This is a genomic window from Pseudomonas fluorescens HK44, assembly GCF_000217955.3.
Lineage (GTDB): Bacteria > Pseudomonadota > Gammaproteobacteria > Pseudomonadales > Pseudomonadaceae > Aquipseudomonas > Aquipseudomonas fluorescens_AQ.
In genome coordinates this window covers 1-115,343 of sequence record NZ_AFOY02000007.1, presented here as the reverse complement: position 1 = coordinate 115,343, position 115,343 = coordinate 1, and the positions used below count along the sequence as shown (strand labels likewise).

At 59.2% G+C, this 115,343-nt stretch carries 101 protein-coding genes, 4 tRNA genes, 7 pseudogenes and 1 riboswitch (1 of these 113 running past the window's edge); of the genes and pseudogenes, 45 read left to right on the top strand and 67 right to left on the bottom strand.

Features of this window, described 5'->3' with window-relative positions; genetic code table 11:
- From HK44_RS06130 to HK44_RS06115, 4 genes are all read left to right on the top strand, one after another.
- A protein-coding gene (locus tag HK44_RS06130; RefSeq protein ID WP_019693050.1) for a M18 family aminopeptidase crosses the window boundary here: on the top strand, positions 1-820 show its 3' portion. The gene continues 470 nt to the left of window position 1, outside the view; only the last 820 of its 1,290 coding nucleotides appear in the window; the start codon falls outside the window, past its left edge; its stop codon occupies positions 818-820.
- A gap of 139 nt (positions 821-959) precedes the next feature.
- Positions 960-1,136 (top strand): hypothetical protein, encoded by a 177-nt coding sequence (locus HK44_RS06125; RefSeq protein ID WP_019693051.1) that lies wholly within the window; start codon positions 960-962, stop codon positions 1,134-1,136.
- A gap of 79 nt (positions 1,137-1,215) precedes the next feature.
- Positions 1,216-3,372 carry a mechanosensitive ion channel family protein gene (locus tag HK44_RS06120; protein ID WP_019693052.1) on the top strand — a complete coding sequence of 719 codons (2,157 nt, stop codon included), beginning with the start codon at positions 1,216-1,218 and terminating at the stop codon, positions 3,370-3,372.
- 395 nt (positions 3,373-3,767) lie between these two features.
- Positions 3,768-4,784: an IS110 family transposase gene (locus HK44_RS06115; protein ID WP_019693053.1), complete on the top strand. Its 1,017-nt coding sequence runs from the start codon at positions 3,768-3,770 to the stop codon at positions 4,782-4,784.
- Positions 4,785-5,192: 408 nt separating this feature from the next.
- On the opposite strand, the gene phnR is transcribed toward HK44_RS06115, so the two are convergent.
- Entirely contained in the window at positions 5,193-5,906 is a 714-nt protein-coding gene (gene phnR, locus HK44_RS06110; RefSeq protein ID WP_019693054.1) for a phosphonate utilization transcriptional regulator PhnR, read from the bottom strand.
- 349 nt (positions 5,907-6,255) lie between these two features.
- Between phnR and HK44_RS06105 the strand changes: the two genes are divergently transcribed.
- From HK44_RS06105 to HK44_RS06080, 6 genes are all read left to right on the top strand, one after another.
- Positions 6,256-7,332, top strand: a complete 1,077-nt coding sequence (locus tag HK44_RS06105; protein WP_019693055.1) for an ABC transporter substrate-binding protein — start codon at positions 6,256-6,258, stop codon at positions 7,330-7,332.
- A 177-nt stretch (positions 7,333-7,509) separates the two neighbouring features.
- Positions 7,510-8,316, top strand: a complete 807-nt coding sequence (locus HK44_RS06100; protein ID WP_019693056.1) for an alkaline phosphatase family protein — start codon at positions 7,510-7,512, stop codon at positions 8,314-8,316.
- Positions 8,313-9,158 carry an ABC transporter permease gene (locus tag HK44_RS06095; RefSeq protein WP_019693057.1) on the top strand — a complete coding sequence of 282 codons (846 nt, stop codon included), beginning with the start codon at positions 8,313-8,315 and terminating at the stop codon, positions 9,156-9,158. Before HK44_RS06100 ends, HK44_RS06095 begins: the two co-directional genes overlap by 4 nt.
- Entirely contained in the window at positions 9,145-9,945 is an 801-nt protein-coding gene (locus tag HK44_RS06090) for an ABC transporter permease (RefSeq protein WP_019693058.1), read from the top strand. Before HK44_RS06095 ends, HK44_RS06090 begins: the two co-directional genes overlap by 14 nt.
- Entirely contained in the window at positions 9,942-10,946 is a 1,005-nt protein-coding gene (locus HK44_RS06085) for an ABC transporter ATP-binding protein (RefSeq protein WP_019693059.1), read from the top strand. Before HK44_RS06090 ends, HK44_RS06085 begins: the two co-directional genes overlap by 4 nt.
- Before the next feature lie 43 nt (positions 10,947-10,989).
- Positions 10,990-11,643 carry an HAD family hydrolase gene (locus tag HK44_RS06080; protein ID WP_019693060.1) on the top strand — a complete coding sequence of 218 codons (654 nt, stop codon included), beginning with the start codon at positions 10,990-10,992 and terminating at the stop codon, positions 11,641-11,643.
- Between the two features lie 115 nt (positions 11,644-11,758).
- Here the strand turns inward: HK44_RS06080 and HK44_RS06075 are convergent, their stop codons facing one another.
- Positions 11,759-12,721, bottom strand: coding sequence for a zinc-binding dehydrogenase (locus tag HK44_RS06075; RefSeq protein WP_019693061.1), 963 nt, complete (start codon positions 12,719-12,721; stop codon positions 11,759-11,761).
- A gap of 220 nt (positions 12,722-12,941) precedes the next feature.
- Between HK44_RS06075 and HK44_RS06070 the strand changes: the two genes are divergently transcribed.
- Positions 12,942-15,029, top strand: coding sequence for a carboxy terminal-processing peptidase (locus HK44_RS06070; protein ID WP_187682484.1), 2,088 nt, complete (start codon positions 12,942-12,944; stop codon positions 15,027-15,029).
- Between the two features lie 127 nt (positions 15,030-15,156).
- The gene (locus tag HK44_RS06065) at positions 15,157-16,908 is read left to right on the top strand and encodes a bifunctional diguanylate cyclase/phosphodiesterase (protein WP_019693063.1); all 1,752 of its coding nucleotides are present in this window, start codon (positions 15,157-15,159) and stop codon (positions 16,906-16,908) included.
- Positions 16,909-16,979: 71 nt separating this feature from the next.
- Here the strand turns inward: HK44_RS06065 and HK44_RS30400 are convergent, their stop codons facing one another.
- The 7 genes and pseudogenes from HK44_RS30400 to HK44_RS06035 form a co-directional block, all read right to left on the bottom strand.
- Entirely contained in the window at positions 16,980-17,378 is a 399-nt protein-coding gene (locus HK44_RS30400; protein WP_019693064.1) for a hypothetical protein, read from the bottom strand.
- A 3-nt stretch (positions 17,379-17,381) separates the two neighbouring features.
- A pseudogene (locus tag HK44_RS06060) lies at positions 17,382-22,245 on the bottom strand (RHS repeat-associated core domain-containing protein).
- 229 nt (positions 22,246-22,474) lie between these two features.
- Positions 22,475-22,876 carry a hypothetical protein gene (locus HK44_RS06055; protein ID WP_019693065.1) on the bottom strand — a complete coding sequence of 134 codons (402 nt, stop codon included), beginning with the start codon at positions 22,874-22,876 and terminating at the stop codon, positions 22,475-22,477.
- Positions 22,877-23,248: a hypothetical protein gene (locus tag HK44_RS06050; RefSeq protein WP_019693066.1), complete on the bottom strand. Its 372-nt coding sequence runs from the start codon at positions 23,246-23,248 to the stop codon at positions 22,877-22,879.
- Positions 23,245-23,586: a helix-turn-helix domain-containing protein gene (locus tag HK44_RS06045; protein WP_019693067.1), complete on the bottom strand. Its 342-nt coding sequence runs from the start codon at positions 23,584-23,586 to the stop codon at positions 23,245-23,247. Before HK44_RS06045 ends, HK44_RS06050 begins: the two co-directional genes overlap by 4 nt.
- Positions 23,587-23,702: 116 nt before the next feature.
- Complete coding sequence (locus tag HK44_RS06040; RefSeq protein WP_019693068.1) at positions 23,703-24,158, bottom strand: YkvA family protein; 456 nt, start codon at positions 24,156-24,158, stop codon at positions 23,703-23,705.
- 294 nt (positions 24,159-24,452) lie between these two features.
- On the bottom strand, positions 24,453-25,166 hold the full coding sequence (locus tag HK44_RS06035; RefSeq protein WP_019693069.1) for an FKBP-type peptidyl-prolyl cis-trans isomerase: 714 nt from the start codon (positions 25,164-25,166) through the stop codon (positions 24,453-24,455).
- 270 nt (positions 25,167-25,436) lie between these two features.
- Here HK44_RS06035 and HK44_RS06030 point away from each other — a divergent pair, with 270 nt between their 5' ends.
- Together HK44_RS06030 and HK44_RS06025 are read left to right on the top strand one after the other, a co-directional pair.
- Positions 25,437-27,245, top strand: a complete 1,809-nt coding sequence (locus HK44_RS06030) for a c-type cytochrome (RefSeq protein ID WP_019693070.1) — start codon at positions 25,437-25,439, stop codon at positions 27,243-27,245.
- A 28-nt stretch (positions 27,246-27,273) separates the two neighbouring features.
- Positions 27,274-28,410, top strand: a complete 1,137-nt coding sequence (locus HK44_RS06025) for a catalase family protein (protein WP_019693071.1) — start codon at positions 27,274-27,276, stop codon at positions 28,408-28,410.
- A gap of 138 nt (positions 28,411-28,548) precedes the next feature.
- Here HK44_RS06025 and HK44_RS06020 read toward each other — a convergent pair.
- The 4 genes from HK44_RS06020 to HK44_RS06005 form a co-directional block, all read right to left on the bottom strand.
- Positions 28,549-28,625 (bottom strand) — tRNA-Asp (locus HK44_RS06020).
- A 19-nt stretch (positions 28,626-28,644) separates the two neighbouring features.
- A tRNA-Val gene (locus HK44_RS06015) sits at positions 28,645-28,720 on the bottom strand.
- Between the two features lie 186 nt (positions 28,721-28,906).
- A tRNA-Asp gene (locus tag HK44_RS06010) sits at positions 28,907-28,983 on the bottom strand.
- A gap of 19 nt (positions 28,984-29,002) precedes the next feature.
- Positions 29,003-29,078, bottom strand: a tRNA-Val gene (locus HK44_RS06005).
- Positions 29,079-29,238: 160 nt separating this feature from the next.
- Here HK44_RS06005 and rdgC point away from each other — a divergent pair.
- From rdgC to sugE, 3 genes are all read left to right on the top strand, one after another.
- Complete coding sequence (rdgC, locus tag HK44_RS06000; protein ID WP_019693072.1) at positions 29,239-30,159, top strand: recombination-associated protein RdgC; 921 nt, start codon at positions 29,239-29,241, stop codon at positions 30,157-30,159.
- Between the two features lie 150 nt (positions 30,160-30,309).
- Positions 30,310-31,275, top strand: coding sequence for a bile acid:sodium symporter family protein (locus HK44_RS05995; protein WP_019693073.1), 966 nt, complete (start codon positions 30,310-30,312; stop codon positions 31,273-31,275).
- A gap of 118 nt (positions 31,276-31,393) precedes the next feature.
- The gene (gene sugE / locus HK44_RS05990) at positions 31,394-31,714 is read left to right on the top strand and encodes a quaternary ammonium compound efflux SMR transporter SugE (RefSeq protein ID WP_019693074.1); all 321 of its coding nucleotides are present in this window, start codon (positions 31,394-31,396) and stop codon (positions 31,712-31,714) included.
- Positions 31,715-31,805: 91 nt separating this feature from the next.
- Here the strand turns inward: sugE and HK44_RS05985 are convergent, their stop codons facing one another.
- The 3 genes and pseudogenes from HK44_RS05985 to HK44_RS05975 all read right to left on the bottom strand — a co-directional run.
- Positions 31,806-33,680: an MFS transporter gene (locus HK44_RS05985; protein ID WP_019693075.1), complete on the bottom strand. Its 1,875-nt coding sequence runs from the start codon at positions 33,678-33,680 to the stop codon at positions 31,806-31,808.
- Between the two features lie 84 nt (positions 33,681-33,764).
- On the bottom strand, positions 33,765-34,916 hold the full coding sequence (locus tag HK44_RS05980) for a TDT family transporter (RefSeq protein WP_019693076.1): 1,152 nt from the start codon (positions 34,914-34,916) through the stop codon (positions 33,765-33,767).
- 125 nt (positions 34,917-35,041) lie between these two features.
- Positions 35,042-35,260 (bottom strand): annotated as a pseudogene (locus tag HK44_RS05975) (MFS transporter); the annotation flags it as partial.
- Positions 35,261-35,267: 7 nt separating this feature from the next.
- On the opposite strand from HK44_RS05975, the pseudogene HK44_RS05970 reads away from it, so the two are divergent.
- Positions 35,268-35,480: pseudogene (locus HK44_RS05970) on the top strand (TetR family transcriptional regulator); the annotation flags it as partial.
- 157 nt (positions 35,481-35,637) lie between these two features.
- Positions 35,638-39,108, top strand: a complete 3,471-nt coding sequence (locus HK44_RS05965) for a hybrid sensor histidine kinase/response regulator (protein WP_019693079.1) — start codon at positions 35,638-35,640, stop codon at positions 39,106-39,108.
- Positions 39,109-39,126: 18 nt separating this feature from the next.
- Here HK44_RS05965 and rmuC read toward each other — a convergent pair whose 3' ends face one another.
- Together rmuC and HK44_RS05955 are read right to left on the bottom strand one after the other, a co-directional pair.
- A complete protein-coding gene (rmuC, locus tag HK44_RS05960) occupies positions 39,127-40,491 on the bottom strand; it encodes a DNA recombination protein RmuC (protein ID WP_162174763.1) in 1,365 nt (454 codons plus the stop codon).
- Positions 40,492-40,666: 175 nt separating this feature from the next.
- Positions 40,667-40,990, bottom strand: coding sequence for a hypothetical protein (locus HK44_RS05955; RefSeq protein WP_019693081.1), 324 nt, complete (start codon positions 40,988-40,990; stop codon positions 40,667-40,669).
- Between the two features lie 1,019 nt (positions 40,991-42,009).
- Between HK44_RS05955 and HK44_RS05950 the strand changes: the two genes are divergently transcribed.
- From HK44_RS05950 to HK44_RS05940, 3 genes are all read left to right on the top strand, one after another.
- Positions 42,010-42,234 (top strand): hypothetical protein, encoded by a 225-nt coding sequence (locus HK44_RS05950; protein ID WP_007898912.1) that lies wholly within the window; start codon positions 42,010-42,012, stop codon positions 42,232-42,234.
- A gap of 279 nt (positions 42,235-42,513) precedes the next feature.
- The gene (locus HK44_RS05945) at positions 42,514-42,996 is read left to right on the top strand and encodes a hypothetical protein (protein WP_019693082.1); all 483 of its coding nucleotides are present in this window, start codon (positions 42,514-42,516) and stop codon (positions 42,994-42,996) included.
- A gap of 145 nt (positions 42,997-43,141) precedes the next feature.
- Positions 43,142-44,413, top strand: a complete 1,272-nt coding sequence (locus HK44_RS05940) for an OmpP1/FadL family transporter (protein ID WP_019693083.1) — start codon at positions 43,142-43,144, stop codon at positions 44,411-44,413.
- Positions 44,414-44,499: 86 nt separating this feature from the next.
- On the opposite strand, the gene HK44_RS30130 is transcribed toward HK44_RS05940, so the two are convergent.
- The 13 genes from HK44_RS30130 to cobO form a co-directional block, all read right to left on the bottom strand.
- Entirely contained in the window at positions 44,500-44,622 is a 123-nt protein-coding gene (locus tag HK44_RS30130) for a hypothetical protein (RefSeq protein ID WP_019693084.1), read from the bottom strand.
- Positions 44,619-45,827, bottom strand: coding sequence for an MFS transporter (locus HK44_RS05935; protein WP_019693085.1), 1,209 nt, complete (start codon positions 45,825-45,827; stop codon positions 44,619-44,621). The genes HK44_RS30130 and HK44_RS05935 overlap by 4 nt, the downstream gene beginning before the upstream one ends.
- A 67-nt stretch (positions 45,828-45,894) precedes the next feature.
- On the bottom strand, positions 45,895-46,299 hold the full coding sequence (locus tag HK44_RS05930) for a MarR family winged helix-turn-helix transcriptional regulator (protein ID WP_019693086.1): 405 nt from the start codon (positions 46,297-46,299) through the stop codon (positions 45,895-45,897).
- A gap of 82 nt (positions 46,300-46,381) precedes the next feature.
- Positions 46,382-47,113 (bottom strand): adenosylcobinamide-GDP ribazoletransferase, encoded by a 732-nt coding sequence (locus tag HK44_RS05925; RefSeq protein WP_019693087.1) that lies wholly within the window; start codon positions 47,111-47,113, stop codon positions 46,382-46,384.
- Between the two features lie 2 nt (positions 47,114-47,115).
- Positions 47,116-47,691 carry an alpha-ribazole phosphatase family protein gene (cobC, locus tag HK44_RS05920; RefSeq protein WP_019693088.1) on the bottom strand — a complete coding sequence of 192 codons (576 nt, stop codon included), beginning with the start codon at positions 47,689-47,691 and terminating at the stop codon, positions 47,116-47,118.
- Positions 47,688-48,743 (bottom strand): nicotinate-nucleotide--dimethylbenzimidazole phosphoribosyltransferase, encoded by a 1,056-nt coding sequence (gene cobT / locus HK44_RS05915; protein ID WP_019693089.1) that lies wholly within the window; start codon positions 48,741-48,743, stop codon positions 47,688-47,690. Before cobT ends, cobC begins: the two co-directional genes overlap by 4 nt.
- Complete coding sequence (cobU, locus tag HK44_RS05910) at positions 48,740-49,261, bottom strand: bifunctional adenosylcobinamide kinase/adenosylcobinamide-phosphate guanylyltransferase (protein WP_024264772.1); 522 nt, start codon at positions 49,259-49,261, stop codon at positions 48,740-48,742. The genes cobT and cobU overlap by 4 nt, the downstream gene beginning before the upstream one ends.
- Positions 49,262-49,382: 121 nt before the next feature.
- Entirely contained in the window at positions 49,383-50,834 is a 1,452-nt protein-coding gene (locus HK44_RS05905; protein ID WP_019693091.1) for a cobyric acid synthase, read from the bottom strand.
- Positions 50,831-51,823 (bottom strand): threonine-phosphate decarboxylase CobD, encoded by a 993-nt coding sequence (gene cobD / locus HK44_RS05900; protein WP_019693092.1) that lies wholly within the window; start codon positions 51,821-51,823, stop codon positions 50,831-50,833. The genes HK44_RS05905 and cobD overlap by 4 nt, the downstream gene beginning before the upstream one ends.
- Positions 51,816-52,724, bottom strand: a complete 909-nt coding sequence (gene cbiB, locus HK44_RS05895) for an adenosylcobinamide-phosphate synthase CbiB (protein ID WP_019693093.1) — start codon at positions 52,722-52,724, stop codon at positions 51,816-51,818. The genes cobD and cbiB overlap by 8 nt, the downstream gene beginning before the upstream one ends.
- Positions 52,721-53,371, bottom strand: coding sequence for a 5,6-dimethylbenzimidazole synthase (gene bluB, locus HK44_RS05890; protein WP_019693094.1), 651 nt, complete (start codon positions 53,369-53,371; stop codon positions 52,721-52,723). The genes cbiB and bluB overlap by 4 nt, the downstream gene beginning before the upstream one ends.
- Positions 53,368-54,705, bottom strand: coding sequence for a cobyrinate a,c-diamide synthase (locus HK44_RS05885; protein WP_019693095.1), 1,338 nt, complete (start codon positions 54,703-54,705; stop codon positions 53,368-53,370). Before HK44_RS05885 ends, bluB begins: the two co-directional genes overlap by 4 nt.
- Positions 54,702-55,313: a cob(I)yrinic acid a,c-diamide adenosyltransferase gene (gene cobO, locus HK44_RS05880; protein ID WP_019693096.1), complete on the bottom strand. Its 612-nt coding sequence runs from the start codon at positions 55,311-55,313 to the stop codon at positions 54,702-54,704. Before cobO ends, HK44_RS05885 begins: the two co-directional genes overlap by 4 nt.
- An 81-nt stretch (positions 55,314-55,394) precedes the next feature.
- Positions 55,395-55,627: riboswitch (cobalamin riboswitch) on the bottom strand.
- A 156-nt stretch (positions 55,628-55,783) separates the two neighbouring features.
- Here cobO and HK44_RS05875 point away from each other — a divergent pair.
- Entirely contained in the window at positions 55,784-56,368 is a 585-nt protein-coding gene (locus tag HK44_RS05875; protein WP_019693097.1) for a hypothetical protein, read from the top strand.
- Positions 56,369-56,395: 27 nt separating this feature from the next.
- On the opposite strand, the gene HK44_RS05870 is transcribed toward HK44_RS05875, so the two are convergent.
- From HK44_RS05870 to HK44_RS05845, 6 genes are all read right to left on the bottom strand, one after another.
- Positions 56,396-57,058, bottom strand: coding sequence for an O-methyltransferase (locus tag HK44_RS05870; RefSeq protein WP_019693098.1), 663 nt, complete (start codon positions 57,056-57,058; stop codon positions 56,396-56,398).
- A 15-nt stretch (positions 57,059-57,073) separates the two neighbouring features.
- Positions 57,074-57,607, bottom strand: a complete 534-nt coding sequence (locus HK44_RS05865; protein WP_019693099.1) for a C40 family peptidase — start codon at positions 57,605-57,607, stop codon at positions 57,074-57,076.
- A 165-nt stretch (positions 57,608-57,772) separates the two neighbouring features.
- On the bottom strand, positions 57,773-58,396 hold the full coding sequence (locus tag HK44_RS05860; RefSeq protein WP_019693100.1) for a C40 family peptidase: 624 nt from the start codon (positions 58,394-58,396) through the stop codon (positions 57,773-57,775).
- A 213-nt stretch (positions 58,397-58,609) separates the two neighbouring features.
- Positions 58,610-59,314, bottom strand: a complete 705-nt coding sequence (gene hda, locus HK44_RS05855) for a DnaA regulatory inactivator Hda (RefSeq protein WP_008033543.1) — start codon at positions 59,312-59,314, stop codon at positions 58,610-58,612.
- 233 nt (positions 59,315-59,547) lie between these two features.
- Positions 59,548-60,618 (bottom strand): AI-2E family transporter, encoded by a 1,071-nt coding sequence (locus HK44_RS05850; RefSeq protein WP_019693101.1) that lies wholly within the window; start codon positions 60,616-60,618, stop codon positions 59,548-59,550.
- 35 nt (positions 60,619-60,653) lie between these two features.
- Entirely contained in the window at positions 60,654-61,703 is a 1,050-nt protein-coding gene (locus tag HK44_RS05845) for a DUF2066 domain-containing protein (protein ID WP_019693102.1), read from the bottom strand.
- Positions 61,704-62,088: 385 nt separating this feature from the next.
- Here HK44_RS05845 and purM point away from each other — a divergent pair, with 385 nt between their 5' ends.
- The 4 genes from purM to HK44_RS05825 all read left to right on the top strand — a co-directional run bounded on the left by purM (position 62,089) and on the right by HK44_RS05825 (position 64,963).
- Complete coding sequence (purM, locus tag HK44_RS05840) at positions 62,089-63,147, top strand: phosphoribosylformylglycinamidine cyclo-ligase (protein WP_019693103.1); 1,059 nt, start codon at positions 62,089-62,091, stop codon at positions 63,145-63,147.
- Positions 63,147-63,797, top strand: a complete 651-nt coding sequence (purN, locus tag HK44_RS05835) for a phosphoribosylglycinamide formyltransferase (RefSeq protein WP_019693104.1) — start codon at positions 63,147-63,149, stop codon at positions 63,795-63,797. The genes purM and purN overlap by 1 nt, the downstream gene beginning before the upstream one ends.
- Before the next feature lie 8 nt (positions 63,798-63,805).
- The gene (locus HK44_RS05830) at positions 63,806-64,519 is read left to right on the top strand and encodes a DUF3108 domain-containing protein (RefSeq protein WP_019693105.1); all 714 of its coding nucleotides are present in this window, start codon (positions 63,806-63,808) and stop codon (positions 64,517-64,519) included.
- A gap of 264 nt (positions 64,520-64,783) precedes the next feature.
- Entirely contained in the window at positions 64,784-64,963 is a 180-nt protein-coding gene (locus tag HK44_RS05825; protein ID WP_019693106.1) for a hypothetical protein, read from the top strand.
- A gap of 73 nt (positions 64,964-65,036) precedes the next feature.
- On the opposite strand, the gene HK44_RS05820 is transcribed toward HK44_RS05825, so the two are convergent.
- The 7 genes and pseudogenes from HK44_RS05820 to HK44_RS05790 form a co-directional block, all read right to left on the bottom strand.
- Entirely contained in the window at positions 65,037-65,576 is a 540-nt protein-coding gene (locus tag HK44_RS05820; RefSeq protein WP_019693107.1) for a DUF2058 domain-containing protein, read from the bottom strand.
- A gap of 25 nt (positions 65,577-65,601) precedes the next feature.
- A complete protein-coding gene (gene mazG, locus HK44_RS05815; RefSeq protein WP_019693108.1) occupies positions 65,602-66,435 on the bottom strand; it encodes a nucleoside triphosphate pyrophosphohydrolase in 834 nt (277 codons plus the stop codon).
- A gap of 160 nt (positions 66,436-66,595) precedes the next feature.
- Positions 66,596-68,839 carry a GTP diphosphokinase gene (gene relA, locus HK44_RS05810; RefSeq protein WP_019693109.1) on the bottom strand — a complete coding sequence of 748 codons (2,244 nt, stop codon included), beginning with the start codon at positions 68,837-68,839 and terminating at the stop codon, positions 66,596-66,598.
- A gap of 123 nt (positions 68,840-68,962) precedes the next feature.
- Positions 68,963-70,315 (bottom strand): 23S rRNA (uracil(1939)-C(5))-methyltransferase RlmD, encoded by a 1,353-nt coding sequence (gene rlmD / locus HK44_RS05805; RefSeq protein WP_019693110.1) that lies wholly within the window; start codon positions 70,313-70,315, stop codon positions 68,963-68,965.
- Entirely contained in the window at positions 70,315-71,217 is a 903-nt protein-coding gene (gene cysM, locus HK44_RS05800) for a cysteine synthase CysM (RefSeq protein ID WP_019693111.1), read from the bottom strand. Before cysM ends, rlmD begins: the two co-directional genes overlap by 1 nt.
- A gap of 87 nt (positions 71,218-71,304) precedes the next feature.
- Positions 71,305-72,153, bottom strand: a pseudogene (locus HK44_RS05795) (sensor histidine kinase); the annotation flags it as partial.
- A 28-nt stretch (positions 72,154-72,181) separates the two neighbouring features.
- Positions 72,182-72,904 (bottom strand): response regulator transcription factor, encoded by a 723-nt coding sequence (locus tag HK44_RS05790; RefSeq protein ID WP_019693113.1) that lies wholly within the window; start codon positions 72,902-72,904, stop codon positions 72,182-72,184.
- A gap of 218 nt (positions 72,905-73,122) precedes the next feature.
- Here HK44_RS05790 and HK44_RS05785 point away from each other — a divergent pair, with 218 nt between their 5' ends.
- From HK44_RS05785 to HK44_RS05770, 4 genes are all read left to right on the top strand, one after another.
- The gene (locus HK44_RS05785) at positions 73,123-75,873 is read left to right on the top strand and encodes a response regulator (RefSeq protein ID WP_019693114.1); all 2,751 of its coding nucleotides are present in this window, start codon (positions 73,123-73,125) and stop codon (positions 75,871-75,873) included.
- Between the two features lie 118 nt (positions 75,874-75,991).
- Positions 75,992-76,981 (top strand): 2-hydroxyacid dehydrogenase, encoded by a 990-nt coding sequence (locus HK44_RS05780; RefSeq protein WP_019693115.1) that lies wholly within the window; start codon positions 75,992-75,994, stop codon positions 76,979-76,981.
- A gap of 81 nt (positions 76,982-77,062) precedes the next feature.
- The gene (locus tag HK44_RS05775; RefSeq protein ID WP_019693116.1) at positions 77,063-77,497 is read left to right on the top strand and encodes a hypothetical protein; all 435 of its coding nucleotides are present in this window, start codon (positions 77,063-77,065) and stop codon (positions 77,495-77,497) included.
- Complete coding sequence (locus tag HK44_RS05770; RefSeq protein ID WP_019693117.1) at positions 77,497-77,901, top strand: META domain-containing protein; 405 nt, start codon at positions 77,497-77,499, stop codon at positions 77,899-77,901. Before HK44_RS05775 ends, HK44_RS05770 begins: the two co-directional genes overlap by 1 nt.
- 171 nt (positions 77,902-78,072) lie before the next feature.
- Here the strand turns inward: HK44_RS05770 and HK44_RS05765 are convergent, their stop codons facing one another.
- A complete protein-coding gene (locus HK44_RS05765; protein ID WP_019693118.1) occupies positions 78,073-78,540 on the bottom strand; it encodes a TlpA family protein disulfide reductase in 468 nt (155 codons plus the stop codon).
- 117 nt (positions 78,541-78,657) lie between these two features.
- Here HK44_RS05765 and arsC point away from each other — a divergent pair, with 117 nt between their 5' ends.
- From arsC to HK44_RS05750, 3 genes are read left to right on the top strand one after another with little or no spacing between them, the layout of a single operon-like run.
- A complete protein-coding gene (gene arsC, locus HK44_RS05760; RefSeq protein ID WP_019693119.1) occupies positions 78,658-79,011 on the top strand; it encodes an arsenate reductase (glutaredoxin) in 354 nt (117 codons plus the stop codon).
- Positions 79,008-79,604, top strand: coding sequence for an NAD(P)H:quinone oxidoreductase (gene wrbA, locus HK44_RS05755; RefSeq protein WP_019693120.1), 597 nt, complete (start codon positions 79,008-79,010; stop codon positions 79,602-79,604). Before arsC ends, wrbA begins: the two co-directional genes overlap by 4 nt.
- Position 79,605: 1 nt before the next feature.
- Entirely contained in the window at positions 79,606-80,031 is a 426-nt protein-coding gene (locus HK44_RS05750; protein ID WP_019693121.1) for a DUF2069 domain-containing protein, read from the top strand.
- A gap of 113 nt (positions 80,032-80,144) precedes the next feature.
- Here HK44_RS05750 and HK44_RS05745 read toward each other — a convergent pair whose 3' ends face one another.
- Both HK44_RS05745 and ttcA read right to left on the bottom strand, forming a co-directional pair.
- Positions 80,145-80,816 carry a DNA-3-methyladenine glycosylase I gene (locus tag HK44_RS05745; RefSeq protein ID WP_019693122.1) on the bottom strand — a complete coding sequence of 224 codons (672 nt, stop codon included), beginning with the start codon at positions 80,814-80,816 and terminating at the stop codon, positions 80,145-80,147.
- A gap of 67 nt (positions 80,817-80,883) precedes the next feature.
- Positions 80,884-81,708 carry a tRNA 2-thiocytidine(32) synthetase TtcA gene (gene ttcA, locus HK44_RS05740; protein WP_019693123.1) on the bottom strand — a complete coding sequence of 275 codons (825 nt, stop codon included), beginning with the start codon at positions 81,706-81,708 and terminating at the stop codon, positions 80,884-80,886.
- A gap of 436 nt (positions 81,709-82,144) precedes the next feature.
- Between ttcA and HK44_RS05735 the strand changes: the two genes are divergently transcribed.
- Positions 82,145-82,747, top strand: coding sequence for a Yip1 family protein (locus tag HK44_RS05735; RefSeq protein WP_019693124.1), 603 nt, complete (start codon positions 82,145-82,147; stop codon positions 82,745-82,747).
- Between the two features lie 185 nt (positions 82,748-82,932).
- The gene (locus tag HK44_RS05730; RefSeq protein ID WP_019693125.1) at positions 82,933-83,427 is read left to right on the top strand and encodes a SprT family zinc-dependent metalloprotease; all 495 of its coding nucleotides are present in this window, start codon (positions 82,933-82,935) and stop codon (positions 83,425-83,427) included.
- A gap of 140 nt (positions 83,428-83,567) precedes the next feature.
- Here the strand turns inward: HK44_RS05730 and HK44_RS05725 are convergent, their stop codons facing one another.
- A complete protein-coding gene (locus HK44_RS05725; protein WP_019693126.1) occupies positions 83,568-84,749 on the bottom strand; it encodes a CaiB/BaiF CoA transferase family protein in 1,182 nt (393 codons plus the stop codon).
- Positions 84,750-84,894: 145 nt separating this feature from the next.
- Complete coding sequence (locus tag HK44_RS05720; RefSeq protein WP_019693127.1) at positions 84,895-86,229, bottom strand: dicarboxylate/amino acid:cation symporter; 1,335 nt, start codon at positions 86,227-86,229, stop codon at positions 84,895-84,897.
- 335 nt (positions 86,230-86,564) lie between these two features.
- Here HK44_RS05720 and HK44_RS05715 point away from each other — a divergent pair, with 335 nt between their 5' ends.
- Entirely contained in the window at positions 86,565-87,563 is a 999-nt protein-coding gene (locus HK44_RS05715; protein WP_019693128.1) for an AraC family transcriptional regulator, read from the top strand.
- 278 nt (positions 87,564-87,841) lie between these two features.
- Here HK44_RS05715 and HK44_RS05710 read toward each other — a convergent pair.
- From HK44_RS05710 to HK44_RS05700, 3 genes and pseudogenes are all read right to left on the bottom strand, one after another.
- A pseudogene (locus tag HK44_RS05710) lies at positions 87,842-88,917 on the bottom strand (IS110 family transposase).
- A gap of 174 nt (positions 88,918-89,091) precedes the next feature.
- A complete protein-coding gene (locus HK44_RS05705) occupies positions 89,092-90,438 on the bottom strand; it encodes an ATP-binding protein (protein ID WP_019693129.1) in 1,347 nt (448 codons plus the stop codon).
- Positions 90,435-91,112 carry a response regulator transcription factor gene (locus HK44_RS05700; RefSeq protein WP_019693130.1) on the bottom strand — a complete coding sequence of 226 codons (678 nt, stop codon included), beginning with the start codon at positions 91,110-91,112 and terminating at the stop codon, positions 90,435-90,437. The genes HK44_RS05705 and HK44_RS05700 overlap by 4 nt, the downstream gene beginning before the upstream one ends.
- A gap of 239 nt (positions 91,113-91,351) precedes the next feature.
- Between HK44_RS05700 and HK44_RS05695 the strand changes: the two genes are divergently transcribed.
- Positions 91,352-92,143, top strand: coding sequence for a dienelactone hydrolase family protein (locus tag HK44_RS05695; RefSeq protein ID WP_019693131.1), 792 nt, complete (start codon positions 91,352-91,354; stop codon positions 92,141-92,143).
- A gap of 224 nt (positions 92,144-92,367) precedes the next feature.
- Positions 92,368-93,093, top strand: coding sequence for a 4'-phosphopantetheinyl transferase family protein (locus HK44_RS05690; protein ID WP_019693132.1), 726 nt, complete (start codon positions 92,368-92,370; stop codon positions 93,091-93,093).
- A gap of 132 nt (positions 93,094-93,225) precedes the next feature.
- Here the strand turns inward: HK44_RS05690 and HK44_RS05685 are convergent, their stop codons facing one another.
- Together HK44_RS05685 and HK44_RS05680 are read right to left on the bottom strand one after the other, a co-directional pair.
- Positions 93,226-94,836, bottom strand: a complete 1,611-nt coding sequence (locus HK44_RS05685) for an ATP-binding protein (RefSeq protein ID WP_019693133.1) — start codon at positions 94,834-94,836, stop codon at positions 93,226-93,228.
- A complete protein-coding gene (locus tag HK44_RS05680; RefSeq protein ID WP_019693134.1) occupies positions 94,833-95,558 on the bottom strand; it encodes a response regulator in 726 nt (241 codons plus the stop codon). Before HK44_RS05680 ends, HK44_RS05685 begins: the two co-directional genes overlap by 4 nt.
- 895 nt (positions 95,559-96,453) lie before the next feature.
- Between HK44_RS05680 and HK44_RS05675 the strand changes: the two genes are divergently transcribed.
- Entirely contained in the window at positions 96,454-99,348 is a 2,895-nt protein-coding gene (locus HK44_RS05675) for a ribonucleoside-diphosphate reductase subunit alpha (RefSeq protein WP_019693135.1), read from the top strand.
- Between the two features lie 202 nt (positions 99,349-99,550).
- Here the strand turns inward: HK44_RS05675 and ltrA are convergent, their stop codons facing one another.
- The 7 genes from ltrA to HK44_RS05635 all read right to left on the bottom strand — a co-directional run bounded on the left by ltrA (position 99,551) and on the right by HK44_RS05635 (position 106,403).
- Positions 99,551-100,867 carry a group II intron reverse transcriptase/maturase gene (ltrA, locus tag HK44_RS05670; RefSeq protein ID WP_024264771.1) on the bottom strand — a complete coding sequence of 439 codons (1,317 nt, stop codon included), beginning with the start codon at positions 100,865-100,867 and terminating at the stop codon, positions 99,551-99,553.
- Positions 100,868-101,350: 483 nt separating this feature from the next.
- Complete coding sequence (flgE, locus tag HK44_RS05660; protein ID WP_019693136.1) at positions 101,351-102,679, bottom strand: flagellar hook protein FlgE; 1,329 nt, start codon at positions 102,677-102,679, stop codon at positions 101,351-101,353.
- Positions 102,680-102,710: 31 nt separating this feature from the next.
- The gene (gene flgD, locus HK44_RS05655; protein ID WP_019693137.1) at positions 102,711-103,439 is read right to left on the bottom strand and encodes a flagellar hook assembly protein FlgD; all 729 of its coding nucleotides are present in this window, start codon (positions 103,437-103,439) and stop codon (positions 102,711-102,713) included.
- A 15-nt stretch (positions 103,440-103,454) separates the two neighbouring features.
- On the bottom strand, positions 103,455-103,898 hold the full coding sequence (gene flgC, locus HK44_RS05650) for a flagellar basal body rod protein FlgC (RefSeq protein ID WP_007937507.1): 444 nt from the start codon (positions 103,896-103,898) through the stop codon (positions 103,455-103,457).
- Positions 103,899-103,901: 3 nt separating this feature from the next.
- Positions 103,902-104,309: a flagellar basal body rod protein FlgB gene (gene flgB, locus HK44_RS05645; RefSeq protein ID WP_019693138.1), complete on the bottom strand. Its 408-nt coding sequence runs from the start codon at positions 104,307-104,309 to the stop codon at positions 103,902-103,904.
- Between the two features lie 288 nt (positions 104,310-104,597).
- Positions 104,598-105,425, bottom strand: coding sequence for a protein-glutamate O-methyltransferase CheR (gene cheR, locus HK44_RS05640; protein ID WP_019693139.1), 828 nt, complete (start codon positions 105,423-105,425; stop codon positions 104,598-104,600).
- Positions 105,426-105,470: 45 nt separating this feature from the next.
- The gene (locus HK44_RS05635) at positions 105,471-106,403 is read right to left on the bottom strand and encodes a chemotaxis protein CheV (RefSeq protein WP_019693140.1); all 933 of its coding nucleotides are present in this window, start codon (positions 106,401-106,403) and stop codon (positions 105,471-105,473) included.
- An 81-nt stretch (positions 106,404-106,484) separates the two neighbouring features.
- Here HK44_RS05635 and flgA point away from each other — a divergent pair, with 81 nt between their 5' ends.
- From flgA to HK44_RS05615, 4 genes are all read left to right on the top strand, one after another.
- Positions 106,485-107,246 (top strand): flagellar basal body P-ring formation chaperone FlgA, encoded by a 762-nt coding sequence (gene flgA, locus HK44_RS05630; protein WP_024264769.1) that lies wholly within the window; start codon positions 106,485-106,487, stop codon positions 107,244-107,246.
- A gap of 150 nt (positions 107,247-107,396) precedes the next feature.
- Entirely contained in the window at positions 107,397-107,723 is a 327-nt protein-coding gene (flgM, locus tag HK44_RS05625) for a flagellar biosynthesis anti-sigma factor FlgM (protein ID WP_019693142.1), read from the top strand.
- 48 nt (positions 107,724-107,771) lie between these two features.
- Entirely contained in the window at positions 107,772-108,239 is a 468-nt protein-coding gene (locus HK44_RS05620; RefSeq protein ID WP_019693143.1) for a flagella synthesis protein FlgN, read from the top strand.
- 95 nt (positions 108,240-108,334) lie between these two features.
- Complete coding sequence (locus HK44_RS05615) at positions 108,335-109,081, top strand: flagellar brake protein (protein ID WP_019693144.1); 747 nt, start codon at positions 108,335-108,337, stop codon at positions 109,079-109,081.
- A 59-nt stretch (positions 109,082-109,140) separates the two neighbouring features.
- Here HK44_RS05615 and HK44_RS05610 read toward each other — a convergent pair whose 3' ends face one another.
- The 4 genes from HK44_RS05610 to HK44_RS05595 all read right to left on the bottom strand — a co-directional run bounded on the left by HK44_RS05610 (position 109,141) and on the right by HK44_RS05595 (position 114,364).
- Positions 109,141-110,529 (bottom strand): MFS transporter, encoded by a 1,389-nt coding sequence (locus HK44_RS05610; RefSeq protein ID WP_019693145.1) that lies wholly within the window; start codon positions 110,527-110,529, stop codon positions 109,141-109,143.
- 71 nt (positions 110,530-110,600) lie between these two features.
- Entirely contained in the window at positions 110,601-111,842 is a 1,242-nt protein-coding gene (locus HK44_RS05605; RefSeq protein ID WP_187682485.1) for a glutamine synthetase family protein, read from the bottom strand.
- A gap of 228 nt (positions 111,843-112,070) precedes the next feature.
- Complete coding sequence (locus HK44_RS05600; protein ID WP_019693147.1) at positions 112,071-112,763, bottom strand: sensor histidine kinase; 693 nt, start codon at positions 112,761-112,763, stop codon at positions 112,071-112,073.
- On the bottom strand, positions 112,760-114,364 hold the full coding sequence (locus HK44_RS05595; RefSeq protein WP_019693148.1) for a tetratricopeptide repeat-containing response regulator: 1,605 nt from the start codon (positions 114,362-114,364) through the stop codon (positions 112,760-112,762). Before HK44_RS05595 ends, HK44_RS05600 begins: the two co-directional genes overlap by 4 nt.
- A 259-nt stretch (positions 114,365-114,623) precedes the next feature.
- Between HK44_RS05595 and HK44_RS29630 the strand changes: the two are divergent.
- Positions 114,624-114,782: pseudogene (locus HK44_RS29630) on the top strand (integrase); the annotation flags it as partial.
- A 107-nt stretch (positions 114,783-114,889) separates the two neighbouring features.
- Here the strand turns inward: HK44_RS29630 and HK44_RS30125 are convergent.
- Both HK44_RS30125 and HK44_RS05590 read right to left on the bottom strand, forming a co-directional pair.
- On the bottom strand, positions 114,890-115,159 hold the full coding sequence (locus HK44_RS30125) for a DUF6429 family protein (RefSeq protein WP_080690588.1): 270 nt from the start codon (positions 115,157-115,159) through the stop codon (positions 114,890-114,892).
- Positions 115,122-115,343 (bottom strand): annotated as a pseudogene (locus HK44_RS05590) (IS66 family transposase zinc-finger binding domain-containing protein); the annotation flags it as partial. The pseudogene HK44_RS05590 and the gene HK44_RS30125, both read right to left, overlap by 38 nt.

Here is a 115,343-nt window from a genome sequence, read left to right as displayed (position 1 = left end):
CAACCGTGAAGCCAACATGGGCTGGGCGATCAACGCCCAGACCGAACTGCCGCCGATCCTTGCGCAATTTGCCGGTGACGAGCGTGTGGACTTCCGCGCCGTGCTCACCGACCAATTGGCCCGGGAACACGGCCTGAACGCCGACGTGGTGCTTGATTACGAGCTGAGCTTCTACGACACCCAAAGCGCCGCCGTCATCGGCCTGCACGGCGACTTCATTGCCGGTGCGCGCCTGGACAACCTGCTGTCGTGCTACGCCGGCCTGCAAGCCTTGCTGACAGCTGAAACCAATGAAACCTGCGTGCTGGTGTGCAACGACCACGAAGAAGTCGGCTCCTGCTCGGCCTGCGGTGCCGATGGCCCGATGCTCGAACAAACCCTGCGTCGTCTGCTGCCCGAGGGTGACGAGTTCGTCCGCACCATTCAGAAATCGCTGCTAGTCTCGGCCGACAACGCCCACGGCGTACACCCCAACTACGCCGACAAGCACGACGCCAACCACGGCCCGAAACTCAATGCCGGCCCGGTGATCAAGGTCAACAGCAACCAGCGCTACGCCACCAATAGCGAAACCGCAGGGTTCTTCCGTCATCTGTGCATGGCCGAAGAAGTTCCGGTGCAAAGCTTCGTGGTGCGCAGCGACATGGGCTGTGGCTCGACCATCGGTCCAATCACCGCCAGCCATCTGGGCGTGCGCACCGTAGACATAGGTCTGCCGACGTTTGCCATGCACTCGATCCGCGAACTGTGCGGCAGCCATGACCTGGCGCACCTGGTCAAAGTGCTCAGCGCTTTCTACGCGTGCCGCGAGTTGCCGTAACGTAATCCCTGCGGCGAGGGAGCTTGCTCCCTCGCCGCAGGGATTACGGGATGCTGCTGAACCATTTCTGATACCCATCAACCCGGTTAGCACAAAAGCCACCTAGACTTACATCACCTTCCCCGACAAGGCTGTCGTCATGATCTCGATGTCTGTTTTCAACTCCATGCTCATTCCGATTCTCTCGGGAATGATCCTGCTGGCCGTCGGCTTCAATTTTCGTGACAAGAACGCCGGGGTGTTCTCGATGTGGGTCGGCATGCTGCTGATCCTCGCCACCGTGATTTACAAAATCCTCGCCAAACTGAACGAATAAAAGCATTCGCTGCGCTCGCATTGGTTTTGCCCCACTCGTACACTCGGTCGACCTGCACCCTGTTGAGGTTGACCACCTAGTGTTCGCTCGTCTTTTTGCCCTGCCGTCTACGCTGTTCCTCTGCCTGTTGATGCTGCTTGCCGTGGCCCCTGCTCAGGCCGTCAGCCTGCCGGGCCTGCTCAACGGCTCACCAAAAGCCCAACCGGAAGCGACCGCACCGCTGGGGCAATCGCTGGACGAAGTGATCAAATCGCTGGAAAACGATCAGCAACGAGCCAGATTGCTGACCGACCTGAAGAAACTGCGCGACACCACTAAAAAGGCCCAGACACCCGAAGAAGACGGTGTGCTTGGCTTGATCGGCGGCACCCTGGCCAACCTCGAAAAACAGTTTTCCGGTGCCGACAGCCCGCTCACTCGCTGGTCCGATGAGTTCGAACTGGCCAAGGACGAACTGAGTGCGCTGATGCTGCCGGCCAGCGAATGGCTGCCGATGCTCTTTGCCTTCGCCCTGATCCTGATGCTCTGGAGCCTGCTTGCCGCTGCGCTGATCTGGCTTGGTCATCGTGTTCGAACGCGCTTCGGCCTGACCGAAGAACTGCCGCAACACCCCAAGACCTGGGACATGCTGCGCTTTGCCCTGCGTAAACTCGGCCCCTGGCTGATCGCGCTGCTGATTACCGTCTACATGAGCTATGCCTTGCCCTCATCGCTGGGTAAATACCTGGCCATGGTGCTGGCCTATGCACTGGTGGTCGGCACCTGCTTCTCGGCGATCTGCGTGATCGCGTTCTCGGTGCTCGACGGCCCGCACCGCCATCGCGCCCTGTACATCCTGCGGCACCAGGCCTTTCGCCCACTGTGGCTGATTGGCAGTTTTGCGGCCTTCGGTGAAGCCTTGAACGACCCACGGCTGGTCAACAGCCTCGGTATTCACCTGGCCCACACCACCGCGACCATCGCCAATGTGCTGGCAGCGATATTCACCGGCCTGTTCATTCTGCGATTCCGTCGGCCCATTGCCCACCTGATCCGCAACCAGCCGCTGTCGCGGCGACTGACCCGCCGTGCGCTGAGCGACACGATCGAGATTCTTGGGACCTTCTGGTTCTTGCCTGCGCTGGTGCTGGTAGGGATCTCGCTGTTTGCCACCTTCGTCTCGGCTGGCGACACCAGCACCGCGCTGCGCCAATCACTGATCTGCACCGTGCTGCTGGTGTTGTGCATGGTCATCAACGGCTTGGTCCGCCGCCACGCGCTCAAACCGCAACGCGGGGCAAAGCGTCACGCGCTGTATTCGGAGCGCCTGAAGAACTTCTTCTATACCCTCGCGCATCTGGCGGTGTGGCTGGTGTTCATCGAACTGGGCTTGCGGGTCTGGGGCATGTCGCTGATCCGCTTCACCGAAGGCGAAGGCCATGAAGTCAGCGTCAAACTGTTCAGCCTGGGCGGTACGCTGATCTTCGCGTGGCTGATCTGGATCCTCAGCGACACCGCCGTGCACCACGCCCTCACCCGCTCACGCAAAGGCCAGGCCAATGCGCGGGCGCAAACCATGATGCCGCTGATTCGCAACGTGCTGTTCGTGGCGATCTTCATCATCGGGCTGATCGTCGCCCTGGCCAACATGGGCATGAACGTCACACCGCTGCTGGCGGGTGCCGGCGTGATCGGCCTAGCCATCGGTTTCGGCGCGCAGTCGCTGGTTGCCGACCTGATCACCGGGCTGTTCATCATCATCGAAGACTCCCTGGCTATCGACGACTACGTGGACGTCGGCGGCCACTTGGGCACCGTCGAAGGCCTGACCATCCGCACCGTGCGCCTGCGGGACATCGACGGCATCGTACACACCATCCCGTTCAGTGAAATCAAAAGCATCAAGAACTACTCACGGGAATTCGGCTACGCGATCTTCCGGGTGGCAGTGCCCTACAACATGGAAATCGATGATGCGATCAAACTGATGCGCGACGTCGGCCAGAAAATGCGCACCGACCCGATACAACGCCGCAACATCTGGTCGCCGCTGGAGATTCAGGGTGTCGAGAGTTTCGAGTCCGGCAGCGCGATTCTTCGCGCCCGATTCAAGACCGCACCGATCAAACAATGGGAAGTTTCAAGAGCGTTCAACCTGTCACTCAAACGCCATCTGGATGAAGCAGGGCTGGATTTGGCGACACCGCGCATGAGCATTCAAGTAGTGACGGCGGCTGGTGGGTTGGAGAAGGAGTAACGCAAATAGCAGACGCGCAGCGTCCAGAGCTGCATTACCACGCAGAGCATGGGAACGATCAACATCCAAAGCCGTGCATGCTCCAACCACTCAGGCCGGCCGGCAGGCCGCCGTGCTTTGCTTTTGATCTACCGCCCCTTCGGAAGGCCGAGCGCAGGTGTTCATCAGGGGGTGGGCGCGCAGCGCCGTACGGCGCAGCCGGACACATCGAGAGGAGGTCGTCGCGAAGCAGACCGTAGGCGATGCCCCCTGATGGACACCGGAGCGAGGGAACGCCGAGCCTAGGCGAGGTGCCGTACGCTTGGGGCGAAGCGTTAATGAGATGGTCAGCCCGGCGAGAACCTCGGCGAGTCTAAACTTGCCGGGGTGCTCTTTTTACCGAAGGAGGATCTCTCATGACTACCATGACGCTTCTAGGCATCGACATCGGCAAGAACACTTTCCACCTGCATGGACAGGACGCCAGGGGCCATCAGGTGCTGCGTAAAAAGCTCAACCGCAACCAATTGCTCCCTTATCTGGCGCAGATTTCGACATGCAAAATTGCCATGGAGTCCTGCGGCGGTTCTCAATGGCTTGCCCGGAAAATCAAGGAGCAAGGCCATCAAGTGCAGTTGATCGCGCCGCAACATGTGAAGGCCTATGTTACCGGCAACAAAAACGACTTCATTGATGCCGAGGCCATTTGTGAAGCGGCCTCGCGCCCTAGAACCCGCTCGGTCCAAGTCAAAACCGTAGAACAGCAGGTGCTGTGCACTGAGCACCGACTGCGCAAGTCCTTGGTAAGTCGACGCACCGCCGTCATCAATCAAGTGCATGGATTTCTCCTGGAGTTCGGCGTCATCTTTCCCGCCGGATACGCCGCCCTTGATCGGGTCTCGGGCCTGATGCAAAGCCGTGAACTTCCCATCCGTTTGATAAACGCCATTGAGCGCATGCTTGAAGATATTCGGCAGCTGACTGGCGAGATCAAAAAACTCGATGTCGAGATCAAACAAAACCTCGTCCAAAGCGACGCCGGCCAACGCTTGCAAAGCATCCCCGGCATCGGCCCCCTCATCGCTAGCGCTCTGGTGGCCGATGTCGCCGACGCTTCGGCTTTCAAATCGTCCCGCGACTTCGCCGCATCGTTGGGGTTGGTGCCGCGACAGTATTCAACAGGTGGCGAAACTGTCCTCCTCGGCATCAGCAAACGGGGCGATAAATACCTAAGAAGCCTGCTTGTACAGGGCGCTCACACCGTTTTGTACCGAGTCGATCACCGAACCGACGCCCTCGGCATGTGGGCCAAAAACTTGCTCACCCGCAAGCCTCTGAACAAAGTGGCCTGTGCCCTGGCGAACAAAATGGCCAGAATCGTCTGGGTGCTACTAACCAAGGGCGGCACCTACAACTCACAGCTTTTGGCTTGATCCTTACGCTTCACCACCGGCTTTTGCGACGTCAGTAGCTGATGACGATAAACGGCAGACATCCTGGCTGAAAACCTGAGAACCAAAAGAGCTTTGGAGGCTGAAGCGTTTTTAAAGGACAGACAGGAGCGACTACTCATCAAGGGCCGAGCGCTATCCGTGCTCACACTGAGCCCGAATACATTAGCGCAAGCTCGATTTACCGTTCATCAGTGCTGGGTGGCAGAAGATGGGCTGACCATACATTTGGTTACTTTTGGGCGTCTGCAAAAGTGACTCGCCGTAAGGGCGAAATCGCAAGCGGCCGTTACCGCAGGAATGGATATGTACACCTGCAAGAGATGGGTCGGCTGTCAGGCCGCCATCGCGAGCAGGCTCGCTCCCACAAGAGCAGGAGCGGAAGCAGTTTCAGACCACATCCACCCCGACATGAATCGCATCATGCCGCCAAAACTCCAGATCACAATCGATCAACCGCCCATGCTGATCATAATTGACCCGCGCAATCCGCAACCCCGGACTGCCCACAGACACCCGAAGTGCAGCCGCCGCATCCACCGACAACGCCGTCGGCACAATCTCGAAGCGCACCCGCCCATAGTGCAAATCGTAATGCCGCGCATACAACTCGGTAATCGACTGATTCAGATCGAACGCCAGAATCCCCGGAAAAAACTGCGGATTCAAATAGTGCTCGACATACAAAACCAACCGCCCATCAATGCGCCGCGAACGGCAGATCTGAATCACACTCGACAACGCCGGCAACTGCAACCAGGCACACACCGCCGCTGACGCCGGTTGCAACCGCGCCGAAATCACCTCGGTCGACGGCACCCGCCCCTGCGCACTGACCATCGCGTGAAAGTGGCTGCGCTGCATCAGGTTGTACGCCAGACGCGGTGGCGAAACGAACCAGCCGCGCCGCTCCTCCCGATAAATCTGCCCCTGCGCCTCCAACTGCAATAACGCCTCACGCACGGTGATCCGCGTGGTCCCGAACAGCTCACTAAGCTTGCGCTCGGCCGGCAGCTTGCTTGCAGGTGGCAACAGACCGTGGTCGATCTGCTCCTGGAGCACCTGACCGATAGCTGTCACCGTTTTCGTTGCCTCTTCACGCATCAACGTTACCTATCTGGACTAGGCCAGCACTGTTTCTGGGCAGGACCGCGCCAAAAAGCGCGTCCTGAAACGTATTGCAAGCCTAGGCAATACATATGACTGATCGATGACAAAGCCGCCGAACGGCTGATCCAGACCACTGCAAATAAGCGGCCAAGTCCTTACAAACCGGCCTTCTGGTCATGGTCTACGCTTATCTCGCAGCCCTCACTACCGAGCGAAAAGAATGCGAGCGCGCCTGATGCCGACATCAAAGTGTCATCCAGCTCACCTAAATTGGCTCAGGTATTGCTGACCTAGACCAACAAACCGCAAAACGCAGCGTTGAATACGCCCAAAGGAGCTTCGGATGAAACAGCTTTTCCTGGCATCACTGTTAGGCTCGACCATCGCCATGTGTACTGCAGCCATGGCGGCTGACACCGATTTAAAAGCCTTGGAGACCGCTGCAAAAGCGGAAGGCGCCGTCAACAGCGTCGGTATGCCCGATGACTGGGCCAACTGGAAAGGTACCTGGGAAGACCTCTCCAAAAAATACGGCCTCAAGCACATCGACACTGACATGAGCTCGGCTCAGGAAATCGCCAAGTTCGCCGCCGAAAAAGATAACGCCAGTGCTGACATCGGCGACGTCGGCGCCGCCTTCGGCCCGATCGCAGTCAAGCAAGGCGTGGTTCAACCGTATAAACCAAGCACCTGGGCACAGGTTCCGGACTGGGCCAAGGACAAGGACGGCAACTGGGCACTGGCCTATACCGGCACCATCGCGTTCATCGTCAACAAGAAGCTGCTGCACGGTTCCGAAGCCCCGACAAAGTGGGCTGATCTGAAAACCGGTAAATACAAGGTGTCCATCGGTGACGTGAGCACCGCTGCACAAGCCGCCAACGGTGTATTGGCCGCCGCCATCGCCAACGGGGGTGATGAAAAGAACATCCAGCCAGCACTGCTGATGTTCGCCGAAATCGCCAAGCAAGGTCGCCTGTCGCTGGCCAACCCGACGATTTCCACCATGGAAAAGGGTGAAGTCGAGGTCGGCGTGGTCTGGGACTTCAACGGCCTGAGCTATAAAGCCAAGATGGTCAACCCGGATGACTATGTCGTACTGATCCCTTCCGACGGTTCGGTGAAGTCCGGTTACACCACCATCATCAACAAATACGCCAAGCACCCGAACGCTGCCAAACTGGCGCGTGAGTACATCTTCAGCGATGCCGGCCAAATCAACCTGGCGCGCGGTAACGCCCGCCCGATTCGTGCTGAAACAGACCTGAAACTGCCGGCTGATGTGGTGAAAAACCTGATCCCGGCCGCGCAGTACGAAGCCGCCAAGCCCAAGCCGATCACCGACGCCGATGCCTGGGAAAAAACCTCCAAGGCCCTGCCGCAGAAGTGGCAGGAAGAAGTCATCATCAATATGCAATAACGCTGTAGGTCCCCACGGGGTGTTCTGATGAGGATCCCTGTGGGAGCGAGCCTGCTCGCGATTGCTGTCTGACATTCAACACATGTGTCGAACGTTACGCAGCCATCGCGAGCAGGCTCGCTCCCACAGTAGATTGAGTTGATTTCAAGATTTCTGTTTTGCGGAGTTTTTGCCCCCATGAAGCACAACGTCATCCTTGTCGTGCTCGACGGCCTCAATTACGAGGTTGCCCGCCACGCCATGGGACATCTTCAGGCTTATGTCGGCGCAGGACGCGCAGCCCTCTACACACTCGAATGCGAACTGCCGTCCCTGTCGCGCCCGCTCTACGAATGCATCCTGACCGGCGTCACACCGATCGATAGCGGTATCGTCCACAACAACGTGTCACGCCTGTCCAACCAGCGCAGCGTGTTCCACTACGCCACCGCCGCCGGGCTCAGCACCGCCGCTGCGGCCTACCACTGGATCAGCGAACTGTATAACCGTTCGCCGTTCATGGCTGCCCGCGACCGCCACACCGACAACACTGAACTGCCGATCCAGCACGCGCATTTCTACTGGTCCGACCACTACCCCGATTCGCACCTGTTCGCCGATGCCGAGAACCTGCGTCTGCGCCATGCACCGAACTTTCTACTGGTTCACCCCATGAACATCGACGACGCCGGGCACAAGCACGGCCTCGACACTGCGCAATACCGCAACAGCGCCCGCTCGGCCGACATCCTCCTCGCCGACTACCTGCAAGGCTGGCTCGACGCCGGCTATCAGGTGCTGGTGACCGCCGATCACGGCATGAACAATGATCGCTCCCACAACGGCCTGCTCGCCGAAGAACGTGAAGTACCGCTGTTCGTTATCGGCGATGCCTTCAGCTTCAATCCCCAGGCAGCCCCGAAACAAACCGAACTGTGCGGCACTGTCTGCGAGTTGCTGGGTGTTGCCCACGACAAACCTGTGTGCCGGGAGCTGCTCAAGTGAATTCAATCACCCGTGGCAAATGGCTGGCGGCGTTGTGCCTGGTGCCCTTCGCCATTTTCTTTATCGTGTTCCAGATCGCCCCGCTGTGCTGGGTACTGATCAACAGCGTGCAATCGGAAGAGTTCGGCTGGGGCCTGGCCAACTTCAACCGGATTTTCAGCTCAAAGTTCTATATGCAGGCGATCCAGTACAGCCTCGAGATCAGCTTCTGGTCCAGCGTGTTCGGCATCGTCATCGCAATCCTCGGCAGTTACTCGCTGCGCCGGGTCGATTCGAAGCTGCGCAACTTCGTCAACGCCTTCGCCAACATGACCAGCAACTTCGCCGGCGTACCGCTGGCCTTTGCGTTCATCATCCTGCTGGGGTTCAACGGCAGCTTCACCATCATGCTCAAGCAGGCGGGGTTCATTCAGGACTTCAACCTGTACTCGAAAACCGGGCTGATCATCCTCTACACCTACTTCCAGATTCCCTTGGGCGTGCTGCTGCTGTACCCGGCATTCGACGCCCTGCGTGAAGACTGGCGCGAATCGGCATCCCTGCTCGGCGCCAACGGCTGGCAGTTTTGGCGACACATCGGTTTGCCGGTGCTGACCCCGGCCTTGCTCGGCACCTTCGTGATCCTGCTGGCCAACGCCCTCGGCGCCTACGCCACGGTTTACGCCCTGACCACCGGCAATTTCAACGTGCTGCCGATCCGCATCGCGGCGATGGTTTCGGGCGACATTTCCCTGGACCCGAACATGGCCAGTGCCCTGGCCGTTGTGCTGGTGGCGTTGATGACCTTGGTGACCGTGGTCCATCAGTTGCTGTTGAAGAGGAGCTACCATGTCTCGCGCTGAGCTGGGACCCGTCGGTGTCTACCACCGTGTGGTCGTTTATCTGCTGTTTGCCATTCTGTTGCTGCCGCTGGCCGGGACGCTGATCTACTCGATCGCCAGCAGTTGGTCGGCCACCGTTCTGCCCAGCGGCTTTACCTTCAAGTGGTACATCCAGCTGTGGAGCGATCCGCGTTTTCTCGGTGCCTTTGGCCAGTCACTGCTGGTCTGCGTAGGTGCGCTGATTCTGTCGGTGGTGCTGATCCTGCCGCTGCTGTTCGTGGTGCATTACCACTTCCCGAAACTCGATGCGCTGATGAACATCCTGATCCTGCTGCCGTTCGCAGTGCCGCCCGTGGTGTCTTCGGTGGGGCTGTTGCAGCTCTACGGTTCGGGACCGTTCGCGATGGTCGGCACACCGTGGATTCTGGTCGGTTGCTACTTCACCGTGGCGCTGCCGTTCATGTACCGGGCGATCACCAACAACCTGCAGGCGATCAACCTGCGCGACCTGATGGACTCCGCCCAACTGCTCGGCGCCAGTACCTGGCAAGCGGCGTTCCTGGTGGTATTGCCGAACCTGCGCAAAGGCTTGATGGTCGCATTGCTGCTCTCGTTCTCGTTCCTCTTCGGTGAGTTCGTGTTCGCCAACATCCTCGTCGGCACGCGCTACGAAACCCTGCAGGTTTATCTCAACAACATGCGTAACAGCAGCGGTCACTTCACCAGCGCGCTGGTGATTTCCTACTTTTTCTTTGTGCTGGTTCTGACCTGGGCTGCCAATATCTTGAACAAGGACAAAAGCCAATGAGCTATGTCAGCGTCCAACACCTGCAAAAAAGCTACTCGCAAACGGGTTCCGCCGGCACTCCGGTGTTCAGCGACATCAACTGCGAAATCCAGAAAGGCGAGTTCGTCACCCTGCTCGGCCCGTCCGGTTGCGGCAAATCGACCCTGTTGCGCTGCATCGCCGGGCTGACCGCGGTGGATGGCGGCAAGATCCTGCTCGACGGCCAGGACCTGGTGCCGCTGAGCCCGCAAAAGCGCGGAATCGGCATGGTGTTCCAGAGCTACGCACTGTTCCCCAACATGACCGTGGAACAGAACGTCGCCTTCGGTTTGCGCATGCAAAAGGTCAACGCCGACGACAGCCGCAAGCGCGTGCTCGAAGTGCTGCAACTGGTGGAACTGACCGACTTCGCCAGCCGCTATCCGCATCAACTGTCGGGCGGCCAATGCCAGCGCGTGGCCCTCGCCCGCTCGCTGGTCACCCGCCCCCGCTTGCTGTTACTCGATGAACCGCTGTCGGCACTCGATGCACGCATCCGCAAACACCTGCGCGAGCAAATCCGGCAGATCCAGCGCGAGCTGGGGCTGACCACGATTTTCGTGACCCACGATCAGGAAGAAGCCCTGACCATGTCCGACCGGATCTTCCTGATGAACCAGGGCAAGATCGTCCAGAGCGGTGATGCTGAAACGCTCTACACCGCGCCGGTCGATGTGTTTGCCGCCGGCTTCATCGGCAACTACAACCTGCTCGACGCCGCCAGCGCCAGCAAGCTGCTGCAACGCCCGATCAACGGTCGCATCGCGATTCGCCCGGAAGCCATCGAACTGAGCCGCAATGGCGAGCCCAATGCGCTGATCCGCAGCCACAGCCTGCTGGGCAACGTGATCCGCTATCGAGTCGAGGCCCGTGGTGTGGAATTGGTGGTAGACGTGCTGAACCGTTCGGCGGCCGACCTGCATGCCGACGGTCAACGACTGGCACTATCCATCGATCCGACGGCCCTGTGTGAGGTAGCCTGATGTTTTCGCTGCGCACACTGATGTTAAAGAGAGAGCTGCACTGATGGCCTTGGCAATTTTTGATCTGGACGAAACCCTGATCCACGGCGACTGCGCCTCGCTGTGGAGCGAGCAGATGGTCCGCCTCGGCTGGGTCGACGGCGAATCCTTCCTGCGTCGCGACAAGGAATTGATGGACTCCTATGGCAGGGGCCACCTGGCCATGGAGGACTACATGACCTTTAGCCTGGAACCGATAACCGGACGCACCCCGGAAGAAGTCGAGCACCTTGTGGCGCCGTGGGTCGAAGATTTCATCGAACCGATCATCTTCAGCGACGCCTGCAAAGTCATCGCCGAGCACCGCAAGGCCGGCGACCGGATTCTGGTGATCTCTGCCTCCGGCACGCATCTGGTCAAACCCATCGCCGAACGCCTGGGTATCGACGAGATCCTCGCTATAGAGCTGGAAGTGACTCACGGGGTCTACAGCGGCAACACCGTCGGCACCCTGACCTACCGCGAAGGCAAGATCACTCGCTTGCTGGAGTGGCTCGACGCCGAAGAGGAGAACCTTGAAGGCGCGAGTTTCTATTCGGACTCACGTAACGATCTGCCGTTGCTGATCAAAGTCGACCACCCGCATGTGGTCAACCCGGATCCGGTACTGCGTGAACACGCTGAAAAGGCCGGCTGGCCGATCCACACCTGGAAGTAACCAAGAACCATTGTCGGAACGAGCCTGCTCGCGATGAACGATAACGCGGTCTCACAGGTAGACCGCGTCGCCTGAATCGCGAGCAGGTTCGCTCCCACAGGTTCAGTGAAGCCCTTTAGAGCAGGCTTTCGTCGATCACCAGCACCAACTTGCCCGACACCCGATTGGTCGCAAGCTCGGCAAACGCCGCTTCAGCGTCCCTGATCGGGAAGGTCCTGGCCAATTGCGGGCTCAGGCGCCCTTCGGCGAACAGCGGCCAGACATATTGGCGCAGATCACTCAACAGATCGGCCTTGAACTGCTCGTCGCGGCTGCGCAGGGTCGAACCCAGCAGTTGAATCCTTTTGGCCAGTACCTGCGCCAGATCCAGCGGCGCCTCACGGCCGCCCATCAAGCCGATCAACACCCAACGCCCGTCGCGCGCCAGCAGCTTCAGGTTCAGTGCAGCATAGTTGCCACCGACCGGATCGAGGATCACATCGAACGGCCCCAGGTCACGCAAACCCTCCAGCCCATCAGTGCGCACCACCCCGCCTTGCGCCCCCAGCGCCTCGCAGTAGGCCAATCGATCTGCCGAACCGACGCTGACCCAGCACGGGTTGCCGAATGCCTTGCACAGCTGAATGGCAGCTGAACCCACTCCACTTGCCCCGGCGTGCAGGAGAACTTTCTCACCCGGTTTGAGCGCAGCCAATTGGAATAAATTCAGCCAGGCGGTGCTGTAAACCTCGGGCAACGCTGCCGCTTCGACCAGCGACAAGCCTTCGGGCACGGGCAATACGTGACGGCCATCGACCACCACTTCTTCGGCCATCCCACCGCCCGCCAGCAATGCGCAGACCCGGTCACCGACCTGCCAGGACGAGCCAGCGCCGACCTCGCTGATCACGCCTGAACACTCAAGGCCCAGCACCTGACTGGCTCCTGGTGGCGGCGGATAGAGCCCCGCTTTCTGCAATAAATCGGCTCGATTGAGGCCCGCTGCCGCCACTCGAATGCGAACTTGTCCTACGTCACACGTCGGACTGGGCTCTTCAACCCACTCCACTCGACCTTCAACGCCTTGCAATGCTTTCACAGTGCCTCCATAGTGAGTCTGGACTGAGCCCGATGCTGTAGCGCCGGGTTTTTTGCATTATGCGACCGGCCCAGGGTCGTACGAAAATTCGCCGAGTGGCGATCAGGCGGTTTTAACCCAGCCTGATCGATACGCGAGCAGTTTGCGTAGAGCCTTGTGGAACCGGCGACTTTAAAGACGGCCTAATATGCGTTATCAATTGCCCCCGCGTCGAATCAGCATGAAGCATTTGTTCCCCAGCACCGCACTCGCGCTTTTCATTGGCCTGGGCAGCTTGTCGCTGTCGCCCACCACGTTCGCAGCCAATAGCTGGGACAACCTTCAGCCCGATCGTGACGAGGTGATTGCCAGCCTTAACGTCGTCGAGTTGCTCAAGCGCCACCATTACAGCAAGCCGCCGCTCGATAACGCACGTTCCGCGGTTATCTACGACAGCTACCTGAAGCTGCTTGATCCGTCGCGCAGTTATTTCATGGCCAGCGACATCGCCGAATTCGACAAATGGAAAAACCAGTTTGACGAGTTCCTCAAAAGCGGTGACCTGAACGCCGGGTTCACGATTTACAAGCGCTATCTGGACCGCGTCAAAGCGCGTCTGGACTTCGCCTTGGTCGAGCTGAACAAAGGCGTCGACAAGATGGACTTCACCACCAAGGAAACCTTGCTGATCGATCGCAAGGACGCCCCGTGGCTCAAGACCACCGCCGAGCTTGACGACCTGTGGCGCAAACGCGTCAAGGACGAAGTGCTGCGGATGAAGATCGCCGGCAAAGACCCCAAACAGATTCAGGAAACCCTGACCAAGCGTTACAAGAATCAGTTGTCGCGCCTGGACCAGACCCGTCCGGAAGACATTTTCCAGGCGTACATCAACAATTTCGCCATGTCCTATGACCCGCACACCAACTATCTGTCACCGGATAACGCGGAGAACTTCGACATCAACATGAGCCTGTCGCTGGAAGGCATCGGCGCCGTGTTGCAGAGCGATAACGACCAGGTGAAAGTCGTGCGCCTGGTGCCGGCAGGCCCGGCGGACAAGACCAAACAGGTTGCACCGGCCGACAAGATCATCGGCGTTGCCCAAGGCAGTAAAGAAATGGTCGACGTCGTCGGTTGGCGCCTGGACGAAGTGGTCAAGCTGATCCGTGGACCGAAAGGCACGGTGGTGCGCCTGGAAGTGATCCCGGCCAGCAATGCGCCAAACGACCAGACCACCAAGGTCGTCTCGATCACCCGCGAAGCGGTGAAGCTTGAAGATCAGGCGGTGAAGAAGTCGATTCTCAACCTCAAACAGGACGGCAAGGACTACAAGCTCGGCGTCATCGAGATCCCGGCCTTCTACCTTGACTTCAAGGCGTTCCGCGCCGGTGATCCGGACTACAAGAGCACCACCCGTGACGTCAAGAAGCTGCTGACCGAACTGCAAAAAGACAAGGTCGACGGTGTGGTCATCGACTTGCGCAACAACGGCGGCGGTTCCTTGCAGGAAGCCACCGAGCTGACCAGTCTGTTCATCGACAAAGGTCCGACCGTGCTGGTGCGTAACGCCGACGGCCGGGTCGATGTACTGGAAGACGAAAGCCCGGGCGCCTTCTACAAAGGTCCGATGGCGTTGCTGGTCAACCGTCTGTCTGCTTCGGCTTCGGAGATTTTTGCCGGCGCCATGCAGGACTACCACCGCGCGCTGATCATCGGCGGCCAGACCTTCGGCAAAGGCACCGTGCAAACCATCCAGCCGCTGAACCATGGTGAGCTGAAACTGACACTGGCCAAGTTCTACCGGGTTTCCGGGCAGAGCACCCAGCATCAGGGCGTACTGCCGGATGTCGACTTCCCGTCGATCATCGACACCAAGGAAATCGGCGAGAGCGCCCTGCCGGAGTCCATGCCGTGGGACACCATTCGCCCGGCCATCAAGCCGGCAGTCGACCCGTTCAAACCGTACCTGGCACAGCTCAAGTCCGAGCATGATGCCCGTTCGGCCAAGGACGCGGAGTTTGTGTTCATTCGCGACAAACTGGCACTGGCCCAGAAGCTGCTGGCGGAAAAAACTGTCAGCCTCAATGAAGCCGAGCGTCGCGCGCAACACGCCGATATCGAATCCAAGCAGCTGGTGATGGAAAACATCCGCCGCAAGGCCAAGGGCGAAGAACCGCTCAAAGAACTGAAGAAAGAAGACGAAGACGCCATCGCGGCCGAGCCAGAAAAAACCAAACCGGAAGACGATGCCTACCTGAGCGAAACCGGGCGGATTCTGCTGGATTACTTGAAGCTGAATACTGCGGTCGCCAGCAACAAGAAGTGATGGCAATTTAATTCTGACGATCCCCGGATCGTCATCAAATAGTCATCATTCTGTCGTGAAATAAAGGACTGGGCGCGCTCTCTGAAAAAGAGCGCGCCCAGTCCTTTTTTTATTGCCAGAGATCGCCATGACCACGACCGAACAGCTGAGTGCCTTGAGTTCAATCCTGGCTCAAAGTGGTTTGCACAGTCTGTTCCAGCCGATCGTTTCTCTGTCCGAACGACGCATCCTCGGTTATGAGGCCCTCAGTCGCGGCCCCTCCAACAGCCCTCTGCATTCACCCATCGCGTTGTTCGCCGTGGCCCGCCAGGCTGGCCGTCTCAGCGAACTGGAAATGGCCTGCCGACACAGCGCCTGTCGTCGCTTCAATGAACAACAGTTACCGGGCAAGCTCTTTCTCAACGTCTCTCCCGAATCGTTGCTCGAAGCCGGCCATCAACCCGGTAGAACCTTGCAAATGCTCCAGGACTTCGGCATTCCGCCAAGTCAGGTGGTGATCGAGCTGACCGAGCAAACCCCGACCGACGATTTTCAGTTGCTGCAAAACGCGCTGCATCACTACCGCGCCATGGGCTTCTCGATTGCACTGGATGACCTCGGGGCCGGGTATTCGAGCCTGCGACTCTGGTCAGAACTGCGTCCGGACTATGTGAAAATCGACCGGCATTTCATCGATGGCATTCATCAGGACGCGCTCAAGCGCGAATTCGTCGGCTCGATCCTGCAGATCGCCAAAGCTTCGCGGGCACAAGTCATTGCCGAAGGTATCGAACTGCCGGAAGAACTCGCGGTATTGACCGAGATGGGGGTCGACCTGGTGCAGGGCTATCTGTTGTGCCGTCCGCAAGAGCACCCGCCACGGGACGCCAGGACCATGATGCCCAAGCACGACAGCAGCGCAGTGGCGCTCAACGATGAAGGCAGTGACCTTAGCGCCCTGCTCAACGAACATCCGGCGGTGGACCGCGATACCCCTACCGCTGACGTACTGGAAGCCTTCCGCCGCCAGGCCAACCTGAACTCGCTGGCAGTGCTCGACGAACTCGGTCAGCCGTGTGGCATCGTCCACCGTCATTCGCTGTCCGATGCGCTGCTCAAGCCGTTTGCCACCGATCTGTTCGCGCGCAAGCCGATCAGCCGGCTGATGAGCGATGACTTCCTCGCCGTCGAGCTCAGCCAGTCGCTGCAACAGGTCAGCCGGCTGATCACCAGCCGCGCCCGGCAGCGCATCGAAGAGGACTTCATCATCACCCTCAACGGCGGCTATCTGGGCCTCGGTCGGGTAATCGACGTGCTGAAACTGATTACCGAACTGAAAATCCAGCAAGCCCGCTACGCCAACCCGCTGACCCTGTTGCCGGGCAACGTGCCGATCCAGCAATGCCTGACCCGACTGTTGCAACAGAGCCGCGAGTCGGTGATCTGCTACGTCGACATCGACAGTTTCAAGCCTTTCAACGATATCTATGGCTACGGCCGTGGAGACGAAGTCCTGCTGTGCCTGGCGCAATGCCTGAACGACCGCGTCGACCCCAGCCGCGACTTCGTCGGCCATATCGGCGGCGATGATTTTTTGCTGGTCCTCGGCCCGGAAGACTGGCGCAAACGCCTGAATCAACTGCTTGAGGACTTCCACAGCCAATGCCGACGCTTCTACCGCAGCGAACACCTGGATACCGGCTGCTTCATCGCGCCCAATCGTCAGGGCGTCCGCCAGGAATTTGCGCTGTTATCGCTGTCGATTGGCGTGGTGCATCTACACCCGCAGGCCTGTGGACAACTCGACGCCAGCCAACTCGCAGAAATGGCCTCACAGGCCAAGCATCATGCGAAGAATGTGCAGGGGGGGAGTATTCATGTGATTGATAGTTTGGGTTAGAGCGCTAGCCGAATAGCCTGTAGGGATTGTACTTTTAGGCTCTGTTTGAGGCTTTGCTTTCCCCCAACTAGCTATTCTTCCGAGACGTCTGATTCAACCCAACGCATATAGAAGTCTCTTTGCACATTTGGGTCGTTCGTCAAATTCTCCTCTTCATAATCGAATATATTCACCAAATCACTTCTCAAAGCATACCTCCCCATTGTGAGCTCATATGCCTTAACCCCAAGCGACATCTGAGAAGACATACTAGAAGGATGCACGTTTATTTTCGCGCCTTTACACAAAAACACCACATCTGGGTGTTCCTCCCTGACATGGCCGAAACACTCGTAAAAGTCCGTCCCAGAAAAAGTTTTGCTATATCCATCCGCCATTACAAATTTAATGGTCAACTTTTTCGAGTCACAGAATAGCTTAGCAAGCTCACGCCTTCCGCTGTTAATAACTACAATCTCCACACAGTCCACTCTCTACTCCTTGTTTGGATTCAAGATAGTGTAACGCCCGCTACGACCATCGGCACCAATAGGCGTAGCACCTAAAATATCCTTACTTTTAATACCACCTTGTATTGCTATCTCTCGTTCACTTGAAAACTTATATTTTTTCCCTAGCTCAATTTTAAGGTCTCTACCCGGAATCATCCGCATCGTGTACAAAAATCCACTTCTCATATTGTATTTTGTCGAAAAATCTATTCCTACTTCTCTAACGGGAGAGGTACTAACAAAATTGCTCGGAGGCTTGTTACTATCAAGCGAGTGAAGCAGTAAATCATTGCTATCACCCTTAGGTTTAAAACCTTGTTCAAAAATCTCATCGGGATGACGCCCATCCCCACGATATAAATATTTTTCTTCTGGATAGATGGGAAGTTTAGCCTCCCCCTCATCAACCCCCGCCTTCCCCGCCGGATTTTCCGCCTCACCCGGCTTCTTGCACTTACCTGCCCCCGGGCAGTCATTCAACCCCAACGGATCCACCCACCCCGTCGGATTCGGAGTGTACTGATAACCGTTTAACCCACCCGCCAGCTTGCTCGGATCCGGCGTCAGGTAGCGGCCAATATCCGGATTGTAGTAGCGATGCCGGTTGTAGTGCAGACCCGATTCAGCATCGAAATACTGCCCCTGAAACCGCAACGGCTGCTCAAGTTGTTCTTCGCCAAAGTGCTGGAGGCTGTCGAGTTTCCCATAGGCCTTGTAGGTCGCGGACCAGACGATTTCGCCGCTGTAGTCGGTGAGTTCCTGCGGGGGTGCCGAGGTGGTCGAGTTGGTAGTAGAACGGGCAAGCTTTGCGGGGACCGAAGCCGTCGAGCAGGGCCAGCGGGCGAAAGCTGCCGGGTTCGTAGACGTAGCTGCGGTGATGCTCGCGGCTGTGTTCGGCGATCAGTTGCTCGCCTTGCCAGAAAAACTCGGTGGTGTGGCCGTCGACGGTTTTGGCGATGCGCCGGCCAAAGGCGTCGTAGCGATAGGTCGCGCTGCTGCCATCGGGCAGTGTCATACCGATCAACCGGTGCTGACAGTCGTAGCGGTATTCGGTGACGAGTTTTTGTGCGGTGCCGCGACGTTCGCGGATCAGGTTGCCGAAGGCGTCGTAGTCGTAATGGCGATCGCCTTGCAGCAGCAGGCGGTTGCCTTTGATCGTCGCCAGCCCCGGACGATCCTGCATCTGCAGGTTGCCGGCAGGGTCATGGGCGAAGCTTTCCTGCTGTGGATCGCGAGAGTGGCGGACGCGAACCAGGCGGTTCAGCGCGTCGTAGTGATAGTTGCGCTGGCCGTGACAACTGTCGGCGATGAAATCGAGGTTGCCGTTGGCGCTGTAAGCGTAATCACGGCGATGGCGTGGCTGCTCAGCATGAGAGACCGTGTGGGCGTGCAATCGATCCTGCTCATCGTAGTGATACCGACTGAGCAACTGGCCTTGCTGGCGTTGCTGCTCGCGCCCCGCGTCAAAGACGTGCGTGGTCAGCCGCGTGCCGTTGAGGTCGATGGCGGTGAGCGCCCCGCCCTTGGCGTGGTGGTAGTCGAGGGTGCTGTTATCCGGCAGACGCAGTCGATTGAGCTGGCCGCAGGCGTCGTAGCCATAGCGCAAGGTGCCCCAGCCCTGGTGTTCGGTGATCAGCCGGTCCTGCTGGTCGTACTCGAACTCCAACGGGTGGTCGTAGCCATCATCGACGCTGACCAGACGACCAAGACCGTCGTAGCGATAGTCGACCTTCCGGCCATCGGGCAAGGTCTTGACCAGCAGGCGCCCCGCCGTATCGCGCTGGTACGCGCTAATCAGCCGCGAACCATCGTCGCCAAACTCGGTTTTCTCCAGCAGATGGCCGCTGAGGTCATAGCGATACGCGGTGCGCCGACCATCAAAGCCGGTTTCTTGCTCGATCAGCCCGTTGGGGCCGTACGCCAGCAGGTACTTTTCGCCCACCTCGTTTTCGATTTCGCTGAGCAACAGCCGTGCGTTGTCGTAGCGATAGTGCAACTGGCTGCCGTCGGCATTGATGCGACGGCTGACCAGGTGCAGGTCATCGGCGTATTCGTAGCGCGTGACCTGGCCCGACTCATCGCGTTCGGCGATGAGTTTGCCGTAGGCGTTGTAACTGAAGGCGCGGGTGATACCTCCGGGCAAGGTAGTCCGGATCAACCGGCCGAGAACGTCCCATTGATACTGGGTGACCGCACCGTGAGCATCCTGACGACGGCTTTGCCGGCCCAACGCGTCGTAAGCGAAACACCGCCGGCCACCGTCCGGCTGTTGCTCTTCGGTCAGTTGCCCAAGGTCGTTCCAGACAAGGAGGTGACAACTGTTATCCGGATAGCGGATCGACAGCAGTCGGCCCCGATCATCGTAGTGGTAATGGGTGATGTGCCCATCGGGGTCGACTTGTGCGGTGATATCGCCCTGGACGTTTCGCTGGTACTTCCAACGCGCCTTGCCCCGACGCATCATCCGAACGAAACCGTTGTGATACTCGTAGTAAGTCGGTTCGTCTTCTGGCGCAATGACCGCCAGCAACCGCCCGGCATCGTTATAGGCGTATTGGGTGACGCCGCCGAGAGGATCTTTCTCGGCCACCAACTGACCGTTATCGTCGTAAGCCTTCAGGTGTTCGGCACCGTCCGGCTCGACCTTGCGCACCAGCCGCGCCTGCGGGTCGTGGACGTAAACCTCTTGGCTGCCATCGGCGTTCTGCACCGTGACGCTGCCGTTATCGTCCCAGGCATAACGTGCGTCCATCTGCGCAAAACTCGCCCAGTGCCGCACGCATCGGGCGGCTTTGCCTTCGCGCTCCCACTCCCAGAAAAAACTTGCGCCGCCGGCCAGTTGCCGCTGGAGAATCACCGCCTGATTGTCGTAGTCGTAGCGCTCGCTTTCGCCCGCGGCGTTGACGACTTCGATCAGTCGATGACAGTCGTCATAGCGATAGGCAACCAGCGTTTGCTCGGTTTGCCAGGCTTCATCGGCACTCGCAGCCGCGCGATAGACTTGATAGTCGACGGCGATCAGATGTCGCCGGTCGTAACACAACAGCAAGGCGCGACCGGCGCCATTGTCCAGACGTTTGATCCGCGCCTGGCGATCGCGGGTGATGCGCAGGCGGTTGTTGTAAGGGTCGCTGATGGCCGTGAGATTACCGTCACGAAAATGGTAGAAACGCGTCGCCTCACCGGCCTGGGCGAGGATCAGCTCATCGGCGGCGTCGCCCAGATAAATCGCTGCACGGGACAAACTGTTGTGGATCGCCGGACGCTCGGCGCTGGGTCTGGGGAAGCGCGTGCGGCGGTTTTCCTGGTCGATCCAGACGACGTTATCGCCGTCGTTTTCCAGGCGGTGCGCCAGCGAATGGCTCCAGCCAAAGCCCAGTCCGCTATCGATTTCGACCGCGCTGGTGCGGTACAACCGGGTGAAGGCGAACGGCAGCAAGCCGTCGAGTTCGCCATCGGTGAGAGTCAGCAGTTCTTCACCAGTGACCATCGACACCGGGCAGTTGTGGGTGGCGGTTTTGTTCGCGGTGTCGGCGCTGGCGCCGTTGGGGTTTTTCGCCTGATCCGGGGCGTTGTCGTGATGCTCCTGCTTGCTCAGGCGGGTCCTGGGCCCAGACTTGTCGCGGGCGATGGCCGCAGGGTTTTTCACGTAAAGGGTCGGCGCTTCTGCGGGGGTAATCTTCAGCGGCCCTCGGGGTGTTGGCGCCAGCGACGCCTTCCGGGCACTCACCATCAGCGGCTTGAGCGCATCGGCGTGACTGCTGAAACGCTGATTGCTCGACACTTGCGCCAGCCGGATGCTCAAGGCTGCCAGCCACTGTCGAGCACGCTGCGACTTGATCTTCCCCAGTACTTTGGCGCCCACACCCGCCCCAACGCCCATCGGTCCGGTCACGCAAGCCAGCAGCAATCCGATCAACACGCCTGTACGAATTTCGGCCATTACTTCGGCTTCGTACTGCGGCGGCAGCATCCGCAACCAACTGGTGACGGCCGCCAGATAGATGAACAGCAACGGTTCATCGCTGAGCACCAGCAAGCCATTGGCAATCGCCTCTGTGGAAGCGTTGAGCAGGGTTTCGAGCTCGGCCTGGGTCAGGTATTCGAGGAGCTTTTCACTGTTGGCTTGCAGGTCGGCCAGCAAGTGATAGAGCTGCTGAACGTCATCCCAGAGGTCGAGCAAAGCGCTTTCAACACCCCGTTGATCAGCCTGCTGCAACGCGTTGTAGCGCTCGATAAAACCGCTTTGCGAAAAGCTTGCCCACAACGGTTGAAACTCGTTCGTCCACTCGCTTTGCAGCCAGTCCTCAAGCTCGGCAATGGTGGTTTGATAAGAGGCGTAGAGCGCCTTGACGTGGTCTTGAGAGACGTTGGGGTAAAAGGTGATTCGGTGACGCTGGCCACGCCAGCATTCGGGGACTTCGAGGATACCGCTGGGGCCGATCGTGGCATGGACCGGCTCGCCGACGACCTCATCCCCGCCCGGCCCATCGATCAATACTTCGAGCATCACCGGGGTATTGCCGATCGGCACGAAACGCGCCGCCTCGAACATGTGCACCAGGGTCAATGACCCGCCGGCCGGACAGGACGCAACGGTGGCGCTGATCGGTGTGGTCGAGTTTTTCGGGGCGCTGAGGCTGACGTCGTTGCCGACCTTGAACACCTGCTCGACATCCAGTGCTGCACCCGTCCAGAAACTTTCGGCCCAGGAATCGTAGTCGCTGAGGCAATGGTGAAAGTCATTGAGGACGGCCGCAATGTCCGGTTCTTTCGGGTTCAGCGCAGCGATGACCAGATGGCCAATGGCGGTGTTCAAGGCCAGCAGTTTTTTGGGATCGAGCATTCGCAATCTTCGCGCGGTCGCTGTGGGACGCGAGACTGTGCGGGGATTGCGCGGGGAATGAAGTCAGGACAAACGGAGGATGATGTAGGGTATTTCGCTAAAGCGGAGGAAATGGCTCAATCAAGCAGAACGGGCAATGCTTGATCGGCGAATACTTTACAAACGCCTGTAGGAAAGTGGCTTACCCGCGATTGCGGGCAAACCGGATCAACCCGTGTGAGAGTGGCCGTCAAGCATCACGTGACGCCAGTTCCTTGAGCTTGATCTCGGCCAGCGGATGTCCGGCCTTGGCCGCCATCTGCCACCAACGCGCCGCTTCGGCAGCGTCAGGGGCCTTGCCCGGGGTTCCGGCAAGACTGATCACGCCGACCTGATAGGCCGCTTTACCGTCCCCCGCCAATGCGGCGAGGCGCAACAAACGCAAGCCCTCTTCACGGGCACCGAGGCCTTGGCCACGGAACGTCAGGATGTGGCCATAGAAGCTTTGCGCACCGACATCACCAAGGTTCGCCATACGCGCGAACTGGCCTTCAAGCCAGCTCCAGCCGCGTGGCTGGCGGACAAACCATGACCAATGAAACAGCCTGCGTGCCAGCCAGTAACTGGCACGGGCCTTGAGTCGCCAGAGCATTCAGGCCTCCGCAGATTCGGGGTATTCGTACTCAAACACCCGCACCACTTCCGACGCATGCCAGGACGCAGCAGCCACGCCATCGGAAGGCCCTGAGAAACGCCCCAGCCGCTCGACGCATTCGAAAAACCCGGTGCGCGGCAGACGGCTAGCGCCCTGGCTGATAACCAGCGAACTGCGCAGCGGCTGCTCGGCCCGTGCATCCAGAGCCGCCAGGTGCTCAAGCGCGGCAGTCAGGGTTTGCATGGCCGGGCTTGGCAGCTGCAAACGCTCAAGCAAAGCGCGATAAGTCAAAAGATGACGCTGGCGGCGGGCCTGATCCAGTTCGCCGATTAAACCGTCCCAATGTTGACGACTGATGCGTACGCTCACGATTCATCCCTCCATCCCGGCACCGTCAATTCCCAGGCCAGGCTGCGGCGAATCGCTGCGTCAGGTTGACGCTCGCCACTTTCGATCAAGGCCAGGTAAGACGGGCTGATGCCCACCGTGCGGGCCAGCGCCTCAATGGCGATGCCCTTCCCTTCGCGCAAACTGCGTAGTTGATCCAGACCCGGAAGAACCTGGTCTGCTGCGGCCGCGTGACGGACTGTCGCTTCACGCGGTGGTTGTTCAGTGACGCCTGCTGCTTTCAATAACGCTTGATACTGAGCCCACGGCAGAACCGCGTATTCGGGTTCGCCATCACGTGCAATTATCTGAATATCCATGACTACCCCGTAGGACAACAACACTTAGCGAGTCGGCACTTTTCTTTAGAAGTGTAATCCTAACAGCCGCCAAGGTCGCGAGGGGGGTATCAATCTGTGGATGAACCTGATTCGACTCAGATTTTTTTCGGGCCTTGCAGTTGTAATTGCTCCGGCGTATCAGGCAAGCGCTCCACGGCCGCGAGCTTTTCTGGACTCTGACGGTCGCGCCAGGCACGGAAAGCGTTCAGTTCGTCATCGAGGGTTTTCATCACCCAGGCCAGCACGGCGATGTCATCGAGCATGCCAAATACCGGGATGAAATCAGGGATCGCGTCGAGCGGGCTGAGGAAGTACATCAGCCCCGCCACCACTATCAGCATCGATTTGCGACTGATGTTCCGATACTCGCCGCGCCAGTACGCCAGGCACAATGCCTGCAGCAATCGAAGGTCATCTTTGAGCTTGCCCAAACGGTTACCCTGGCTCGCCCCTTTTCTGGCTACGGCGAACAACAGGGCCGGTAATCGCCCACGACTGAGCAACCTTCCCGCCAAGGGCAGAAATCGAGCGAAATTCCAGGGTGCTTTCATCATCTCTCCCGTTGAAATGTTATCCACACAAGTTGTGGATAACCTTGTGAACAGAGCCGCTTTTCACGTCTGAAGGCCCCGTCTTACAAGGGCTCAGCTTAGATCGGGCGTTTTTTACTCACATAAAAAAACCCCAATATTTCATTGACTTGGCAACCTACTGCGTTTAGCTGCGGCCCCCTCAATGCTATGACTCCACTCCACCGCGTCCGTTCGCTTGAATTGTCGACCACTGAACGCCAGATGCAACAACGCCCCGCATGAACGGGGCGTTGTTTTTATAGCAGACGCTGATTACTTGGCGGCGTCTTGTTTTGCCGGATCTTTGATCGCCAGCAGTTCCAGGTCGAATACCAGCACCGAGTTGGCCGGGATTGCCGGGCTAGGGCTTTGTGCGCCGTAGGCCAGATCGCTAGGGATGTACAGTTTGTACTTCTCGCCGACGTGCATCAGTTGCAGACCTTCAACCCAACCCGGGATCACACCGCTAACCGGCAGATCAATCGGGCTGCCGCGCTCGACGGAGCTGTCGAAAACGGTGCCGTTGGTCAGCTTGCCAGTGTAGTGAACAGTCACTACGTCAGTCGGCTTGGGCTGTGGGCCATCGGCTTTCTTGACCACTTCGTACTGCAGACCCGAAGCAGTGGTAACGACACCCGGCTTCTTCGCGTTGTCTTCGAGGAATTTCTTGCCGGCAGCTGCCGACTCTTCGCTCATCTTGGCCAGACGCTCTTCAGCGCGCTTTTGCAGCGCAGCGAAAGCTTCGACCAGCTCGTCATCCTTCAGTTTCTGTTCTTTCTTGCCGACGGCATCTTCGATGCCTTGGGCTACGGCTTTGGAATCCAGATCATCCATGCCTTCCTGAGCCAGGCTCTTGCCCATGTTCAGGCCAATACCGTAGGAAGCTTTTTGCGCCGGGGTTTTCAGCTCAACGCTGGTCTGCGAGTCACAACCCGCGAGTACCAGGCTAACCAGGGCCACCGCCGCCGCCAACCGATGCTGTTTCATGCTATTTCCTTGTTCATGCGCCTAAAGGGCAATCGAATAAAGCCGCGAGCTTATCAGGCCGCCACGACCAATGGCTACCGGCATGAGAGCAGGAAAGCTCCGATAAGTTCAGGCCTTTTAACGCATTTTGCGAGCAGTGGTCATGAAGCTTCTGTCAGCTTCTTCTCAGTGCAATAAACGCCGGTTCCTACAGCACCTGGCGTAATGGCCACTTGCCGCATTCCCGAGGCTAAGGCATAACAAGGCCATAAATCGACAAGGATGTTTAACGTGCGCCTCTTGATCCGTGTGCTGTTGCTGATAATCACCCTGCTGACAGTCGCTCTGGCGGTGGTCCTGTATTACGTCGCCAACCCGAAACTGCCAGCCTATACGCCAGTCCAGCAGGTGAATTACCTCGAGCAGTGGAACGCCGCCGACCGCCAGACCTACTACTTCACGCCGCAGGGTACGCAGGTCAAAGGCCTGCGCTACAACTGGTTCACAGCACTTGAACTGCCGTTCTCGGAACAACGCTTTGCCGCGCCCGAGTACCTGGCACGTTTTGGCTTTCTGGTGGATCCCGCCCAGAAAGCCACCCCTTATAACCCAGGCAACCTGCCCGTCGGCTTCGCCCGCCATCAGAACCCAGGCAGTAAAGAAGAGTTTCTGGATGTTACCTGCGCCGCCTGCCACACCGGCGAGCTGCGCTTTAAAGGCCAGGCAGTACGCATCGACGGCGGCTCGGCACAGCACGTATTACCTTCCAGCGTTCCCACTCTGCGCGGCGGCAGTTTCGGTCAGGCATTGGTCGCAAGCCTCGCCTCGACCTACTACAACCCCTGGAAATTCGAACGCTTCGCACACAATGTGCTGGGTCAGGACTATGACGCCCAGCACTCACAACTGCGCCAGGACTTCAAAACGTCGCTGGATACCTTCCTGCGCGCTGCCTGGAATGACACCCACCGCGGCCTCTACCCTACCGAAGAGGGCCCAGGCCGTACCGACGCTTTCGGCCGTATCGCCAATGCCAGTTTCGGCGACGCCATTTCGCCGAACAACTATCGAGTGGCCAATGCGCCCGTGGACTACCCGCAGCTATGGGATATCTGGACCTTCGATTGGGTGCAATGGAACGGCTCAGCCCAGCAACCCATGGCGCGCAACATCGGCGAAGCCCTGGGTGTCGGCGCGACGCTGAACTTCTTCGATGCCGCCGGCCAGCCGCTCAAGAGCGATGATCGCTACCCTTCCAGCGTGCGAGTACGTGACCTGCAACTGATCGAAGAAACCCTTAAGCGACTCAAACCTCCAGCCTGGCCCGAAGCATTGCTCGGCAGCATCGACAAACCACTGGCCGCCAAGGGCCGCACGCTGTTCGCCGAAAATTGCGCCGGTTGCCATGTACCGAACGTGACAGTGACCAATGGTCGGCCCGAGCAGAAACTGAAAATGTTGCCGGTGGACGTCATTGGTACCGACCCGGGGGCCGCCAACAACATCGCCGACCACCGTTTCGACCTGAGCCCGCTCAAATGGGACGTGGCCGAACTGGCGAAACTGGACGTCAAGCTGCACCCGACGCCTGCCGAACCACTGAACCTGAGCAAACTCTCGGTTGCCAAAGGACTGGCCTACGTAACGGCCTTCGTCGAGAACCGTGCTTACCGTGATGCCAACGTCACGCCTGAAGAGCGCCCCGCCATGGATGGATTCGGCCTTCCGATTGGCGTTCGTGAACTGCGCGCGTACAAGGCCCGACCGCTGGAGGGCGTTTGGGCGACACCACCGTTTCTGCATAACGGTTCAGTACCAAACATCTACCAACTGCTCTCGCCGCAGGATGAGCGCGCAACCACCTTCTATAGAGGCACGTTCGAATACGACCCACAGCACCTGGGTTATCGCCCCGAAGCCTTCAGCAACGGTTTTGAGTTCGACACGCGAATCACCGGCAACCACAACAGTGGTCACGAATTTCGTGCAGGCGAACGAGGCAATGGGGTCATCGGCCGCCTGCTGCAACCCCAAGAGCGCTGGGCACTCCTGGAATACCTGAAGGTGCTCGGCGGCCCTTTGGAATCGCAACTACCATGACCATCACCTCTGCCCAAAGGACTCGTGCATGTTGATCACGCTTTGGCTGCGCGTCGGCGTATTGCTCGGCAAGACCCTGCTGGTCCTGTTGGGTCTCGGCTTGCTGAGCTGGGCGGTGGCGACAGCCTGGTTCGCCTGGCATCACAGCGGCCCGGTCTCGGCCAAAGAACAGATTCCGGCGGGTGAAGCGGCAATGACGCGGGACATCATCCAGACCGCCGTGCGCATCGTCGACCAGCACCGCGAAAATACTCGCTTCCTGCGCGATGCCCACGCCAAGGCGCATGGCTGTGTAAAGGCCGAGGTTCAAGTGTTGGCCGACCTGGCGCCTGAACTGCGCCAAGGTGTCTTTAGCGAAGCCGGCAAGACCTGGCAAGCCCTCTTGCGACTGTCCAACGGTAACGCCTATCCGCAATTCGACAGCGTCCGCGATGCCCGAGGCCTGGCGATCAAATTGCTTGATGTGCCGGGAACACAGCTACTCAAGGATCAGCAGGGCCGCGGCGAGCAGGACTTCGTGATGTTCAGCCATCCGAACTTCTTTGTCAGCAATGTCGCCGAGTACCGTCAGAACGTCGCAGCCCAGGCCGATGGCAAGCAGGTCATGGCGTTCTTTCCGAGTTGGGATCCGCGCAGCTGGCAGGTTCGCCACCTGTTCATTGCATTGGCGACCCTGGCACCCGCACCAGCCAGCCCGACCCAGACCACTTATTTTTCCGTCTCGCCGTATAAATTCGGTACGGCCAATGCCAAGTTTCGCGTCGCGCCAGACCCTGACAGCTGCCCCGGCTACACCCTGCCTGCACAGAATCAAGCGTTGCCAAACTTTTTGCGTAGCGCACTGAATCAACAACTGTCGACGGATCGGGTACCCGCGTGTTTTGTCTTGCAGATCCAGCGCCAGGACCCGACCAGGTACATGCCTATCGAGGACACCAGCATCGAATGGCGCGAAAGCGATGCGCCGTTCGAGACCGTGGCGCGGATCCGGATCCCCGCCCAGGACTTCGACACGCCGGCGCTGAACCTGGAATGCGATAACCAGTCCTTCAACCCCTGGTTTGGCCTGGAAGCTCATCGCCCTATTGGCGGTATCAATCGGCTACGCAAAGCAGTGTACGAAGCGGTCAGTGATTACCGGCACGCGCGCAATGCCGAGCAGTAACCCATAAACGAAAAAAAGCGACCCAAGGGTCGCTTTTCTATCGGGGCCATGACTTGATAAAACCCCAGACAGCAAAAAGCCCGCATTAAGCGGGCTTTCTGTGGTGACCTGGCGTTCAGTGTTCCAGGTTACCGAATATGGCGCAGCGGACGGGACTCGAACCCGCGACCCCCGGCGTGACAGGCCGGTATTCTAACCGACTGAACTACCGCTGCGCGTAGCGTTGAAAGTAAGTGGTGGGTGATGACGGGATCGAACCGCCGACATTCTGCTTGTAAGGCAGACGCTCTCCCAGCTGAGCTAATCACCCTTTACCTTCGTTGCGAGGCGCATTGTGCCACAAAAATTCATAACGTGCTGATTTAATTAAGAAATTTATTAAAAAAGCTGAATTTCAATGAAACAGTGCACATCGCATGGAACTCTTACAGCAAAAAGCCCGCGTTAGCGGGCTTTCTGTGGTTACCTGGCGTTCAGCGTTCCAGGTTACCGAATATGGCGCAGCGGACGGGACTCGAACCCGCGACCCCCGGCGTGACAGGCCGGTATTCTAACCGACTGAACTACCGCTGCGCGTAACACTGAATGCGAATGGTGGGTGATGACGGGATCGAACCGCCGACATTCTGCTTGTAAGGCAGACGCTCTCCCAGCTGAGCTAATCACCCTTCACGTTCGGTGTGGCGCGCATTCTACGGAGCAGCCCCACCTCTGGCAAGCACTTTTTAAAATAATTTTTTCAGGCCTTCCAAAGGCTTAGCTGAGGGTTGGCCTATGACGCTGCGCGGAGAATAATGCCCCCCTTTGTATAAAGGAGAGACTCACCCCATGTGGTTCAAAAACCTGCTTATCTATCGCCTGACCCAAGATCTGCCTGTCGATGCTGAGGCGTTGGAAACTGCACTGGCCACCAAACTGGCGCGTCCATGTGCAAGCCAGGAGTTGACCACCTATGGCTTCGTCGCGCCGTTTGGCAAAGGCGAAGACGCACCTTTGGTGCATGTCAGCGGAGACTTCCTGCTGATCGCCGCACGCAAGGAAGAACGCATTCTGCCGGGCAGCGTCGTACGCGACGCGGTCAAGGAAAAGGTCGAAGAGATCGAAGCCGAGCAAATGCGCAAGGTCTATAAGAAGGAGCGTGATCAGATCAAGGATGAAATCATCCAGGCGTTCCTGCCGCGCGCCTTTATCCGTCGCTCGTCGACCTTTGCCGCCATCGCACCGAAACAGGGGCTGATCCTGGTCAACTCCGCCAGCCCGAAACGCGCCGAAGACCTGCTTTCCACGCTGCGTGAAGTGATCGGCACGCTGCCGGTACGTCCGCTGACTGTAAAAATGTCCCCGACCGCTACCATGACTGAGTGGGTCACCACCCAGAAAGCCGCCGACGACTTCTTCGTACTGGATGAGTGCGAACTGCGCGATACCCACGAAGACGGCGGCATCGTCCGTTGCAAGCGTCAGGACCTGACCAGCGAAGAAATCCAGTTGCACCTGAGCACCGGTAAAGTGGTCACTCAGCTGTCCCTGGCCTGGCAAGACAAACTGTCTTTCGTCCTCGACGACAAGATGGTGGTCAAGCGCCTGAAGTTCGAAGACCTGCTGCAGGATCAGGCAGAACAGGACGGTGGCGATGAAGCCCTCGGCCAACTGGACGCCAGCTTCACGTTGATGATGATGACCTTCGGCGAATTCCTCCCGGCGCTGGTTGAGGCGCTGGGCGGCGAAGAGACTCCGCAAGGAATCTAAAGAAAAGGCGAATAGTTGCCCCTGTGGGAGCGAGCCTGCTCGCGATTGCGGAGTTTCAGTCAACATCATTGTTGAATGTCAGTCCCTCATCGCGAGCAAGCTCGCTCCCACACTTGTTTTGTGGTGCTACTTAATAATAAGGAACAGGTCATGCGTGCACTGGCAGCACTGAGCCGCGTTGTCGGCAACACTTTCGCTTACTGGGTGTTGATCTTCGCCGTGGCGGCCTTCCTGCAACCGGCGTGGTTCACCGGTTTAAAAGGTGCGATCGTACCGTTGCTGGGGCTGGTGATGTTCGGCATGGGCCTGACCCTCAAACTTGAAGACTTCGCTGAAGTGGCCCGCCATCCGTGGCGCGTGGCACTGGGCGTGGTCGCACATTTCGTGATCATGCCCGGCGTGGCATGGTTGCTCTGCCAGGCGTTTCACTTGCCACCGGAAATCGCCGTCGGGGTGATTCTGGTCGGTTGCTGCCCAAGCGGCACCTCGTCGAACGTGATGACCTGGCTGGCCCGCGGTGACCTGGCACTGTCGGTAGCGATTGCCGCCGTCACCACCCTGCTCGCTCCGGTGCTGACGCCGGCCCTGATCTGGTTACTGGCCTCGGCCTGGCTGCCGGTATCGTTCATGGAACTGTTCTGGTCGATCCTGCAAGTGGTGTTGCTGCCGATCGTGCTCGGCGTGATCGCCCAGCGCCTGCTGGGAGATCGGGTGCGCCACGCAGTAGAGGTCCTGCCGCTGGTTTCGGTGGTGAGCATCGTGATCATCGTCGCTGCCGTTGTCGCAGCGAGTCAGGCCAAGATTGCCGAGTCCGGCCTGCTGATCATGGCCGTGGTGATGCTGCATAACAGCTTTGGTTTCCTGCTGGGTTACTTCACCGGACGCGTGTTCAAACTGCCGCTGGCGCAACGCAAATCCCTGGCCCTGGAAGTCGGCATGCAGAACTCAGGGCTGGGCGCGGCGCTGGCCAGTGCCCACTTCTCGCCACTGGCGGCAGTGCCGAGCGCACTGTTCAGTGTCTGGCACAATATTTCCGGCGCGCTGCTCTCGACGTATTTCCGTCGGATGAGCGAGAAACAGGACCGCGAACTGGCCGCCCAACAAGCAACCGACTGACCCTTGAACTTGATCCCCAGGTTAATGGTGGGCATTATACTGCGCATCGCGAGGACGACCTTGCGGCTCGATCGAGTTATTCATCTGGGGACGACCCCGTCAATCGATGGAGGTCTTTATGTCCTGGATCATTCTGTTTTTCGCCGGCCTGTTTGAAGTCGGCTGGGCCGTTGGCCTGAAATACACCGACGGCTTCAGCCGCCCTCTTCCCACCGTCCTGACTGTCGGCGCCATGCTGATCAGCCTGGGTCTGCTGGGCTTGGCCATGAAGGATCTGCCGTTGGGCACTGCCTACGCCATCTGGACTGGCGTCGGCGCCGTGGGCACGGTTATCGCCGGGATTATCCTGTTTGGTGAATCCATGGCGCTGTTCCGCCTGGCCAGCGTCGCGCTGATCATCGCCGGGTTGGTTGGGCTCAAAGTCAGCGCCCAGGCCTAGATCGCCATCGCGGGCAAGCCTTGCTCCTACAGAGGTACTAGATATCTGTAGGAGCAAAGCTTGCTCGCGATGAGGCCGGCCAAAACACCCACTATCTAACGGTGCCACGTAACTCGCCGACCAGCGCTTGCAACTGCGCAGGCTGCGCGACTTCTACCGCCACCGCCGGCCCGGCCACCACAGTCACCCGTGACCAGAGCCGGTGGAACAAACCCTTGTTCGGATCGCGACTGAAAAAGCTGCCCCACAACCCTTGCAAGGCCAAAGGAATCACCGGCACCGGTGTCTCTTCCAGTATCCGCGTCAGCCCGCCCTTGAACTCATTGATCTCGCCATCGGCGGTCAACTTGCCTTCCGGAAATATGCACACCAGCTCACCATCCTTCAGGTACTGGGCGATTCGCTTGAAGGCCTTTTCGTAAATCTGGATGTCTTCCTGGCGCCCGGCAATCGGAATGGTCCCTGCAGTACGGAAGATGAAGTTCAGCACCGGCAAGTTGTAGATCTTGTAATACATCACAAAGCGAATCGGCCGACGCACTGCGCCACCAATCAGCAAGGCATCGACGAACGACACGTGGTTGCAGACCAGCAACGCCGCGCCTTCATCGGGAATCAGCTCAAGGTTGCGGTGCTGCACACGGTACATGGAATGGCTGAGCAGCCAGATCATGAAGCGCATGCTGAACTCGGGAACGATGCTGAAGATGTAGGCGTTTACCCCGATGTTCAGCACCGACACCACCAGAAACAGCTGGGGAATCGACAGCTTGGCGAAGCTCAGCAGCACAATCGAGACAATCGCCGAAACCACCATGAACAGTGCATTGAGGATGTTGTTGGCCGCGATCACCCGCGCCCGCTCGTTTTCGGCAGTGCGCGACTGAATCAACGCGTACAACGGCACGATGTAGAAACCACCGAAAACCCCCAGCCCGAGAATATCGAACAGCACCCACCACGTATCACCGAAGCCGAGCACTTCGATCCAGCCATGACCTTGAAGGCTTTGCGGGATCCCCCCGGAGCTCCACCAGAGCAGCAAGCCAAACACTGTCAGTCCAAAGGAGCCAAACGGCACCAGACCGATCTCGACTTTGCGCCCGGAGAGCTTCTCGCAGAGCATCGAACCCAGCGCGATACCGACCGAGAACACCGTCAGAATCAGCGTCACCACGGTCTCGTCGCCGTGCATCCACTCTTTGGCGTAGGCCGGGATTTGCGTCAGGTAAATCGCCCCGACAAACCAGAACCATGAGTTGCCGACAATCGAGCGCGATACCGCAGGTGTTTGCCCCAGTCCCAGGCGCAGAGTCGCCCAGGACTGGCTGAAAATATTCCAGTTCAGCCGTAGCTCAGGGGTCGACGCCGCAGCGCGCGGAATGCCGCGGCTGGCCAGATAGCCCAGCACCGCGACACCGATGATCGCCGTGGAGACGATCGGTGCGTAGTGACTGGACGACATCATGATCCCGGCGCCGATGGTCCCGGCCAGAATCGCCAGGAAGGTGCCCATTTCCACCAGACCGTTACCGCCCACCAGCTCTTCTTCATGCAGGGCCTGCGGCAGGATCGAGTACTTCACCGGGCCGAACAGCGCCGAGTGAGTCCCCATGGCGAACAGCGCCACCAGCATCAGCGACAGATGATCGAACAGGAACCCGACTGCACCGACCGCCATGATCGCGATTTCACCGAGCTTGATCAGACGAATCAGCGCGTCCTTGGCGAACTTTTCCCCGAACTGCCCGGCCAGCGCCGAGAACAGAAAAAACGGCAGGATGAACAGCAGCGCACACAGATTGACCCAGATCGAACGGTCACCCTCGATGCTCAGCTTGTACAAAATGGCAAGAATCAACGACTGCTTGAAAATGTTGTCGTTGAATGCCCCGAGGGACTGCGTAACAAAAAACGGCAGAAACCGCCGCTTGCAAAGCAAGGTGAACTGCGAAGGGTGGCTCATCTTCCATGTCCCTGTGTGGCTTGGATGCTCTTATTGGAATGTCGTACAGCGATCCAGGCCACAACCTTACCTAAACTTTGCGGATTATTTCGCTAATCCGGCAATGCACGGCGAAACAAACAACTCACCGCGCCAGGCGCCTTGAACGGTGCGCTTGGAGACGATCAACCACATGATCGCCAACGCGACCACCAAGACACTGCCAAAGAGGCTGAAAAAAGTCAGGTTCAAGGTGCTTGCCAGCTTCAGCGTGGCCAGCGAGTAGACACCCAGCGGGAAGGTAAAACCCCACCAGCCGAGGTTGAAGGGAATCCCGCCACGCAGGTAACGCAAGGTGATCAGCACCGCCATCAACATCCACCACAAGCCGAATCCCCATAGCGTGATGCCGGCGACCAGGCCCAGTCCGGCGGCAATTTCACCGATACCCGGTAAGCCGTTGGCGGCGAAAATCGCCGGCGCATCACTGCCCAGCAACAACATGCCCAACGCCCCGGTGCCGATCGGCCCCAGCGCCAGCCAGCTCGACGCGGCCATGTTTTCGTGGGGCAATTTGTGCAAGGCCATGCGCAGCAGCAGGATGGTCAGGATGCTGAACGCCACCGGCAGCGAGAACGCCCACAGCACGTAGCTGGTCACCAGTACCACCAGTTGCGAGTGAGCGTCAGCCAGATGCGGTGCAAGCAAACCACCGCTGGCCGCCGCGACTTCCGCAGCCACCACCGGCAGCAGCCAGACAGCGGTCATCTGGTCGATGCTGTGTTCCTGGCGAGTGAACATCATGTACGGGATCAAGATGCCGCAGGCCAGCGACATGGCGACATCTATCCACCACAGCACCTCGGCCAGGTGCACAACGCCCTCGCCCCAACGCGGCAGGCCGAACAGCAGGAAGCCATTGATGATGGTCGCCAGGCCCATGGGAATGGTGCCGAAAAACATCGAAACCGTGGAGTGGCCAAAAATCCGTCGCGCCTCATCGAAGAACAACGCCCAGCGCGCGGCGTACAATCCGCTGAACAGCAAAAACAGGAAAATATTAAACATCCACAGGCCTTCAGCGAAGGCATGCAGACCGGCAATCGACACCGGCAATTGGGCGAGCGCCAGGGCCAGGACCCCGGTGCCCATGGTCGCGGCAAACCAGTTCGGGGTGAACTGACGAATCGCTTCGCGCGGGTGCTGCAAATGGCTCAAAGGCCGATTAGCGGTTTTGTTGCTGTTGGGGCATTGCATCGTGAACTCCTGTCCTCGGGTGAGGTAGAGCTCATGGTAGAACCAAATAGAATATCTATATAACGGGTAATTTCTCTAACTGTTATCTGTTTTGCAGATACATGCATGAGAGCGTCTCTGCCGCGCTAAGGATTACCCGCTGCCCCACAGAGCTTGACCGGTCGCTGACGCATCAACCCCAATAACGCCCCCAACGACAGCACGATCAATACCGCGCCATAGCCATCGGTGGTGGCGATCAGACCGAAGGTCCGGGTCAGGTTGCCTGCCAATAGCGACGGCAGGCAGAACGCCAGGTAACTCAGCACGTAGAACGCCGACATCAACCCTGCGCCACTCATGGGGCAAGCGCCGGGGTATTGCGTGAGCATTATCAGCGGGCAGTTACAGACGATACTGGACCGTTATCCGAATGAGCCGAAGCCCGGTGTCGACCGACTGATCAACATGCTGGTGGCGCCGACGGTGTTCCGCATCCTGTTCGCGTCGGCGGCGCTTGAGGTTGAGGTTGAGGTTGAGGTTGAAGAGTTGCATCGGTTGATCGATATTGCGTTGAATCAGTGACGACGCCTTCGCGAGCAAATGAACTAAAGATCCAACCGGCCTCTACCCTGCGACACCCCGCCGCGCCACGACCTTGGTCGACACTGACTAACTGAAGTGGTCGTGCGAGACTGTCAGACCGGGCTTGCATCCCGGGTGTCTTTTGCCTGGAGTTACCATGTCGTTGTCCAGCGGGCTGATTGCCGCCGTCGCCCTGGCCTATATGGCCGTCATGTTCGCCATCGCCTTTTACGGCGACCGGCGCAGCGCGCCGCTGCCGCCGCGTATGCGAGCCTGGGTGTACAGCCTGTCACTGGCGGTCTATTGCACCAGCTGGACGTTCTTTGGCGCCGTCGGTCAGGCCGCCGAACAACTCTGGTCGTTTTTGCCGATTTATCTGGGACCGATCCTGCTGCTGGTGTTCGCACCGTGGGTCCTGCAAAAAATGGTGATGATCAGCAAACAGGAAAACATCACCTCGATTGCCGACTTTATCGCCGCCCGCTATGGCAAGTCACAATCGCTGGCAGTGGTGGTGGCGCTGATCTGTCTGGTCGGCGTATTGCCCTACATCGCCTTGCAGCTTAAAGGCATCGTCCTGGGGGTAAACCTGTTGATCGGCGCAGGCCCCGACGCCATGGGCACCCGTGCCCAGGACACGGCGCTGATTGTGTCGCTGATTCTGGCGCTGTTCACCATCGTCTTCGGTACCCGCAACCTCGATGCCACCGAGCACCACCGTGGCATGGTGCTGGCGATTGCCTTCGAAGCGCTGGTCAAGCTGTTGGCCTTCCTCGCCGTCGGTGCCTTCGTCACGTATGGTTTATACGACGGCTTCGACGACCTGTTCGATCAGGCCATGCTTGCACCACGCCTGGAGGAATACTGGAAAGAAACCGTCAACTGGCCATCGATGGTGGTGCAGACGGGCGTAGCGATGATGGCGATCATCTGCCTGCCCCGACAGTTCCATGTGACCGTGGTGGAGAACATCGAACCACAGGATTTGCGTCTGGCGAAATGGGTGTTCCCGGCTTATCTGGCATTGGCCGCACTGTTCGTGGTGCCGATCGCGCTGGCTGGGCAAATGATGCTGCCAAGCTCGGTATTGCCCGATTCGTTCGTCATCAGCCTGCCACTGGCCCAGGCTCATCCGGCGCTGGCGCTGCTGGCGTTTATCGGTGGCGCGTCCGCCGCCACCGGCATGGTGATTGTTGCCAGCGTGGCACTGTCGACCATGGTTTCCAACGACATGCTGCTGCCATGGCTGCTACACCGGAAAAATGCCGAGCGGCCGTTCGAGGTGTTCCGCCACTGGATGCTATCGGTGCGCCGGGTGAGCATCGTGGTGATTTTGCTGCTGGCCTATGTTTCCTATCGCCTGCTCGGCTCGACCGCCAGCCTGGCTACCATCGGACAGATCGCGTTTGCCGCCGTAACCCAACTGGCGCCGGCGATGCTCGGCGCGCTGTACTGGAAACAGGCCAACCGCCGCGGGGTATTCGCCGGCCTCGCCGCCGGGACGTTCCTCTGGTTCTACACCTTGATCCTGCCAATCGCCGCCCGTAGCCTGGGTTGGTCGCTACACAGCTTTCCGGGGCTCGGCTGGTTGCACGGCAACCCGCTGAACTTACCGATTTCCCCACTGACCCAAGGCGTGGTGTTGTCGCTGGTCGGTAACTTCACCTTGTTCGCCTGGGTGTCGGTGCTGTCCCGCACGCGGGTCTCGGAACACTGGCAGGCCGGGCGTTTCATTGGCCAGGAGATCAGCACACGACCGAGCGCGCGCTCAATGCTGGCGGTGCAAATCGACGATCTGCTGCAACTCGCGGCACGTTTTGTCGGCGAAGAACGGGCACGCCAGAGCTTCATCCGCTTCGCCTACCGCCAAGGCAAAGGCTTCAACCCGAATCAGAATGCCGACGGCGAATGGATCGCCCACACCGAACGCTTGCTCGCCGGTGTACTCGGCGCTTCATCGACCCGCGCCGTCGTGAAAGCGGCCATTGAGGGGCGGGAAATGCAGCTTGAGGATGTGGTGCGAATCGCCGACGAAGCCTCGGAAGTGCTGCAATTCAACCGCGCCTTGCTGCAAGGCGCGATCGAGAACATCACCCAAGGCATCAGCGTGGTCGACCAGTCGCTGAAGCTGGTGGCCTGGAACCGCCGCTACCTTGAGCTGTTCAACTACCCGGACGGCCTGATCAGCGTCGGCCGGCCGATTGCCGACATCATTCGCTATAACGCCGAACGCGGCCTGTGCGGCCCCGGCGAAGCGGAAGTCCACGTTGCCCGGCGTCTGCACTGGATGCGCCAGGGGCGCGCCCACACCTCGGAGCGGTTGTTCCCCAACGGCCGGGTGATCGAGCTGATCGGCAATCCAATGCCGGGCGGCGGGTTTGTCATGAGCTTCACCGACATCACCGCGTTTCGCGAAGCCGAGCAGGCGCTGACCGAAGCCAACGAGGGCCTGGAGCGACGCGTCGCCGAGCGCACCCATGAACTGTCGCAGTTGAACGTCGCGCTGACCGAAGCCAAAGGTACCGCCGAGTCGGCCAACCAGTCGAAAACCCGTTTCCTTGCAGCCGTCAGTCACGACCTGATGCAGCCATTGAACGCCGCACGGCTGTTCTCGGCCGCCCTCTCCCACCAGAACGACGATCTCTCCTGCGAGACCCGGCAACTGGTGCAGCATCTGGACAGTTCGCTACGCTCGGCCGAGGACTTGATCAGTGACCTGCTTGACATCTCGCGCCTGGAAAACGGCAAGATCAACCCGGATCGCAAGCCATTTGTGCTGAATGATTTGTTCGACACCCTCGGCGCCGAATTCAAGGCGCTGGCGCAGGAGCAAGGGCTGAAATTTCGCCTGCGCGGCAGTCGCCTACGGGTCGACAGCGATATCAAATTGCTGCGGCGGGTTCTGCAAAACTTCCTGACCAACGCCTTCCGCTACGCCAAAGGCCCCGTGCTGCTGGGCGTGCGACACAAGGGCGATCAGCTGTGCCTGGAAGTCTGGGATCGTGGTCCGGGGATTCCCGAAGACAAACGCCAGGTTATTTTCGAAGAGTTCAAGCGCCTTGACAGCCACCAGACCCGTGCCGAAAAAGGTCTGGGCCTGGGTCTGGCGATTGCCGACGGCTTGTGCCGGGTGCTGGGTCATCAACTGCAAGTCCGTTCCTGGCCAGGCAAAGGCAGCGTGTTCAGCGTCAGCGTGCCGCTGGCCCGGACTCAAACCAGTGCGCCCGGTAAAATTGCCGAGCTCAATGGCCGGTTGCCAACAGGCGCGCAGGTGCTGTGTATCGATAACGAAGACAGCATTCTGATTGGCATGAACAGCCTGCTCTCACGCTGGGGCTGTCAGGTGTATACCGCGCGCAATCGCGATGAGTGCATCGCCCTGCTCAGTGATGGCATGCGACCGCAACTGGCATTGGTGGATTACCACCTCGACAATGGCGAAACCGGTACCGAGCTCATGGCCTGGCTACGCTCCCAACTCGGCGAGCCGGTGCCTGGCGTGGTGATCAGCGCTGACGGGCGACCGGAGATGGTCGCCCAAGTGCATGCGGCAGGCCTGGAATACCTGCCGAAACCGGTGAAACCGGCGGCATTGCGGGCATTGTTGAGTCGGCATTTGCCGTTGTGATGAAGATGGTCTTTTGATTTATTCCGGCAGCTCGGCCAACCCATCGACATCGGTCATCGCCCGCTCCAGCAGATCGGCCGGCAAACTCTTGCTGGCCCGTGCGCCAAGCAATTTGAGCTGCTCGCTGCGGCTGACCAGATTGCCGCGGCCTTCCGTCAGTTTGTTGCGTGCGGCGCTGTAGGCTTTATCCAGTTGCTGCAAGCGATTGCCAACCTCGTCCAGATCCTGAATAAACAGCACGAACTTGTCGTACAGCCAGCCCGCGCGCTCGGCAATTTCCCGGGCGTTCTGACTCTGGCGCTCCTGCTTCCACAGGCTGTCGATGACGCGCAACGTCGCCAGCAAAGTGGTCGGGCTGACGATGACGATATGGCGATCGAAGGCTTCCTGAAACAGATTCGGCTCGGCCTGCAATGCCGCGGAAAAAGCCGCCTCGATGGGCACGAAAAGTAATACGAAATCCAGGCTGTGCAGACCGTCCAGGCGCTTATAGTCCTTGTCGGACAGGCCCTTGACGTGATTACGCATCGACAGCACATGCTGTTTCAGCGCCGCCTGGCCAATCACGTCGTCGTCAGCCGCCACGTATTGCTGATAGGCCGTCAGGCTGACCTTGGAGTCGACCACCACCTGTTTGTCGCCCGGCAGATAAATCAGCACATCAGGCTGGAAGCGCTCGCCATCCGGGCCTTTGAGACTGACTTGAGTCTGGTACTCGCGGCCCTTCTCCAGGCCTGCGTGTTCCAGCACTCGTTCGAGAATCAACTCACCCCAGTTGCCTTGGGTTTTCTGCCCCTTGAGTGCTCGCGTGAGGTTGGTCGCCTCGTCGCTCAAGCGCAGGTTCAGTTGCTGCAGACGCTCCAGCTCCTTGGCCAGCGAGAAGCGCTCGCGGGCTTCGGCCTGATAGCTTTCCTCGACGCGTTTTTCGAAGGATTGAATGCGCTCTTTCAGTGGGTCGAGCAATTGGCCCAAACGCTGCTGGCTGGTTTCGGCAAAGCGCTGTTCGCGCTCATCGAAGATTTTCCCGGCCAGCTCGGCGAACTGCGCCCGCAGCTCGTCCCGCGAGCCTTGCAGGTCGCTCAGGCGTTGCTGATGGCTTTCCTGCTGCTCACGCAGCTCGGCATTCAACGAGGCGGCCTGAGCGTCCAGCCGCCGCAATTCGGCCTCTTTACTGCTGCGCTCCAGGTTCCAGGCATGAGCCGCATCACGAGCGTTATCGCGCTCGATCTGCAACAGCTCGACTTCACGGCGCACGGCAGCCAGATCGGCTTGCTTGGCGGCATTGGCCTGACTCAGGTCGCTGATTTCATCACGGCAGGCATCGAGTTGCGCATTAAGACCGTCCTGCGCCAGTTGCGCAGTACCCAAGCGCTCTTCAAGCAGCGACAGCTCGGACTGCGCGATGCTCAGGCGCCGCTGTAGTTGCCACGCCAACATCAATAACGGTAGCGCAGCCCCCGCCAGACCGAGCAACACACTGGTCACGTCCATAGCCATGACGACTCCTGCCGATGAATTAAAGCGCGAAGGTTAACCAAGCCGTCGGGGCTTGGACAGCTCAGTCTTCGATCTGACCGAGTTCCTGCCGGGCACGCCGGTCGCCGGCACGCGCGGCCTGGCGCAGCAGGTCCTGGCCAATGCGCCGATCCCGGGCATTGCCGCATTCGCGGCACATCAATTGTCCCAGACGACTTTGCGCAGCCACCACCCCTTCACGGGCTGGAGCCTTGAGCAAATGCCCGGCGAAATGTTTGATGCAGGGGTTATTACCCAGGCGTGGACTGTCGAGCAGCCATTCGGCGACTCGCATCGAAAAGCGCTTGGGTGGAGTAACACCTGAGGTGATGGAGGTAACAGAGGTTGGTACTGAGCGAAACTTCATAAAACACTGTGGGACGAATCAGAAGGCGCGCCACTGTACTCTTTTTTTCATACGGGTAAAGTCGAAAAAAAGCCTGCACGCCCGTCCTAGAGCAAGCGCTCGGGACAATCCACAGAAGCTGTGGATAACTCAGTGGACAACCCTCCCTGAAATCGCCAGAAGCCCTGTGGAATGGGGCTCGCAGTCAAACTGACGATTTTTTCACCAGTAAAAAAAGCGATGTTTTTCATTGACTTAAATTTCCACTACAGGCACCCACTGCGCTTGAAGGTGAAATGACAGACGGGTGACAGCCCACGCAACTAATGTGCACAAGTCCCTTTGAGGTGGTTATATCAGCGCCCTTATTTCGTGCATTTTGCAGTCGATCAGTCACAACGAGCCTCACTGCACCTGTGTTTCAAGCAAGGAGATGGCTCACGCCTCCGAACACTTGGTGACCCAATTGTGTGCTTTACTGTTGCCGCGAGGTTTTACCCGCGATGGCAGATGCTCCAGATACAGAAAATTCCCGCCAGCGAGCAGAGCGATTCAAGCATGAGCAAACGTTTTTTTGCCTAACACACTTCCTTTCTTGAGTTCAATCCGTTAGTATCCGCGGCGTTAGTACCAAGCTGAAAGTCAATTCTGGTCGAACAACTCCTGCGGTATACCTTCCCTAAAGAGAAGCCTCTACCGACATCACAGGACCGACCACCTCGATGGTTTCCAGGTAACGCTTGCGACAACACTGCCTTTGAATCGAAAGCAAAGGGTGTTGCGAAGCTCACTTACTCTGACCGAACCAACCTGCAAATTGATCAGGATCTTCACCCCGGGCCCAGAACCTTTGCCCTTGATGTGTTGCCTGCCCTCCTAAGTACCTACCTGCCGGCCCAAGCGCGCAAAAATCATAGCGCTTCAACTGGCTGCTTTGTTCCAGTCGGGTTCTTCGTTCGATCAATGGTGATCGACGTTACTGGAACGTTTAAACGTTGCACGGTTCTTATCCGTGTCATTTGTAGGAACACCCAATAACCATGTCTACTCAAATCCATACTCAGGATGCCATTCGCACCCTAACCAACGCTTTTGCACCAATGAACTGCCTGATCATGGCTGCTCGCAAAGGCTGCTTCAGCTTCACTCTGGTCAATGAACACGGCATCGCTCGTCACAGCGAACGCCTGTACCCCGATCAATACTCCAGCGCCGAGCCGCTGCAGGCCGTGATCGAGCGTACCCGTCAGGCACTGGTTGCCTGAAACGCCAGAAAGGCTGAAAACATCAAAAGCCCTGCCTGAAAAGCGGGGCTTTTTATTGCCTTATATTTCTCCATTCGCTGTACCGGCTTAAGCACCAAGCGATATAACGGTTATAACTCGAAGCCGGAAATATTTTAAAAACAGGCCTTTACGGCACGAATATGACACTACACTTCAACTCAAGCGGCTTGATCCGCTTCCGGCGATCCTGAACCGATCCACCGCCGCCAAGCCCCACCCTTTCAGGAATCGCCGCCCACTTCACGTTTCGAGGGCTTTATGGGTATCGCCGCCAGCGAACTGTGCCGTTATGTGATCCGTCCGACACTGATTTACCTCGGACGCCACAGCACGATTGCCGAATCCCTGCTACTGGGTGTTGCAGCCAGTCAGTCCGCTCTCGGTTCCGCCCTGCATGACCGCCGCGGGCATGGCCTGTACCGAATTGCCGAACCGCGCCACCAGGCGCTTTGGGATCACTACCTGGCGCTGGATCCGGAACGCGCCAGCCTGGTTCGCGGCCTCGCCAGCCAGCATGCATTCCTCAGCGGTCCGCATCTCGAACTGACCGTCAACCTGCGCTACGCCACCGCCATCGCCTGGCTATTAATAGAAGAACAGAATACCCCGCTCCCCGAAGCCGATGACCTGCTGGGCATGGCCCGAATCTGGCGCCAGACCTTTCAGCCGCAAGGTCGTCTGCGTGACTTCACCTGCGCCTGGCAAACCTGTGTATCACCGCTGAATCAGATCGCCTGTTAACCGGGAAATTTGCAAGATCGCGCATATAGGCGCGAATTTGGTCTGATTGTCCTACAAAAGCGCTCTATCTCAAGCCATACAGCCTATGGCGCCGAGACGAAAATGTTGGTAATTTTCGCCCCGGTGATCACCAGGAGTTCTAATAATGAAAAAAGTAATGCTCAAAACCACCCTTAGCCTCGCCGTTACCTTGGCATCCACCCAGATTTTTGCGAGTGGCTTCGCCCTCAACGAACAGAGCATCAGTGGGATGGGGACTGGTTTTGCGGGACGCTCTTCATCTGCTATTGATGCAAGTACTGTATTTGGCAACCCTGCTGGCATGTCGCGAATCAAGCGTCAGGAAGTCACTGGCGGGCTGGCAGCTATCGATGCCTCGACTGATATCAAAGACGCCCAAGGCGCCCACCCGGGTACCAACAAAGGCGACATGGTGCCACTCACAGCCGTTCCGATGGGCTATTACGTCAAGCCGATAGATGATCACTGGGCATTCGGCCTCGGTGTCTACGCGCCTTTTGGTCTGATTACCAACTATGAAAGTGGCTTCCAGGGTGGCGGCTTCGGCAGCAAGAGTGAAGTCAAGGTTGTGACCTTCCAACCTACCATCAGCTACGCCTTTAACGACAAAGTATCGATCGGTTTCGGCCCGACCATTAACCGTATTGGCGGCACTCTCGAGTCGGATGTACCTCTTTTTGGCGACACACACGTCAAAATCAAAGGCGACGATACCGCTCTGGGCTACAACTTCGGGGTCTTGGTACAAGCTACTGACACAACTCGCGTCGGCCTGACCTATCACTCGAAAGTGAAATACAATCTCGAAGGTCATACCGATATCACCGCAGGTGCAAATGCTCCTTCCGCCTTCCTGCAAAGCAATCGATACGATGCTTCGCTGAAAATCGAAACACCTGAATCGGTCGACTTCTCCGTGACACAACAGCTGACGGATGCGTGGACTCTGTATGCAGGTTCCACCTGGACTCGCTGGAGCCGCCTGAAAGACATCACCGTCGACAACGAAGGCGTCACTGCGGCACAAGGTGGTGCATTGTCCCCAGCCCTGTTCGGCACCATCAAGGAAGAGCAGAACTGGCACAATACCTGGGCCTACGCCATCGGTACGTCCTACCAGTTGAACAAGCAGTGGGTATTGCGCACTGGCCTGACCTTTGACCAGTCGCCTACCAACAATACTGACCGCTCCCCACGCATTCCTGTTGGTGACCGCACGATCTTCAGCCTTGGCGCTGGCTACAACGTCACCGATGACCTGACCATCGACGTCGCCTACTCCTACCTCAAGGAAGAAGCTGTCACGGTGAATCGCTCCAACCAGGTAGACAGTTACAGCGCCAAGTACGAAAACAGCGCCAATAGTTTTGGTGTCGGCGCGACCTACCGCTTCTGATTCATAGCGAGCCTGAACGGTTCGCCTGCTGAATTGAAAAAGCCCCGCTCTCTTGCACAGAGGCGGGGCTTTTTAGTGGGCCTGACTCAGCAAGCCCCCATACCGAGCTGCATCAGTGCCAGCCCTCCCTGATGCCAGCCCCACCAGGCCAGCGCCAACAACAACGCGCCAGCACTGGCAGCGGCGAACCAGGCTCCGATCCTGTTCATGCCGTACTCACCTGAGCCTGCAACCGCGCCACCGGGCGCTCGCGTACGGGCCAGTTCAAAACTGCCGCCAACAGACTGAGGAGAATCGCCACCTGCCAGATCAGGTCATAGTTGCCTGTTCGGTCATAAACCACCCCACCCAACCAGCCGCCGAGGAACGAGCCCAACTGGTGAAAGAGGAAAACGATACCACCGAGCATTGAGAGGTTTCTTACACCAAACAGCGTGGCTACCGTGCCGTTGGTCAAAGGCACTGTCGACAACCAGAGAAACCCCATGGCCATTCCAAATAGATAAGCACTGGTCTGCGTGACTGGCGCCCAGATGAACAGACTGATCACTACCGCACGCAGCAGGTAGAGGCCTGTCAACAGGCGCGGCTTGGACATGCGCCCGCCGAGCCAGCCTGCGGTGTAAGTACCAAAGATATTGAACAGGCCAATCAACGCCAGCACTGTGGTGCCGACGCTGGCAGGCAGATGCTGATCGACCAGATAGGCCGGCAAATGCACGCCGATAAACACCACCTGAAAACCACAGACAAAAAAACCGAACGCCAGCAGCCAGAAGCCCGAGTGCGAACACGCCTCGCGCAGAGCCTCGGACAGGGTTTGCTCATGACCGAGCACGGGCAGCGGTTTGTCCTTGAGCATGCTGACCAGCGGCACAATCAGTGCCACCAGCATTCCCAGCACCAGCAGCGCGGTCGACCAACCGAGCCAGCCGATCAACCCCAGCGTGCCCGGCAGCATGGCGAACTGGCCGAAGGAACCGGCAGCACTGGCGATACCCATGCCCATGCTGCGTTTCTCTGGCGGCAGGGCTCGACCCACTACACCAAGAATCACCGAGAACGAGGTACCGGACAGGCCGATACCAATCAACAGGCCAGCACTCAACGACAGCGACCAGGCCGAATCGGACAAGCCCATGAACACCAAGCCCACGGCGTACAGCACGCCACCGACCAGCACCACTTTCGCCGCGCCGAAGCGGTCCGCCAAGGCCCCGGTGAATGGCTGGGCGAGCCCCCAGATCAGGTTCTGCAGGGCGATGGCAAAGGCGAACACTTCGCGCCCCCAACCAAACTGCGCGCTCATCGGCGGCAAAAACAGCCCGAAGCCATGCCTCACGCCAAGCGACAGCGCAAGAATCAGTGCGCTCCCAAGTAAAACCCAACCACTGGTACGCCACATCGATGTCATTCTTATTCTCCGGTAGCGGGTATATACCCGCTTAAGTTCGGGCTTACGTTTGGAAAGGCCCGCCGCCTCAGGCGAGCTCATCCAGCAAGGCCAGCAAGGTTGCACGCTTCTCTGCACCCAGACGATCAATCAGCCGCTGTTGCGCCGCTTCCCAGGCCGGTAAGGCTGCTGCCAGGCGTTCACGCCCGGTTTCGGTCAGTTGCACGATGCGATTGCGCTGATCTTCACCTTCGACCAGCCTCACCAGCCCTTCCCCCTCAAGCACCCGCAGATTACGCCCCAAGGTGCTGCGATCCAGGCCCATGGCTTCCGCCAGGGTGGAAATGCTCGGTTGATCGAGGCGCTGCAAATTGCACAGCAAGGAATACTGCGCAACATTGATCCCGAAGCCGTCAAGGGCGCCGTCGTAATGCCTGCTGACGCCACGAGCGGCGCGACGCAGGTTGGTGCATAAACATTGAGAGGCTAGCATGGTGCGTGTATATACCCGCGATAAAGTTAAAGCAAGTCTGATTATCAAACGGCCGTTAGGCCGCGCACGTTGAAGGTCACTCTCAGAGCAGCGCCAAACCCACCAGCACTGCCGTTTCCAGCAGCTCCAGCAACGCCCCTGCCGTATCGCCGGTGGTCCCGCCCAGACGCCGCAGCATCACCCGACGCAACCAGAAGAACATCAGAGCCGCCAGCACCAGCGCAACCACACCGCTCCAGCCGCCGATCAGCACGCACGCCAGCGCACTGAGCAACAACACCTGCTGACCGGCCTTGCGCGGCAGATGATCGGCCAGCGCCTGCCCCAGGCCACCAGAGCGCACGTAAGGTGTATTCAGAAACAGCCCCAGCAAGGCACTGCGACCAATCAATGGGGCGAGGATCAAACCAGCCATGGAGTGCTGATCAATCAACGCCAATAACGCCGTGAACTTGAGCAACAACACCAACACCAGTGTCACCACTGCGATCGGCCCACTGCGCGGGTCCTTCATGATGTTCAAGGTGCGCTCGCGATCACCAAAGCCGCCGAGCCAGGCGTCGGCGCTGTCAGCCAGACCATCGAGGTGCAAGCCACCACTGAGCACGACCCAGGCACTCAACAGCAACGCCGCATGCAACAACGCCGGTGTACCGAGCAACAGCCCATTCAGCGCCCACAACAGCCCGCCAAACAGCAGCCCCACCAGCGGATAAAACAGCAGCGAGCGCCCAAGTTCCTGAGGCGCCGGCATGCCTGGCAGACGAATCGGCAAGCTGCTGAGAAACTGCAAGGCGATCCAGAACGGCAGCATGTTCACTCCTCCTCCCTGAGCACGGCATCAGCCTCGACGCACAACGAAAACAGCGCGCCATGACCGACTTCAACATTGAGCAATTGCTCGCGCGGCAATCCGCGTGCGCGGGCCAGCAACAGACGCATGACTCCACCGTGACTGATCAGCAACACCCGCTCACCGGCACAGGCCTGATGCAAGCGCTCGACAGCCGCCAGCACCCGTGCGGAAAACGCAGTCACCGGCTCACCTTCCGGTGGCGTGAATCCGTAGGGATCAGCCCAAAACTTGCCTAACGCTTGAGCGTCGGTTTCCATCAGCGCTGCCGCACTCTGCCCTTCCCAGGCGCCGAAGTGCAGCTCTTGCAGATCCTTGTCCAGCACCACCGGCAAGCTCAACCGCTCGGCCAGTTCCTCGGCAAAGCGTGCGCAGCGTTGCAGCGGCGAGCTGACCAGGCGACTCCATGGACCTTGATCAATCACCGCCGCGCGCATCTGCTCCCAACCTTTGGCTGTCAGCGCGTCATCCAGGCTGCCGCGCAAACCGCCACCGAGTTCGGTTTCACCGTGGCGCAGCAGGTCCAGGCGAAACGTCATGCCGGACGATCGTCTACAGCCGCTTCAGCGAAGGTCGCCATTTGCCCGTGCAGGTCGCAGGCCAGACGCAGCAACGGCACTGCCAGCGCGGCACCGCTGCCCTCGCCCAGACGCAGGCCGAGGTCCAGCAAAGGTTCAGCGTTCAGCGTTTCCAATACATGCCGGTGGCCTGGTTCAGCCCCGCGATGACCAAACAGCAACCACTCGCGACACGCAGGATTCAGGCGCACCGCGACCAATGCCGCCACGCTGCAAATAAAGCCGTCGACCAGCACCGCCAAACCTTCCTGCGCACAGGCCAAATAGGCTCCGACCAACGCAGCGATTTCAAAACCACCGAGGTTGAACAACGTCTGCAACACGTCGCCACGCTGAGCGGCATGCAACGTCAGAGCGCGCTCAATCACCTGGGCTTTATGGCTGACACCTGTCGCGTCCAGACCGGTGCCCGGCCCGGCCAGATGCGCCACCGGGCAATCAAGCAATGCACAGGCCACAGCGCTGGCAGCGGTGGTATTGCCAATGCCCATCTCGCCACCGATAAACAGCTCGGAGCCTTCAGCAATCGCCCGCAACACGCTGTCGCGGCCGGCCTGCAAGGCTTGCTCGCCCTGGATTTGCGTCATCGCCGGGCCGTGAACGAAGTTCGCAGTGCCTGGACCGATGTGCAGATGGCGCACGCCCAGCAAATTCAACGAAGGCGTGACGGTGCCGAGGTCGACCACTTCCAGCCGCGCCTCAAGCTGCCGCGCCAACACGCTGATCGCCGCGCCACCGCTGACGAAGTTGTGCAGCATCTGCCCGGTGACTTCCTGCGGGAACGCCGAAACACCTTCGGCGACCACGCCGTGATCACCGGCAAAAATCGCAATCCACAGCTGACTCAGGCTCGGTTTGACCCGCCCCTGCAACCCTGCCAGTTGCACCGCTACCGATTCCAGCTGCCCGAGGGAGCCCGCTGGTTTGGTCAGTTGCTGCTGTCGGGCCGTTGCTTGTTCATGCGCTTGCGCATTGATCGGTTTGCACGGGTTCAACCACCAGGAATGAGTCATAACGCAGTACCTTTCAAAGTCAGGGGCAGGCCGGCGACGGTCAACACGACACGTTGACAGCGCTCAGCCAGGGCTTGATGCAACCAACCGGCTTCATCGACATAGCGGCGAGTCAATTCGCCCAGCGGCACGACACCCAGACCGGTCTCGTTGCTGACAAAAACAATTTCTCCCGGCAGTGATGCCAGGCACCCCAACAGGGCTTCACGCTCATGCGCCAGACGCTCGGGATCTTCCAGCATCAGCAGATTGGTCAGCCACAAGGTCAGGCAATCCACCAGCAGGCAACGCTCCGCACTCGCGGTTTCGCGCAGCACCCGGGCCAGCTCCAGCGGTTCTTCGATCAAGGCCCATTCAGGCGGTCGGCGCTCGCGATGATGCGCGACCCGGGCACTCATTTCGCCGTCCAGCGGCTGGCTGGTGGCGATGTACGTCACCGCCAGAGCGCTTTCGCTGGCGAGCTTTTCAGCCAGACGGCTTTTACCGGAACGGGCGCCGCCGAGGATCAGTTGCAACATGGTCATAAACCTCTAAATGGCGGTGTGACAACCGACGTCATCGCGAGCAGGCTCGCTCCCACAGTTGACCGCGTTCCGATGTGGGAGCGAGCCTGCTCGCGATGGGGCCAGCACAGCCGCCTCAAAACCCACAGAGCTCACGCAGCAGACCAGTATCCAGATGCTCCTCCACCAGATCCGCGAGGCGCTCGATATCGCGCTCGCGCAAGGCGTGGTAATCGACTTCCTGCACATCCTGCAATCCGGCCCAGCGTAACAGCGCGCTGCACGCCGCCGGGGATTCGAACAGGCCGTGCAAATACGTGCCGAGCACCTGTCCGTCAGCACTTCGGGCACCGTCGCTGCAACCGTCGTCCAGCAACACGGTCGCCTGCTCCAAAGCGATGCCGGTGGTGACCCCAGCGTGAATTTCATAACCGCTGACTTCTGCGTTTTCCAACGTCAGACGTCCGCGCACATTGCGCAGCTGTTTCTCTTCTTCGAGCACGGTTTCGAACGCCAGCAAACCAAGACCGGCGCTGGAGCCCGCCGCGCCTTCCAGCCCAAGCGGGTCATGCACGTGCTCGCCGAGCATTTGCAGGCCACCACAAATGCCGAGCAGCTTGCCGCCATAACGCAAATGGCGGGTAATGGCCGCGCCCCAGCCGTTGGCGCGCAAGTAGTGCAAGTCGCTGCGCACGCTCTTCGAGCCCGGCAGGATGATCAGATCGGCAGGCGGAATCGGCTGACCCGGCCCGATGAATTGCAGATCGACCTGCGGATGCAGACGCAGCGGATCGAAGTCGGTGTGGTTGCTGATACGCGGCAACACCGGCACCACCACGTTGAGCACCTGATCAGCTTTATCGGTCTGGCGCTGATCGATGCCGTCTTCGGCTTCCAGATGCAGATCCATGACATACGGCAGCACGCCGATCACCGGTTTGCCGGTGCGCTCTTCCAGCCAGTCGAGGCCCGGCTGCAGCAAAGCGATATCGCCGCGAAAACGGTTGATGATGAAGCCTTTGACCCGCGCCTGCTCAGTGGCTGACAGCAACTCCAGCGTGCCCACCAAGTGCGCAAATACTCCACCGCGGTTGATGTCGGCGATCAGCACCACCGGACAATCCACCGCTTCGGCGAAGCCCATGTTGGCAATGTCGCCGGCCCGCAAATTGATCTCGGCGGGTGAACCCGCGCCTTCGACCATCACCACCGGATAGGCTGCACTCAAGCGTTCGTGAGAGGCGAGCACCGCTTGCATGGCGATGGCTTTGTAGTCGTGATAGGCGACTGCGTTCATGGTGGTCACAGCACGTCCGTGAATGATCACTTGCGCACCGGTATCGCTATTCGGCTTGAGCAGCACCGGGTTCATGTCGGTGTGTGGCTCAAGGTTGGCCGCCTGGGCCTGCACGGCTTGAGCGCGGCCGATTTCACCGCCGTCGGCGGTTACCGCACTGTTGAGTGCCATGTTCTGCGGCTTGAACGGCACCACGCGAACGCCCTGGCGCGTCAGCCAGCGGCACAACGCAGTTACCAGGGTACTTTTGCCGGCGTCCGAGGTGGTGCCTTGCACCATCAACGTGGTCATGAGGTTTCCTTGGCGTAGGCTTCGAAAGCGTGCTCCAGACGCAGCCAATCCGCTTCATCGGCCGGCAAGCCGAACCTCAGGCTGCTGTTGTGCGTGAACAGACGCAGCAAGATGCCGCGCCGGGCCATGAATTCGTACAAATGTTCTGCGCGCTCGGTAATCAACCATTGAAACAACGCGCAACCACCGTGCGGCTTGAAGCCGTGACGCTCGAGGACCTCTACCAGACGCTGGCTCGCTTCTTCAGTGCGCAGGCGCTGGCGAGCGTGACCTTGGGTGTCACGCAAACAGACCTGACCCAATACCCGGGTCGGCCCGCTGACCGCCCAGGGACCGACCTGCTCGGCGAGCAGTTTGAGCAATTTGCGCTCAGCCAGTACGAAGCCCAATCGCACCCCGGCCAGACCGAAAAACTTGCCGAACGAACGCAAGACGATCAAGCCGACCTGATCGGCATAAGACGACAGGCTCAACTGCGGGGTGCTGTCCATGAACGCTTCGTCGACCACCAGCCAGCCACCGCGCTGTGCCAGCCGTGCATGCCAGTCGAGCAGGCGTTCGGGGGGCAGGCTCAGGCCGGTGGGATTGTTCGGGTTAACCACCACCAGCACGTCGAGGCTATCGAGGAAAAAGTCGACTTCCTGCTCCAGCACTTCACGCACGATGTAGCCGTTGCGACGCCAGGCCTCGGCGTGCTCGGCATAACACGGCGAGAGCACGCCGACTTTACCGGTGCGACGCAGGCGTGGCAGCAACTGGATAGCTGCCTGCGAGCCGGCGACTGGCAGCACCTGCGAGGCGCCGTAGTATTCGCGTGCAGCCTGCTCCAGGCCGTCATCGGTTTCCGGCAAGCGCGCCCAGGCCCGCAACGGGATGTCCGGGATCACCCACGGCCAAGGTGCCAGACCGCTGGACAAGTCGAGCCAATCGGATTCGACGATGCCGTACAGCAACGCCGCCTTGCGCAAGCGGCCACCGTGCTCAAGCATAAAACTCGGCTCCCACACAGAGAATCAGCAACCAAAGCCATACCCCGCGCTGAACCAGTTGCCAGCCGCGATCGATGGAGTTGGCGTCTGCCGGCACACCTTCGCCCAGTTGTGGACGCTGATGCAGTTCACCGTGATAGATCGCCGCCCCGCCCAACTCGACGCCCAAAGCGCCCGCGCCAGCGGCCATCACCGGCCCGGCGTTCGGGCTGTCCCAGGTCGGCCCCTGCGTGCGCCAGCATTTGAGTGCCAAGCGGGTTTTGCCCAGCAGCGAGTAGGTCAAAGCCACCAAGCGCGCCGGAACATAGTTGAGCACATCGTCGATTTTCGCCGCCGCCCAGCCAAAGCGTTCAAAACGCTCGTTGCGATAACCCCACATGGCGTCCAGGGTATTGCTCAGCCGATAGAGCACCACGCCCGGCGCACCCGCGACGGCAAACCAGAACAGCGCGGCGAATACCGCGTCGCTGCCGTTTTCCAGAACCGATTCGGTGGCAGCACGGGCCACTTCAGTCGAATCCAGCTCACTGGTCTGACGGCTGACCAGATAGCCGACACGTTTGCGTGCTTCATCCAGGTCGTCGCTGCGCAGGGCCTGAGCCACCGGCTCGACATGCTCACCGAGGCTGCGCAGACCGAGGGCGCAATACAACGCGAGAATCTCGACGACCCAGCCGATGTAAGGCAGCCAGGACAAGGCAGTGATCAACAGGGTCAGCGGCAGCACCGCAATCACCCAGGCCGTGACGCCGTGACTGCGCCAGCCACGGCCGGCGGAGTTGAAACGTTGCTCGATACGATCGGCAAAACGGCCGAACGCCACCAGCGGATGCCAGCGCTTGGGTTCGCCCAGTAACGCATCCAGCGCTACCCCGGCGACACTCAGCAACGCCACACTCATTGACTCACTCCCCAAAAATTCTCGTACAACAGTTCACTCAGCGGACGCGCCTGCGCCCAGCCTTCAAGGACCAGCATCGGCGCCGGGTAAAACTCCTTGACCGGCCCCAGGCACAACACCGCCAGGGGTTTGGCTCCCGGCGGCAGGCCAAGCAGGTCCGCCAATGCCTGTGGTTCGAACAACGAGACCCAGCCCATGCCCAGACCTTCGGCACGGGACGCCAGCCAAAGATTCTGGATAGCGCAGGACAACGACGCCATGTCCATTTCCGGCAAGGTCCGACGGCCAAAGATATGCCGCTCGCGATCATCCATCAGCGCGGCAACCAGCACTTCGGCGCAGTCGTTGATGCCTTCGACTTTCAACTTCATGAATTCGTCGGAGCGTTCGCCCAGCGCCTCGGCGGTGCGTACCCGCTCCTCTTCCACCAGTTGCTGGATCTTGCCGCGTAACGCTCTGTCGCTGATGCGGATGAACCGCCAGGGCTGCATCAAACCGACACTTGGCGCCCGATGCGCCGCTTCGAGCAAACGCCGAAGCAGTTCGGGCTCGACGCTGCCGCCACTGAAGTGACGCATGTCGCGACGCTCGGCAATCGCGCGATAAACCGCTTCGCGCTCGGCCCCGGAAAATGCGTTGTCGGTCATGGCCTCTTCGCGGGCAAGCCCGCTCCCACAAGGTTCAGGTCTGGCGCAAACAGCGCGGCGATCGCCGAAGGATTGGACGGGAAATAAAAGTGCACATAAGACGCCGTCATCCGCCCGTCACGGTAAACCGCCTCGGCACCGCGCCCGCCGTTAGGACTCAGGCCGCGAGCAATCGGCTCAAGCTCGGTGCTGGTCAACGAATGATGGTAGGTGTGGCCACGCAAGGCGCCCTCGGGCAATTCAACGGCTTGCAGGGCCAACGCGGCCAGACGCTTTTGCATCACCGCATCACCGGCCAGCAGCCCTACCAACTCGGCACGCGTGCCACCGACATCGGTCAGTGAATCGAGCAAATACAGCATGCCGCCGCATTCAGCCAACAACGGTTTGCCTGCGGCGTGATGTGCGCGAATGGCATCGAGCATAGTGCTGTTTTCAGCCAACGCCACGTGGTGCAACTCCGGATAACCGCCGGGCAGATACAGGCTGTCCGCTTCAGGCAGTTCACGGTCATGGATCGGCGAGAAGAATCGCAACTCCGCGCCCATCGCCCGCAACAAGTCGAGGCTCGCGCCATACGTGAAGGCAAACGCTTCATCGCGAGCCACGGCGATTCGCACCCCGGCCAACAATGGCTCGGCGGCAATCACGTCAGGTGCAGCGAACTCGACGGCAGGCGGCAATGCCACTTCGCAACTGCTGGCCAACGCTTCGGCGGCGGCGTCGAGGCGCAGATCGAGATCATTCAATTCACTGGCCTGGACCAGACCCAGGTGACGGCTCGGCAGCTCGATCCCGGTTTCCCGAGACAAGGCGCCATACCAGCGCAGACCTTCAGTGAGACTGCCTTCAAGCAGTTGCGCGTGACGCAAGGTGCCGACGCGATTGGCCAATACACCGGCAAACGGCAGGTCCGGCTGATAACGTGCCAGCCCCAATGCCAGCGCGCCGAATGTCTGAGCCATGGCGGTGCCATCGATCACGCCCAGTACGGGTACACCGAAATGCCGCGCCAGATCGGCGCTGGATGGCGTGCCATCGAACAACCCCATCACGCCTTCGATCAAAATCAGGTCAGCCTCAGCGGCGGCTTCCCACAACAGCCGGCGACTTTCCTGCTCGCCGACCATCCACATGTCCAATTGATAGACCGGCGCACCGCTGGCGCGCTCAAGAATCATCGGATCGAGAAAGTCCGGGCCGCATTTGAACACCCGAACCTTGCGCCCCTGATTGCGATGCAAACGGGCCAGCGCGGCAGTGACGGTGGTCTTGCCCTGACCGGAAGCCGGCGCGGCAATCAGTACCGCCGGGCAAAAGCGCGGCTCACTCACAGCTCAACGCCTTTCTGTGCTTTGATCCCGGCCTGGAAAGCGTGCTTGATCATGCCCATTTCGGTGACGGTGTCGGCCAGTTCGATCATTTCCGGCTTGGCACCACGACCGGTGACCACCACGTGTTGCATCGGTGGACGCGCCTGCAAGTCGCTGAGCACCTGATCGAGGTCCAGATAACCGTGCTTGAGGGCGATATTCAGTTCATCGAGCACCACCAGACCAATGCTCGGGTCACGCAGCAATTCGCGGGAGACTTCCCAGGCAGCTTCGGCGGCGGCGATATCGCGCTGGCGATCCTGGGTTTCCCAGGTAAAACCTTCGCCCATCACGTGGAAGCGCACTTGTTCCGGGAAGCGGCGGAAAAACAGCTCCTCGCCAGTGCTGTTGCGCCCTTTGATGAACTGCACCACGCCGCACTGCATGCCGTGGCCCATCGCCCGGGCAAGCATGCCGAACGCAGAACTGCTTTTGCCCTTGCCGTTGCCGGACAGGACCAGCAGCAAGCCGCATTCATTCGGCGAGTTGGCAATGCGCTCATCGATCACGGCTTTCTTGCGCAGCATGCGCGCCAGATGGCGTTCGTCACGATCAGGGGAATCAGTCATGGGGGAGCTCTCCGTTGAGGCTGGATAACGGCGGGCAGGCATAGAAATAGACGGCAAGAAGCCTGGCATCGCCCACCGTGATGCCGCTGGATGGATCAGGCCGGTCTCCGGACTCATGAGCGGCTTGCGCCTGACTGCGCGCCTTCCCATGTCATTTCGACACAGTGGCTCAAAGCGCAGTTTTTACTCATTTACCGTTGCGGGGGCAGCGCCGGGATCGTCGCCCGCTCTGTCAAAGAACGCGCCCTCACCGGCTTCCCTGTTTCACTCGGTCGACCACTGGGTCACAGAGCACCTGAAACAAGTCGCGAAGGTTAGAGGGTTGGGGGTGGAGCGTCAATTAAAGCCGGGACTCATCGACGGATAGAAACCGACCTCGTTCAAGAAACTGGCGCCAATCTTGTGCCACACTGAAAGCAATGATATCAAAGAGCCACAATCTGACACCACAAGAACAAAAGGGGGAGCACATGCAAGGCATGATCATCAGTAATCCGAAGCTGGAATTCCTGCGCCCGGTGCTGGAACGCTGGTTCGAGTGCATCGACCGTTACAACGCGCTACGCGGCGATAACGAAAGCCCTTACTGGTTTGACGAACGCGCCAACCTGAGCCTGCTTTCGGCGGCGGCGTGGATGGCTGAAATGGTCACCCTGGAACAGACTCCGACGAAAAAGCAGATCGAGGAAGGCGAGCGTAATGGCCGCGCCGATCTGTTTATCGCAAGTGGAGAAGAACACGCCTATCTTCAGGCCAGCCAACGCTGGCCGCGGGTCAATAACCTGAACCTCACCCAGGCCTTGCTGGATACGGTGAGCGATGCGAAAAAAATCAGCTACGCCAGCGACCTGAAACTCGGCTGCCTGTTCGTTGCCCCCCAAAAGGCCCAGCACAGCCCTACGCCGGAAGAGCTCCAGGACATGGTCGACGACCTGCAAAAGGAACACACCTGCGCCGTGGCCTGGTACTTCCCCTACGCCTACCGCAAATTGCACAACGAAGCCGGCAACTACCATCCGGGCATCGCACTGCTGCTCAAAGAGGCGCGCAGCTGACAGGTTGAGCCTTACACCGATCCGGGGCTAGCGCTTGCGGCACAAGGTCAAACCATCGCCCAGCGGCAACAACGACAGATCGACACGCGAGTCATCCTTCAAGGCACGATTGAGTGCCTGAATGGCTCGGGTGTCTTCGCTCGCGGGATTTTCTTCCAGCACTCGCCCACTCCACAGCGTGTTGTCGAATACCGCCAGCCCACCGCTTCGCAGCAGCCGCAAAGCACTTTCCAGATAAGCCGGATAGTTGGCCTTGTCGGCATCGATGAAGATCAGATCGAAACAACCACCCTGCCCTTGCTGCTCAAGTTGAGCCAGGGTTTGCAACGCGGGAGCCAAACGCAAATCGATGCGCCCGGCGAGGCCGGCCTCCTGCCAGTAACGGCGCGCCGTTGCATTGTAGTCTCCGGGAATGTCACAGCAGATCAACGTGCCGTCATCCGGCAAGGCGGCCGCCATGCACAAGGCGCTATAACCGGTGAAGGTGCCGACTTCAAGCAAGCGCCTGGCGCCCGTCAGCTTGACCAGCAAGGCGAGGAACTGCCCCTGCTCGGGCGCCACCTGCCAGCGCGCCATGGGCAGCGCCTGGGTTTCGTCACGCAAGCGGCGCTGCAGCGGCGTTTCGCGCAAGGAAACGTCGAGCAGGTAGTTATAAAGGGAATCGTCGAGATTGAGTGTGCGAGCGGTCATGACAACCTCTGCGAACTAGAAATTGTGCGCCAGATGTTCAGGCTCAATGACACGCTTGGCGCTCAGGTAGGCTCTCTGCCAATAGGCCTTGGACAAGCTGTCGAGCTTCACCGTACCACCCGTGGCGGGTGCATGCACGAAGCGACCCTCACCGACATAGATTCCGGCGTGACTGACCTGCGAGCCGCCATTGGTGGCGAAGAAGATCAGGTCACCGGTTTGCAGAGCCTCTTGGCCAATGTTCGGCGCTTGCATGCCGATCATCTCGCGAGTTGAACGCGGCAGGGAAATACCCGCCGCATCGCGGTAGACGTAGCCGATCAGGCCGCTGCAATCGAAACCTGAATCCGGCGTATTGCCACCCCAACGATAAGGCGTACCGACCAGTCCCAGCGCGCGAATCAGCACGTCTTCAGCGGCAGGCGAGAACGATTGAGCGGGAGCAAAAACCGGGGCGCGAACGACTTTGACAGGCGGCGGAGTACGGCTGGCGCAGGCGCTGAGCAGCGCTGCGAAGAAGATAAGTACAAGGCGGGCCGGCATCGTCATATACAGAACATCCTGATCTGGCTGCGGCTTTCTCTGCCGAGAGACTGAAAACAAAACCGCGTAAGCAGGGCTTACGCGGTTAGTTAGTCAACAATAGATCAGAATTCTAGCGGCTACGCGCCAAACTTCAAGTAAGACTTTAAGTTAGCCTTACAAAATGTCCGCTTACTTGCGGGCCGTGACTGTCGTTGGTGCCATGGCGAGTGCTCGCTTGGCCTCAATGAAGGTCTTGCTCCAGTAGCTGTCGCCCAGGTTATCGACCCGGACACCACCGCTGCGGCGGCTGCTGGAATGGATGAACTGGTCATCACCCAGGTAGATCCCGGCGTGACTGACGCGACCGCGACGACCATTGGTAGCGAAGAACAGCAAGTCGCCAGGCTTCAGGTTGTTGCGCGAGACCAACGGGGCATTCACGTTGATCATTTCGCGAGTGGAGCGCGGCAGGTTCATGCCAGCCTCTTCACGAAACAGGTAACCGATGAAACCGCTGCAATCGAAACCGGCTTCAGAGGTGCCGCCCATGCGGTAACGGGTACCGACCAGGGACAGGCCACGCTCGAGAATGCTGTCGGCCAAAACCGGAAGCTGGTAAGGCTTGCTACTGGCAAAGTCGGCCAGTTCTTTTTCGGTAGCCAGCTCTTCCTGATAAATAACGGAAGACTGGGCAGTCGCTGAATTTTTAATCTGCTGATCGTCTTGTTGTTGCGAGACCGGGGAATGAACCGCGCAACCAAAAAGCAGGGTGACAAGTGCGAGAGGCACGAGGGGTGCGAAGCGATTTAGCATGGGCACGACCGTGGCTGAAGTGGTAAAGAAGGCGAGACTATGCCTTCTATCGTCCTCATTTGCAAATTCAATCGATCCAAATGTGACTTATCGGTTTCTCGTTAACATCTAAGCGCTTAAGCCCATTTTAAATCTGCACGCGCCGCGAATAGCTTTCCGGAAGCGGGTTTTCTGGCGCCTGAAATATGCCGAAACGCGCTACAGGCCGCGGCTTTACCAGCCCAGGGTTTCTTTGAGGAAGGGGATCGTCAGCTTGCGCTGAGCCTGCAAGGAGGCCTGATCGAGGCGCTCAAGGAGCTCGAACAACGCGCTCATGCTGCGAGTACCGCGCGTCAAGATAAAATGCCCGACTTCGTCGGTCAGGTGCAAACCGCGACGTGATGCGCGCAATTGCAGCGCACGCAACTTGTCTTCATCGGACAGCGGCCGCATCTGGAAAATCAGCGCCAGGGTCAAGCGGGATTTGAGGTCAGCCAGCTTTACCGGCAACTCGCGTGGCGAGGTCGAAGCGGCGATCAGCAGGCGCCGACCACTGTCACGCAGGCGATTGAACAGATGGAACAACGCCTCTTCCCAATCAGCCCGCCCTGCGACTGCCTGCAAGTCATCCAGGCAGACCAGTTCGTACTGTTCAAGGTTGTCGAGGATTTCGATACCGCGATCCAGCAACTCGGCCAACGGCAGGTACACCGCCGGCTCCCCCAACTGCTCGAAGCGCAAGCACGCGGCTTGCAGCAAGTGCGTACGCCCTACACCGTCCTTGCCCCAGAGATAGATCAGGCTTTCGGTCCAGCCGGCGTCGGCTTCGCACAGCCGCTCGACATAGCCGAGTGCAGCGGCATTGGCGCCAGGGTAGTAGTTGATAAAGGTAGCGTCATCACGCAGACGCACACCTAGGGGCAGCTGAATCGGTTTCATGCTGACTGAACAGTTCCAAACGAACCGTTAGTGGCCTCTGTGTAAAGTTTGCAAAGTTTATACCCGTGACGCCAGCCGCACAATGCGGCAGACCATAAGCAAAATCAAAGGTTTGCGTTAACTTGCGGGGATCGCCGGGGTTTGTTTGACGGCGTATGTGACAGCCGGGAGAGTTTTACAGGCCCGCCCGGCAATCCGCCGGGCGTCCCTGGACACTTAATCGACAGGGTTGATCAATCCGAATCTTCCACACCGCTGTACATGCCAGAATCTTTATATAAATCATGTAGATGGCGAACAAGCACCATGATCACCGCCGCCACTGGCAACGCCAGCAGGATCCCGGTGAAACCAAACAGCTCTCCACCCGCCAGAATCGCAAAGATCACCGCCACCGGGTGCAGACCAATCCGATCCCCCACCAACAACGGTGTCAGCACCATGCCCTCCAGCGCCTGACCAACCATGAACACCGCGACAATCCCGATCATCGGATACAGATCGCCACCAAACTGAAATAACCCGGCGATCAACGCCGCGCCGATCCCGATCACAAAGCCCATGTACGGCACGATGGCTGCCAGACCGGCTATCAGACCGATCAACAGCCCTAGTTCCAGCCCGACCAGCATCAGGCCCGCCGCATAGATCACACCCAACGCCAGCATCACCAGCAACTGCCCACGAACAAATGCGCCAAGCACCTCGTGACACTCGCCCGCCAGCGAGACCACACGCTCTTCACGATCGCGCGGCAACAGGCTGCGGATCTTCGCCATCATCAGATCCCAGTCGCGCAACAGGTAAAAACTCACCACCGGAATCAACACCAGATTGGCCAGCCAGCCAATCAATGCCAAACCCGATGCGGTGGCCTGGCTCAGCACGATACCGACGATGTCAGTGGCCTGCCCCATGTGCTCGGTGATCGCGGCCTTGACCTTGTCAAACTTCCAGAACCCATTCGCCAACCCGAGTTTCGACTGCGCCCAGGGCATCGCCGTGTGCTGCAACCAATCGAGCATTTGTGGTGCCAGTTCATACAAGCGCAGCAGCTGCTTGGCCAGCATCGGCACCAGCACCAGCAACAACGTCATGACGACCAAGGTGAACAGCGCGAACACTGCGACCACCCCCCAGGTTCTCGACAGACCGAATGCCTCCAGGCGATCCACCAGCGGATCGAACAGATAGGCCAGCAGCAGTGCCACCAGGAACGGTGTAAGGATCGGATGCAACAGGTACACAAATGCGCACAGCAGGGCTACTCCACCCAGCCACATCCAACGCCGCGTATCGGCCATGAATCACTCCAGCTTCTATATAAGGAAAGAAAAATCTACCAACGGAAACTCAACTGCGCTTTGGGCGCGGGCACCGGGGCGACCGCAGGTGCCACACCGCCGACCGCAGGCTGAACCGGTGCAGGCGTAGCACCCGCCGGCACCTCTTGCAACTTCGCCAGACTCAACTGCGCTCGCAACTGATCGGCACTGCCATTGACGCGATACACGATCCGGTCACCATCGACACTTTGCAGGTGCGCACCAAACGGCTCCAGCAAGCGCCCCAGCACCGCGTAGCGCTCCAGGTTCATGCCTTGCACCTCCAGCAACTGCTCGGTGGACGCTCCCGGCCTGGCAACGAAACGCGGCGCCAGGCGCTGACTCACCGCCAGCAATACCGCATCCGCCACGGCCGCACTGTCGGCCCCTTGCACACTGCCTTGCTCGCGCTGGTCACCCAGCCATAAATGCCACTTGGCCTGCCACTGACCACCCTCTTCCCGCGCATGCACAGCCAACAGAGCGTCCGCACCGTAACGTTCAGAGATGCCATGCAACGGTGCCGGGTCGTTACCTTCAAGATGCGGCGCGGTGGCGACGATCTGCTCGTTCAGGTCACCCAATGGCAGGCGCAACGGCAGACCGCGATGCTGCGCGGCTCGCCGCAATGGTGCAGCACTGGCCTGACCGTCACCCACCAGACTTGAGCCTTCGGTCGAATCGTTCAGCCACCAACCGAGAATCGACGGCCGATTGGCGCCCCACAAGGCCAGCCCGGCCTGACGCAGCGCCCGATCGGTGCTGACCGGATCGAAATCGACTTGCAGACTTTCCGGCGGCCCGGCGTCATAGCCGTATCGGCTGATGATCTGCTGCGGGTCCTTGCGAATCGCCGCCAGCCCTGGACTCTGCGCGGCCTTGGCGTCACCGGTCAGACGCAGCACCAGGGTATCCAGCGCACGCTGGGTGGCTTGATCGCGCTCCTCCGGGGTCTGACTGCTGACCGGCTCGCGCACTTGATAGAGACCGTTGACGGTTTGGGCATGACTCGCCAGGCTGACCAACGACAAACAGCCCAAAAACAGTAATTTACACAAACGCATGGAGAATTCCCGACGACAAAAAGCGGCTGGAACAGACCGCATGAACAGACATGAGCAAGGCTGTGACCGCCGGCCTGCGCAAAACATTCACGCAATCGATGGAAGTTTTCACTCTGTCATAACGATAGCCGGTTAACGGCTATACCTTATACAGCCACGAGCGAGGTCACCAGCTCGGGCATTTTCGGTTTTTTTTAACACGATATGCCTCTGCCCGTCGGCCCGAGGATGGCCGCTGCCCCTCAAGCCTGATAAAATCGCGCGCCTTCGTAGACCGGCAACGGCTGGGTACTCTGAAATGCTCGCGCGGCAATCGCGCCACAGGTATTTCAGTGCACTCGCCGAACTCGGTCGTTACCCCTGAATCCCCCTAAAGGCCTGGATCATGAGCAAGCAACCCTCCCTGAGCTACAAGGACGCCGGTGTAGACATCGACGCCGGTGAAGCATTGGTCGAACGCATCAAGAGCGTCGCCAAGCGCACTGCGCGCCCGGAAGTCATGGGCGGCCTGGGCGGTTTCGGCGCCCTCTGCGAAATCCCGGCTGGCTACAAGCAGCCCGTGCTGGTATCCGGCACCGACGGCGTTGGCACCAAGCTGCGCCTGGCTCTGAACCTGAACAAGCATGACAGCATCGGCATCGACCTGGTTGCCATGTGCGTCAACGACCTGGTGGTCTGCGGTGCCGAACCGCTGTTCTTCCTCGACTACTACGCCACCGGCAAACTGAACGTCGACACCGCCGCTCAAGTCGTCACCGGCATCGGTGCTGGCTGCGAACTGTCCGGCTGCTCGCTGGTGGGCGGCGAAACCGCTGAAATGCCTGGCATGTACGAAGGCGAAGACTACGACCTGGCCGGCTTCTGCGTGGGCGTGGTCGAGAAGTCGGAAATCATCGACGGTTCGAAAGTCGCCGCTGGCGATGCCCTGCTCGCCCTGCCGTCTTCCGGCCCGCACTCCAACGGCTACTCGCTGATCCGCAAGATCATCGAAGTGTCCGGTGCAGACATCGAAAACATCCAGCTCGACGGCAAGCCACTGACCGACCTGCTGATGGCGCCAACCCGTATCTACGTCAAGCCGCTGCTCAAGCTGATCAAAGACACTGGCGCAGTCAAGGCCATGGCCCACATCACCGGTGGCGGCCTGCTCGACAACATCCCGCGCGTTCTGCCAAAAGGCGCTCAGGCGGTGGTTGACGTAGCAAGCTGGACCCGTCCGACCGTGTTCGACTGGCTGCAAGAGAAAGGCAACGTCGACGAAACCGAAATGCACCGCGTGCTGAACTGCGGCGTCGGCATGGTGATCTGCGTTGCCCAGGAGCACGTTGAAACCGCGCTGAACGTGCTGCGTGAAGCCGGCGAACAACCTTGGGTAATCGGTCAGATCGCTACCGCTGCCGAAGGCGCGGCTCAGGTCGAACTGAAGAACCTCAAGGCGCACTGATGTCCGCCACCTGTGATGTTGTGGTGCTGTTGTCCGGCACCGGCAGTAACTTGCAGGCCTTGATCGACGACGCGCAGAACGCGGACAACCCTGTGCGCATTCGCGCCGTGATCTCGAACCGCGCTGACGCCTATGGCCTTCAGCGCGCCAGGGATGCGGGTATCGACACCCGTACCCTGGATCACAAGGCTTTCGAAGGTCGCGAGGCCTTCGATGCCGCCTTGATCGAATTGATCGACGCCTTCCAACCCAAGCTTGTGGTACTGGCCGGATTCATGCGTATTCTCAGCGCTGATTTCGTCCGTCACTATCAGGGTCGTCTGCTCAATATCCATCCTTCGCTGCTACCCAAATACAAAGGGTTACACACTCATCAGCGAGCGCTGGAAGCCGGCGACACCGAACATGGCTGCAGCGTGCACTTCGTCACCGAGGAACTCGATGGCGGACCACTGGTCGTACAGGCAGTAATACCGGTAGAGTTGCACGATTCGCCGCAAAGTCTGGCGCAACGGGTCCACACCCGCGAACACCAGATTTACCCGATGGCCGTACGCTGGTTTGCCGAGGGCCGACTGAGCCTTGGCGAACAGGGTGCTTTACTGGATGGTCAGTTACTCGCGGCCAGCGGTCACTTGATTCGAAACTAGGAGATTTTATGCGTCGCGCCCTGCTCTTCGCTTGTGCTCTGCTCGCCCTGCCCCTTGCGCAGGCGGCAGACCTTCAACCGTTCTCCGCCAGCTACACCGCCGACTGGAAGCAGCTCCCGATGAGTGGTTCGGCCGAACGCAGCCTGTCGAAAAATGACAACGGCTCCTGGACCTTGAATTTCAAGGCCTCCATGCTGGTCGCCAGCCTGACCGAGGAAAGTACCCTGAAGCTGGACAAGGACACCTTGCTGCCTCAGTCATATCGCTTCGAACGCGGTGGCCTGGGCAAAGCCAAGAAGGTCAATCTGGACTTCGACTGGACCACCAAGATGGTCACCGGCACTGATCGCGGCGACCCGGTCAAGGTACCGCTCAACACCGGCATGCTGGACAAGTCCACCTACCAACTGGCCTTGCAGCGCGATGTAGCCGCCGGCAAAAAAAGCATGAGCTACCAAGTGGTCGAAGGTGAAGACACCGACACCTACGACTTCCGCGTGATTGGCCAGGAGAAAGTCCAGACCAAAGCGGGTTCGGTCGATGCGATCAAGGTCGAACGTGTTCGCGACCCGACACAGAACAAGCGCATCACCGAAATGTGGTTCGCCAAGGACTGGGGCTACATCCTGGTAGCCCTGCGTCAGGTCGAGACCGACGGCAAGGAGTACAACATCATGCTCCTCGACGGCACGGTTGACGGCAAGGCTGTCAAAGGCAGCTGATCTGGATCGAAGTAAAGAAGCCTCGCGATTGCGGGGCTTTTTTTCGTCTGCCGGTTTGTGCCCAAGCGTTCGCAAACATGAAACTTCCGTCATGAAACCCGGCGCCCTGCGACCAAATGTCACGGACTGCAAGGGCTGCGGGATTTTTTCAATTTCTGCAAAAGATCATTACCGAGCACAGGCATTTACTTAGCAAGCTAACAAAACATATAACAAAGGCCTGCACACGCCTTGCTGCAGATCAATTGAGATTGGAGCCAGCAGATGACTGTAAAAGTAACTGAACGCGACGATTCACATAAATCCCACGAAGGCGTAGCCGCCGGCATCCGGATCTGGGACGTCTATCAACAAGACATGCTGGTGGGAATGTTCCACTCCGAGAGCGACGCCCACAGCTATAAGGCCGAACTGGAAAACCTAGAGCACAAGCGCGAAGCCTGAATGCCGTAATACAGATTTGAAAAACCACAAACCCCGCCAATAAGCGGGGTTTGTCGTTGTTAAGCCGTGGTGTTTACCACATCAGATCATCAGGGATCTGATAGGCCGCGTACGGATCGTCCGCATCGACTTCTTCGGTCTGGGTGTTCAGCTGCACGATACGTTGTGGATCGCGCTCCTGGATCTTCAGGGCCGCTTCACGCGGGATCACTTCGTAGCCACCGGCGTGATGCACGATCGCCAGGGAACCACTGCTGAGCTTGTTGCGCATCAGGGTGTTGACGGAGATGCGCTTGACCTTCTTGTCGTCCACGAAGTTGTAGTAGTCCTCGGTGGTCAACTTCGGCAAGCGCGAGACTTCGATCAACTGCTTGACCTGCGCGGCACGAGCCTTCTGCTCGGACTTTTCCTGCTGCTGGCGATTGAGTTCCTGGTCGCGCTTGACCTTCTCGGCCATGGCTTCCTGGGCCGCACGCTGCTGGGAATCATCGAGTTCGATCTGACCTTTATGGACCAGACGTTGCTGCTTCTGTTTCTCTTTGCCGACCTGTTTGGCCTGCTTTTGGTTGACCAGCCCTGCTTTGAGCAACTGGTCGCGAAGGGAAAGGCTCATGGTGCTTACTCACTTAGGCAACAGCTCAGCCGCAGCTGGGCAAATTCTTTTCCTGACGTTTGGCTTCGCCCCACAAGGCGTCCAACTCTTCGAGGGTGCAATCTTCTATGGGACGGAGGGTGTCGCGCAATGCCTGTTCGATAAATCGGAAGCGTCTTTCAAACTTGCTGTTGGCGCCACGCAATGCGGTTTCCGGATCGACCTTGAGGTGACGCGCCAGGTTGACCACGGAAAACAGCAGATCACCGACTTCGTCACTGATCGCTGTCGCATCGTTATCCGCCATGGCTTCGAGCACTTCATCAAGCTCTTCGCGGACTTTATCAAGCACCGGCAACGCGTCCGGCCAGTCGAAACCCACCTGCCCCGCGCGCTTTTGCAGCTTGGCCGAACGGGACAATGCAGGCAACGCAGCCGGCACATCATCGAGCAAGGACAATTGCTCAGGGACCTGGGACTTCTCGGCCCGCTCTTCGGCCTTGATCTCCTCCCAGCGCTGCTTGACCTGCTCCTCACTGAGGCGCGGGATATCCAGCGCCGCATACAGATCACCGGTCGGAAATACATGGGGATGACGACGAATCAGTTTGCGGGTGATGCTGTCGACCACGCCGTCGAACTCGAAACGCCCCTCTTCCCGCCCTAGCTGGCTGTAATACACCACCTGGAACAGCAGATCGCCCAACTCACCCTGCAAATGATCGAAGTCGCCGCGCTCGATGGCGTCCGCCACCTCATAGGCTTCTTCCAGGGTGTGCGGGACGATGGTCTGCCAGGTTTGCCTGATATCCCACGGGCAGCCGAACTGCGGGTCCCGCAGCCGGCTCATGAGGTGTAGCAAGTCTTCAAGGTTGTACATCAATCACTCTCATACAGAACCTTGTAGGAGCAAGGCTTGCCCGCGATGGCGGCATGCCTGACACACCGCTATCGCGAGCAAGCTTGGCTCCTACAGGGTCGAGGTATATCACCATCGCGAGCAAATGAATGTCGCCCGCCCCTACCCACATTGATCACCATCACGGAGTGCGGTTACGCCGGGTTTCGATGATATTCGGCAATTGGGAAATACGCCCCAACAACCGCCCCAATGCGTCCAGCCCCGGAATCTCGATGGTCAAAGACATCAACGCGGTGTTGTCCTCTTTGTTCGAGCGGGTATTGACCGCCAGCACGTTGATCCGCTCGTTGAGCAGCACTTGCGACACGTCGCGCAGCAGACCGGAACGGTCGTAGGCACGAATGATGATGTCCACCGGATAGGTCAACACCGGCACCGGGCCCCAGCTGACCTGGATGATCCGCTCAGGCTCGCGCCCGGCCAGTTGCAGCACCGAGGCGCAGTCCTGACGGTGAATGCTGACGCCACGACCCTGAGTGATGTAACCGACGATCGCATCGCCCGGCAACGGCTGGCAGCAACCGGCCATTTGGGTCATCAGGTTGCCGACGCCCTGGATCTGGATATCGCCGCGCTTGCCCGGCTTGTAGCCGGTGGCTTTGCGCGGGATCAGTTCCAGCTGTTCATTGCCGCGTTCCGGCTCGACCAGTTGCTGTGCCAGGTTGACCAACTGCGCCAGGCGCAAATCGCCGGCACCCAACGCTGCAAACATGTCCTCGGCGGTTTTCATGTTGGCCTTGTCGGCCAGCTTTTCGAAATCCACCTGCGGCAGACCGAGGCGATTGAGTTCGCGCTCGAACAGGGTTTTACCGGCCGCGACGTTCTGGTCGCGCGCCTGCAATTTGAACCAGTGAACGATTTTTGCCCGCGCCCGCGAGGTGGTGATATAGCCCAGGTTCGGGTTCAGCCAGTCGCGGCTCGGTGTGCCGTGTTTGCTGGTGATGATCTCGACCTGCTCACCGGTCTGCAGGCTGTAGTTGAGCGGGACGATCCGCCCGTTGATCTTCGCTCCCCGGCAGTTGTGACCGATTTCGGTGTGTACGCGGTAGGCGAAGTCCAGCGGCGTGGCGCCTTTTGGCAAGTCGATCGCGTGACCGTCGGGGGTGAAGATGTACACCCGATCCGGCTCGATATCGACCCGCAGCTGTTCCGCCAGACCACCGATATCGCCCAGCTCTTCGTGCCACTCGAGCACCTGACGCAGCCAGGAGATTTTCTCTTCGTAGTGATTGGAGCCGGATTTGACGTCGGTGCCCTTGTAGCGCCAGTGCGCACAAACGCCCAGCTCAGCCTCTTCGTGCATCGCGTGGGTGCGGATCTGCACTTCCAGCACCTTGCCTTCAGGACCGATGACCGCCGTGTGCAACGAGCGGTAGCCGTTCTCTTTCGGGTTGGCGATGTAGTCGTCGAATTCTTTCGGGATGTGCCGCCACAAGGTGTGGACGATGCCCAGCGCGGTGTAGCAGTCGCGCATTTCCGGCACCAGCACGCGCACCGCACGCACGTCGTAGATCTGGCTGAACTCCAGACCCTTGCGCTGCATTTTGCGCCAGATCGAATAGATGTGTTTGGCCCGGCCGCTGATGTCGGCATCGACGCCGGTGGCCTTCAATTCGGCCTGCAACTGGTTCATCACATCACTGATGAACCGCTCGCGATCAAGGCGCCGCTCATGCAGCAACTTGGCGATCTGCTTGTATTGGTCGGGCTCCAGGTAACGGAAGGACAAATCCTCCAGTTCCCATTTGATATGACCGATGCCAAGACGGTGAGCCAGCGGCGCATAGATGTCGAAGACTTCCCGCGCGACCCGGTTGCGCTTTTCGTCATCGGCAGTTTTCACCGCACGGATCGCGCAGGTGCGCTCGGCCAGTTTGATCAAGGCGACGCGAACGTCGTCGACCATGGCCACGAGCATCTTGCGCAGGTTTTCCACCTGGCCCTGAGAGCCCAGCACCAACGATTGGCGCGGGCTCAGGCTGGCGCTGATCGCCGCCATGCGCTGCACGCCATCGATCAGTTTGGTAACCACCGGACCAAAGCGCTGGCTGACGGCCGGCAGCTGGATATGACCTTCGCGTACGCCACGGTAAAGAATCGCCGCGACCAACGAATCCTGATCGAGCTTTAGGTCGGCGAGGATCTCTGCGATCTCAAGGCCCGTACGAAAACTCGACGTACCTTCGGACCAGAGATTCTTCGCCGCTTTGTCTTGCTGTTCGGCCTGACGAGCAAACTCGCAGGCTTCTTTCAAGGCTTCGCGATCCAGTGCCGGATCGACACTGACCGCATGATCGAGCCAAGCCTCGAGATTGATACTGCCGTCCGTATTGATCGGCTGGTGTGCTCTCACCTGTACCATCTTGCTTACCTTCCCTACGACGCAGATTCAATGCGTCAAATCGCTGACCTTCGATGCCCATGCGCCCTCGCTGGGCTGACGCGGCTGATGCATGAGCGCTCTGGTCGGACCAGACGAGCCGTCCTAGCTCGCTTCAAATAACGCCATGGCCTCGACATGTGCCGTCTGAGGAAACATATCGAGGATCCCGGCACGTTTTAACCGGTAGCCCTGCTTGATCAATTCGACCGTGTCACGGGCCAAAGTTGCCGGGTTGCACGACACATAAACCAACCGCTTGGCACCCAGCGATGCGAGTGTGCGCACCACCTCGAAAGCACCGTCGCGCGGTGGGTCCAAGAGTACCGCAGAAAAGCCCTCGCTGACCCATTCGGCATCAACCAAAGGCTGGGATAAATCGGCCTGAAAAAACTTCACGTTATGCAGATTGTTGCTAGCGGCATTCGCGCAAGCGCGCTCGACCATGGTCTGTACGCCTTCCACTGCCACCACTTCATGGACGTTCTGCGCCAGCGGCAAGGCAAAGTTACCCAGGCCGCAGAACAGATCGAGCACGCGCTCGTCAGCGGCAGGCTTCAGCCATTCCAGCGCCTGGGCGACCATCGCCTCGTTGACCCCGGCGTTCACCTGAATGAAGTCACCCGGGCGATACGCCAGTTCAAGATTCCATTGCTCAAGTCGGTATCCCAGCGCCTGATCGGCATCGACCGGTTGCGGCTCGCCTTCGCCATGCAGCCACAATTGGGCATCATGGAGTGCGCAGAATGCCTTGAGGATGCTCAGGTCGTTTTCAGACAGTGGCGCCATGTGGCGCAACAGCAAGGCCAGGGATGAACCGGCGAACAATTCCACGTGGCCCAGCGCTTGAGGCTTGCTTAAACGCCGGAGCATTTCCGGCAAGCCGCTCATGATCGGCTGCAAGGGCTGTACCAGCACCGGGCAAGCATTGATGCCGACAATGTCCTGGCTGCCGGCGGCACGAAAACCGACTTCGAGTTTTTTCGCCTTCACGTCCCAGCGTACCGCCACCCGGGCGCGACGTCGGTAGGCGAACTCAGGACCACTCAAGGGTTCTGCCCACTGCTCGGGTTCGACACCGGCCACCCGCGACAACTGCTCGGCGAGCATGCGCTGTTTCAGGGCAAGTTGTTCGTTGTGGGGCAGATGCTGCACGCTGCAACCGCCGCAGCGCCCGGCATGGGCGCACGGTGCCGGACGACGCAATTGATTGGCGACGAAGACCCGCTCGGTACGCGCCTCGACGACTTTGCCATGGGCCCCCAGGACGCGCGCCTCGACTTCTTCACCGGCCAATGCACCGATGACGAACCAGGTACGACCTTCGAAAAACGCGATACCGCGACCGTCATTGGCCAGACGCTCGATGGTCAAGCGCTGCTTTTTGCCGGTCGGGACTTGCGGGGCCTTGCTGCCGCCCGTGGGTTGGAAGCGCAGGCCTCTCACTTGCTTGGCCATCAGTTGGGCGCGTCGAAAATGCCGGTCGACAAATAACGGTCGCCACGGTCACAAATGATCGCGACCATCACCGCGTTTTCGACTTCTTTGGACAGGCGCAGCATCGCGGCTACAGCACCGCCCGAGGACACGCCACAGAAGATGCCTTCTTCGCGCGCCAGACGACGGGTCACGTCTTCGGCTTCGCTTTGGGCCATGTCGACGATGCGGTCAACCCGATCGGCTTGATAGATCTTCGGCAGGTACTCCTGCGGCCAGCGACGGATGCCCGGAATCGCCGAGCCTTCCATCGGTTGCAGACCGACGATCTGCACGGCCGGATTCTGTTCTTTCAGGTAACGTGAGACCCCCATGATGGTGCCCGTGGTGCCCATGGAACTGACGAAATGGGTAATGGTGCCCTCGGTCTGGCGCCAGATTTCCGGGCCAGTACCGGTGTAATGCGCCTCGGGGTTGTCGCCGTTGGCGAACTGGTCGAGCACCTTGCCGCGGCCCTCAGCCTGCATCCACTCGGCGAGGTCGCGAGCGCCTTCCATGCCCTCTTCCCGGCTGACCAGAATCAGCTCGGCGCCATAGGCGGTCATCGCGGCCTTGCGTTCGGCGCTGGAGTTGTCGGGCATGATCAGGATCATCTTGTAACCCTTGATCGCCGCAGCCATGGCCAGGGCAATCCCGGTGTTGCCGGAGGTCGCCTCGATCAGCGTATCGCCGGCATGGATCTGCCCACGCAGCTCGGCACGGGTAATCATCGACAGCGCCGGACGGTCCTTGACCGAACCCGCCGGGTTATTACCCTCGAGCTTGAGCAGCAGGGTATTGCTGGTGGCGCCGGGCAGGCGCTGCAAACGAACCAGCGGAGTGTTGCCGACGCAATCGGCGATGGTGGGGTACTGCAAGGTCATGGCGTATTCGCAATCCAGACAGCGGGGGCGACCATCATACCGGCAAACGTGCGCAGGCCATATCACGCAAAGTGTGGTGCTTATGGCTTATGGGAATAAGCCGAGGTTTTCACCGGATGGGAGGACCTCTTCGCGAGCAAGCCCGCACAGGGGATCGGGGGTGTTCACTCTTTTTATAGTCGACTCCGCTCCAATGTGTGCGGGCTTGCTCGCGAAGGCGTCGTCACTGACGCCATCAAGAAGAGCCAACAGCCGCATATTGAGCCTCAACCCCTGCCCAGTATTCTCCGCCCACAAGCGCCCGCCCTGACGCTGCACCGCGTTGCGCGCGATGCTCAGGCCCAGGCCAAAGCCGCCATTGCCGGGGCGTGAGCCGTCGAGTCGGGTGAACGGGTCGAAGATGCGTTCCAGATCGTCTTCGGCGACACCGCCGCCCTGGTCTTCGAGCCACAGCAGCCAGTATTCGCCGTCGCGCCGGCCGTCGAGGCGCACACTGCCACCAGACGGAGAATGGCGGATGGCATTGCGCAGGATATTTTCCAGCGCCTGGGCCAGGGTATTCAGATGGCCGCGAACCCAGCACGAAGCCTCCACCGCGCAGTGCAGTTGCCCGGCGGGCCAAGCGCTTTCATAGCAGGCGTTTTCCGTGAGCATTTCCCAAAGCGCCTGAACCTGAATGGCCTCATCCGGTAATGCCGAGCGCTCAGTGTCGAGCCAGGCCAGTTGCAGTGTGTCTTCTATCAGCCGTTGCATGCCATCGACTTCGCGACCGATACGCTCGCGTAGTTGCAGCAGGTCCTCTTCGCTTTCGCTGGCCACCCGCAAACGGCTCAACGGTGTGCGTAGTTCATGAGACAAGTCGCGTAGCAGTTGCTGCTGCGCAGCCACGGCGGTTTGCCGGCGTTCGGGCATTTGATCGAACGCGTGGGCCTGTTCATCACGGTTGTTCAACGGCGCCACCCGGTCAGACCATTTCATCAACGGCACTCATGACATAACCCTTGCCCCAGACGGTGCGTACTTCGCGTTCGCCGTAGCCGATGGCCTTGAGTTTGCGGCGGATCTGGCTGATGTGCATGTCCAGGCTGCGATCGTGGGGCGCGTAGCCGCGCTGCAACACCTGCTGATAAAGGAAGGCCTTGCCGAGCACTTCTTCGCCATTGCGGTTCAGGGTTTCCAGCAGCCGGTATTCGCTGCGGGTCAGCCCGGCCCACTGCTCACCATAATGAACATCACACAGTTCATCGTCGAAACGCAGGCTGTGAACGTCGCCGTTGATCGCCGGCAGCGTATGTCGACGGTCCAGGGCCACCCGCCGCAGGATGGCTTCGATGCGCACCCGCAATTCGGCCATGCTGAAAGGCTTGGGCAGGTAGTCGTCGGCGCCCAGGCGAAAACCGTTGATGCGATCCGCTTCGCAACCCAATGCCGACATCAGCAGCACCGGGGTGGAATCGCGGCTCCGCAGGTCGGTCAATACCGCCAGCCCGTCCATGCCCGGCAGCAAAATATCCATCAGCACGACATCGAAGGTCTGCTCACGAGCAATCGCCAGCCCATCCTCGCCGTTCTGGCACCAGGTCACTTGAAAGCCACTGCGCTCCAAATGTTCATGAACATGTGCCCCTAATACAAGGTCGTCTTCAATCGCCAGGATACGAGGGGCGCCAACCGATACGGGAGTCATTAGCTTCTGCAAGTCATTCTCAATCACTGATTATTCAAGATTGCCCGACAGTGAGCAACCCGCGACTTTCGTCGCAGCCCCGCGCAACGCTCAAACCGTCTCAAAGCTCTGGATAATTTGCCGGGATTGCCCGCCAGCAAATCGCTACACTGCGCGGGTAGCGCGTGCCGGATGCATGCACAGGTCATCTATAAACAGCGTGATAGCAGGAGAGTGACGTGCTGAAGAAACTGGGGATCAAAGGTCGCGTATTGTTGTTGACCTTGTTGCCGACCAGCCTGATGGCCTTGGTTCTGGGCGGCTACTTCACCTGGATGCAACAGTCCGACCTGCAAACCCAACTTCTGCAACGCGGCGAAATGATCGCCGAACAACTGGCACCTCTGGTCGCCCCGGCCATGGGCCACAAGAATGACGACCTGCTGGAACGCATCGCGACCCAGTCACTGGAGCAACCGGACGTGCGCGCCGTGTCGTTCCTGGCGCCGGACCGCACACAACTGGCGCACGCCGGGCCACTGATGCTCAACCAGCCGCCCACCGGCGACAGCGCGCATATGCTGCAACGCACCGGCAACGACGCCACCCGTTACCTGCTGCCGGTGTTTGGCCGGCATCGCAACCTGGCCGGCGAGCTGATCCCCGATGAGTCCGATCGCTTGCTGGGCTGGGTCGAGCTGGAACTCTCCCACAACGGCATGTTGCTGCGCGGTTATCGCAGCCTGTTCGCCAGCGTACTGCTGATCGCCGCCGGTCTGGCCGGCACCGCGCTGCTGGCATTGCGTATGGGCCGCACCATCAATACACCGCTGAACCTGATCAAGCAGGCCGTGGCGCAACTCAAGGACGGCCATCTCGAAACCCGCCTGCCCCCGCTCGGCAGCCAGGAGCTGGATGAACTGGCCTCGGGGATCAACCGCATGGCCAGTACCCTGCAAAATGCTCAGGAAGAACTGCAGCACAGCATCGATCAGGCCACCGAAGACGTCCGGCAGAACCTGGAAACCATCGAGATCCAGAACATCGAGCTGGACCTGGCGCGCAAGGAAGCCCTGGAAGCGAGCCGGATCAAGTCCGAGTTCCTCGCCAACATGAGCCACGAGATTCGCACGCCGCTCAATGGCATCCTCGGTTTCACCCATTTGCTGCAAAAAAGCGAACTGACGCCGCGTCAGCTCGACTATCTGGGCACGATCGAAAAGTCCGCCGACAGCCTGCTGGGAATCATCAACGAAATTCTCGATTTCTCGAAAATCGAGGCCGGCAAACTGGTGCTCGACAGCATTCCGTTCAACCTGCGCGATCTGCTCCAGGACACCCTGACCATCCTCGCCCCGGCCGCCCACGCCAAACAGCTCGAGCTGGTCAGCCTGGTGTACCGCGACACCCCGCTGTCGCTGGTTGGCGACCCGTTGCGGCTCAAGCAGATCCTCACCAACCTTGTGAGTAACGCGATCAAGTTCACCCGCGAAGGCACCATCGTCGCCCGCGCCATGCTTGAAGAAGAACACGAAGACAGCGTGCAACTGCGCATCAGCATTCAGGACACCGGCATCGGCCTGTCGAATCAGGACGTGCGCGCGTTGTTTCAGGCCTTTAGCCAGGCCGACAACTCGTTGTCGCGGCAACCGGGCGGTACGGGCCTGGGACTGGTGATTTCCAAGCGATTGATCGAGCAGATGGGCGGCGAGATTGGCGTCGACAGCACGCCGGGCGAAGGCTCGGAATTCTGGATCAGCCTGAGCCTGCCGAAAACCCGCGACGATGCCGAAGACCTGCCCTCGCCGCCGTTGCTCGGGCGCCGCGTTGCGGTGCTGGAAAACCACGAGCTGGCACGCCAGGCCTTGCAGCATCAGTTGGAAGACTGCGGCCTTGAAGTGACCCCGTTCAACACCCTCGAAAGCCTGACCAATGGCGTCACCGGCGCGCACCAGACCGAGCAGGCGATCGACCTTGCCGTGCTCGGCATCACCTCCAACGACATGCCGCCGGAGCGGCTGAATCAGCATATCTGGGACCTCGAACACCTGGGTTGCAAAGTGCTGGTGCTGTGCCCGACCACCGAACAGACGCTGTTCCATCTCTCGGTGCCCAACCCTCACAGCCAGTTGCAGGCCAAACCGGCCTGCACTCGCAAGCTACGGCGCGCGCTGTCGGATCTGGTCAACCCGCGCCAGTTGCGCAACGAACCGGGCGAGCCGGTTTCCAGCCGCGCGCCCAAAGTACTCTGCGTCGACGACAACCCGGCCAACCTGCTGTTGGTGCAGACGCTGCTCGAAGACATGGGCGCCAAGGTACTGGCAGTCGAAAGCGGTTACGCGGCGATCAAGGCCGTGCAGACCGAAGCCTTCGACCTGGTGCTGATGGACGTGCAGATGCCAGGCATGGATGGACGCCAGAGCACCGAAGCGATTCGACAATGGGAAAGCGAACGGCATTGCACACCGCTGCCGATCGTTGCCCTCACCGCCCACGCGATGGCCAACGAAAAACGCGCCTTGCTGCAAAGCGGCATGGACGATTACCTGACCAAACCGATCAGCGAGCGCCAACTGGCTCAGGTGGTGTTGAAGTGGACCGGGCTGGCCCTGCGTAACCACGGTCCGGATCGGGTCGATACCTATGGCAACACCAGCGACCTGCTGGTGCTCGACCCCGATGAAGGCCTGCGCCTGGCGGCCGGCAAGGCCGATCTGGCAGCCGACATGCTGGCGATGTTGCTGGCGTCACTGGAAGCCGACCGCGAGGCGATTCGCGTCGCCCGAGACAGCGATGACCAGAATGCCCTGATCGAACGCGTCCACCGCCTGCACGGCGCGACACGTTATTGCGGCGTTCCACAGTTGCGTGCGGCCTGTCAGCGCAGTGAAACCCTGCTCAAGCAACAAGACCCCAAAGCCCTGGTGGCGCTGGAAGAGCTTGAGCGGGCGATCAACCGCCTGGCCTCGCAAGCGCGTATTGGTGCTTGACCCAGCGCAATGGTGCGGCGGGCGTTGAGGGTTAAACTCAACGCATTACCCCTACTTCATCGTTCCCACGTTCAGAGCGTGGGAACGATGAATGACGTGAGACCTCCAGAAGGGCACCATGCACACGATACTTTTCAGCAGCCAGACGTACGACCGCGAGAGCTTTCTTGCAGCCAAAGTGCCCGCCGGTATCGAGTTGCACTTCCAGCCCGCGCGCCTGAGTATGGACACGGCGGCGCTGGCCGAGCGGCATGAAGTGGTCTGCGCCTTTATCAATGACGACCTCAGCGCGCCGGTGCTTGAACGACTGGCCGCTGGCGGTACGCAACTGATCGCCTTGCGCTCGGCCGGTTACAATCACGTTGACCTGGCTTGCGCAAAACGCCTGGGTTTGAGCATCGTCCGCGTGCCCGCCTACTCGCCTCACGCGGTGGCCGAACACGCGGCGGCGTTGATCCTGGCACTGAACCGCCGCCTCTACCGCGCCTACAACCGGACCCGCGAAGGCGATTTCAGCCTGCACGGGCTGACTGGTTTCGATCTGTTCGGCAAGACGGTCGGCGTGGTCGGCACCGGCCAGATCGGCGCCGCCTTCGCGAAAATCATGGCCGGGTTTGGCTGCAAGCTGCTGGCTTACGACCCCTACCCCAATCCTGCGGTCCAGGCCCTCGGTGCCCGTTATCTGCCATTGCCGGAACTGTTGGCCGAAGCGCAGATCATCAGCCTGCATTGCCCGCTGACCGCCGAGAGCAAACACCTGATCAACAGCCAGTCGCTGGCGCATCTGCAACCTGGCGCGATGTTGATCAACACCGGGCGTGGCGGGCTGGTCGACACGCCCGCGCTGATCGACGCATTGAAAAGCGGTCAATTGGGGTATCTGGGGCTGGACGTCTATGAAGAAGAAGCCCAACTGTTCTTCGAAGACCGCTCCGACCTGCCGCTGCAAGACGACGTGTTGGCGCGGCTGTTGACCTTCCCCAATGTGATCATCACCGCGCACCAGGCCTTCCTGACCCACGAAGCATTGGCCGCAATCGCCACGACCACCTTGCAGAACATCACCGATTGGGCCGCTGGCACACCTCACAATCAGGTCGAAAGCTGATTTAGCCTGATCGAAGGTCGCAACCATGGACCATGTCCGATTCTTTCGCGTGCTAGCATATCGCGCATATTTGGAGGACCCATGGTCGAACACGATTTCCGCTACAGCCTGATGAACCCGCAACACACCCTGACCGAATGCCGCGCGCTGACGCCGGGGCGTTATCAAGTCACCGGCAACGGCGGCTCGATCCGCGCCGATGACGTGCTGTTGGTCACCCTCAAAGGCAGCAAGGACTTGTCCATGCGCCTGACCGTTGAAAACGTTCGCCACCTGCTCAAGCCCATGGGCCAGTGGGTTGCCGTGGCCAGTGGTCCGGTGTTTGGTGAACTGGCGATCCACAACTGGCAGGTGAACTGCGACAGCTGCGCCGTCGATCTGAAATTCGAGTTCGCGGTCGACGCCAAGCTGGGCAACAAGGCCGAAAAGCCAGCCGCCACCGCACGGATTGCCGAACTGGGCTGGACCACCGCCAGCGAGAAGCACCTGTGCCCGAAATGCCAGGAGCCCGTGTAATGAAACACCTCGTTCTGGCCGCGATGGTGGGCGCCAGCCTGCTGGGCTGCGCCGCTGAGCCGGTGCAACTGCAGCAGGATCGCAGCTATGTGCTGGAGTGGATCGGCGAACGTCCGCTGATCGACTACAGTCACCTGACCATCACCTTGGGTGAAGACGGTCGTGCTTATGGCAATGGTGGCTGCAACCACTGGTTCGCGCCCTACACGCTGGACGGTGACAAGCTGAGCTTCGGCAAAGTCGGCAGCACTCGCAAAATGTGCGCCCCGGCCCTGATGGAACAGGAAAAACGCTTCCTGCAAGCACTGGAAACCGTGCAGCGCTGGGACATCTCGCCGATCGAGCAGATGCGCTTCTGGCCCGCTGAAGGCAAGCCGTTGCGCTGGTGGCTTGAAGAAGGCTAAACCCTCTGTGGCGAGGGAGCTTGCTCCCGCTGGGCCGCGAAGCGGCCCTGAACCCTGCTATTTCATTTCGTCAGGCACGCCGCATTACTCGATTCTACGACTGCTTTGCCCGAGCGCGGACCGACCGGCGGGAGCAAGCTCCCTCGCCACAGGTGGGTGCTCGGCCCGTCGTCAATTCATCGCCTGCAACGCCTTGAGCTTCGCCATCACCCCCGCCGCCGTCTGCTCACCCATCAACTGTTCGCGCACCTTGCCCTTGTCATCGATGATGTAAGTCACCGGTAGCGCCTCGCTGCGCGGCAATTCGAAGCGGTCGGCCGGGTCCTGGGCCAGCACGGTGAACGTGATCCCGAGCTTTTCACTGGCGCTCTTGAGCTCTTCGCCCTGCACATTGTCGAAATTGACCCCGAACACACTGATCTTCTGACCTTTGAGCTGTTCAGCCAATACGTTCAATTGCGGGATCTCGGTACGGCACGGGCTACACCATTCGGCCCAGTAATTAAGCACAAACCATCGGCCATCCAACCGCTCGGACGCCACCTTCTGTCCCAGTTGATCGGTGCCGTAGTCATAGCCACAGCCGCCAAGCAGTAAGGTTGCGAAGAGGGCCAATGCTGCTGTCAGTCGCCTTGTCATGAGGTCATCCTTACTCAAAAAAAACAGGTTCTGCTGCGACCCATCGCCTCCCAAGGTTCAGGACTGCTCGCCGCACAGGTAGAATAGCCGCCACCTTACGCAAGATGCGAACCGCACATGACCGATCTGACGCTTTATCACAACCCGCGCTGCTCGAAATCCCGCGGTGCGCTGGAACTGCTGGAAGCCCGTGGCCTGACGCCAACCGTGGTCCGCTACCTGGAAACCCCGCTGAACGCCGCGCAGCTGCAAAGCCTGCTGGGCAAACTCGGCATCAGCGCCCGCCACTTGCTGCGCACCGGCGAAGACGAATACAAAACCCTGAACCTGGCCGACAGCAGCCTGAGCGAAGCGCAATTGATCGCCGCCATCGCCGAGCATCCGAAGCTCATGGAACGACCGATTCTCGAAGTCGGTGACAAAGCCGTCATCGGCCGTCCGATAGAAAACCTGCTGGAGATACTGCCGTGAGTGCGCCGTACATTCTGGTTCTGTATTACAGCCGCAGCGGCTCGACCAATGAAATGGCCCGACAGATTGCCCGTGGCGTGGAACAGGCCGGGATGGAAGCGCGCCTGCGCACAGTGCCGGCGATTTCCAGCGAATGCGAGGCGGTGTCGCCGGACATTCCCGACGAAGGCGCGCTGTACGCCAGCCTCGACGACCTGAAAAACTGCGCGGGCCTGGCCCTTGGCAGCCCGACCCGCTTCGGTAACATGGCGGCGCCGCTGAAGTACTTCCTCGACGGCACCAGCAACCTGTGGCTGACCGGCGCACTGGTGGGCAAACCGGCCGGAGTCTTCACCTCGACGGCCAGCCTGCACGGCGGCCAGGAAACCACCTTGCTGTCGATGATGTTGCCATTGCTGCACCACGGGATGCTGATCACCGGCCTGCCCTACAGCGAATCGGCATTGCTCGAAACCCGCGGTGGCGGCACGCCTTACGGCGCCAGCCATCATGCCGGTGCTGATGGCAAAAGCGGTTTGAACGAGCATGAAGTCGCACTGTGCCGGGCCTTGGGTCTGCGCTTGGCAAAAACCGCCCTGAAACTGGAGCGCTAACGTGGCCAAAAAGCCGAAGGTGCTGCCCTCCATCGATTGGCTCGAACCGCGAGTTCGGACGATGCGCGTCATCAGCCTGCTGTGCTACTTCGGCCTGGCGGGATTACTCTGCGCCTATTACCTGATGATCGCCGACCTGCATGGTGCACGGCCGTGGGTCATCCTGCTGATCGAGCTGGTGCCCTTGTTGTTGCTGGCACCGGGCATGCTCAGCGGCAGCGCGCGCGGGCATTCATGGATGTGCTTTGTGGTGAACCTGTATTTCATCAAGGGCGCGACTGCCGCGTTCGACCCGAATCGACAGGTGTTTGGTCTGCTGGAAATGGCCGCGAGCCTGGCCGTGTTCTGTTCGGCGTTACTGTATGTGCGCTGGCGGTTTCAGTTGAACCGCAAGCTGGCTGGCGAAGACGCCCCCTCCGTCGCCTGACAGGACGCCATCGCGGGCAAGCCTTGCTCCTACGGTTTTAAGTAGAACGTATCATTTGGGTACGACACAAAACCGTAGGAGCAAAGCTTGCTCGCGATGAAGGCGACACGCTCTCAATGATTGACGGTGTAAGCCAGCATCATCGAAATCTGGCACATCGGCCGGCCACTCTCGGCGTGCCATTGGTTGAAGGCGTTCTGCACCGTTGCCAGATCGCGCAGGCTGGTAGGCACCTTGTCGATGATCTCTTGCGCATTCAGCGCCGCGACCACGTCATAGCTCGGCACGAAGGTGTCCTTGCCGACCATCCGCAGAAACCGCGGCGCCGATAACCCGCCCAACTGATGCCCGTGTTTGGCCAGGTATTTCCACAGGCCAACGATATCGGTCACCGGCCACCCGGCAATCAATTCGCCGAAGCTGCCCTTCTCTTTCGCCACGTCCAGGATGAACTGCGCATTGCGCGGCACGCTCTTGAGCTTGCCCAGGTGGCGGATGATCCGCGCGTCCTGCATCAGCCGCTCAAGGTGCTCGGCGCCCATCAGCACGACCTTTTCCGGGTCGAACCCGAAGAACACTTCTTCGAATGCCGGCCACTTGGCATCCACCAGGCTGTGCTTGAGGCCTGCACGAAACACCCGCAACGCCAAGGTCGACAGGTAGCGGTCATCGCTGATCTTGCGCAGTTGTGCCGGGGTCTTGGGCACGGGCAGATGGGCTTCCAGTTCGGCTGCCGAACCAAAACGGTTCAGACAGTATTCGTGCAGCCACTTGTAATCGCGCATGCCCTCTCCTGAGCAATGAAATAAAAACGGCGCCCACGAGCGCCGTTAAGTCAGAACGGTCCAGCAATCAGAGATTCACCACATTGACGAAACGCGACGCAGCGCTTTCGTCGATACGCAGGTTGGTGAAGTCGAACAGGTTGCGGTCCGCCAGCTGCGACGGAATGACGTTCTGCAAACCACGGAAAATGCTTTCGGTGCGGCCGGGCGTCTTGCGTTCCCATTCCTGAAGCATTTCCTTGACCACCTGACGTTGCAGGTTTTCCTGGGAACCGCAGAGGTTGCACGGGATGATCGGGAACTGCTTGAAGTCCGAGTAAGCCTGAATGTCTTTCTCGTTGCAGTAGGCCAGCGGGCGGATCACTACGTTACGGCCGTCGTCGGCACGCAACTTCGGCGGCATGGCCTTGAGCGAACCGTTGTAGAACATGTTCAGGAAAAACGTCTCGACGATGTCGTCGCGGTGATGACCGAGGGCCATTTTGGTCGCGCCGATTTCGTCGGCGAAGGTGTAGAGCGTGCCGCGACGCAGGCGCGAGCACAGCGAGCAGGTGGTCTTGCCTTCCGGCACCAGTTCCTTGACCACCGAGTAGGTGTCTTTTTCGACGATGTGGTATTCCACGCCCAGCGCTTTCAGATAGGCCGGCAGCACATGCTCAGGGAAACCCGGCTGTTTCTGGTCCATGTTCACCGCGACGATCTCGAACTTGATCGGCGCCACCTTCTGCAGGTGCATCAGCACGTCGAGCATGGTGTAGCTGTCCTTGCCACCGGACAGGCAGACCATGACCTTGTCGCCGTCTTCGATCATGTTGTAATCGGCGACGGCTTCACCGGCTTGTCGGCGTAGACGTTTCTGCAGTTTGTTCTGGTTGACCGAAAGAGTGCCCATGGCGCTTGAAATCCGCGAGGTGTGACGAAAGGCCGACATTTTACGCAAAAACCCTTCGGGGGCGAAGAGCCTGGAGTCCGCGCTTTGTCTGACTTGAGCATACCCCTGTGGCGAGGGAGCTTGCTCCCGTTCGACTGCGCAGCAGTCGTAAAACCTGCGGCTACGGTTGCGCTGAAAAAAACGAAGTGTCTGTATTGGGGCCGCTTCGCGCCCCAGCGGGAGCAAGCTCCCTCGCCACAGGGGCGATACCCAGATCGAGCAGCAATTAACCCCGGGGTTTACAGCGCGATTTGCTCTAAAGCCCCTCACCTGTGACAGCCAGTACTTTCTATACTGCGACATAAGGTCGCATGCATTTCAGACCTCTACCGACTTGGCCACTGGCCCGTAGGCGCTCCGCTGGGGGGCGATAGCAATCACGAAGGAGTGACTGACTATGATCCATCACGTCGTGGGGCTGTTCACCCACCCTGATCAAGAATGGAAAGAAATCCGTGGCGACCAAGAGGAAAGTATCGGCCACATGTACCTCACCCACACGCTGATTCTGGCGGCAATACCGGCTATCTCGGCGTTTATCGGCACCACCAAGGTCGGCTGGGTCATCGGTAGCCGCGCGCCGGTCATGCTGACCCAGGAAAGCGCGGTCTGGATGACCATCATGTCGTACCTGGCGATGCTCGGCGGGGTCGCGGTGATGGGCGCGTTCATTCACTGGATGGCTCGCACGTATGACGCCAGCCCGAGCCTGGCACGCTGTGTCGCGTTTGCCACCTACACCGCCACGCCACTGTTCATCGGCGGTCTGGCGGCGCTGTACCCACATATGTGGCTGGGCATGGTCGTCGGCACCGCGGCCATCTGCTACACCGTGTACCTGCTGTATGTAGGGCTACCGACCTTCATGAACATTCCGTCGGATGAAGGATTTCTGTTCTCAAGTTCAGTGCTCGCCGTAGGGCTGGTGGTGCTGGTTGCAATCATGGCATTCACCGTGATTGTCTGGGGCCTGGGCGTCGGCCCGGTCTATACCAACTAGTACGGGCAACTTACAACGAGCAAATGAAGCGGGCGAAGGACGCTGCCTATAAAACAAACAGGGATCTGCCAACACAGGCCGCCGCAAGGCGGCCTTCTCTATTGCGCGACGACCATTCGGCGCCTGAGCGATTCGCAATGAGCACGGTTTGCAGCATACTCGACGCCTCTGGAGATCCGCCAAGCATGCCCGAGCAACTCAATTCCCGCGTCGAAGACTGTTTCCAACAAGCCGAATCCTTTTTCAAACGCTCCTTCAAACGCCCGGTGGTCAGCCTCAAGTTGCGCGGCCAGAAGGCCGGCGTAGCGCACCTGCATGAAAACCTGCTGCGCTTCAATCCGCAGCTGTACCGGGAAAACGCCGAAGACTTCCTCAAACAGACCGTGGCTCACGAAGTCGCGCACCTGATCGCCCATCAACTGTTCGGCGACCGCATACAGCCGCATGGCGAAGAATGGCAATTGATCATGCGCGGAGTGTACGAACTACCGCCAAACCGCTGCCACACCTACGCCATCAAACGCCGCAGCGTGACTCGCTACATCTACCGCTGCCCCTGCGCCAACAGCGACTTCCCGTTCTCGGCCCAGCGCCATAGCCTGGTGCGGCAAGGGCGGCGGTATTTGTGCCGGCGTTGCCGCAACACATTGGTGTTCAGCGGCGAGATGCGGGTCGAGTAGCAGGATGTGTGGCGTCCATACCGACGCCATCGCGAGCAGGCTCGCTCCCACATTATTTGATCTCTGGTGTGCACAAATTATGTGTTCACAGAAGACCCATTGTGGGAGCGAGCCTGCTCGCGATGAGGCCCTCAAAAAACCTACAAAACCACCTTGCTACGCCGCAGCCCTTCAATCCTCCCAGCGCTATAGCCCAACTCACCCAACACCTGATCGGTATGCTCACCCAACGCCGCGCCGATATATCGTGGCTCGGGCAAGCCCTCTGAAAACTTCAACGGACAGGCCATCTGCGCCTGTGTAGTGCCGTCGTTGCGTGGCACCCGGGTAACCAGATCCCGAGCCTTCAGCTGAGGGTGCTCAACCGCTTCGGCCAGGCTCAGCACCGGCTCGACGCAAGCATCGAGTCCGGCAAACAGCGTGCAGAGTTCGGCAAAGTCATGTTTCTCGAATTCGATCTGAAATGCCAGCTTGAGCGCCTTTTGCTGCTCGGGCACGGGCGACAGCCCCAGTACCGCCAGCTCCGGCTGACCCAGCGCCGTGCACAACTGCTGCATGAAATCCGGTTCCAGGCTACCGACTGACATCCAGCGACCATCGCGAGTACGGTAATAGTCGTAGAAGCTGCCGCCATTGAGCATCTGATCTTCACGTCCCGGTGTGACACCGCAGGCCAGATACCCCGCGCCCGCCATGGCATTCAGGCTGAATGCGCAATCGGTCATGCTCACGTCCAGGTGTTGCCCCTGGCCACTGTGCTGGCGGGCAATCACCGCCGCCAACAGGCCAATCACCCCATGCAGTGAACCACCGGCAATGTCCGCGACCTGAATGCCCAACGGCAGCGGCCCGCTATCCTCATGCCCGGTGTAGCTGGACACGCCGGCCAGTGACAGGTAATTGATGTCGTGACCGGCGCGGTCCTTGTAGGGGCCCGTCTGGCCGTAACCGGTGATCGAGACGTAAATCAGCCGCGGATTGATCGCTTTCAGGGCCTCGTACCCCAGCCCCAGGCGCTCCATCACTCCCGGACGAAACTGCTCGAGGAGGATGTCGTGGTCCTGCAGCAGTTGCTTGACCACCTCCAGCGCTGCCGGCTGCTTGAGGTCCAGCGCCAGGCTGCGCTTGTTGCGATTGAGGTAGGCGTGGCTGGCAGAAGTGCCCTGATCGTGGGGTGGTAAAACCCGCACCAGGTCCATCCGGGTCGGCGATTCGATCCGCAGCACCTCAGCCCCCATGTCCGCCAGCAACAGCGAGGCGAACGGCCCCGGCAACAGCGTCGAGAAATCCAGAACCTTGAGTGATGCCAGTGGGCCTTGCATGGTCATTCTCCGTCAGCGATACCTAAAGCCTAGGCAGCCGATGACCTGGCAGCAATCACCTTAACCATCAGTCGGACTGACCTTTGCGCTCAAACCTGCGGCAATAAAAAACCCGCCGAAGCGGGTTTTTCATCAACGCGAAGAATTACTTCACCGAAGTCGGGGCTGGGCTTTCAGCCACATGCGCATCGTCTTCGCCATGCGTATTGGTGATTGCGCGACCACCGGAAGCCAGTTCCTCATGCATCTGGTCGACATCCAGCTCTTTGACCCACTTGGCCACGACCAGGGTCGCAACCGCGTTACCCACCAGGTTGGTCAGGGCGCGGGCTTCGGACATGAAGCGGTCGATACCCAGGATCAGCGCCAGACCGGCAACCGGCAGGTGACCGACTGCAGACAGGGTGGCGGCCAGCACGATGAAGCCGCTACCGGTCACACCGGCCGCGCCTTTGGAAGACAGCAACAGCACGATCAGCAAGGTGATCTGGTGAGTGATGTCCATGTGGGTGTCAGTCGCCTGAGCGATGAACACCGCGGCCATGGTCAGGTAGATGGCAGTACCGTCCAGGTTGAACGAGTAACCGGTCGGGATCACCAGACCCACAACGGATTTCTTCGCGCCCAGACGCTCCATCTTGATCAGCATGCGTGGCAGTACCGATTCCGAAGAGGACGTACCCAGTACGATCAACAGCTCTTCACGGATGTAGCGAATCACTTTCAGCACGCTGAAACCGTGAGCGCGCGCGATGCTGCCCAGCACGACCAGAATGAACACCACGCACGTGATGTAGAAGCACGCCATCAACTGACCCAGCTGCACCAGCGAACCCACACCGTAGGCACCGATGGTGAAGGCCATGGCGCCCAGGGCACCGATTGGCGCGAGCTTCATGATCATGTTGATGATGTTGAACATCACGTGGGCGAAGCGATCGATGAAGTCCAGGATCGGCTTGCCGTACGAACCCAGGCGATGCAGGGCGAAACCGAAGATCACCGAGAACATCAGCACTTGCAGGATATCGCCGTTGGCGAACGCGCCGACGATGGTGGCCGGGATGATGTTCAGAATGAAGCCAACGACGCTTTGATCAGCACCGGCCGCTACATAGGCCGCAACCTTGGAGGCGTCCAGTGTGCTGACATCGATGTGCATGCCGTTACCTGGCTGCACGACGTTGACCACTACCAGGCCCACCAGCAATGCGATGGTCGAAACGATTTCGAAGTACAGCAGCGCGTAACCGCCGGTCTTGCCGACCGACTTCATGTTCTGCATGCCCGCGATACCGCTGACGACAGTGCAGAAGATGATCGGTGCGATGACCATTTTGATCAGTTTGATGAACCCGTCACCCAGTGGCTTGAGCGCCACGGCGGTCTGCGGGTAGTAGTGACCGAGCAGGATGCCGATAGCGATGGCAACGATCACCTGGAAATACAGGGATTTGTACAGTGGCTGACGAGTCGTCATTGCAAAGTTCCTCAAGAGCACCGCGCTGCAATCAATCATCTGAGGCAGGCGACACCTAAAGTGCGAACCCTCCTGCACCGGAGGGATTTGTTTTGTCGAGCTGCGCGCTGGCAGACCTCTCGCCCTTATCGCAAAGCCCGTGCCACCTTGCCAGAATCGCCCAAAAGCCTTTTGCTATCAGGGCTGCCGGGGTCCCTTCATGTATTGACCATCCGACTAAAGTGGCGGATTTCCGCCCATCAACCGGTTCCCGTCCTGCAATTTGGCGGATATCCGCCTTGTCCCGCCACGAGGTCGTGGCTACTATCCGCCACTCAATGGACGGACCAGACCCCATGCGCGAACGTACCATCGCCAGTCATTTTGCTCGTGCGGCCCTCGGTGGCGCACGCCGACGCGGCTATGACTATTCGGGTCTGTTGCAGCAGCTGGGGATCAGCGTCGAATTGCTCGACGAACCTCGCGCCAGGATCGCGCCTGAACAGTTCACCAGCCTGCTGCAAGGGCTCTGGCAAGCGTTGGATGACGAATACCTGGGCTTTGCCCGCGGCCCAAGCAAACGCGGCACCTTCGCCATGATGTGCCATGCCTTGATTCACTGCCGCACGCTCGAGAAAGCACTCAGTCGCGGCTTATTATTTTATAGCCTATTCCCCGATGCTCCGCGCCTGACCCTGACCCGTGAAGGTGAAATGGTTCGTTTGAGCCTGGATGATGCTCAGCTGTGGGACCCTGATCACTTTTTCAGCGAATGTCAGCTGGTGATCTGGCATCGACTGGGCAGTTGGCTGATCGGTCAGCGCATTCGCCTGGAACAGGCCTGTTTCAGCTACCCGAAACCCGGGCACGCTGCCGAGTACGACCTGCTGTTCCCCTGCCCGATGGTGTTTTCGGCCGAGCAAAGCAGCCTGCTGTTTCACAGCCGTTACCTGCACATGCCGCTGTTGCAGGATGAACGGACCCTCAAGCATTTCCTCGAACGCTCGCCCGCCGACCTGTTGTCGCGCCCGGATGACGGCGATAGCCTGAGCAGCCAGTTACGGCGCCTGCTCAGCCGCGACAGTGCGCGCTGGCCGGACCTGGAAGCGGTTGCCGCACACCTGCACATCAGCCCGCAGACCCTGCGTCGACACTTGCGTGAAGAGGGATCGAGTTTTCAGGAGTTGAAGGACCAACTGCGCCGCGACATAGCGATTTATCACCTGAGCCGTGCCGACCTGTCGTTGCAACAGATCGCCGAACAACTGGGATTCTCCGAACCGTCGGCGTTTCACCGGGCATTCAAGAAGTGGACCGGATTGACGCCAGGCGCCTATCGCGCACAGGAAAATTGAGTTTCAGGGCTAACTTTCTGGATGCGCCCACTGGCCCCTTCGCGAGCAGGCTCGGCTCCCCACATCTATGGTTACCCCCCCTCTTTCTGCAATACTGTTTTTGATGCGTGGTTTTGGCTTGGCTTTCATCTATCCGGCCGTCTGTGTGTGGGGTGGCAACAACCCGCGCCCTCGATGAGAATCGATGCCCGCGACGATCCTAATTATTCGAACGGCCTTTCAGCCGTGTGGGGAGCTCAGGGTTGTCGTCAGGCCGGTTGGCCGTTCACGTCATCAGTTTATCCAGCATCGCCAAAACCAGGTGGGTGGTGCTCGGGTGACAGCAGGGTCCAGGCGTTCATCGCGGCTGGCCCTGCATCGAATTCCGTGTGGTGGGGCCGGCAATCGCCCAGGCGATCCTCGCCAGCTTGTTGGCCAGCGCGCAGACCACATGGTTGGAGTGATGGTGGGCCAATAGCTGCCGGACCCAGTCCGCCAGCCAGCCTTTCTGTCGGTCCAGTTGCATCAGGTAAACACGGGCACATTGGACAAGCAGGCGCCGCTGGTTGCGATCACCTCGCTTGCTGATGCCCAGCAGGACGGTCTTGCCGCCCGTAGAATGCTGGTTTGGGTATCAGCCCGATTGAGGCCGAATAGCCTCGGCCGCATTTGAACTGCTTGCCATCGCCCAATTCGGCAGCCAGGACGCTGGAGGTGATCGGGCCTACGCAGGGCATGGTCATCAAACGAGCCGCCAGATCATCTTCGGCGGCCTGGCATTCCACTTCCTTGTCCAGCGTCTTGATCTGCCCATCCAGATAGGTGAAGTGCTCCTGCAACCTCGTCAGAAGTTTTTTGATGGGCACAGGAATTGAACTCGCTTCAAGCCGAGCGGGCAGTTCTTTGATGGGCTTGAAGCCTGTGGCCAGACTGACGCCGACCTCCAAAAGCGCTGCGTGAATCCGATTGACGGTCGCGGTGCGCTCTTTGATGAACGAATCGCGTGTCGAGTTGAGCATGGCCAGCAGCTGCTGAGCCTGGGTTTTGGGGTGTACAAAGCGCATTGTTGGACGAGTCGCCGCCTCGCAGATCGCTCGGCATCAGCGAAGTCGTTTTTGTTGCTTTTCACGTAAGGGCGTACGAGATGCGGGGCAATGAGCTTGGGCGTATGTCCCAGCTTCGCGACCTCCTGCGCCATGAAGTGGGCTCCGCCGCAGGCTTCCATCACAACGGTGCAGGGTTCGAGATTCATCAGGTGCTGCATGAGCGCCGCACGAGTAAACTTTTTGCGGTAACTCATGACCACGATCATCTTGCGCGTGTAGAGGAAAGAGTGTTTTCCCAGATCGATGGCGGCAATAGCTACTTTGTTCATGGCAACGGTCTCCGATGAGCCCCCTGCGAAAGCTTAGTGGGCGATCACAGGGGGCGGCGGGGGTAGCCATTTCATTATTTGATCTCTGGTGTTCACAAATAATGTGTTAACAGCATATCCCCTGTGGGAGCGAGCCTGCTCGCGAAGAGGCCCGAAAGAGCACCGCCCACTACCTCAAACCACCGGAAAATGTATCCGGAATGCCGCGCCGCCCAACGCTGAATCCCCCAGGGTCAACTGTGCGCCGTAGCTCTCAATGATGTCCTTGACCACCGCAAGGCCGATGCCCTGCCCCGGGTGTTGGCGGTCCAGCCGTTCGCCGCGCTGAAGAATCCGCGCACGCTGATCCAGCGGCACGCCCGGGCCATCATCTTCGATACACAGCTCAACACCACTCATGGTTTGCCGCAGGCTGATGCGCACTTCGCCCAGGCACAGGCGATAGGCGTTTTCCAGCAGGTTGCCGAGCATTTCCAGCAAGGCGCCCTGCTCGATCGGCACGTAGCACGGGTTCGGCAGGTCGAACGAGGTCCGTACCTGCTTGTCGCGATAGACCTTGTCCAGTGTGTCGCAAAGGCTTTGCAGCACCGGCCGCAACCGCACCTGGTGGCGCACCAGACCGCTTTTACGCAAGCTCGCGCGCTGCAACTGATAGCTGATCTGTTGGCTCATGCGCTCGATCTGCGATTGCAGCACCCACGCCTGCTCCCGATCTTCCGGCCGTTGGGCCATGTCTTCACTGACCCCTTGCAACACCGCCAACGGGGTTTTCAGGCTGTGAGCCAGGTCATCCAGAGAATCGCGGTAGCGACTGCGCTGCTCGCGCTCGCTGCACAGCAAACGGTTCAGCGAGCCCGTCAGGCGCAACAATTCGCGGGGATGTTCTTCACTGAGGCTTTCAAGGGCACCGTTCTCGATCTGGTCCAGTTCCAGGCTCAAGCGTTTCAATGCCTGCAAGCCCCAGGTCAGGCCGATCCACAACAGCGACAGCAATACCAGCAACGCGGCGCCAAAACCCAGGTAGAGTTTTTCCCGCAGGCCTTCGAGTGTCTGCTCGTACTCACGCACCGGCTGCAGCGCGACAATACTGAACGCTGCGCTTTTACCGCCGAGCAGCTTGACCTCGACGTCATAGACGAAGAATTCCTGGCCGTTGGTCTCACGAATCCGGGCGAATTGATCGCCGTGTCCGTCGTAACGCGGTCGGTAACTGATGTCCTCATCATGAGTCGCCCGCGAGCGCCAGACCAGATGACCGTCGCGATCATAGATGTAGCCCAACAGGCGACTGTCGGTGAGGTTGAGGAGCTCATCCGGCAACTGCGTGGGCATCACTAATCGGTTGCCTTCAACCCGCGCAGCAGATATCAGTGTGGTGACATCCGAGGCCAGGCGCTGCTTGATCGAATCTTGCAGCGCCAGGCTGAACGCGCCCTGCATGGCCGGCAACAAGGCCAGCATGAACAGCACCGCCAGTGTCGTGGCGGCGAGCATCAGGCGCAGGCGCAGCGATCGAATCACCGGCAGCGCTCGTTGAACAGGTAGCCCAGACCACGCACGGTATCGATCGGCTTGAAGCCGGTCGGCCCTTCCAGCTTGCGCCGCAGACGGCCGACCAGCACTTCGATCACGTTTGGATCACGCTCGTCGTCGTCCGGATAGAGCTGTTCCATCAAACGGTCCTTGGCGACCACCTGCTGGTGATGACGCATCAGGTATTCGAGGATCCGGTACTCGTAAGCGGTCAATGCCAGCGGCTGCTCGTCAAGGGTTGCCTGCTTGCGATTGAGGTCCAGCACCAGCGGCCCGGCAACGATAGTTGACTGGGTAAAACCGCTGGAACGACGGAGCAAGGCGTTCAAGCGCGCGTCCAGCTCTTCGAACTGGAACGGCTTGACCACGTAATCGTCGGCACCGGCGGCCAGGCCTTCGACCTTGTCCTGCCAGTTGCCGCGCGCGGTCAGGATCAGGATCGGAAAGGTTTTGCCTTGCGCACGCAGTTGGCGAATCAGGTCCAGCCCGCCCATGCCCGGCAGACCGAGGTCGATTACCGCCAGGTCATGGTTGAATTGCCCGGTCTGGTACAAGGCCTCTTCGGCATTGGCCACGGACTCGACCACGTGGCCATTGTCGGTCAGGCGGGTTTGCAGGTGATGACGCAGCAGCGCTTCGTCTTCGACGACCAGCAGTTTCATAACGCTCTCCCAGGCAAAATCAACATCTCCACAGGTACCTCGCACCTCGATTGCTAATACGCCAGTAACGGTAACCCGGTTCAACCAAGGTGTTTGGCAAAACCTGCTGCATCATCCCGGACAACCCTGACGAAGTAACCGATACCACAGTTGTGACTGCAGGTTAACCACAACGCGCTGAACTCGGACTGAACAGGATCGACTAGGCTGTCTGAACGTCTGTTAAAGGAGCCTCAACCATGCGCGCATTGATCGCACTCGTTTTACTCGCCTTGAGCGGCCTCAGCCAAGCGGCAATCAAGACTCAGGAGATCCCTTACAAGAGTGCCGACGGAACTGAAATGATCGGCTATTACGCCTATGACGACAGCATTCCGGGGGCTCGCCCGGGCGTAGTGGTGGTCCATGAGTTCTGGGGGCTCAACGACTACGCCAAGCGCCGGGCCCGCGACCTCGCCGGGCTGGGCTATAGCGCACTGGCGATCGATATGTATGGCAACGGCAAAAACACCGAGCACCCGAACGATGCCATGGCGTTCATGCATGAAGCGCTGAAAAACAGCGCAACGGCCAGTGCCCGCTTCAATGCCGGGCTTGACCTGCTGAAAAAACAACCGCAGACCGACCCGAAAAAACTCGCGGCGATCGGTTACTGCTTCGGCGGCGGGATTGTCCTCGATGCTGCCCGCCAAGGGGCACCGCTGGCGGGTGTGGTGAGTTTCCACGGCGTATTGGCGACAAGCACCCCGGCGACGCCCGGCAGCGTCAAGGCCAACGTACTGGTGGAGCACGGTGCTCTGGACAGCATGATCACCGCGGATCAAGTGGCAGCGTTCAAAACCGAAATGGACAAGGCTGGCGCCGACTATAAGTTCGTCAGCCTTAAGGGTGCCAAGCATGGTTTCAGCAACCCGGACGCTGATCGCCTGAGCCACGGCGATCACGGCGGTCCGGACATCGGCTACAACAAAGCCGCCGATGAAAGCTCGTGGGCGGACATGAAGGCGTTCTTCAAAAAGATCTTTGGCTGATCGCTGCCTGCACCCGCCTTGTGGCGAGGGAGCTTGCTCCCGCTGGGTCGCGAAGCGGCCCCCAAAACCTGCACATGCATTCACTCGAATGTACCTAGTACGCAGGGTTTGCGATGGCTACGCCATCGAACGGGAGCAAGCTCCCTCGCCACACCAGCACTGCGCGCCAGATGTTTACAAAGCGGCCACTACCCAGCTCTTGGTCAACCCGGCAAAATGCCGGGATGAACCCGCTCCCCGCTCTCCCCGCCTGCTGCACGCCGCTCGATGCCCACTGGCCGTTGCCTGATGCGCTGCCCGACACGGTGCTGCTCAGCACTCGTTTCGATCCGTCGTTGCTGGTGTTCGATGACTTCCGACGCAGCACCATCGAACCGCCCCCCAGTATCCAGCGCTCGGTCGCCAAACGTCAGGCCGAGTTTCTCGCCGGGCGGGTGTGCGCCCGGGCCGCCTTGCAGCAACTGGAAGGTCTGGACTGCATTCCGGCGATAGGCGAGGACCGCGCGCCCGTATGGCCCGTGCATATCTGCGGCTCAATCACCCACAGCACCGGCCGGGCCGCGGCCATCGTTGCACGCAAGACACATTGGCGGGGCTTGGGCATGGACCTGGAAAACCTGCTGAACGCCGAACGTGCCGAGCGTCTGGCCGCAGAAATCCTGACCCCGCCCGAACTCGGACGCATGGCCGCGGGCCGTCAAGATCAGCTGGCGCTGTGGGTGACACTGACCTTCTCGGTCAAGGAAAGCCTGTTCAAGGCGCTCTACCCCATCGTGCAGAAGCGCTTTTATTTCGAACATGCCGAGGTGCTGGAATGGGCCGACAGTGGGCATGTGCGCCTGCGTTTATTGACCGACCTCTCCAGCGAATGGCACTACGGCACGGAACTGGACGCACAGTTTGGTGTGCACGATGGACAACTGTTGAGCCTGGTCAGCATTAAGGCCTGAAGGTTTTCAGCGCCTGTTCGACCGTCATCGCGAGCAAGCTTTGCTCCTACCGGTGTGGCGTCAGTCGCGAGCGACACAGATCCGTAGGAGCAAAGCTTGCTCGCGATGAGGCCCTTACAGACGGTAAAGATCTCAGGGCTTTTCCTGATTTCTGGGCCAGCTCAGGCTGAAACACGCGCCCCCCAGGCTTTTACTCTTGCCAATCAACGCCCGACCGCCATGCCAGTGAACGATCCGGCGCACGATGGACAACCCCAGGCCGTGCCCACCGGACGCCCGGGTGCGGCTGTCATCCAGACGCAAAAATGGCGTGAAGATCTTTTCCCAGGCATTTTCCGGCACGCCCGGCCCATCGTCTTCGACATCGACGCGACAACGCTGCTGCCCCACCTGATAACTGATCGACACCCGGGACTGGGCGTGACGCATGGCGTTGCTCACCAGATTCTGCAACGCCCGATGCAGGTAGCGCGGCTCAGCGTCGACCCAGGCGCCATCGCAATCGGCAGCCGACAGGCACAGGCCGCGATGCACCGTCACGTTGGCGCGTAAGGGCGCCAGTTCGTCGATCACCTGATTGACCAAGGCATCGAGGTCGACGCGCTGGAAGTTCAGCGCCGGCGACCCCTGCTCCAGCCGCGCATACGTGAGCATCTCGTCCACCAGGCCATCGAGGTCCTGGATATCGTGATCCATGCCTTCCAGGTATTTCTCCCGCGCTTGTGGCGTGCTCGCCGTGCTGATCATCTCCAGCCCAAAACGCAACCGCGCAACAGGCGTGCGCAGCTCATGGGATACCGCACGCACCAGTTCACGCTGAATTGCCAGCAGTTGCTGCAAGTGCTCGGCCATGCCGTTGAACGCTGCCGCCAATCGCCCCACCGAATCCGCACCCCGTGCTGGCACGCGGGTTTCCAGGCTGCCTTTGGCGATCCGCGTAGCGGCCGACTCCAGACCTCTCAAGCGGCGCTCCAACTGGCGCACCAGCAAATAGACGATCAACCCGATCAGGCTCAGGCCCAATGCAGCGATCAACACCAGCCAGTCCGGCGGGTACGGGTTCATCTGATACAAGGGACCGATTTCCAGCACCCAGGGCGTACCGACCATCCCGGCAAACACCCGGATCGAATCGCCGCCCTTGCCTAGCGCCATCACCGTGTCGCCTTCAGAGACCCGACGGCTCTGGTCTTCGTCCATGTCCGCCTGATCGACCGTAATCAGTTGCAGCTCAAAGCCGAAGCCCTTGTCCTTCTTCAACACCTCAAGACGCTTGGGCTGCTCGGACACCGGATAACGCACCAACTCATCGGCCAACAGGTAAATGGTCGCACGCGCCAGTTGCTCACTGATCTGTTGCACTTCCCCTGTCAGCACCAGCTGTTCTTTATCGCTGACCAACCGATAGACTTTCGCCGCGTGCGGGCCGGTCTGCTCCACCAGCGCCTGACCGTGCAGCACCCGCGTGCGCTGGCTCAGGTCGAGATCGGTCTGGGCGAAGGTCTGCAAGCTCAAGGGAATGCCCAGCAAACGCTCCCACACCAGCAACGCTCGATGACGCTCGGTCTCGTTCATCGGTTGCAGATTGTCGGCCATCAAGGAAAACGTACCGTGGGCCAGGCGCTCGCGGTATTGCTCGCTGCGCACCTGATTAAGCAGGTGCAAGGCCAGTACGCCGAGCACCGCCACCAAAATCAGCGCTGCGCACATGCCGCCATAAATGCGCAGGAAGATCGAGTTCACAGGGGCTGATCTACACAGGCTTCAGGAACGAACAGATAGCCCTTGCTGCGAATGGTCTTGATCAATCGCGGATGGTCCGGGTCATCGCCGATCTTCGGCCGGATCCGCGAAATGCGTACATCAATCGAACGATCCTGACCGTCGTAGCCGATGCCTCGCAGCGCCGTAAAAATTTCCTCGCGCGACAGAATCCGCCCGGCATTGGCCACCAGCAGCCAGAGCAGATCGAACTCGGCACTGGTCAACTCGATGCCGGTGTCCTGCAGCCACGCCTCCCGCAGGGCGTTATCGACGACCAGCGGGCCGAACTGCAATCGACGAAGTTTTTCCGGTACCGCAGGTTCTGCTGCTTCACTGCGTCGCAGCAAGGCCTGGACACGTGCCAGCAACAAACGCGGGCGCACCGGTTTGCACACGTAGTCATCGGCGCCCATGTCCAGGCCCTGGATCTGGTCCATATCGTCAGTGCGCGCAGTGAGCATCAGGATCGGTCCGTCGTAGTGATCACGGACCTTGCGGCAAATCGTCAGGCCGTCTTCGCCGGGGAGCATCAGGTCAAGGATCACCAGGTCCGGTTGCTCGGCGATAATCCGCGCCGCCGCCAGCGCTCCATTGCCTTCCAGGGTGACCCGCAGACCGTGGCTTTCGAGGTACTCACGGGTCAACTCGGCCAGGCGCTGGTCATCCTCGACAATCAATACCTGCCAGGTTTCTTGCTCCACGGGTGACCTCTTTGCCGAACGCTATTAAGGAAGGCTCCACTCGTCTTTTTGTAATGATTGGAGTGGATAAGACTGCATATGCAGTGACCGATTGTAGCAATGCCTTCCCTTGAGAACACAAGCTGGCAAATGCGCTCGGTAACTGCGTTTTTTTGTGATAGGGTTCGCGCCCGCAAAAATCAGCCCAAGGCTATTTTTCAGGGCAAAATTCGATGACAAACGGTTCACCCCAGCAGCGTTGCGGCCTACACGCCGATTGACCGTTTCATACACATTTTACGCACAGCTTTATCCACAGGTAGTACGTTGCAATCATCCCCCAAAACGCATTATCTTGTAGCCCGCGCTAAAAAAAACCCTACATGTAGGGGTTTACGCAAAAAACCAAACACAAATCAGACACCAAATTCAAGCGCTTTTATTGCCTCTGTCTGGTTGAACCAAACGCATTTTCAGAAGCCCAAACCGCATTGAAGCAGGCTGCGTGAAAACGTAACGAGCGAAGGTAAGACAAGGCAAAAACAGGCGAGGACGCGGAGTTTACAAGCTGTAAATGAGCAGTCCGAGCCTGTTTTTAACGCAGGATTACTCGCGTAGCGCCGAAGGCGCGCAGCACGCAGTAGTTGTCACGCAGCCTGCGCGGATGGCGACTGTTTTTTAGCCACAACGGCGAAAACGGTACGGGTGTTGCAGTCAATCACTGCCGCCCAAATGGAATTCGGTTTTCAGCCCCTGGCTTGAGACCAAAGACTTCGGCAAGGAAGCGGTGCTCGACAGCCCCTTCCTGACTGTCCCGAAGTGGTTATGCCCGGCGCTTGCCGGTTGTAGTGCTTCAGGACAGAACGGTGGGCACCTTCATGGTGCCCAAACAAACATAGAGAACGTGGAGACACCCATGCAAACCGACACAACTCGCGAGAACCCGCAGGGCACCGCGTCGATGGCCACTGATTCGAATTCGGATCTGTCTGCCACCGCGCCAGGCCAACTGCGCGTGATCAAGCGTAACGGCACTGTCGTTCCTTACACCGATGACAAAATCACCGTCGCCATCACCAAAGCGTTTCTCGCAGTTGAGGGCGGCACTGCTGCTGCCTCGTCGCGAATCCACGACACCGTTGCCCGCCTGACCGAACAAGTCACCGCAACCTTCAAGCGTCGCATGCCATCGGGCGGCACCATCCACATCGAAGAAATCCAGGACCAGGTCGAACTGGCCCTGATGCGTGCCGGCGAGCAGAAAGTCGCTCGCGACTACGTGATCTACCGTGACGCCCGCTCCAAAGAGCGCGCTGTACGCGCACCGACCGAGGAAGCGGTACAGGCTCACCCGTCGATCCGCATCACCCGTGCCGACGGCACTTTTGCCCCCCTGGACATGGGCCGCCTGAACACCATCGTCACCGAGGCCTGCGAAGGCCTGGAAGAAGTCGACGGCGACCTGATCCAGCGCGAAACCCTGAAGAACCTCTACGACGGCGTGGCCCTGACCGACGTCAACACCGCGCTGGTGATGACCGCGCGCACGCTGGTCGAGCGTGAGCCGAACTATTCGTTCGTCACCGCACGCCTGCTGATGGACACCCTGCGTGCCGAAGGCCTGAGCTTCCTGGAAGTCGCTGAAAGCGCAACTCACCACGAAATGGTCGACCTGTACGCCAAGGCTCTGCCTGCCTACATCGCCAAGGGTATTGAATTCGAATTGCTGAACCCGGTCCTGGCGACCTTCGACCTGGAAAAACTCGGCAAGGCAATCAACCACGAACGCGACCAGCAGTTCACCTACCTGGGCCTGCAAACCCTGTACGACCGTTACTTCATCCACAAGGATGGCGTGCGTTTCGAACTGCCGCAGATTTTCTTCATGCGCGTGGCCATGGGCCTGGCGATCGAAGAGAAGAACAAGGAAGACCGTGCGATCGAGTTCTACAACCTGTTGTCGTCCTTCGACTACATGTCCTCGACCCCGACCCTGTTCAACGCCGGCACCCTGCGCCCTCAACTGTCGAGCTGCTACCTGACCACCGTGCCGGATGACCTGTCGGGCATCTACCACGCGATCCACGACAACGCCATGTTGTCGAAATTCGCTGGCGGCCTGGGCAACGACTGGACTCCGGTTCGCGCATTGGGTTCGTACATCAAGGGCACCAACGGCAAATCCCAGGGCGTCGTACCCTTCCTGAAAGTAGTGAACGACACCGCTGTCGCCGTTAACCAGGGGGGCAAGCGCAAAGGCGCTGTCTGCGCTTACCTGGAAACCTGGCACATGGACATCGAGGAGTTCATCGAGCTGCGCAAGAACACCGGTGATGACCGTCGTCGTACCCACGACATGAACACTGCCAACTGGATCCCTGACCTGTTCATGAAGCGCGTCTTCGATGACGGCAAGTGGACCCTGTTCTCGCCGTCTGAAGTTCCGGACCTGCATGACCTGACCGGCAAGGCCTTCGAAGAGCGTTACGAGTACTACGAAGCCCTGACCGAATACCCGGGCAAGGTCAAGCTGTTCAAGACCATCCAGGCCAAAGACCTGTGGCGCAAAATGCTCTCCATGCTGTTTGAAACCGGCCACCCATGGCTGACGTTCAAAGACCCATGCAACCTGCGTAGCCCACAGCAGCACGTTGGCGTGGTTCACAGCTCGAACCTGTGCACCGAGATCACCTTGAACACCAACAAGGACGAGATCGCCGTTTGCAACCTGGGTTCGATCAACCTGCCGAACCACATCGTCAACGGCAAGCTGGACACCGTGAAGCTTGCACGTACCGTGAACACCGCTGTTCGCATGCTCGACAACGTGATCGACATCAACTACTACTCGGTGCCACAAGCGAAGAACTCCAACTTCAAGCACCGTCCGGTCGGCCTGGGCATCATGGGTTTCCAGGACGCTTTGTACCTGCAGCACATCCCTTACGGCTCCGACGCTGCGGTCGAGTTCGCCGACAAGTCGATGGAAGCGGTCAGCTACTACGCGATCCAGGCTTCCTGCGACCTGGCTGACGAGCGTGGCGCTTACGAGACGTTCCAGGGTTCGCTGTGGTCCAAAGGCATCCTGCCGCTGGATTCGCAACAGATCCTGATCGATCAGCGTGGCCAGAAGTACATCGACGTTGACCTGAACGAAACCCTGGACTGGGCACCGGTGCGTGCTCGCGTACAGAAAGGCATTCGTAACTCCAACATCATGGCCATCGCACCGACCGCGACCATCGCCAACATCACTGGCGTCTCGCAGTCGATCGAACCGACCTACCAGAACCTCTATGTGAAATCGAACCTGTCGGGCGAATTCACCGTGATCAACCCGTACCTGGTTCGCGACCTCAAGGCTCGCGGTCTGTGGGACTCGGTCATGATCAACGACCTGAAGTACTACGACGGCTCCGTGCAGCAGATCGAACGTATCCCGCAAGAACTCAAAGAGCTCTACGCGACCGCCTTCGAAGTCGACACCAAGTGGATCGTTGACGCGGCCAGCCGTCGTCAGAAGTGGATCGACCAGGCTCAGTCGCTGAACCTGTACATCGCCGGCGCATCGGGCAAGAAGCTCGACGTGACCTACCGCATGGCGTGGTACCGTGGCCTGAAAACCACTTACTACCTCCGTGCCCTGGCCGCGACCAGCACCGAGAAATCGACCATCAACACCGGCAAGCTGAACGCAGTTTCCAGCGGCGGCAACCACGGTGACGACTCGGTCCTGGCCGCTCCAGCCGGTCCTGCTCCAGTGCCGAAGGCGTGCGCCATCGATGAGCCGGATTGCGAAGCCTGCCAATAAGCTGAGCTGGTAAGCGCCGCAAGGTGCTTACCTGAAACCCCCGATCAGTCTTCTACTGGTCGGGGGTTTTCTTTTGCGTAGGAGCTGGGGGGCGCCTACAGGTTTGCTTCAGACATCGGCATAGGGGACGGCCTTCATAGGCCGCTCCCCTGCCACACCACCCGGCATGCGGGTCCGCACCGGGCGGTTCGAGAGATTGAGGTTATGAGAAACGCACTAATCCCAGCCTGTCGAACCACGCAATATTAAGCACGCGATTCAGGTCAAGACGACTGTTATGCCACCAGCGGCAGGTGTTTCCTGCCACCTTCTGCGCCACCTGGTTATTCGCGCCAAGTGCTCGCAGCTCACGATACGTCGTCGTTCCGCGCTTCCATTGTTTAAGCTGGATCGCTCGCAACCGGTGTCGTATCCATTCGTCCAGCGCACGCCAGACGGCTGGGGTTTGCGACAACCCAAAGTAAGCTTTCCATCCCAAAATGTAAGGTTGTAGGTCATCGACAATCTGCTGCAAGCTACGGCCACACGAGCGTCGGGTGTACCAGCGTATTCGTTGCTTGAACTGCTTCTGCGCTTTATAGGATGCGGCACGCTTGACTTCGCCGCGGGCTGACCACAACTCATAGCCCAGAAACTTGCGACCAAACGCGCTCGTCACTGCACTCTTGCTCTCGTTGACGCTCAAGTGCAGCTTTTCGTACAGCTGCCTCAGCAGGGCCATTACCCGCTGCCCCGCCTTCTGACTGCGAACATAAACGTTCGCATCATCGGCATAGCGCACAAAACAATGTCCCCTGCGCTCAAGCTCTCGGTCCACTTCGTCCAGCAGCACATTCGCCAGCAACGGCGACAGCGGGCCGCCTTGCGGCGCCCCGCAGCGGCTTTTCTCGACCACTCCATTGATCAGCGTTCCCGCATCCAGATAGGCACGAATCAGCCGGATAACCGCCTGATCCGTGGTCCGTTTGCGCAAACGATCCATCAAGATGTCGTGATCGACCCGGTCGAAGAACTTCTCCAGATCAACATCCACCACCACTTTACGTCCTGAAGAAACATGGCGCTGAGCCGCTAAAACGGCGCCCTGCGCACAGCGTCCCGGACGAAAGCCGTAGCTGTGTTCACTGAAAGTCGGATCGAGTAATGGCTGCAAGACTTGCAGCAGCGCTTGTTGGATCAAACGGTCGGTGACCGTTGGGATACCCAGCTCGCGTTGACCGCCGTCAGGTTTGGGAATGGCTACACGCCGTACCGGACTGGGCCGGTAGACACCTGATAGAAGCTGTTCACGAATCGCCGCCCATTGGGTCAGCAGGTACTCGGCCGTCTGATCAATATCCAGACCGTCGACTCCCGCTGCACCTTTGTTGGCCTTGACCCGTTTCCACGCCCGCTTCAGGTTTTCTCTCGCAAAGGCCCGTTCCAGCAGCCCTTGCCCTGCGTTGTCGGATTCATCTTGCGGGCGATTGACCTCGTCGCTGACGGGACTTCTCACGGCTTCACCGCTCGCAGTCTCCATCCGCCCCGCGTTTGGCAGGCATCTGACTTCCGGTCTTTCGTATCAACATGGCCTATAACGCTTTCTCTCGTTCGGCCCTTCGTCAAAAAAAAAGACTACTACGGCCTCTGCTGACTTCTCGCTCCGGCTGGCACCGTCGCCCTTTCAGGCATAAGGCGAGATCTCCCCAGGTAAGAACGCAATCCTTCACCACACAACCGCCGGATTTACACAGCCTGATCCTTGACCACAAGAGCTTCGCGGTTTTGTGCCCGCTCGCCCTGATCGGCCGCGCCTTTTATCCGGTTCTTGTACATCGGCTCATGGCTTCGATTCACGCTTCCTCCCCACACTCGGTCACCCTCATGCAGTTGCGCTTCACTTCGTTCGCTGTGGTCAGCTTACGGCGGGACTTTCACCCACAAGATTGCGCCCATGCTGGGCGCACACAAAAAAGCCCCTCTTGCGAGGGGCTCCTTGTGTAGCGTTACCTGCCAACCAGCATCAGGTCATCTGAATGGTGGCCTGCATGATGGTGCTTTGGGTCGAGATGGTCTTGGCGTTGGCCTGGTAGTTACTTTGCGCCTTGATCAAGTTGACCAGCTCGTTGGTCAGGTTGACGTTGGACTCTTCCAGGGAGTTGGACTGAATCGAACCCAGTGTACCGGTGGTTGGCGCGTCATAACCCGGGATACCCGAGGCGAACGTTTCTTTCCAGCTGGTGCCGCCTACGGCTTGCAGGCCTTGTTCGTTGGTAAAGCTTGCCAGCGCAACCTGGCCGATGGCCTTGCTCTGGTTGTTGCTGAAGTTGGCGAACAAGGTACCGGTGCCGTCGATTGTCAGGTTGGTAATCTGGCCGGTAGCGTAACCATCCTGAGCCGGGATCGAACGGGCGGAGTCGGCATTGAACTGCGTGGTGTTGTTCATCGAAATGGTCATGCCCGTAGCGCTGGCATTGGCACCGTTAGCCGTCCATACACCATTGGTCACTGTGCCGGGTACCCAGCCAGCCAATGTCACGGTGTTAGTTGCGTTAGGCGCCGCTGGTGTTGCAGGAGGCGTGGCAACCGAGACCAGCTTGCCAGCCGAATCGAACGTCATGGTCGTGGCGACCGGGGGAGTGACTTTCGGGTCACTGCCGGTGGCATCCGGGTTGCGACCATCTACCAGGGTGTAAGTCTTCCAAGTGTTGGCGCCGGTCTTCACCATGTATTGATCCAAGACGTGCGAGTTGCCCTGGCTGTCATAGATCGGTGTACTGAACGATTTGGTGTAGGTGGCGAGGGTGCCCGGGTCGAATTTGTTCGCCGGGATCGTGTCGTCGATCACCGGAGCAGTCGAGTTCAGGTTGATCGTCGAGGACACGGTCGACGTCGGTTTGGGCGCCAGGTTCGAGGTGTCGATCTTCAGGTCAGTCAACACACCGTTGATGATCTTGCCATTGGCGTCCGCGCCGTAACCCTGCAAACGGGAGGTTTGATCGGTATTGGTGATGAAACCATCCTTGTCGACCTTGAACGTACCGGCACGGGTATAGGACGTCGAACCGTTGTTGTTCAGGGTAAAGAAGCCAGAGCCATTGATGGCCATGTCCAGCACGTTACCGGTGTTGCTGATATCACCCTGAGTAAACTGCTGGGAAACGTTGGCCAGGCGTACGCCGCTGCCGACGACTTTACTGCCGTTACCCAGCTTGGTTGCCGAGTAGACATCGGCGAACTCGGCGCGCGAAGACTTGAAACCGCTAGTCGCGACGTTGGCGATATTGTTACCGGTCACGTCCAGTTGTTTATTGGCTGCATAGAGACCGCTAAGGCCGATATTGAAAGACATATTCCACTCCTTTATGCCGCGTTAGCCGGCTCTATAGACCAATAGTTTGAACTTTGGACAGGGCGATGGGGCCCAGACCTGCAAGATTGAGCGTCAACTCGCCGCCGGTTTGACTCAGGGTCACGCTGTTGACCGTTGCTGGCAGGTAGGTGGCCAGATCGGTCGCCGTGCCATTGACCGGAGCATTGGCCTTGAAGGTGTAGGTGCCCGCCGGAACCAAGGCGCCGCTGCTGTCCTTGCCATCCCAACTGAAGCTGGCGCTGCCCGCAGGCTGGGTGCCCAGGTTCAGTGTTCTTATGACATTTCCGCTTGAGTCGCTAATCTTCACCGTACCGTCGGAGATCGACGATGTCAGGTTCACCGTACCGGTCAGCCCCTTGCTCGGGTCAGTGATCTGAGCGGTGCTGGTTTGTGCAATGACCGAACGCCCCACCAGAGAAGAAGCCTGCAACGCCTGGGAAGAACTGAAATTACTGGCCATGGAACTCACAGTCGTATTGAGGGAAGTGATCCCTTCAAGACTGCTGAACTGCGCCAGTTGAGCCACGAATGCGCTGTTGTCCTGCGGCGAAAGCGGGTCCTGGTTCTTCAGCTGGGTCACCAGCAACTTCATGAACGCATCCTTGCCCAGCGCCTTGCCGCCGGTCACGCTACTGGTTGCTGCGGAAAGGCCATTCGCGGCCGTACCGCTGGTCTTGACCGAGGAGTTCGCCAGCAGATCGGTCATGCTCAGGCCGCCGGTGGAATCGGTAACGCTCATAAAAATCGCCCCTTATCACTGACCGAGGGTCAGGACCTTCTGCATCATGGTTTTGGCGGTGTTCATCATTTCCGCGTTGGTCTGGAACGAACGACTGGCAGAAATCATGTCGGCCATTTCCTCAACCACATTGACGTTGGGGTAATAGACGTAGCCCTTGGCGTCAGCCGCTGGATGGTTCGGCTCGTAGCGTGCTTCGAGGTTGCTTTGATCTTCGACCACACCGAGTACCTGTACACCCTGGCCTGCAGCATCCTGGTTCTGGAACAGCGAATCGCTGCCACCGGACTGACCGCCCTGGAACATGGTGGCGAACACCGGGTGACGAGCACGGTAGGTCTGATCAATGCTCGAAGAGACGGTCTCGGCGTTGGCGATGTTACTGGCGACGGTGTTCAAGCGAGTGGTCTGCGCACTCATGCCGCTACCGGCAATGTTGAAAACACTGGACAGAGACATGAATTACTCCCCGCGCAGGGCTGATACCAGCCCTTTGAATTTGCTGTTGAGCAGCGTGAAGCTGGCCTGGAAGTTGACCGCGTTCTGCGCGTAGTTCGACTGTTCCAGTTGGGCGTCCACGGTGTTTTGGTCAATCGACGGTTGCATCGGCGTGCGATACAGCAACGACTCCTCACCACTGCTCAGGCCCTGGGCTTCGATATGACGGCTATTGGTCATGTTCAAAGCAAAGGTGCCGTTCTTGTTCTTGTCGTTCTGGGCAGCCAGCACCGACGAGAAGTCCAGATCCCGAGCCTTGTAGTTCGGGGTATCGGCGTTGGCAATGTTGTTGGCCAGCACTTCGGCACGCTGAGCTCGGAAGCCCAGAGCTTGTTCGTGGATACCGAGCGCTTTATCGAAGCTGATGCTCATGTCGGAAACCTTTGGGTGACCTGATTTTTCGTAACAGGGGCATAGCAAGCCCCGTGCCAGCTTCTTAAACCCCGTAAACCGGGGCTTTGCGGGCGACGGCAAAGCGGCAATGCCAGAAAAGCGGCAATGGATTTCCGGCGCCTGCCGCTTTTCTGCCGCTTCCCACAACCCGAGAGAACAACACCGCTCCCACAGGGGGATGACGCTGGTGCGGGGGAACAGGCGGGCGAAAAAAAAACGGGAGCCCCTGAGGACTCCCGTTTTCATGCAGTACCGACTACCGCCCAATCACTTGGCCTGGTAGATGATCCCCGGGCTGCACTGAACCATCTGATAGTGATCCGGCAAACCGTTCAGCGCTTCGGAAGCCCCCAGGAAGAGATAACCGCCCGGCTTCAGCGTGCTGTGAATCCGCAGCAGGATGTCTTTCTTCACTTCGGCAGAGAAGTAGATCAACACGTTGCGGCAGAACACGATGTCGAACTTGCCGAGACTGGCGTAGCTGTCCAGCAGGTTGAACGAGCGGAACTCCACCCGACTCTTGATCGGTGCCTTGACTGCCCAGCGCCCCGGCCCTTTTGGGTCGAAGTAACGTTGCAGACGCTCCGGCGAAAGACCGCGACCGATCGCCAGGCTGTCGTACTCGCCGGTCTTGCAGTTGGTCAGCATGGTCCCGGACAGGTCGGTGGCAACGATCTGCACCCCCATCTTCAACTGCCCCATATTGACCCGCTCGAACTCGTCGATCGACATCGACAGCGAATACGGTTCCTGCCCGGACGAGCACGCCGCCGACCAGATCCGCAGGCGCTGCCCGGGACTGGCCTTGATGGACTCGGGCAGCACTTTGTTCTTCAAGACTTCAAACGGATAGGTGTCACGAAACCAGAGGGTTTCGTTCGTCGTCATCGCGTCCACCACCATCTCGCGCAAACCACTGCGCGGCTGTGTCTGAATCCGCTGCACCAACTCCCCCAAGGACTTGATGCCTTGCAGTTCCATCAGTTTGTTGAGACGGCTCGACACCAGATACTGCTTGTTCTCACCGAGCAAAATGCCACAGGCTTTTTCCAGGAAGACCCGGAACTGTTCGAAATCCAAATTACCCGTAGACAATGATGCCGCCTCTTAAATCGTGTTGACCGCCAGGAGCGAAAGCCCCTAGCTGTTGTCTGCTGCTTTGATCCGGTCGACTACCCGGGATGCCAGGTCATCAGGACGGAATTTGGCAAGGAAGTCATCGGCACCGACTTTCTTCACCATCGCCTGATTGAACACACCTGACAACGAAGTATGCAGGATGATATGGAGTTTTTGCATGCGAGGGTCGTTGCGGATCTCGCTCGTAAGGGTATAACCGTCCATTTCGGGCATTTCGATGTCGGAAATCATCATCAGAAATTCGTCTTCCGGCTTCTTGCCCTCGTCGACCAGTTTGCGCAGGTAATCCAGCGCTTGCCGACCGTCGTTCAACGCAACGACTTCAACCCCCACCGTCTGCAGGCAACGCGTGACCTGCTTGCGCGCCACCGACGAGTCATCGACCGTGAGCACTCGCAGGGAAATCGCCTTGTGCTGAGTCTCGGCATCGATCACGCCAACCGAAATCACATCCGACGTCGGCGCAACTTCCGCCAGGACCTTTTCCACGTCGATGATTTCGACTAACTGATTGTCGACGCGAGTCACAGCGGTCAGGTAATGATCGCGGCCCGTGCCCTTGGGCGGCGGATGGATCTCTTCCCAGTTCATGTTGACGATCCGTTCGACCGACCTCACCAGAAAACCCTGGGTCTTGGTGTTGTACTCCGTAATGATGACGAAGGGATTGCTTTGATCCTGCAACCCGCCTGAGCCGGTCGCCATTGCCAGATCCAGAATCGGGATGGTTGCCCCCCGAATATTCGCCACGCCGCACACGACAGGACTGGACTTGGGCATCACGGTCAGTTTGGGGCATTGCAGCACCTCCCGAACCTTGAACACGTTGATCCCGTAAAGCTGTTGGCCGTCAAGACGGAACAACAACAGCTCCAGGCGATTCTGCCCTACCAGTTGCGTGCGCTGGTTTACCGAATCCATTACACCAGCCATGCCCAGACTCCTACACCAACGCTAAGTGTGTTGCGACGCACATTCATCACTAAACGGCACGGCGCTTGCTTTTTAACTGCTATGAACGCAAAAACGACATTTTCCCGACGCCTGACATCAACGTGCCGCAAATTCCTCGGCGCCTTGTCAGCCGTGTGCTTGTTGAACGCTGGCAGCCCTGCCTTTGCTGACCCGGTTACCTTGCCTGATCTACTTATCGGCGTCACTCAGGGCTTTCTTGAATTCACCGTAGAAGACTATCTGGCTACGAGTCAAACCGAAGGGCGCTACGAAATCGAGGTCAACAAGCTCGATCCGCGCATGTACATGCCCGCGTGCGACAAGGAATTGACAGCGACACTGGAGAGCCCGGCCATACCTTTAGGCCGGGTTACAGTGAAAGTCCGTTGCGAAGGCGCTTCCCCCTGGACCGTCTTCGTACCCGCTCAAGTCCGCCTGTTTCGCGAGGTCGTCACGACCACCCGCCCCCTCAAGCGAGCCGGAATCATCGACCCTTCAGACGTGATGTTGCGTGAGCGCGATATCAGCCTGATCAATCAGGGATATCTGACCAGCGTCGATCAAGCCATCGGACAAAAACTGGTCCGACCAATGGTCAGCGATCAGGTCATTACGCTCGTTCATCTGGAGCAGGCAGAAGTGGTGCGCAAGGGCGATCAGGTGGTCATCACCGCCCGTAGCGGCACACTGAGTGTGCGGATGCCGGGTGAAGCGCTGTCCAATGGCGGCCTGAGCGAGCAGATCAGAGTCAAAAACCTCAACTCCCAGCGAGTCATCAAGGCGCAAGTCATGGCCCCGGGACAAGTGGAAGTCTCCATGTAGATAACTGGCGCACAACCGTCCCGTTCCCTAAACTGTGCCTCACGCAGGGCAAATACCGACGCGCCCGAGCTCATCGATAATTGAGCCTAAAGTTTTCCCGGGTATGGCCGAAAACATGGCAAGCGTCCAAATTCCCAGAGGTTTTTTATCATGGTCATCGATTTCAGCCGTTTAAACAGCTCCCCCACGCTCGCAAGCAGCACGCGGACCAGCGCCAGCAAGGACACCGGCAATGCCGGCAAATCCGCGCCGCTGAGCACCTCGACCGAACAGGTCAGTGCCACCCAAAGCGGGGAATCGGTACACCTCAGCAATGAGGCTCAACAGTTGCAGAAGATCACTGACAAGCTGCACGATCAGCCTGCTGTCGACAACGCCCGCGTGGCCGAGTTGAAAGCAGCGATTGCTGATGGCAGCTATAAGGTCGATAGCAACCGTGTAGCCAGCAAACTGCTCAACTTCGAAGCCCAGCGCTAGCCGAAGGCCTGCGCCAGGCTTTTGGACGCTTAAAACCCAAGGCCAGCCATGCACGACACTAATTTACTGCAACTGATCACCGATGACTTTGCTCCAGCTCAGCAGCTGCTGGAGCTGCTGAAGACCGAATCCCTCGCCCTGCACGGCCGTGACATGCCGCTGCTCGAAGACATTCTGGCGCAGAAACAGGCACTGATCATTCTGCTGGAACAGCATGGCCGCAAACGCAGCGAAATTCTCGCGAGCCTGAACCTTCCTGCCAGCCGCGCAGGTCTGGAGCAGTTTGCCGCTCACTCAAGTATCGGCGATCAACTGCTGACCCAAAGCGACGCCCTGACCCGACTGCTTGCAGATTGCCAAACCGCCAACGAGCTCAATGGCCGCTCGATCCAGGTGCAACAAGCCACCACCGCCAATCAGCTGAAAATCCTTAACGGTGGCGAGCCTCCAGCACTTTATGACGCCCGTGGATCAACCTCCATGCTTGTGAAGCCCCGCGCGCTCAGTCAGGCTTGAACTCATAAATAAGCGTGCTCTATCAAGGCACGAAACATGCTGGCAGAATGCTGGCTCTTGCGTGTGATCGTATTCTGTCTGGAGATTGATAAACCGTGTTCAACGCCTCAAGCTCGGAAGATGCTCCGCAGCCACCCAAGGTGCTCAGCACCCCGCTGGAAATCACCGGCAACCTGCGGATGCTGCAAGAGAGCCATGACCCCCTGATCATCACGTTCCATGAACGCAGCCAGCGCTTTCAGAGCTACCTGATCGATATCGATCGCGACAGCAACATGATCGCCCTGGACGAAATGATCCCCCGCGATGGCGAACGCTACCTGCTTGCCGGCGAAGCTTTTCGGGTTGAAGGCTTTCATGATGGCGTACGTATTGCCTGGGAAAGCAACGGCACACTGACCATCGACGAATCCAACGGCGACCGCTGCTACCGTGGCACGCTGCCCGATGAAGTGGTTTATCACCAGCGTCGCAACGCGTTTCGCGCAGCCTTGAAACTGGCACAATTGGTGAACATCGAACTCGGTGGCGAAAAGCTCAAGACGCCCGTCAGCGGCAAACTGCTGGACATCTCGGCGACAGGTTGCAAGCTGCGCTTTGATGGCGACATTACCAGCGGGCTTCAACTGGGTCAGGTTTATGAACGCTTCATCGCCGCCCTGCCCTTCGGCAGCATGACCGCACCGGTCGAGCTGCGTTATCTGCATCACGAAGAGAAAATCGACACCACCTTCGCCGGCGTACGCTTTCACAACATGAGCGGACTGGTGCAGCGTCAGGTCGAGCGCTTCGTCTATCAGCTGCAACGCGAAGCACGCCGCTTCGACAAAGACGACATCTGATCCAGACGCTTGAAAAAAACGGGCAGTCCCTTTCGGTGACTGCCCGTTTTTTTTTGCGCCTAGGATCTGGCCTCGGTGAAGCTTTTCGGGTGCTCCGGCCCTGGATCATCAGGCTGCTCATCAGGGCCTTCAGCGTCCTGTGCCTCGGACTTTGCGTCCTGCCCAGGATCCGGATCAAGGCTCGCGCCATTTTGCATCTGGTCATGCACGACCTGCTCATCGACCCGCGGATCGAGAGCCGCCACCAGTGGCGAACTCGACATGCTGTCTGGCATGGCCACGTGATGCAGCGGCGCGTCTTCCACCTGATGCAGATTGGTCACCGCTTTCGGCCGGATGCGCCATACGAGCACCAACGCAAAGAAACTGAAAAACGCATACAGCATCTGACTGCCGAACAACTTCATCAGCACACCCGCCACCAGCGGCCCGATGCTCGCCCCCACACCGTAAGTCACCAGCAACATGGCGGTCAGCGATACCCGCCGATCACCCTCGACGTGGTCGTTGGAAAACGCCACCGCCAACGGGTACAGACAGAACTGCACCAGCGAGCAGGCGAAGCCCGCGATAAACAGCACCTCAAGCGGCACCTGCGGCATGATCGCCAACGGCAACGCCGCCAACGCCAGGCAAAAGGCAAAACTGCGAATCAGTACGGCCCGATCATAACGATCCGACAACCAGCCCAACGGCCACTGCACCAGCAACCCGGCAAAGATGCAGCTCCCCATGAATAGCCCGACCTGCTCAGTGGAAAGCCCTTGCTGAGACGCATACAACGGCGCCAGACCATAGAACGAACCGACGATCAGGCCAGCGCCGAGCACCGTACTGAGGGACTGCGGAACCCGCTTCATGAAAAAACGCGGCTCCATCGGCGCGGGGTGCAAGGGTGCCGGGTGAATCCGCCGTGTCAGCGCAACCGGCACCAGGCACAGCGCAAAACACAACGCCACCAGCATCAGCAACTCCAGCCCCAGGGACGGGTGCATGACCAGAATCAACTGACCCAGCACCAGCCCCAGGTACGAAGCGATCATGTAGCCGCTGAACACCAGCCCACGCTGCTTGGCATCGGCCTGCTCGTTCAGCCAGCTCTCGATGACCATGTACTGGCACATCATGCCTAGACCGACGACCATCCGCAGCACCAGCCAGGCCGGCAGCCAGTCGATCAGCCCGTGCCCCAGCACCGCTGCTCCGACGATCCCGGCACAGGCCGAGTAGGCTCGAATATGACCAACCCGGGCGATCAACCGGTGGCCGATTTTCCCGCCCAGCACCAGGCCGAAATAGTTGGCAGCCATCAGCGCACCGACCCACAGACTGTCGACATGGTCCGCTGCCAGGCGCAAGCCCAGGTAAGTGCTGAGGAGGCCTGAGCCGATCAACATCATCAGGGAGGCGAAATAAAGCGCTCGAAAGGATTTCCAGATTTGGCGCATCGGCGTTCCGAGCGGCTCCTTGCAGTGAGTACCGGGCTACCGTCAACGATAGCCCGACAGCGACGAATCGGTTAGGCCTGGGCAGCTAAAATGCGCCGCTCCCAGGGAGTGATTTCATCAAGGAAACTGCTTAACTCCAGGGTCTTCGAAGCGATGTAGCCTTCGATGAACTCCTTGCCAAACAGTTCCTTCGCCAATTGGCTACGTTTCAGACGCTCAAGAGCAGCATGCAAGGTACACGGCAACGACAAACTGTCCGGCACTTCAAACTCGCCTTGAATCGCCGGCGTCGGCTCCAGTTCGTTTTCGATGCCATACAACCCCGCCGCCAGACTGGCGGCAATCGCCAGATACGGGTTGGCATCGGCCCCCGGTAGACGGTTCTCCACCCGACGCGCCTCTGGCGAACTGGCTGGAATCCGCAAACCCGCCGCCCGATTGTCGTAAGACCAGCAGGCATTATTCGGCGATGCGTAAGGATGGCACAGACGCTGGTAAGAGTTCACGTTCGGCGCAAACAACGCCGTGAAATCTGCCATGCCGGCCTGCTGGCCACCGATGAAATGACGGAAGATTGCAGTCGGTTGCCCAGCATCATCGCTGAACACATTTCGGTCCGTGCCTGTCTCGACGATGCTCTGGTGAATGTGCATCGAACTGCCCGGCGTATGCGCCAGTGGCTTGGCCATGCACACCACCGTCAGGTGGTGCTTGAGCGCGACCTCCTTGAGCAGGTGCTTGAACAGGAATGTCTGGTCGGCCAACAGCAGTGGATCACCGTGCAGCAGATTGATCTCGAACTGGCTGACGCCCATCTCGTGCATGAAGGTATCGCGTGGCAAACCCAGGGCCGCCATGCATTCGTAGACTTCATTGAAGAACGGGCGCAAACCGTTGTTGGAGCTGACGCTGAATGCCGAATGACCTTCCTCGCGACGTCCGTCCAGTCCAACCGGTGGCTGGAAGGGTTGGGTCGGGTCGGTGTTCGGTGCAAAAACAAAGAACTCCATCTCGGTCGCCACGACAGGCGCCAGACCGCGGGCGGCATAACGGGCGATCACCGCTTTCAACTGACCGCGAGTCGAGAGACGCGAACTTTCCCCGCTCAGCTCATCGGCATCGCAAATGGCTAACGCGCGAGGCTGCTTGCTCCAGGGCAAACGGTGAATCTGTTTCGGATCGGCATTGAGCGCCAGGTCACCGTCGTCACTGCCGTAAAACCGTGCCGGCGGATAACCGCCCATGATGCATTGCAGCAGCACGCCACGCGCCATCTGCAATTGCCGCCCCCCAAGGAATCCTTCCGCGGTCATTACCTTGCCACGCGGCACGCCATTGAGATCCGGGGTGACACATTCAATCTCATCAATGCCCGTCAATCGCTGCGCGAGTGAACGCTGGCCATCGGTCGTCATGACTCTATCCTTGAAGTTGTGCAAGCCGCGAACGGCGACATGTACAAAATAGGCACCAGCTGTTCGGAATATCAAGCACCGGCAGATAAAAATATCCTGCAACAATGGTGCTCGGCGTGGCGGATATCAGGGCAGGTAAAGATTGAACAATCCGCCTCCCAACGGGCCGCCATTACGGATTTCGGTACGCCCGTGTACACCACTGCGCTGGTGCAGTTGTGCAATACGCGCGGCGAAGTACAGACCAAGACCGGTGCTGCCACTGGCCGGATTGATGCCCTGCACGTAATCCGCCTGACGCTCGATCATCTGAACCGGGAAACCCTCGCCGTCGTCATTGATCGACAACAGCAACTGCCCGGTTTCCTCACCCACGCTGATCAATAGCGAATGCCGGGCATAACGAATGGCGTTGTTGATCGCATTGACCAATACCGTTCCTATCAACTCCCGATCGAAGAACCCGAGAGGGCTCAATGGATCGATCTCATAAGTCACCACAATGCCGCGACTCTTGAACACGTCCTGATGAGCTGCCAATTGCGCTTCGATGAAATCATCCAGTTCGTGATAATCCGGACGCAATGGCAACTGGTTGACGCCGAGCTTGTAGAGCCCCAGCAGTTGCACCAGCATGCCGTTCAGATGAGCAAACTCATAGTCGATTACCCCCTGCTCGGCGGTGTGCTGTTGAACCGCAGGCAAGCGCGCAAGCCATTGTCCGCGGGCCTGCATCAGCAACGCCAGGGAGTTCTTCATGTCGTGTACGGTGGAGGCAATCACCGTGGAAAAGTCGAGCCCCTCGTCAACATCATTCATTCGCCAAACGCCTTGCTTCGCAGCTTCTGATAACGCGGATAACGCGCATCGCTCTCGGGCATCATGCCTACCATTTTCAGGCACGTACGGCACTCTTCCAGCAGCGCTGAATCGAGGCTGGGATCGGTCCCGTGCAACAGCGATTGCGCCATGTTGAGGGCAATACTGATGTTTTTCGGCTGCAACAACAGTGCACCGCGGAAAAGCTCCCGCGCCTCGGGCAACGCGCCCGCCTTGTAACTGCGCACGCCCTGGCGGTTGAGATCTGCCGCCGCGTTGCCGGAATTGAGAATCGCCGGGTCGTCGGTCTGCTGGGCGATGCCTTGCATCACGACCGGGTCATCACCATAAATCTCAGCGCAGTTTTTCAACATCGAATTACCGGCGTCGGCCTGCCCCAGCATCTTCAACTGCTTGGCGACCAGCAACGCCGCTTCAGCGCTCATGAACTGCTCCATGCCATCCAGGCGGGCCAGGGCCTGCTCCGTCAGCTTCTCAGCGGTTTCGGCATCATTGAGCAGCAGGCTGGTGGCTTTCATCAAGCGCGCCCGGATCTGCAGCCCCGGATCGTTGATATTTTCCTTGGCGACGGCGCTCAGGGTCTGGTTGATTTCCAGTCGAGTGCGGGTATCCAGACCTTTTTCACTGCCTTTACTGATGAGCGCATGAGCCAGACCCAGATTGCTTTCAGGGTCTTTGAAACGTGACTGCGCCCCTTGGGAGACCGCTTGGCGATAGGCTTTCGCCGCACCTTCGAAGTCTTCGTTGGTCATCGCCAACTTGCCCAACAACGATTGCCTGCGCACCGCCAATGGCGACAGGCGAACAGCCTCTTCCAGCACATTCTGCGCAGCTTTGGTGTCGCCTTCAGCAACCAGCACATCAGCCAGGCCGTCATACAGCGATGGCATCATCGGGAAAGCCTTCAGCGCCTTTTCGTAGACGGCTTTTGCCTGAGCGATCTGGCCACGCTTGAACATCAATCGCCCCAGACCGACATAGGCCCAAGGCAACGGGCGATCCGCCAGAATGCTGTTATACAAGCGCTCCAGCGCCTCATTCTGATTCATGTCGCGCAACGCATCGGCACGGTAGCGCAGGCACAGCGGCGAATAGCGCGGGTCCTGCTTGCACAGCTCAATGCAGGCATTCAGTACTTCAACCGGCTTACCCCGATCCAGCGCCTGCAGAATCGGCTTGAGCAACGTCTTGCGCTGCTCCAGTCGCTCCAGTCGCTGGGCCAGGCCAGCGCGGTTGAAAGGTTTGGTCAGATACGCATCCGGCTCATGCTCGAGCGCACTGAGCACCATCGCCTGACTGCTCTCGGCAGTGACCATCAGAAACACGCTTTCATGGCTGATCAGCTTCTCGACCATCAGGTCTTCAAGTACCTGCTGACCGTTCTTCTTGCCATCGCCAAGGTGATAATCCTGCAAGATGAAGTCGTAGCGCTTCTGCGCGCACATGCGCAGCGCCACCTCACCCGTATCGGCAGTGTCGACATCCTTGACACCCAGCTCACGCAACATCGACCTGATCGAACTACGGAAATCCGAGAAATCATCGACGATCAAAAAGCTCTTTTGGTGATACGCCAGCATCGAAGATTCCAGGCAATTAAGAAGATGAACCCAAAGACAAATGCAGGGACCAGCTCAACTTCGCTGCCCATTGAGGCGTCGTGCAGGACAACGGCCCATCGGGTTATCGGCCAGTTGTGGCGTTCCCTTATAGGTGTCGGCACAAATTGTGGGTTTACGTAGATGGACTGCAAACACATGTGAAAAAAAGCCCCGGGCATGACTCACCCACATAGGTAACAAAACGGTTCAAGCACATAGGTAACAGCTTTTAACTGGCACCGGTCGCGACCTCGACCAGATCCGCACCACCTGGAAGCAGAACGGCAACAAGCCGTCGATCGTCAACCGCAAGATGGGCTCAATCAGCGGTGTGTTTAGTCGGGCGGTTGAATGGGAGTACATCACCGCCCACCCAATGGCAAAACTAAAGCAACTCTAAGTCGATTCCATGGGGTTGGTGCGTTACTTGGATGAAGACGAGAACAAGCGCCTGCACGGTATGCGACCCATAAACCCCACTTGCCGTATGGCCGTGGCATGAAGTCAGGCATTCGAGTCGGATACATGCTCCACTTGAGTTCCTACCCCAAACAACCGGTCGGCTATCTGCCGACCTCGCTCCAACCCTTCAGCTGTCAACCGAATCGATTTGTTCTTGTTCACCGGATTACTGATGAAACCATGTTCATGCAATCGGTTCATGGTCTCAAAGTCGAACCCTTTCCAAGCATTGCCGTTATCAAAACTGAAGGTTGCCAACAGGCCAGCACGGCTTCTGAGCGGGCTTGTCCGCAGTGACCGGTACCGTTTCATAGGCACGGCAACCGTAGACCTTACGAATGTGTTTGATCACGCGGATTTGTATCGGCACGATTTCAAGCTGCTCGCTGATCTCCTCGCCGATGGCGTGTTTGCGACAGCCGCAGGCACAGGTCAGTTCATGCGCGGTCAGAACAATCGCCTCGTGAGTGGCATCGGGCGATGTTTTGAAGCGCTC

Bases quoted from the DNA above. Each gene is read 5' to 3' on its own strand.
- HK44_RS06125 (WP_019693051.1), top strand. From the start codon at position 960: ATGATCTCGATGTCTGTTTTCAACTCCATGCTCATTCCGATTCTCTCG.
- HK44_RS06115 (WP_019693053.1), top strand. From the start codon at position 3,768: ATGACTACCATGACGCTTCTAGGCATCGACATCGGCAAGAACACTTTC.
- phnR (WP_019693054.1), bottom strand. From the start codon at position 5,906: ATGCGTGAAGAGGCAACGAAAACGGTGACAGCTATCGGTCAGGTGCTC.
- HK44_RS06105 (WP_019693055.1), top strand. From the start codon at position 6,256: ATGAAACAGCTTTTCCTGGCATCACTGTTAGGCTCGACCATCGCCATG.
- HK44_RS06100 (WP_019693056.1), top strand. From the start codon at position 7,510: ATGAAGCACAACGTCATCCTTGTCGTGCTCGACGGCCTCAATTACGAG.
- HK44_RS06090 (WP_019693058.1), top strand. From the start codon at position 9,145: ATGTCTCGCGCTGAGCTGGGACCCGTCGGTGTCTACCACCGTGTGGTC.
- HK44_RS06085 (WP_019693059.1), top strand. From the start codon at position 9,942: ATGAGCTATGTCAGCGTCCAACACCTGCAAAAAAGCTACTCGCAAACG.
- HK44_RS06080 (WP_019693060.1), top strand. From the start codon at position 10,990: ATGGCCTTGGCAATTTTTGATCTGGACGAAACCCTGATCCACGGCGAC.
- HK44_RS06070 (WP_187682484.1), top strand. From the start codon at position 12,942: ATGAAGCATTTGTTCCCCAGCACCGCACTCGCGCTTTTCATTGGCCTG.
- HK44_RS06065 (WP_019693063.1), top strand. From the start codon at position 15,157: ATGACCACGACCGAACAGCTGAGTGCCTTGAGTTCAATCCTGGCTCAA.
- HK44_RS06055 (WP_019693065.1), bottom strand. From the start codon at position 22,876: ATGCTCTGGCGACTCAAGGCCCGTGCCAGTTACTGGCTGGCACGCAGG.
- HK44_RS06045 (WP_019693067.1), bottom strand. From the start codon at position 23,586: ATGGATATTCAGATAATTGCACGTGATGGCGAACCCGAATACGCGGTT.
- HK44_RS06040 (WP_019693068.1), bottom strand. From the start codon at position 24,158: ATGAAAGCACCCTGGAATTTCGCTCGATTTCTGCCCTTGGCGGGAAGG.
- HK44_RS06035 (WP_019693069.1), bottom strand. From the start codon at position 25,166: ATGAAACAGCATCGGTTGGCGGCGGCGGTGGCCCTGGTTAGCCTGGTA.
- HK44_RS06025 (WP_019693071.1), top strand. From the start codon at position 27,274: ATGTTGATCACGCTTTGGCTGCGCGTCGGCGTATTGCTCGGCAAGACC.
- rdgC (WP_019693072.1), top strand. From the start codon at position 29,239: ATGTGGTTCAAAAACCTGCTTATCTATCGCCTGACCCAAGATCTGCCT.
- HK44_RS05995 (WP_019693073.1), top strand. From the start codon at position 30,310: ATGCGTGCACTGGCAGCACTGAGCCGCGTTGTCGGCAACACTTTCGCT.
- sugE (WP_019693074.1), top strand. From the start codon at position 31,394: ATGTCCTGGATCATTCTGTTTTTCGCCGGCCTGTTTGAAGTCGGCTGG.
- HK44_RS05985 (WP_019693075.1), bottom strand. From the start codon at position 33,680: ATGAGCCACCCTTCGCAGTTCACCTTGCTTTGCAAGCGGCGGTTTCTG.
- HK44_RS05980 (WP_019693076.1), bottom strand. From the start codon at position 34,916: ATGCAATGCCCCAACAGCAACAAAACCGCTAATCGGCCTTTGAGCCAT.
- HK44_RS05965 (WP_019693079.1), top strand. From the start codon at position 35,638: ATGTCGTTGTCCAGCGGGCTGATTGCCGCCGTCGCCCTGGCCTATATG.
- HK44_RS05955 (WP_019693081.1), bottom strand. From the start codon at position 40,990: ATGAAGTTTCGCTCAGTACCAACCTCTGTTACCTCCATCACCTCAGGT.
- HK44_RS05950 (WP_007898912.1), top strand. From the start codon at position 42,010: ATGTCTACTCAAATCCATACTCAGGATGCCATTCGCACCCTAACCAAC.
- HK44_RS05945 (WP_019693082.1), top strand. From the start codon at position 42,514: ATGGGTATCGCCGCCAGCGAACTGTGCCGTTATGTGATCCGTCCGACA.
- HK44_RS05940 (WP_019693083.1), top strand. From the start codon at position 43,142: ATGAAAAAAGTAATGCTCAAAACCACCCTTAGCCTCGCCGTTACCTTG.
- HK44_RS30130 (WP_019693084.1), bottom strand. From the start codon at position 44,622: ATGAACAGGATCGGAGCCTGGTTCGCCGCTGCCAGTGCTGGCGCGTTG.
- HK44_RS05935 (WP_019693085.1), bottom strand. From the start codon at position 45,827: ATGACATCGATGTGGCGTACCAGTGGTTGGGTTTTACTTGGGAGCGCA.
- HK44_RS05930 (WP_019693086.1), bottom strand. From the start codon at position 46,299: ATGCTAGCCTCTCAATGTTTATGCACCAACCTGCGTCGCGCCGCTCGT.
- HK44_RS05925 (WP_019693087.1), bottom strand. From the start codon at position 47,113: ATGCTGCCGTTCTGGATCGCCTTGCAGTTTCTCAGCAGCTTGCCGATT.
- cobC (WP_019693088.1), bottom strand. From the start codon at position 47,691: ATGACGTTTCGCCTGGACCTGCTGCGCCACGGTGAAACCGAACTCGGT.
- cobT (WP_019693089.1), bottom strand. From the start codon at position 48,743: ATGACTCATTCCTGGTGGTTGAACCCGTGCAAACCGATCAATGCGCAA.
- cobU (WP_024264772.1), bottom strand. From the start codon at position 49,261: ATGTTGCAACTGATCCTCGGCGGCGCCCGTTCCGGTAAAAGCCGTCTG.
- HK44_RS05905 (WP_019693091.1), bottom strand. From the start codon at position 50,834: ATGACCACGTTGATGGTGCAAGGCACCACCTCGGACGCCGGCAAAAGT.
- cobD (WP_019693092.1), bottom strand. From the start codon at position 51,823: ATGCTTGAGCACGGTGGCCGCTTGCGCAAGGCGGCGTTGCTGTACGGC.
- cbiB (WP_019693093.1), bottom strand. From the start codon at position 52,724: ATGAGTGTGGCGTTGCTGAGTGTCGCCGGGGTAGCGCTGGATGCGTTA.
- bluB (WP_019693094.1), bottom strand. From the start codon at position 53,371: ATGACCGACAACGCATTTTCCGGGGCCGAGCGCGAAGCGGTTTATCGC.
- cobO (WP_019693096.1), bottom strand. From the start codon at position 55,313: ATGACTGATTCCCCTGATCGTGACGAACGCCATCTGGCGCGCATGCTG.
- HK44_RS05875 (WP_019693097.1), top strand. From the start codon at position 55,784: ATGCAAGGCATGATCATCAGTAATCCGAAGCTGGAATTCCTGCGCCCG.
- HK44_RS05870 (WP_019693098.1), bottom strand. From the start codon at position 57,058: ATGACCGCTCGCACACTCAATCTCGACGATTCCCTTTATAACTACCTG.
- HK44_RS05865 (WP_019693099.1), bottom strand. From the start codon at position 57,607: ATGACGATGCCGGCCCGCCTTGTACTTATCTTCTTCGCAGCGCTGCTC.
- HK44_RS05860 (WP_019693100.1), bottom strand. From the start codon at position 58,396: ATGCTAAATCGCTTCGCACCCCTCGTGCCTCTCGCACTTGTCACCCTG.
- hda (WP_008033543.1), bottom strand. From the start codon at position 59,314: ATGAAACCGATTCAGCTGCCCCTAGGTGTGCGTCTGCGTGATGACGCT.
- HK44_RS05850 (WP_019693101.1), bottom strand. From the start codon at position 60,618: ATGGCCGATACGCGGCGTTGGATGTGGCTGGGTGGAGTAGCCCTGCTG.
- HK44_RS05845 (WP_019693102.1), bottom strand. From the start codon at position 61,703: ATGCGTTTGTGTAAATTACTGTTTTTGGGCTGTTTGTCGTTGGTCAGC.
- purM (WP_019693103.1), top strand. From the start codon at position 62,089: ATGAGCAAGCAACCCTCCCTGAGCTACAAGGACGCCGGTGTAGACATC.
- purN (WP_019693104.1), top strand. From the start codon at position 63,147: ATGTCCGCCACCTGTGATGTTGTGGTGCTGTTGTCCGGCACCGGCAGT.
- HK44_RS05830 (WP_019693105.1), top strand. From the start codon at position 63,806: ATGCGTCGCGCCCTGCTCTTCGCTTGTGCTCTGCTCGCCCTGCCCCTT.
- HK44_RS05825 (WP_019693106.1), top strand. From the start codon at position 64,784: ATGACTGTAAAAGTAACTGAACGCGACGATTCACATAAATCCCACGAA.
- HK44_RS05820 (WP_019693107.1), bottom strand. From the start codon at position 65,576: ATGAGCCTTTCCCTTCGCGACCAGTTGCTCAAAGCAGGGCTGGTCAAC.
- mazG (WP_019693108.1), bottom strand. From the start codon at position 66,435: ATGTACAACCTTGAAGACTTGCTACACCTCATGAGCCGGCTGCGGGAC.
- relA (WP_019693109.1), bottom strand. From the start codon at position 68,839: ATGGTACAGGTGAGAGCACACCAGCCGATCAATACGGACGGCAGTATC.
- rlmD (WP_019693110.1), bottom strand. From the start codon at position 70,315: ATGGCCAAGCAAGTGAGAGGCCTGCGCTTCCAACCCACGGGCGGCAGC.
- cysM (WP_019693111.1), bottom strand. From the start codon at position 71,217: ATGACCTTGCAGTACCCCACCATCGCCGATTGCGTCGGCAACACTCCG.
- HK44_RS05790 (WP_019693113.1), bottom strand. From the start codon at position 72,904: ATGACTCCCGTATCGGTTGGCGCCCCTCGTATCCTGGCGATTGAAGAC.
- HK44_RS05780 (WP_019693115.1), top strand. From the start codon at position 75,992: ATGCACACGATACTTTTCAGCAGCCAGACGTACGACCGCGAGAGCTTT.
- HK44_RS05775 (WP_019693116.1), top strand. From the start codon at position 77,063: ATGGTCGAACACGATTTCCGCTACAGCCTGATGAACCCGCAACACACC.
- HK44_RS05770 (WP_019693117.1), top strand. From the start codon at position 77,497: ATGAAACACCTCGTTCTGGCCGCGATGGTGGGCGCCAGCCTGCTGGGC.
- HK44_RS05765 (WP_019693118.1), bottom strand. From the start codon at position 78,540: ATGACAAGGCGACTGACAGCAGCATTGGCCCTCTTCGCAACCTTACTG.
- arsC (WP_019693119.1), top strand. From the start codon at position 78,658: ATGACCGATCTGACGCTTTATCACAACCCGCGCTGCTCGAAATCCCGC.
- HK44_RS05745 (WP_019693122.1), bottom strand. From the start codon at position 80,816: ATGCGCGATTACAAGTGGCTGCACGAATACTGTCTGAACCGTTTTGGT.
- ttcA (WP_019693123.1), bottom strand. From the start codon at position 81,708: ATGGGCACTCTTTCGGTCAACCAGAACAAACTGCAGAAACGTCTACGC.
- HK44_RS05735 (WP_019693124.1), top strand. From the start codon at position 82,145: ATGATCCATCACGTCGTGGGGCTGTTCACCCACCCTGATCAAGAATGG.
- HK44_RS05730 (WP_019693125.1), top strand. From the start codon at position 82,933: ATGCCCGAGCAACTCAATTCCCGCGTCGAAGACTGTTTCCAACAAGCC.
- HK44_RS05725 (WP_019693126.1), bottom strand. From the start codon at position 84,749: ATGCAAGGCCCACTGGCATCACTCAAGGTTCTGGATTTCTCGACGCTG.
- HK44_RS05720 (WP_019693127.1), bottom strand. From the start codon at position 86,229: ATGACGACTCGTCAGCCACTGTACAAATCCCTGTATTTCCAGGTGATC.
- HK44_RS05715 (WP_019693128.1), top strand. From the start codon at position 86,565: ATGCGCGAACGTACCATCGCCAGTCATTTTGCTCGTGCGGCCCTCGGT.
- HK44_RS05700 (WP_019693130.1), bottom strand. From the start codon at position 91,112: ATGAAACTGCTGGTCGTCGAAGACGAAGCGCTGCTGCGTCATCACCTG.
- HK44_RS05695 (WP_019693131.1), top strand. From the start codon at position 91,352: ATGCGCGCATTGATCGCACTCGTTTTACTCGCCTTGAGCGGCCTCAGC.
- HK44_RS05690 (WP_019693132.1), top strand. From the start codon at position 92,368: ATGAACCCGCTCCCCGCTCTCCCCGCCTGCTGCACGCCGCTCGATGCC.
- HK44_RS05675 (WP_019693135.1), top strand. From the start codon at position 96,454: ATGCAAACCGACACAACTCGCGAGAACCCGCAGGGCACCGCGTCGATG.
- ltrA (WP_024264771.1), bottom strand. From the start codon at position 100,867: ATGGAGACTGCGAGCGGTGAAGCCGTGAGAAGTCCCGTCAGCGACGAG.
- flgE (WP_019693136.1), bottom strand. From the start codon at position 102,679: ATGTCTTTCAATATCGGCCTTAGCGGTCTCTATGCAGCCAATAAACAA.
- flgD (WP_019693137.1), bottom strand. From the start codon at position 103,439: ATGAGCGTTACCGATTCCACCGGCGGCCTGAGCATGACCGATCTGCTG.
- flgC (WP_007937507.1), bottom strand. From the start codon at position 103,898: ATGTCTCTGTCCAGTGTTTTCAACATTGCCGGTAGCGGCATGAGTGCG.
- flgB (WP_019693138.1), bottom strand. From the start codon at position 104,309: ATGAGCATCAGCTTCGATAAAGCGCTCGGTATCCACGAACAAGCTCTG.
- HK44_RS05635 (WP_019693140.1), bottom strand. From the start codon at position 106,403: ATGGCTGGTGTAATGGATTCGGTAAACCAGCGCACGCAACTGGTAGGG.
- flgA (WP_024264769.1), top strand. From the start codon at position 106,485: ATGAACGCAAAAACGACATTTTCCCGACGCCTGACATCAACGTGCCGC.
- flgM (WP_019693142.1), top strand. From the start codon at position 107,397: ATGGTCATCGATTTCAGCCGTTTAAACAGCTCCCCCACGCTCGCAAGC.
- HK44_RS05620 (WP_019693143.1), top strand. From the start codon at position 107,772: ATGCACGACACTAATTTACTGCAACTGATCACCGATGACTTTGCTCCA.
- HK44_RS05610 (WP_019693145.1), bottom strand. From the start codon at position 110,529: ATGCGCCAAATCTGGAAATCCTTTCGAGCGCTTTATTTCGCCTCCCTG.
- HK44_RS05605 (WP_187682485.1), bottom strand. From the start codon at position 111,842: ATGACCGCGGAAGGATTCCTTGGGGGGCGGCAATTGCAGATGGCGCGT.
- HK44_RS05600 (WP_019693147.1), bottom strand. From the start codon at position 112,763: ATGAATGATGTTGACGAGGGGCTCGACTTTTCCACGGTGATTGCCTCC.
- HK44_RS05595 (WP_019693148.1), bottom strand. From the start codon at position 114,364: ATGCTGGCGTATCACCAAAAGAGCTTTTTGATCGTCGATGATTTCTCG.
- HK44_RS30125 (WP_080690588.1), bottom strand. From the start codon at position 115,159: ATGAAACGGTACCGGTCACTGCGGACAAGCCCGCTCAGAAGCCGTGCT.